The 115,343-nt window shown below is 35.7% G+C and carries 94 protein-coding genes and 4 pseudogenes (2 of these 98 only partly in view); 74 read left to right on the top strand and 24 right to left on the bottom strand.

The window, feature by feature from the left end; translation table 11 throughout:
• The 9 genes and pseudogenes from BN1066_RS14455 to BN1066_RS14495 form a co-directional block, all read left to right on the top strand.
• Positions 1–222: the 3' portion of a fumarylacetoacetate hydrolase family protein gene (locus BN1066_RS14455; RefSeq protein WP_077320162.1), read on the top strand. The gene continues 567 nt to the left of window position 1, outside the view; 222 of the gene's 789 nt are visible here — the last part of the coding sequence; the start codon falls outside the window, past its left edge; its stop codon occupies positions 220–222.
• On the top strand, positions 219–977 hold the full coding sequence (locus tag BN1066_RS14460) for a fumarylacetoacetate hydrolase family protein (RefSeq protein ID WP_077320163.1): 759 nt from the start codon (positions 219–221) through the stop codon (positions 975–977). The genes BN1066_RS14455 and BN1066_RS14460 overlap by 4 nt, the downstream gene beginning before the upstream one ends.
• A 24-nt stretch (positions 978–1,001) precedes the next feature.
• Positions 1,002–1,385, top strand: coding sequence for a 5-carboxymethyl-2-hydroxymuconate Delta-isomerase (locus tag BN1066_RS14465; RefSeq protein ID WP_077320164.1), 384 nt, complete (start codon positions 1,002–1,004; stop codon positions 1,383–1,385).
• 211 nt (positions 1,386–1,596) lie between these two features.
• Positions 1,597–2,274, top strand: a complete 678-nt coding sequence (locus tag BN1066_RS14470) for a GntR family transcriptional regulator (RefSeq protein WP_077320165.1) — start codon at positions 1,597–1,599, stop codon at positions 2,272–2,274.
• A gap of 502 nt (positions 2,275–2,776) precedes the next feature.
• Positions 2,777–3,820 (top strand): TRAP transporter substrate-binding protein, encoded by a 1,044-nt coding sequence (locus tag BN1066_RS14475; protein WP_077320166.1) that lies wholly within the window; start codon positions 2,777–2,779, stop codon positions 3,818–3,820.
• A gap of 5 nt (positions 3,821–3,825) precedes the next feature.
• A complete protein-coding gene (locus tag BN1066_RS14480; protein WP_077320167.1) occupies positions 3,826–4,314 on the top strand; it encodes a TRAP transporter small permease in 489 nt (162 codons plus the stop codon).
• Positions 4,304–5,608, top strand: a complete 1,305-nt coding sequence (locus BN1066_RS14485; RefSeq protein WP_077320168.1) for a TRAP transporter large permease — start codon at positions 4,304–4,306, stop codon at positions 5,606–5,608. Before BN1066_RS14480 ends, BN1066_RS14485 begins: the two co-directional genes overlap by 11 nt.
• Positions 5,609–6,732: 1,124 nt before the next feature.
• Positions 6,733–6,843: pseudogene (locus BN1066_RS14490) on the top strand (7-cyano-7-deazaguanine synthase); the annotation flags it as partial.
• A 305-nt stretch (positions 6,844–7,148) separates the two neighbouring features.
• Positions 7,149–8,315, top strand: coding sequence for a hydroxymethylglutaryl-CoA synthase (locus BN1066_RS14495; protein WP_077320169.1), 1,167 nt, complete (start codon positions 7,149–7,151; stop codon positions 8,313–8,315).
• Positions 8,316–8,937: 622 nt separating this feature from the next.
• Here BN1066_RS14495 and BN1066_RS14500 read toward each other — a convergent pair.
• Complete coding sequence (locus tag BN1066_RS14500) at positions 8,938–9,390, bottom strand: SRPBCC family protein (protein WP_077320170.1); 453 nt, start codon at positions 9,388–9,390, stop codon at positions 8,938–8,940.
• A gap of 470 nt (positions 9,391–9,860) precedes the next feature.
• Here BN1066_RS14500 and BN1066_RS14505 point away from each other — a divergent pair, with 470 nt between their 5' ends.
• From BN1066_RS14505 to BN1066_RS20335, 3 genes are all read left to right on the top strand, one after another.
• Complete coding sequence (locus BN1066_RS14505; protein ID WP_077320171.1) at positions 9,861–10,739, top strand: ABC transporter ATP-binding protein; 879 nt, start codon at positions 9,861–9,863, stop codon at positions 10,737–10,739.
• Positions 10,736–11,440 carry a hypothetical protein gene (locus BN1066_RS14510; RefSeq protein ID WP_077320172.1) on the top strand — a complete coding sequence of 235 codons (705 nt, stop codon included), beginning with the start codon at positions 10,736–10,738 and terminating at the stop codon, positions 11,438–11,440. Before BN1066_RS14505 ends, BN1066_RS14510 begins: the two co-directional genes overlap by 4 nt.
• 290 nt (positions 11,441–11,730) lie before the next feature.
• Entirely contained in the window at positions 11,731–11,907 is a 177-nt protein-coding gene (locus tag BN1066_RS20335; RefSeq protein ID WP_179104408.1) for a hypothetical protein, read from the top strand.
• A gap of 1,031 nt (positions 11,908–12,938) precedes the next feature.
• On the opposite strand, the gene BN1066_RS14515 is transcribed toward BN1066_RS20335, so the two are convergent.
• Complete coding sequence (locus tag BN1066_RS14515; protein WP_077320173.1) at positions 12,939–13,367, bottom strand: Hsp20/alpha crystallin family protein; 429 nt, start codon at positions 13,365–13,367, stop codon at positions 12,939–12,941.
• 275 nt (positions 13,368–13,642) lie between these two features.
• On the opposite strand from BN1066_RS14515, the gene BN1066_RS14520 reads away from it, so the two are divergent.
• The 6 genes from BN1066_RS14520 to BN1066_RS14545 all read left to right on the top strand — a co-directional run bounded on the left by BN1066_RS14520 (position 13,643) and on the right by BN1066_RS14545 (position 19,975).
• On the top strand, positions 13,643–14,812 hold the full coding sequence (locus tag BN1066_RS14520) for a hypothetical protein (RefSeq protein WP_077320174.1): 1,170 nt from the start codon (positions 13,643–13,645) through the stop codon (positions 14,810–14,812).
• 51 nt (positions 14,813–14,863) lie between these two features.
• A complete protein-coding gene (locus BN1066_RS14525; RefSeq protein ID WP_077320175.1) occupies positions 14,864–16,108 on the top strand; it encodes a metal-dependent hydrolase family protein in 1,245 nt (414 codons plus the stop codon).
• Positions 16,109–16,615: 507 nt separating this feature from the next.
• Positions 16,616–17,173, top strand: coding sequence for a diaminobutyrate acetyltransferase (gene ectA / locus BN1066_RS14530; protein ID WP_245799801.1), 558 nt, complete (start codon positions 16,616–16,618; stop codon positions 17,171–17,173).
• A gap of 12 nt (positions 17,174–17,185) precedes the next feature.
• Positions 17,186–18,466 carry a diaminobutyrate--2-oxoglutarate transaminase gene (gene ectB / locus BN1066_RS14535; RefSeq protein ID WP_077320176.1) on the top strand — a complete coding sequence of 427 codons (1,281 nt, stop codon included), beginning with the start codon at positions 17,186–17,188 and terminating at the stop codon, positions 18,464–18,466.
• Between the two features lie 26 nt (positions 18,467–18,492).
• Positions 18,493–18,879, top strand: coding sequence for an ectoine synthase (locus BN1066_RS14540; RefSeq protein ID WP_077320177.1), 387 nt, complete (start codon positions 18,493–18,495; stop codon positions 18,877–18,879).
• 121 nt (positions 18,880–19,000) lie between these two features.
• Positions 19,001–19,975 (top strand): HD domain-containing protein, encoded by a 975-nt coding sequence (locus tag BN1066_RS14545; protein WP_077320178.1) that lies wholly within the window; start codon positions 19,001–19,003, stop codon positions 19,973–19,975.
• Positions 19,976–21,079: 1,104 nt separating this feature from the next.
• Here the strand turns inward: BN1066_RS14545 and BN1066_RS14550 are convergent.
• From BN1066_RS14550 to BN1066_RS14560, 3 genes are all read right to left on the bottom strand, one after another.
• Complete coding sequence (locus tag BN1066_RS14550) at positions 21,080–21,430, bottom strand: DMT family transporter (RefSeq protein WP_077320179.1); 351 nt, start codon at positions 21,428–21,430, stop codon at positions 21,080–21,082.
• 20 nt (positions 21,431–21,450) lie between these two features.
• The gene (locus BN1066_RS14555; protein ID WP_077320180.1) at positions 21,451–21,774 is read right to left on the bottom strand and encodes a DMT family transporter; all 324 of its coding nucleotides are present in this window, start codon (positions 21,772–21,774) and stop codon (positions 21,451–21,453) included.
• Positions 21,775–21,906: 132 nt separating this feature from the next.
• Entirely contained in the window at positions 21,907–22,446 is a 540-nt protein-coding gene (locus BN1066_RS14560) for a TetR/AcrR family transcriptional regulator (RefSeq protein WP_077320181.1), read from the bottom strand.
• A gap of 584 nt (positions 22,447–23,030) precedes the next feature.
• Between BN1066_RS14560 and BN1066_RS14565 the strand changes: the two genes are divergently transcribed.
• The 7 genes and pseudogenes from BN1066_RS14565 to splB all read left to right on the top strand — a co-directional run bounded on the left by BN1066_RS14565 (position 23,031) and on the right by splB (position 30,288).
• Positions 23,031–23,846, top strand: a complete 816-nt coding sequence (locus BN1066_RS14565; protein WP_245799802.1) for a metallophosphoesterase — start codon at positions 23,031–23,033, stop codon at positions 23,844–23,846.
• A gap of 333 nt (positions 23,847–24,179) precedes the next feature.
• Positions 24,180–24,995: pseudogene (locus BN1066_RS14570) on the top strand (lipid II flippase Amj family protein).
• A 152-nt stretch (positions 24,996–25,147) separates the two neighbouring features.
• Entirely contained in the window at positions 25,148–26,335 is a 1,188-nt protein-coding gene (locus BN1066_RS14575; protein ID WP_218668080.1) for a phosphoenolpyruvate hydrolase family protein, read from the top strand.
• A 491-nt stretch (positions 26,336–26,826) separates the two neighbouring features.
• Positions 26,827–28,053 carry a Tm-1-like ATP-binding domain-containing protein gene (locus BN1066_RS14580; RefSeq protein ID WP_077320183.1) on the top strand — a complete coding sequence of 409 codons (1,227 nt, stop codon included), beginning with the start codon at positions 26,827–26,829 and terminating at the stop codon, positions 28,051–28,053.
• A 1-nt stretch (position 28,054) separates the two neighbouring features.
• Positions 28,055–28,876, top strand: a complete 822-nt coding sequence (locus BN1066_RS14585; protein ID WP_077320184.1) for a phosphoenolpyruvate hydrolase family protein — start codon at positions 28,055–28,057, stop codon at positions 28,874–28,876.
• A 133-nt stretch (positions 28,877–29,009) separates the two neighbouring features.
• The gene (locus BN1066_RS14590; RefSeq protein WP_077320185.1) at positions 29,010–29,267 is read left to right on the top strand and encodes a transcriptional regulator SplA domain-containing protein; all 258 of its coding nucleotides are present in this window, start codon (positions 29,010–29,012) and stop codon (positions 29,265–29,267) included.
• Positions 29,260–30,288 carry a spore photoproduct lyase gene (splB, locus tag BN1066_RS14595; RefSeq protein ID WP_077320186.1) on the top strand — a complete coding sequence of 343 codons (1,029 nt, stop codon included), beginning with the start codon at positions 29,260–29,262 and terminating at the stop codon, positions 30,286–30,288. Before BN1066_RS14590 ends, splB begins: the two co-directional genes overlap by 8 nt.
• A 54-nt stretch (positions 30,289–30,342) precedes the next feature.
• Here splB and BN1066_RS14600 read toward each other — a convergent pair whose 3' ends face one another.
• Entirely contained in the window at positions 30,343–30,723 is a 381-nt protein-coding gene (locus tag BN1066_RS14600) for a TIGR02328 family protein (protein ID WP_077320187.1), read from the bottom strand.
• Between the two features lie 506 nt (positions 30,724–31,229).
• Between BN1066_RS14600 and BN1066_RS14605 the strand changes: the two genes are divergently transcribed.
• Complete coding sequence (locus BN1066_RS14605) at positions 31,230–32,042, top strand: ZIP family metal transporter (RefSeq protein WP_077320188.1); 813 nt, start codon at positions 31,230–31,232, stop codon at positions 32,040–32,042.
• Between the two features lie 194 nt (positions 32,043–32,236).
• Here BN1066_RS14605 and pabB read toward each other — a convergent pair whose 3' ends face one another.
• The 3 genes and pseudogenes from pabB to BN1066_RS14620 all read right to left on the bottom strand — a co-directional run.
• Positions 32,237–33,973: an aminodeoxychorismate synthase component I gene (gene pabB / locus BN1066_RS14610; RefSeq protein ID WP_245799803.1), complete on the bottom strand. Its 1,737-nt coding sequence runs from the start codon at positions 33,971–33,973 to the stop codon at positions 32,237–32,239.
• Positions 33,942–34,550 (bottom strand): anthranilate synthase component II, encoded by a 609-nt coding sequence (locus BN1066_RS14615; protein WP_077320190.1) that lies wholly within the window; start codon positions 34,548–34,550, stop codon positions 33,942–33,944. The genes pabB and BN1066_RS14615 overlap by 32 nt, the downstream gene beginning before the upstream one ends.
• Before the next feature lie 93 nt (positions 34,551–34,643).
• Positions 34,644–35,723, bottom strand: a pseudogene (locus tag BN1066_RS14620) (C45 family autoproteolytic acyltransferase/hydrolase); the annotation flags it as partial.
• A gap of 1,056 nt (positions 35,724–36,779) precedes the next feature.
• Between BN1066_RS14620 and BN1066_RS14625 the strand changes: the two are divergent.
• From BN1066_RS14625 to BN1066_RS14635, 3 genes are all read left to right on the top strand, one after another.
• Positions 36,780–38,030, top strand: a complete 1,251-nt coding sequence (locus tag BN1066_RS14625) for a YeeE/YedE family protein (protein WP_143695842.1) — start codon at positions 36,780–36,782, stop codon at positions 38,028–38,030.
• Positions 38,031–39,223: 1,193 nt separating this feature from the next.
• Positions 39,224–39,805, top strand: coding sequence for a DeoR family transcriptional regulator (locus BN1066_RS14630; RefSeq protein ID WP_077320192.1), 582 nt, complete (start codon positions 39,224–39,226; stop codon positions 39,803–39,805).
• 18 nt (positions 39,806–39,823) lie between these two features.
• A complete protein-coding gene (locus tag BN1066_RS14635) occupies positions 39,824–40,561 on the top strand; it encodes a FixH family protein (RefSeq protein ID WP_077320193.1) in 738 nt (245 codons plus the stop codon).
• Between the two features lie 701 nt (positions 40,562–41,262).
• Here BN1066_RS14635 and BN1066_RS14640 read toward each other — a convergent pair.
• The 3 genes from BN1066_RS14640 to spoIIP all read right to left on the bottom strand — a co-directional run bounded on the left by BN1066_RS14640 (position 41,263) and on the right by spoIIP (position 46,055).
• A complete protein-coding gene (locus BN1066_RS14640; RefSeq protein ID WP_077320194.1) occupies positions 41,263–42,804 on the bottom strand; it encodes a flotillin lipid rafts scaffold protein FloT in 1,542 nt (513 codons plus the stop codon).
• A gap of 352 nt (positions 42,805–43,156) precedes the next feature.
• Complete coding sequence (locus BN1066_RS14645; RefSeq protein WP_077320195.1) at positions 43,157–43,690, bottom strand: NfeD family membrane protein; 534 nt, start codon at positions 43,688–43,690, stop codon at positions 43,157–43,159.
• 1,207 nt (positions 43,691–44,897) lie between these two features.
• Positions 44,898–46,055: a stage II sporulation protein P gene (gene spoIIP, locus BN1066_RS14650; protein ID WP_077320196.1), complete on the bottom strand. Its 1,158-nt coding sequence runs from the start codon at positions 46,053–46,055 to the stop codon at positions 44,898–44,900.
• A gap of 721 nt (positions 46,056–46,776) precedes the next feature.
• On the opposite strand from spoIIP, the gene BN1066_RS14655 reads away from it, so the two are divergent.
• Positions 46,777–49,512, top strand: coding sequence for a UPF0182 family membrane protein (locus BN1066_RS14655; RefSeq protein WP_245799804.1), 2,736 nt, complete (start codon positions 46,777–46,779; stop codon positions 49,510–49,512).
• A gap of 56 nt (positions 49,513–49,568) precedes the next feature.
• Here the strand turns inward: BN1066_RS14655 and BN1066_RS14660 are convergent, their stop codons facing one another.
• Complete coding sequence (locus tag BN1066_RS14660; RefSeq protein WP_077320197.1) at positions 49,569–49,700, bottom strand: YjcZ family sporulation protein; 132 nt, start codon at positions 49,698–49,700, stop codon at positions 49,569–49,571.
• Positions 49,701–50,019: 319 nt separating this feature from the next.
• On the opposite strand from BN1066_RS14660, the gene BN1066_RS14665 reads away from it, so the two are divergent.
• The 23 genes from BN1066_RS14665 to BN1066_RS14770 all read left to right on the top strand — a co-directional run bounded on the left by BN1066_RS14665 (position 50,020) and on the right by BN1066_RS14770 (position 74,290).
• Entirely contained in the window at positions 50,020–50,277 is a 258-nt protein-coding gene (locus BN1066_RS14665; RefSeq protein WP_077320198.1) for a hypothetical protein, read from the top strand.
• Between the two features lie 1,078 nt (positions 50,278–51,355).
• A complete protein-coding gene (locus BN1066_RS14670) occupies positions 51,356–51,652 on the top strand; it encodes a WXG100 family type VII secretion target (protein ID WP_077320199.1) in 297 nt (98 codons plus the stop codon).
• A 781-nt stretch (positions 51,653–52,433) separates the two neighbouring features.
• Positions 52,434–55,985 (top strand): type VII secretion protein EsaA, encoded by a 3,552-nt coding sequence (esaA, locus tag BN1066_RS14675; RefSeq protein WP_077320200.1) that lies wholly within the window; start codon positions 52,434–52,436, stop codon positions 55,983–55,985.
• Positions 55,960–56,457, top strand: coding sequence for a type VII secretion protein EssA (gene essA / locus BN1066_RS14680; RefSeq protein WP_077320201.1), 498 nt, complete (start codon positions 55,960–55,962; stop codon positions 56,455–56,457). The genes esaA and essA overlap by 26 nt, the downstream gene beginning before the upstream one ends.
• Positions 56,458–56,469: 12 nt before the next feature.
• Positions 56,470–56,727, top strand: a complete 258-nt coding sequence (locus BN1066_RS14685; protein ID WP_077320202.1) for an EsaB/YukD family protein — start codon at positions 56,470–56,472, stop codon at positions 56,725–56,727.
• Between the two features lie 839 nt (positions 56,728–57,566).
• Complete coding sequence (gene essB, locus BN1066_RS14690; RefSeq protein ID WP_077320203.1) at positions 57,567–58,907, top strand: type VII secretion protein EssB; 1,341 nt, start codon at positions 57,567–57,569, stop codon at positions 58,905–58,907.
• 44 nt (positions 58,908–58,951) lie between these two features.
• Positions 58,952–63,400, top strand: a complete 4,449-nt coding sequence (gene essC / locus BN1066_RS14695; RefSeq protein ID WP_077320204.1) for a type VII secretion protein EssC — start codon at positions 58,952–58,954, stop codon at positions 63,398–63,400.
• Positions 63,401–63,413: 13 nt separating this feature from the next.
• The gene (locus BN1066_RS14700; protein ID WP_077320205.1) at positions 63,414–63,830 is read left to right on the top strand and encodes a YwqH-like family protein; all 417 of its coding nucleotides are present in this window, start codon (positions 63,414–63,416) and stop codon (positions 63,828–63,830) included.
• Positions 63,831–63,833: 3 nt separating this feature from the next.
• Positions 63,834–64,124 (top strand): TIGR04197 family type VII secretion effector, encoded by a 291-nt coding sequence (locus BN1066_RS14705; protein ID WP_077320206.1) that lies wholly within the window; start codon positions 63,834–63,836, stop codon positions 64,122–64,124.
• A 21-nt stretch (positions 64,125–64,145) separates the two neighbouring features.
• On the top strand, positions 64,146–65,615 hold the full coding sequence (locus BN1066_RS14710; RefSeq protein WP_077320207.1) for a T7SS effector LXG polymorphic toxin: 1,470 nt from the start codon (positions 64,146–64,148) through the stop codon (positions 65,613–65,615).
• Between the two features lie 25 nt (positions 65,616–65,640).
• Positions 65,641–66,411: a hypothetical protein gene (locus BN1066_RS14715; protein WP_245799805.1), complete on the top strand. Its 771-nt coding sequence runs from the start codon at positions 65,641–65,643 to the stop codon at positions 66,409–66,411.
• 1 nt (position 66,412) lies between these two features.
• Positions 66,413–66,883, top strand: coding sequence for a hypothetical protein (locus BN1066_RS14720; protein WP_077320209.1), 471 nt, complete (start codon positions 66,413–66,415; stop codon positions 66,881–66,883).
• Complete coding sequence (locus BN1066_RS14725; protein WP_077320210.1) at positions 66,870–67,313, top strand: DUF5085 family protein; 444 nt, start codon at positions 66,870–66,872, stop codon at positions 67,311–67,313. Before BN1066_RS14720 ends, BN1066_RS14725 begins: the two co-directional genes overlap by 14 nt.
• A gap of 119 nt (positions 67,314–67,432) precedes the next feature.
• Positions 67,433–67,789 (top strand): hypothetical protein, encoded by a 357-nt coding sequence (locus BN1066_RS14730; protein ID WP_077321500.1) that lies wholly within the window; start codon positions 67,433–67,435, stop codon positions 67,787–67,789.
• Positions 67,790–68,066: 277 nt separating this feature from the next.
• On the top strand, positions 68,067–68,942 hold the full coding sequence (locus BN1066_RS14735) for a hypothetical protein (protein ID WP_143695844.1): 876 nt from the start codon (positions 68,067–68,069) through the stop codon (positions 68,940–68,942).
• Between the two features lie 16 nt (positions 68,943–68,958).
• Entirely contained in the window at positions 68,959–69,498 is a 540-nt protein-coding gene (locus BN1066_RS14740) for a hypothetical protein (RefSeq protein ID WP_077320212.1), read from the top strand.
• 162 nt (positions 69,499–69,660) lie between these two features.
• Positions 69,661–69,948 carry a hypothetical protein gene (locus BN1066_RS14745; protein WP_077320213.1) on the top strand — a complete coding sequence of 96 codons (288 nt, stop codon included), beginning with the start codon at positions 69,661–69,663 and terminating at the stop codon, positions 69,946–69,948.
• Positions 69,917–70,135, top strand: coding sequence for a hypothetical protein (locus BN1066_RS14750; protein WP_077320214.1), 219 nt, complete (start codon positions 69,917–69,919; stop codon positions 70,133–70,135). The genes BN1066_RS14745 and BN1066_RS14750 overlap by 32 nt, the downstream gene beginning before the upstream one ends.
• Before the next feature lie 13 nt (positions 70,136–70,148).
• Positions 70,149–70,547 carry a hypothetical protein gene (locus BN1066_RS14755; protein WP_077320215.1) on the top strand — a complete coding sequence of 133 codons (399 nt, stop codon included), beginning with the start codon at positions 70,149–70,151 and terminating at the stop codon, positions 70,545–70,547.
• Between the two features lie 181 nt (positions 70,548–70,728).
• On the top strand, positions 70,729–70,881 hold the full coding sequence (locus BN1066_RS20340) for a hypothetical protein (RefSeq protein WP_179104409.1): 153 nt from the start codon (positions 70,729–70,731) through the stop codon (positions 70,879–70,881).
• A 306-nt stretch (positions 70,882–71,187) separates the two neighbouring features.
• The gene (locus BN1066_RS14760) at positions 71,188–71,496 is read left to right on the top strand and encodes a hypothetical protein (RefSeq protein ID WP_077320216.1); all 309 of its coding nucleotides are present in this window, start codon (positions 71,188–71,190) and stop codon (positions 71,494–71,496) included.
• Positions 71,497–72,051: 555 nt separating this feature from the next.
• Entirely contained in the window at positions 72,052–72,603 is a 552-nt protein-coding gene (locus BN1066_RS14765; RefSeq protein WP_245799806.1) for a hypothetical protein, read from the top strand.
• A 640-nt stretch (positions 72,604–73,243) separates the two neighbouring features.
• A complete protein-coding gene (locus tag BN1066_RS14770; protein WP_077320217.1) occupies positions 73,244–74,290 on the top strand; it encodes a 2,3-butanediol dehydrogenase in 1,047 nt (348 codons plus the stop codon).
• A gap of 318 nt (positions 74,291–74,608) precedes the next feature.
• Here the strand turns inward: BN1066_RS14770 and BN1066_RS14775 are convergent, their stop codons facing one another.
• The 4 genes from BN1066_RS14775 to BN1066_RS14790 form a co-directional block, all read right to left on the bottom strand.
• Positions 74,609–75,940 carry an APC family permease gene (locus BN1066_RS14775; protein ID WP_077320218.1) on the bottom strand — a complete coding sequence of 444 codons (1,332 nt, stop codon included), beginning with the start codon at positions 75,938–75,940 and terminating at the stop codon, positions 74,609–74,611.
• A gap of 13 nt (positions 75,941–75,953) precedes the next feature.
• A complete protein-coding gene (locus BN1066_RS14780; protein WP_077320219.1) occupies positions 75,954–77,648 on the bottom strand; it encodes an FAD-dependent oxidoreductase in 1,695 nt (564 codons plus the stop codon).
• A 235-nt stretch (positions 77,649–77,883) separates the two neighbouring features.
• Entirely contained in the window at positions 77,884–79,188 is a 1,305-nt protein-coding gene (locus tag BN1066_RS14785; RefSeq protein ID WP_218668081.1) for a YeeE/YedE family protein, read from the bottom strand.
• Between the two features lie 388 nt (positions 79,189–79,576).
• Complete coding sequence (locus tag BN1066_RS14790) at positions 79,577–80,800, bottom strand: dicarboxylate/amino acid:cation symporter (RefSeq protein WP_077320220.1); 1,224 nt, start codon at positions 80,798–80,800, stop codon at positions 79,577–79,579.
• A gap of 221 nt (positions 80,801–81,021) precedes the next feature.
• Here BN1066_RS14790 and BN1066_RS14795 point away from each other — a divergent pair, with 221 nt between their 5' ends.
• A complete protein-coding gene (locus BN1066_RS14795; protein WP_077320221.1) occupies positions 81,022–82,155 on the top strand; it encodes an MFS transporter in 1,134 nt (377 codons plus the stop codon).
• Between the two features lie 227 nt (positions 82,156–82,382).
• Here BN1066_RS14795 and BN1066_RS14800 read toward each other — a convergent pair whose 3' ends face one another.
• Entirely contained in the window at positions 82,383–83,156 is a 774-nt protein-coding gene (locus tag BN1066_RS14800; RefSeq protein WP_077320222.1) for a DUF2268 domain-containing putative Zn-dependent protease, read from the bottom strand.
• A gap of 168 nt (positions 83,157–83,324) precedes the next feature.
• On the opposite strand from BN1066_RS14800, the gene BN1066_RS14805 reads away from it, so the two are divergent.
• From BN1066_RS14805 to BN1066_RS21315, 5 genes and pseudogenes are all read left to right on the top strand, one after another.
• Complete coding sequence (locus BN1066_RS14805; RefSeq protein WP_077320223.1) at positions 83,325–84,029, top strand: class I SAM-dependent methyltransferase; 705 nt, start codon at positions 83,325–83,327, stop codon at positions 84,027–84,029.
• A gap of 1,122 nt (positions 84,030–85,151) precedes the next feature.
• Positions 85,152–86,333: an exonuclease SbcCD subunit D gene (locus tag BN1066_RS14810; protein WP_077320224.1), complete on the top strand. Its 1,182-nt coding sequence runs from the start codon at positions 85,152–85,154 to the stop codon at positions 86,331–86,333.
• A gap of 43 nt (positions 86,334–86,376) precedes the next feature.
• A complete protein-coding gene (locus BN1066_RS14815; RefSeq protein WP_077320225.1) occupies positions 86,377–89,469 on the top strand; it encodes an AAA family ATPase in 3,093 nt (1,030 codons plus the stop codon).
• A gap of 805 nt (positions 89,470–90,274) precedes the next feature.
• A pseudogene (locus BN1066_RS21310) lies at positions 90,275–90,462 on the top strand (DUF961 family protein).
• Between the two features lie 150 nt (positions 90,463–90,612).
• Positions 90,613–90,792 carry a DUF961 family protein gene (locus BN1066_RS21315; RefSeq protein WP_425445282.1) on the top strand — a complete coding sequence of 60 codons (180 nt, stop codon included), beginning with the start codon at positions 90,613–90,615 and terminating at the stop codon, positions 90,790–90,792.
• Positions 90,793–90,957: 165 nt separating this feature from the next.
• On the opposite strand, the gene BN1066_RS14830 is transcribed toward BN1066_RS21315, so the two are convergent.
• A complete protein-coding gene (locus BN1066_RS14830) occupies positions 90,958–91,773 on the bottom strand; it encodes a MerR family transcriptional regulator (RefSeq protein WP_179104410.1) in 816 nt (271 codons plus the stop codon).
• Positions 91,774–91,940: 167 nt separating this feature from the next.
• On the opposite strand from BN1066_RS14830, the gene BN1066_RS14835 reads away from it, so the two are divergent.
• Both BN1066_RS14835 and BN1066_RS14840 read left to right on the top strand, forming a co-directional pair.
• Positions 91,941–92,882: an ABC transporter ATP-binding protein gene (locus BN1066_RS14835; protein ID WP_077320227.1), complete on the top strand. Its 942-nt coding sequence runs from the start codon at positions 91,941–91,943 to the stop codon at positions 92,880–92,882.
• 2 nt (positions 92,883–92,884) lie between these two features.
• Positions 92,885–93,637: an ABC transporter permease gene (locus BN1066_RS14840; RefSeq protein WP_077320228.1), complete on the top strand. Its 753-nt coding sequence runs from the start codon at positions 92,885–92,887 to the stop codon at positions 93,635–93,637.
• A gap of 569 nt (positions 93,638–94,206) precedes the next feature.
• Here BN1066_RS14840 and dpsA read toward each other — a convergent pair.
• Positions 94,207–95,097 (bottom strand): dipicolinate synthase subunit DpsA, encoded by an 891-nt coding sequence (dpsA, locus tag BN1066_RS14845; protein WP_077320229.1) that lies wholly within the window; start codon positions 95,095–95,097, stop codon positions 94,207–94,209.
• Between the two features lie 420 nt (positions 95,098–95,517).
• On the opposite strand from dpsA, the gene BN1066_RS14850 reads away from it, so the two are divergent.
• A complete protein-coding gene (locus BN1066_RS14850; RefSeq protein WP_077320230.1) occupies positions 95,518–96,450 on the top strand; it encodes an aldo/keto reductase in 933 nt (310 codons plus the stop codon).
• Between the two features lie 297 nt (positions 96,451–96,747).
• Here BN1066_RS14850 and BN1066_RS14855 read toward each other — a convergent pair whose 3' ends face one another.
• Positions 96,748–97,998, bottom strand: a complete 1,251-nt coding sequence (locus BN1066_RS14855; protein WP_179104411.1) for a DNA polymerase IV — start codon at positions 97,996–97,998, stop codon at positions 96,748–96,750.
• Between the two features lie 712 nt (positions 97,999–98,710).
• Here BN1066_RS14855 and BN1066_RS19965 point away from each other — a divergent pair.
• From BN1066_RS19965 to BN1066_RS14865, 3 genes are all read left to right on the top strand, one after another.
• Entirely contained in the window at positions 98,711–98,866 is a 156-nt protein-coding gene (locus BN1066_RS19965) for a D-alanyl-D-alanine carboxypeptidase (protein WP_143695846.1), read from the top strand.
• A 382-nt stretch (positions 98,867–99,248) separates the two neighbouring features.
• On the top strand, positions 99,249–100,658 hold the full coding sequence (locus BN1066_RS14860) for a sodium/glutamate symporter (protein WP_077320232.1): 1,410 nt from the start codon (positions 99,249–99,251) through the stop codon (positions 100,656–100,658).
• A gap of 174 nt (positions 100,659–100,832) precedes the next feature.
• A complete protein-coding gene (locus BN1066_RS14865) occupies positions 100,833–102,035 on the top strand; it encodes a cation:proton antiporter (protein WP_077320233.1) in 1,203 nt (400 codons plus the stop codon).
• A 331-nt stretch (positions 102,036–102,366) separates the two neighbouring features.
• On the opposite strand, the gene uraA is transcribed toward BN1066_RS14865, so the two are convergent.
• Together uraA and BN1066_RS14875 are read right to left on the bottom strand one after the other, a co-directional pair.
• A complete protein-coding gene (gene uraA / locus BN1066_RS14870) occupies positions 102,367–103,653 on the bottom strand; it encodes a uracil permease (RefSeq protein ID WP_077320234.1) in 1,287 nt (428 codons plus the stop codon).
• 642 nt (positions 103,654–104,295) lie between these two features.
• Positions 104,296–104,793 (bottom strand): AMP-binding enzyme, encoded by a 498-nt coding sequence (locus tag BN1066_RS14875; RefSeq protein ID WP_077320235.1) that lies wholly within the window; start codon positions 104,791–104,793, stop codon positions 104,296–104,298.
• A 386-nt stretch (positions 104,794–105,179) separates the two neighbouring features.
• Here BN1066_RS14875 and BN1066_RS14880 point away from each other — a divergent pair, with 386 nt between their 5' ends.
• Both BN1066_RS14880 and BN1066_RS14890 read left to right on the top strand, forming a co-directional pair.
• Entirely contained in the window at positions 105,180–106,394 is a 1,215-nt protein-coding gene (locus BN1066_RS14880) for an NAD(P)/FAD-dependent oxidoreductase (RefSeq protein ID WP_077320236.1), read from the top strand.
• Positions 106,395–107,216: 822 nt separating this feature from the next.
• Positions 107,217–108,086 (top strand): VanW family protein, encoded by an 870-nt coding sequence (locus BN1066_RS14890; protein WP_077320238.1) that lies wholly within the window; start codon positions 107,217–107,219, stop codon positions 108,084–108,086.
• Positions 108,087–108,306: 220 nt separating this feature from the next.
• Here the strand turns inward: BN1066_RS14890 and BN1066_RS14895 are convergent, their stop codons facing one another.
• Complete coding sequence (locus BN1066_RS14895; RefSeq protein WP_077320239.1) at positions 108,307–108,843, bottom strand: YceI family protein; 537 nt, start codon at positions 108,841–108,843, stop codon at positions 108,307–108,309.
• A 680-nt stretch (positions 108,844–109,523) separates the two neighbouring features.
• On the opposite strand from BN1066_RS14895, the gene BN1066_RS21320 reads away from it, so the two are divergent.
• From BN1066_RS21320 to BN1066_RS14930, 7 genes are all read left to right on the top strand, one after another.
• Positions 109,524–109,688: an energy-coupled thiamine transporter ThiT gene (locus BN1066_RS21320; protein ID WP_425445298.1), complete on the top strand. Its 165-nt coding sequence runs from the start codon at positions 109,524–109,526 to the stop codon at positions 109,686–109,688.
• Positions 109,685–109,849: an energy-coupled thiamine transporter ThiT gene (locus tag BN1066_RS21325; protein WP_179104412.1), complete on the top strand. Its 165-nt coding sequence runs from the start codon at positions 109,685–109,687 to the stop codon at positions 109,847–109,849. The genes BN1066_RS21320 and BN1066_RS21325 overlap by 4 nt, the downstream gene beginning before the upstream one ends.
• Before the next feature lie 197 nt (positions 109,850–110,046).
• Complete coding sequence (locus BN1066_RS14910; RefSeq protein ID WP_077320242.1) at positions 110,047–111,468, top strand: hypothetical protein; 1,422 nt, start codon at positions 110,047–110,049, stop codon at positions 111,466–111,468.
• A 235-nt stretch (positions 111,469–111,703) separates the two neighbouring features.
• A complete protein-coding gene (locus BN1066_RS14915; protein ID WP_077320243.1) occupies positions 111,704–113,431 on the top strand; it encodes a carbon starvation CstA family protein in 1,728 nt (575 codons plus the stop codon).
• 163 nt (positions 113,432–113,594) lie between these two features.
• Entirely contained in the window at positions 113,595–113,852 is a 258-nt protein-coding gene (locus tag BN1066_RS14920) for a cory-CC-star protein (protein ID WP_077320244.1), read from the top strand.
• 22 nt (positions 113,853–113,874) lie between these two features.
• Positions 113,875–114,813, top strand: a complete 939-nt coding sequence (locus BN1066_RS14925; RefSeq protein WP_077320245.1) for an ArsA family ATPase — start codon at positions 113,875–113,877, stop codon at positions 114,811–114,813.
• 267 nt (positions 114,814–115,080) lie between these two features.
• On the top strand, positions 115,081–115,343 hold the 5' portion of the coding sequence (locus BN1066_RS14930) for a zinc-binding dehydrogenase (RefSeq protein ID WP_077320246.1). Its footprint extends 724 nt past the window's final position; the window shows 263 of its 987 coding nt (coding positions 1–263); the start codon lies at positions 115,081–115,083; its stop codon lies off the right edge, out of view.

A 115,343-nucleotide genomic window follows, 5' to 3' on the forward strand; every position in this document is an offset into this window, starting at 1 on the left:
CAGGAAAATAATACGTGTAATCTGCTTCGTCCAATAGAAAAATTGCTTGCAAACGTTACAGAATTTATGACTTTGGCAAAAGGAGATGTTTTACTAGTTGGTATTCCCGAAGATCCACCACTAGCTAAAGTAAATGATCTGGTGCAAATAGAAATTGAACATATAGGAAAGCTAGAAAATAAGCTAACATCTAAAGTAGGTTGGGAAGGAGGAATAACATGAAGTATGCACGAGTTGCTTATCAAGGGCTTTTGCATGAAGCGATTGTAACAGCTACTGGAGTCAAGCTTCAGGATGGGAGGGTAGTTGGAGAAGAAGAGGTTGTTTGGCTACCACCAGTCGTGCCAAATACCATCTTCACATTAGGGTTAAATTACGCAGATCACGCCAAGGAATTATCTTTTTCAGCTGTTCAAAAAGAGCCGCTTATCTTTTTTAAAGGTCCGAATACATTGATTGGACATAATGGGAAAACGATGCGCCCTGATGACGCTACTTTTATGCATTATGAGTGTGAGTTAGCTGTCGTGATTGGCAAACAGGCCAAGCAAGTGAAAAGAGAAGATGCCTATCAGTATGTTAAAGGATATACAATCGCAAATGACTATGCGATTCGTGATTACTTAGAAAACTATTATCGGCCGAATCTTCGTGTAAAGAATCGGGACAGCTGCACGCCAATCGGTCCATGGCTTATTGATAAAGAAGATATGAAAGATCCTATGAATTTAACATTGCGTACATACGTCAATGGAAAGGTAACACAAGAAGGAACAACGGCTGATATGCTTTTAAGTATTCCGGAATTAATTGAATATTTAAGTGAGTTTATGACATTATATCCGAATGATATTATTTTAACAGGAACACCAAAAGGATCAGTAAACACGCTTGTTGGTGATGAAGTGGTTACAGAAATAGAAGGAATAGGGCAATTAGTTAATACAATTGTCGGTGAGGAGTCATTTCAAAAGTAACAAATCTAAAAGGGAGGAGCACTGATGCCTCATTTAATTATTGAATATACCGATAATATTAAAGAAGCGGCAAATATTCCTGAGTTGCTAAAAACAGTAAATGCCACATTACTTATTCATCAAGATATCATTCCAATTGGTGGACTTAGGTCCAGAGCAATTGAATTAAATAATTATCTCGTAGCAGATGGAACAGCAGATGACGCTTTTGTTCATGTAACCTTAAAATTAGGGAAGGGTAGGTCAGTGGAAGCAAAAAAACAATTATGTGATGAGGTATTTTTTGCTCTGAAGCGCCATTTTTCTTCGATCTATAAGAGACGTTATTTTGCGTTATCACTAGAACTTTATGAATTCACCTCACCTACGTATAAACTAAATAATATTCATGAGCGTTATAAAAACTAATAAAATAAGAGAGTCCAGTCAATCGAATCAAGCAATTAAGAGAAATATCTGCCATGTTAGATTATACGAAAAACGTTTCAATCTCAAGAAATCTTCTGAGCATATGACCTTACGTTGTAATAAGCAATGTTATTTGACTAGAATACAAGTGAAGAAGCTTATACAATCGGTTTTGACAATCATATATTATATAGTATATGATATATCCACTATGGAAAATCAATCGATTACAAAAAAACAAAGAGCTTATGATTATATGAAGTCGCGTATTATTGAAGGCTATTATGCACCTGGACAACGTATTGTAATTAACCAATTGGTGAAAGAGTTATTTACTAGTGCAATTCCAATTCGTGAAGCAGTTCGCCAACTTGAGGCAGAAGGCTTAATTGAATATCAAAATAATATAGGACCAATAGTTACTCCAATTAATAAAGATGAGTATTTTAATACAATGTCTGTTTTAGCAGTCATGGAAGGATATGGGACAGCTTTAAGCAGTCAACACGGCATTACCAAAGAAAAGCTGGCAGAACTATCGGAAAAAAATAACCAAATGAAGGAGGCTATCGATGAATTCAACTTCCAAAATTTTGGAAGATTAAATCGTGCCTTTCACGAGTTGATTTATGCACATTGTAAGAATACATTTTTAGTTGATGAAATTCGTCGGTTATGGATAAAGCTTGACTCGATTCGCAGAGCAGGTTCTGCTTTTCATCCAAAGCGTGCCTTAGCTTCCATTGAGGAACATGAGCAATTAATTGAGTTATTGAGGAAAAGAGCTGACTTTGAAATAATTGAAAAAGTTGCTCGAATGCATAAATTAAATACTAGAGATGCATTTAAAGACCAGAGCAATTTTGTACAAGATCGGGTATTTTTTTAGGATTTCGTATGCTAAAAGGAGCCATAAGCTCGATTAGCGGTAAAGCTTGCGATTAAGTAACAGATGTGCTCAAATGAGTCCATTGACCGGAGCGAGCAGTAAAAATATTTATAGGAAGCACAAGTATTGAAAGCTCCTAAATGATGTTAATTTTCATAAATCATTTAGGGGTTTTCTCAAACCTTGTAAATCGCACGAAAGTATAAAGTTATCATGAACATCTAAAAAAATGAAATTAATACGGATGTACTATCTCCAATTTATCGAATTATTCTAATAATTTATTGAAATTGTAAATGAAATCGTACATAATATTATATATTATGTAAACGTTTTCTTTGTGGGTGCTTCGTGTTTTAATTATCCCCCATGTAACTTGTAGTAAGTTCTGCTCTTCCATGCTAGAGATGAAACCTGAGAGGATAAGTGGAGGATAAAGGAAAAATCTCTACTGATTGAAGATTCACTTTATAAAGATAAATTTATTAATGGAGGGAGAAGGATGTCACGTCGATTAAGTTATTTTATAGCTATATGTTTCATGTTGTTACTTACGTCATGCTCACAAGGAATAGCTTCAACTGGATCAGAACATCATTTCATCATTTCGCACTTTTTGCCAGGTAATCATCCGATTCAGACAGAAGTGTTTCAAGAAATAGGTAGTGAAATAGAAGAAAAATCAAATGGAGTTATTACATATGATATATATCCTGCCAATGCATTGGGAGAAGCAGGTTCTCAGTATGATATGACTGTTACAGGGGAGGTGGATATTGCATTAAGTGTACACGGATATTCCCCTGGTAGATTCCCCTTAGTATCGATTTTAGAACTGCCATTTTTGGCTGAGACAGCGGCTCATGGTTCAGAAATCCTGGAACATTTATATCAAGAATTTCCGAGTATTCAAGCAGAACACAGTGATACGATACCACTTTATTTATTTACTGCTGACCCAGCACAACTAATCACAAAGGAGCATCCCATTCAATCACCAGAGGATTTAAAGGGTTTACGTATTCGTTCTCCCTCACCATTAGCAAACGACATTTTAGAGGTATTGGGAGCTGTGCCAGTGTCGATGCCAATGGGAGATGTTTATGAGTCAATGGAACGTGGTGTCATTGATGGAGCAATGGTTCCTTTAGAGGCGCTTTATAATTATAACTTATATGAGGTAGCTACTTATATTACAGTAGGAAATTTTTCAACTACACCATTTTTTGCGGTTATGAATAAGAATACATATGAACATTTGTCGAATGAAGAAAAAGAAATTATCAATGGGGCTACGGATCTGGAAACGTCCATAAAGAGTGGGAGTGTTTTTGATGTTGATGGAGAAAAAGGGAGAAAATTAGCAGAAGATAATGGTACGGAGATAATTGAGATAAATGAACAAATGGGAGTTGAATGGGAGCGGGCATTAGATTCCATCTCTCAAACTTGGATCAATGATATGGAGAAAAAAGGGTTTCCCGGACAGAAAATTTACAACCGGGCATTGGAGTTAAGAGATGACTTAAAGGAGAGAAAGAAGTGATGTAAATGGAGAGACTAATTAATAAATTAAATAAGCTCTCACATGTTATAGCACAAGCTATCTTGTTAGCCATGGCTGGTCTTATTACTTTAGATGTTTTAGGAAGATGGATATTTAAACAACCCATTACAGGGACGGTTGATTTCACAGAGATTGGACTAGCATTGGTCATCTTTTTGAGTTTCGCTTATACACATATAAAGGAAGAACATATTACGATAGATTTTGTAGTAGAGCAATTTTCAAAACGTGTACAATTATTATTTTCCTTTTCAATTAATTTGATCATAGCGATGTTAATGGTCATTATTACTTGGAGTACCGCTACATATGCATTGCGTCTTTATAGAACAAATACAGTAACAGGGGATTTAAATATTCCTTTATATCCAATTGTATTCTTAGCTTCAATTGGATTAGGGTTATTTGCTTTGACTGCATGTTTACATGTTTTTTACTACTGGAAAAAGGTGGTTCGTAACGATGAGTCCTGAAATGGTAGGTACAATAGGCATTCTTGCCTTAATCATTTTGTTTTTAATGAAAATTCCAGTAGGTGTTTCTCTTATATTAGTAGGTCTAGCCGGAACATCCTTGATTCGGGGTTGGGATGTCGCATTTTTTCAACTAGGGAGGACCCCTTTTGATACAGCTAGCTCATACTCTCTAAGTGTCATTCCGTTATTTATTTTAATGGGTATGATTTTATCTTATACTGGTATGGGAAAGGATTTATATCGTGCCGTAGATAGTTGGATTGGCCATTTGAGAGGCGGATTAGCGATGGCAACCATTGGTACTGCAGCTATTTTTTCAGCTATTTCTGGCTCTTTGAATGCTACTACGGCAACGGTGTCCAAAATAACGCTACCTGAAATGGAAAAATATAATTATAAACCAAGCTTGTCTACTGCTTGTGTAGCAGCGGGTGGAACATTGGGGATTTTAATTCCTCCAAGCGTAATCCTAATTTTATATGGCATTCAAACGAGAGAGCCAATTGGAGAATTATTAATCGCAGGGATTATTCCGGGGATCATTCAAGTTGTTATTTTTATGATTATTGTTGCTATTCTTGTACGTAAAGATCCTTCTTTAGCCCCTGCAAAAGTGGAGCAGTCAACTGTAATGGAGAAGTTCCATACATTAAAAAGTGTTTGGCCGTTTTTAGCTTTGTTTATCATCAGTATAGGAGGAATTTATTTAGGTATCTTCACTCCGACCGAAGCTGCTGGTGTAGGGGCAATTGGAGCGATGTTTTTTTCATTCATTTCCAAAAGGCTAAACTGGAATCGATTAAAGCTATCATTTAACGAATCGGTAAAATTAACTGCTTATATTTTTTTAATTCTCATTGGAGCTACTATATTTAGTCAGTTCATAACAATTAGTAGGCTTCCGGTAGCGTTGACACAAATGGTAGGAAACTTGGAACTAAATTCGTCTGTTGTTCTGATTGTTATTTTATTTGCATTGTTTTTATTAGGCTGCTTTATAGAAGGTTTATCGCTAATTGTACTTACTATTCCAATTATTTATCCGATTATAATAGAGTTGGGATTTAATGGGGTATGGTTTGGAATTATTATGGTCATGGCAATTAATATTGGTTCATTGACACCTCCTTTAGGAATAAGTATTTTTGTTATTAAGGGGGTTGCCAACCATATACCGATACAAACTATTTTTAAAGGAGCAGTTCCAATGATTGTCGGAATGATAATCTGTATATTCTTGTTAATTATTTTCCCACAATTAGTAACGATTTTACCTAATCTTATGCAATAAATATCTATCTTTTTTATGAAAATGAGAAAGAAGGGAAAAATACCGATGATTATATAGGTACGTGTTCCATAAGGTAATAAATAGACGTCTATTTAAACTCTCTAATAGTTGCGGCATTTGCATGAATGTCTAGGAATTTAAGCGTCATGAAGGAAAAAGGAGATATTCATTATTAAAATTCAGAAGGTTTAACAATATAGAACGATTTGAGCAATCAGCTGTGGAAATGTTACACAGCTGATATTTTCTTAATATTAACAAAAATCAATATTACTATAACCAAAATGTAATGGATGCTAATGTATACGCAGATGTTCTGACCTAAAAATTAGTTTACCGCTATAACCGCATTTCATTTAGGTTTAATAGAAAAATAGTCAATTTTATCCCGCTCCAAAGATGCCGTTAGACTAGTTATAGATAAAAAAGAAAGTCTCGGTGCAGATAACGGCACTTGAACACCCGATTGGTTCAGGTCATATCCTGCGACTAACATTCGTTGGAAAAAGCGTTCCACGGAATGAAGCTTCACTTTCTCTTATCAGAAGCTCTCTGCCCTTTGTATGCCGCTGACCGAGCGCTTCTAGCGTTTATTCCACTATAGGAAAGTATAAAATTTTAGGGTTTATCGTATAAGAAAAACTAGACCTCGCTAAAGGCTTGGCAACAAGCCAAGTTTTTCTAATGATTCAAAATAGGTAAAGTTTAGTTAGCTATTATTGTAATGTGGTAGAGGAAGTGTGTTATCCTTAACAGAGAGAATCAAAAATTAAATCTATTGAAAAAGTATTAAATTATACTAGAATAGGCCTACTAATAACAGATCCCTCTCTAACAGATAATCCAATCATTTATGTAAACAAAAGCTTTACTGAATAAAAATAGGTACACATTGAAGAATGTTAAAATGGCTTTAAATGATATAGACAGAATTATAAAGAACAGAATTACAAAGAACAGAATTACAAAGAAAAAAGATCACTTATAAAATCATGTAAAACAATAGAAGATTTAAGCATTATTCCTGATTTAGAAATTAAAGGTCGTAAGGTGTTTAGTGAGTTAGAACGTGGCTTTGAACTTGAAACGAAAAAAGAGTGCCAGAAGTGGTTAAAAGTTCTTGAAGAACATTGACTTGTTATAATGGAATTAAAGGAAGCGGATGTGGAGAATGTCCTCCCTGTAAATTAAGGAGACAAGGTCTTATAAAGTATGAAGAACAAAAACGTAAGTAGCTGTAGAAGAAAGGTATGCAAACCATGTACAACTGCTCGACCGCTTGCTTCTTCTCTTATATAGAAATGAAATTGTGGTAAGCATCGTCTAGGCATTAAATTAATTCTACAAAATCCCCCTCACTTCACCTATTAAAAGCTTGATAAAGAAAGATAGAATTTATCTTTTGGAAGCGCCATAATTGTGTTTGGCTTCGGATTGTATTATTATTTATATGTTGATCGATGTAAGAATTTAATTGTGAATTCAGTCACTTAAATATGAAGCAAAAACTAAACTATTAGTGTAAGCAAAGGAGTATATTATGAAAATAGGAATTGATAAAATTGGTTTTTATGTTCCACATTTATATGTAGATATGAATAAACTGGCAAAAGCAAGAAATGTAGATCCAGAAAAATATACGATAGGTATTGGTCAAGAAAAAATGGCAATTGCACCAATTACACAGGACTCTGTGACATTGGCTGCTAATGCAGCATTAAATATTCTGGATGATGCCGATAAGAAGAATATTGATTTTGTTATATTTGGAACGGAGACAGGTGTGGATAACTCCAAAGCTGCCGGAATATATATTCACCACCTATTAGAACTTAAGCCGAATGTAAGAACAATTGAAGTGAAGCAGGCTTGTTATGGAGCAACAGCAGGTATTCAAATGGCAAAAGGTCATATTGCATTAAATCCAGACAGCAAAGTACTAGTTCTAGCCTCTGATATCGCTAGATATGGTTTAAGAACTGGCGGTGAAGCAACACAAGGGGCAGGCGCAGTTGCGCTAGTAATTAGTAGAGATCCCCGTATCATGAAGCTTGAGGATAAAAGTGCCTTCATGACCGGCGAGGTGATGGACTTTTGGCGGCCTGTATATTCCGAATATGCCTTAGTTAATGGCAAGCTGTCGAATGAAAAATATCTTTCTTTCTTTGAAGAAATTTGGCAGACATTTAAAACTTCTACAGGCTTATCAATAAAAGATTTTGCCGCTATTTGTTACCATCTTCCATATACAAAGATGGGATTAAAGGCCCTGCGAACGATTTATGATGAGGGAACAGAAGCGGATAAAGAGCGTTTGTTAAAAAACTTGGAATACAGTAAAATGTATAATAAAAATGTAGGTAATATTTATACTGGCTCCTTATATTTAAGCTTTATATCTTTACTTGAGCATCAGAAGGATTTAGAAGAAGGAGCAAGAATTGGTTTATTCAGCTATGGTTCTGGAGCTGTAGGAGAGTTCTTCACCGGTATATTACAGCCAAACTATCAAGCTCATTTAAATCAAAAACAACATGAAGAAATGTTAGCTTCAAGAATAGAAGTAACTGTAGCGGAATATGAAAAAATCTTTGAGATGATTTTACCTAAAGATGGATCAACAGTACAGTTAGATACAGAGGCGGATCCAGCAAAAATAAAATTAGCTGGGGTAAGTGAGCATATTCGCCAATATATTAATAGCTAATAGGCATAAGTGATGAGTAAAAAACGGATTTCTCTAAACTAGAGAAATCCGTTTTTTACTGTTAAGGAAACGAAATTTTTATGGTGGATATTTTTTGAAAAGCAGCATCGTCTAGCTTGAACGCTCAAGCTGTAACCAAACTCTGATTTTCTTCCTGCGATAGCCAACATGAGTTCGAATCGAAAGGAAGGTCGACTAAAAAGCGAACTTTCCACTCAGGCGTCGGCATTTCCCTGTTTTAGAGGCACGTTTTCTTTATCCTGAGTATAAGGAGCGTACTTTTCTCATTTCTATAATTTACTTATCTTTTTGTGAACGTAATGAGAAAAACGGCTTCTAAATCCTCGATTCGTTTCGGGTCGACAGAACAGGAAAGCTACTTGAATAGACATCGCACGCAGAAAAGTGTTTTTCTTTTCAAGGACAGAAAAGCTAAGTCAGCGATACTTCGCAATTTTTTCAAGGAAAAAAGCACTCCTTGAATGAAGTTTCACTGTACGTTTCAGAATTTTGCCGTTATACGTTACTAAACAAGCGCACTTCTAGTTTTTGTTCTACATATACGATAAGAAATGATAAACTTAAAGAGACAAATAAAAAATGAGGGAATGCACCAATCAAGTTACGAAGTGGAGTAAATTTCTGTTAATTTATCTGCAACGGCTTCTGTCAACTCCTTAGTCATTTTAGGGACAAACGATTTTAAAACGGGATTTATAACAGATCCGAGCATGCCACTAGCCTTTATATTTAAATGACCAGTCATGTTGGTTTTTCTATCGCTAATCGTTTTTGCATAGAAGGATCCGCCTCCAGTAAATTTTTCACTTAAACCAATGAGATCAAAGGTTACTTTGTTAGGCTCTTGCCATTCGGTAATAATAACTTTTAACTGAACTTTTTTGTGAACGATTCCAAGGTCTCCCTTAAATGTCCAGGTTGATTCTCTTTCATTTAAAATTTCATGGTCAATATATCCGGGGATTAATGGAGCCCATCGATTCATATCGCTAACGAACTCCCACACGTCACTAATAGGAACATTCATCTCGATTTCATGCTTTCCACTAGGCATAACGTTCTCACCTTCCTTGAATTAATAATATATGGATGAAGAACACCAGGTATACCTGGCGTTACTAATTGTAATCTCAATACATTTTTTATAAAAATGAACTTGTCATTTAAAAGAATTTGAAAGAGGGGATTTACTATATGTTTTACCATACAGAAAGATAAATAAACGTCTTTGATGAAAAGCTGCGAATGTTTAAAAAAAGACGTACATAATTGTATGCAAATGAAATTTTAATAACGACGAATAAACACAGGTCGTACTGAATGATAGAGCAGTAATAGGTTAAAAAATAGAGAATTTTACGTTTATACCTGTTGCAGGTATAATGATACGTAATGACTAAGAGAAAGGCAAGTGCAATGATAGGAAGAATAATTTCCTCTCCAAATGTATCGTTATTTTAGTTTGTAACAGCAGTAGCCATAGATTTTCGACTTAATGAAATCAGCCTGAAGAGGAGAGATTTAATGGTAAAATTAATTGAAGGAAATCATATTAGAAAAATGATCCATAATAAAGATATTTTGAAAGACTTGTCCTTTTCCTTTGTAAAAGGAGAGGGAGTTGCCATTCTAGGGCCAAACGGTTCTGGTAAGAGTACGTTATTAAAACTATTAGCAGGACTGACCAAACCTACTAGTGGAACAATACATACACACGACTCTTGTAAAGTTGGCTATGCACCGGAACAATTTCCAGATGGAATAAGGTTTAGAGCTTTTGATTATCTCTATCACTTAGGAAAAATACAGGGCTTATCAAGTAAAAAAACAACGAAACGAGTAAACGATCTTCTTCAACAATTCGGAATGCAAGATGAAACGCAAGCTATAAAATATTTTTCAAAAGGGATGAAGCAGAAAGTTAGTATGATGCAGGCTTTATTAATGGGACCTTCCGTGTTAATTCTGGATGAGCCGCTGTCAGGACTAGATTTTATTATTCAACATGAACTGGAGTCGATTTTATATGACTTAAAGGAAAAAGGATTAACAATTATTTTTTCTTGTCATGATGAAGTACTATTACAACGCATTGCCAATCGAATCATCGTGTTACATCAAGGTGTATTTTCTCAAGATTACTATCCGTCATACGAAAGGCAACACCAATATGTCACTATCCGGGCTTCTGTCCCTCGAGATCGCTCGCTAATCACGCGCTTGAGTAGTCGAAGTGAAGTACGAATTATTAAAGTGGATGAAAGAACGTTTGTATTAGCAGTATATGGGGAGAAAAGTGATGATGTATTGGTAGAACTCATTCAATCCGGTTCGTCGATTTACTTCGTTCAGCAGACTTTACAAGCAAATTTTGCAAAATCCAAGGAGTGGAAGCTAACATGAAAGCTTTGATTACTTATCAACTTCGGGATTATTTAAAATCGTATAATTATGTTGCGCCTTTTAGTGTTTTTATCATCATGTTAATTGTCAATTATGCATTTTATCCGAACCCGGTTTTGGCTAGTTATGGAGTGACTGCTATTTATTTGTACATCCTAACTGCATGGGTAACGGTTACTTTTTTCCATACCGAGGATTCTATACAGGAAGGAATAACTATTATCCATACAGGCAGCGAAAATAAATTCTTTGTTAGTAAGTATCTAAGTTTATTGTTTATCACGATTGTATTTGCAGTTATTTCTGTCGTATATCCAGTTGTATTCGGCATGTTTTCTGAGCAGGTAACAATAGAATCATTAACAATTGGTTTTTTAACACATCTGTTACTAGGAGTATTAGCCATATCTATCGGTGCTTTATTTACTAGAAATATTGTTGAGACAAGGAGCAATCAATGGTTAGGAATTATATTAGTTCTTGTCGTGTCTATTTCATCGCTTGGAATTCAACAATTGCTCCCGCCATCCTGGGAATATTTATTACTTTTGATTCCTCCGATATCTGAAGTTATTGTACAAATGAACGATTCTTTAAACGTAAATGATATTCTTATCATGTACGGCTGGAGTATAGGTTATTCGAGCTGCTTAATCATCATGTTTTTCATCATTTACCAACGAAAAAAAAGGTATAAATAAGTTTCTTTTGAAAGGGTTAGTTGCCAACGGTTGGAAATAGAAGTGTAACTTTTAGGGGTCGCCACCCTTTTCTATATTTGTATCCTCTTTTTTAAAATATGTTAAGGTGGAAGCAGATGTTGACTTATCGTATTTCGATTGGTCAATCGTTATATTTCGTGCATTATTTAAGGTTTTTCCAAATCAGGGTTTACCAAATTTGTTTATCTTAGTGGTAACGTTAATTATGTTTGTTATTCCGGCTAGGATCCGTTGGCATCCTGCCTCCCATGCTATTAGTTGGGGATATATTGCTGTTACTTGTTATCGCCGACACTAAAAATTTAAACTCGCTTATTCCATGGGTGTTGATCGGAATTATTGTAAGTTATTATACGCTAGAACGTGTTGATGGTAAACGATTAAAACCAATTATTGGGGTCATTGTACTCGCTATGATTGGATTAAATTTTACTGACACTATTTAGGGAAAAAATTTAACCAGTTATTGCCAAAGTCTGCCATATTTACGATGTTCTCGGGGATCTTAGCGGTTTTGTTTACAATGGTTGATAATGCTGCGCACTGCGGGAGCGATAATGATGATTTATTTACTAGTAAAAAATGTGCCCAAAATGAATTTGTTGGAACAGATGCACGTTTCTTTTTTTACTTATGCTTTAATCAAAGTACCGTTCTATTTAAGTCTTGGGTAGATCAATAAACCGTAAACCGTCAATTAAGTTTTAATCTTTAATGGCTCCGGTTATTCTTTTTGTACAATTATAAATGTTGGAATTTTGCCAATCAACCCATAATGGATGTTAGCTGATTTGTTTTGATATTAGCTACATGGACGGAATAAATTAGTATTCAATTAATTGGTAGAAAAATTTGTTTGTTTTGTTAGGAGATCTTGACAATGTATTATATGTTAGGAAGCGTAGAAATTGATTCACTTTATAAAATGTATCATATATAATCGTGATCTTATATATCAAAAAATCTGCACGAGTTAAGTTAGGTGATGGGTGTGGGGTATCGTTTCATTTAAAGTATCTGCTCCAAAAGAACCGAGAAGTTCGGTTACGGTTTTGAGTAGAGTGATTGCAGTTACATAACAGAGGATTTAGAAGTAAAGAAAGAGGTTCGATGGATCATTTTTGTTGGTCTTTTGAGCATCCTCTTTACACATAATAGATGATCATAATAACAAGTGAAATGAAAACTTTTCCAATAAATTTCAAATCAATTCCCTCCAATCATGTTATTAAGTTACTTTCAGTTTGAGTATATCAAATGGTTGTAAAACCGGCATGAAGCTATTGTTAATTACACGTAAATAAAATTCTACAACTATTTGTTGCTTGAATTGGTAGGTTTTGATTATCGTATCTTGTATTTTCTTCATTATTAAATATCGGCATAAAAATAGGGCCATTAAACTCCTACTAACATTTAGGAGGAGTTTAATGGCCCGTATTGTTTTAAAAAAATATAAGTAACTTTCCAATATTTTTTATTCATCTGCATTATCTTCAATATCAATAAATTTTCTGCTTGAATTACTCTTTGGAATCGTTACTTTTAAAATACCGTTTCTTAGATCAGCCTTTGTTTCTTTTTCAGATATAGCAAATGGAAGGTTAACGACACGTTCTGCTTTTCGGTTATAATAGCTATCATCATGATCCTGTGAGGAATGGTCCTCAGCAGTAATCCGCAATTGGTTACCAACTATTTCCAATTTAATTTGCTCACGCTTATAACCAGGTAGCTCGGCTTCCACAATTACGTCTGAAGCTGTTTCATAGGTTCGGACTGCCAATGGTCGTTTAATTAAAGCATTAAAATTTTTAGCGGATTCATTAAAAAAAGCATCCATTTGCTCCATAAGTCCTTGAAAAGGTCCACGGTCTCCCCGTTTCCGTCTATTGTTACTTTCCACAATCAACACCTCTTTTTATCATTTTTTATTACTAATATATGCTTTTTCTTGTTTATAGTAGTGGGCGCAAAGATTTCATAAAAAAATTTTAACGAAAATTGATTTAACAAAAGAAAGCGATATCTTTATTTGTGTTATCTGTTTTTTAGTTTTATATAATAGACGGAAAAGTATATAAAATAATAAAAAAGGGAATTACCGAAAAAAACTGTATAGACAAACAATAAACCGGGCGGTATAGTAATTAGTATTATTTTTTAAAGGAGGGAATTCTCTTGCTATCCAATCCACTTATTTCTACAGTACTCATTTTTTCACTTATTGCTTTTGGTGAATGGCTCTCCATTATTTCTAGAGCGAGAATACCAATGTTACTTACTGCAATGACGGGTTTTCTTGTACCGGTATGGACAGGCGCTTTTCCAGATGATATTTTAGGAAGATCACAATTTGCGGCATTAGGAGCAATCTTAATAGGTTCTGCAATTGTTCATATGGGGACGTTGATTCCTTTTTCTTTATTGCGCTCTCAACTAAAAGCAGTTCTTATTGCTTTAGGTGGTATCATCGTATCTGGTGTAATTATTCTGATTATTATTTCTATTGTTTTTGATTATGCAACAGCAGTTGCGGGGATAGGGCCGCTAAGTGGGGGAGTTATTGCTCTAATCATTACATCGGAGGAGCTCGCTGCTATTGGACGATCCAGTCTCGTGGTTATTCCAGCATTAATTGTTGCATTTCAGGGAGTTTTAGGCATGCCAATTGCGTTGAATTTTATGCGTAAATATGCCTTGAAAATGCAAAAGCAATTAGATGCAGGTACATTTATTCCGATGAGTTCAAGTATGAAACAAGGGGAAGAAGCTGCATCTAACCAACTAATTAGCCCCCTTAAAACAAATATTACTTTGAAATTATTTTACGTATTTTTAGGTGCTGGGCTAGGTGTTTTTTTAGGAGAAATAACGCCTATTCATTATAGTTTATGGTGTTTAGCTATTGGGGTAATTGGCTTAAAGTTAGGCATGTTTGAAAGCAGGTCACTGGAAAAAGCAAATTCATTCTCAATTACAATGGTGGCAATTATATTTGTAGTTATTGGTACAATGGCTGATGTGACACCAGAAGAAGTGCTACAGAATTTGCCTCGTATTCTAACAATCTTACTGATAGGAACAATTGGAATTATGTTAGGCGGTTATATAGTGTCAAAGATAGTGAAATGGGATCCATTAAAAGGTATGCCTGTTGCGTTAACGGCACTTTTTGGATTTCCAGGAGACTACATTTTATGTGAAGAAGTAAGCAGAAGTGTAGCTAGGAATAAGGAAGAAGAAAAATTAATTTTTAACGAACTGCTTGCACCAATGGTAATTGGTGGTTTTACCACAGTTACTGTTGCATCCGTTATTATTGCTGGTTTGTTAGTACAAACATTGTAACTCAGAGAAAAAAGGGTTTTTCTCTTTAATAATATAGGGGAGGAAATGATGATGACAAGGCTACTCATTAAAAATGGTCTATGTATTGATGGAAAAAGTAGTGAACCCAAAACGAATTGGATCGTAGTTATCGATGCGGAAAAAATAGTTTATTTTGGGGAAGAAGCAAGCTATTTATTATCTGGTGATGAGACAGTTATGGATGCCAATGGAGGAACGATCCTTCCAGGATTTATCGATACACATGTACATATGATGTTGGAATTCTCACCGATTGCCGAGCGACTAGCTACTCCATTTTCATTTATGTATTATCAAGCAGCACAGTATTTAAAAACAACTTTACAAGCTGGGGTAACTTCTGTTAGAGATGCTTTAGGAGCAGATCTCGGGATAAAGAAAGCAATTGAAGATGGACTTATTCCTGGTCCTAGAATGCAATTAAGTATTAATGCTTTAACGATTACAGGAGGACACGGAGATGGGTATACGGTGTCTGGAAATATTATTGATTTATTGCCATCCGATTATCCTGGGATGCCAAATGGAAAATGTGATGGGATAGAAGAAGTTCGGAAAAAAACAAGAGAAATGTTGCGTGCGGGTGCGGAAGTAATTAAAGTTCATGCTACTGGTGGGGTACTAAGTGCTACTGATCACCCGGAATTTACTCAATTTTCACTGGAAGAATTAAAAGTGATTGTAGAGGAAGCGCGTTTTCGTAAAGGTGTAAGGGTAATGGCACATGCACAAGGTACAGAAGGGATTAAGAATGCTGTGAAAGCAGGCGTACAATCCATTGAACATGGAATTTTTATTGATGAAGAAGCGATTGAATTAATGCTTGAGCATGAAACGTTTTTAGTTCCGACCTTATTAGCTCCGGTAGCCGTTTTAGAAACAGCTGAGGAAGCAGGAATGCCAGTTACAGCTGTTGAAAAGTCGAAAGAAGTAATTGAACAACATCATGCAAGTATTGCAAAATCTTATCAAGCTGGTGTTAAAATAGCGATGGGAACAGATGCAGGTGTGATGAAGCATGGAACGAATTTACGAGAGCTTGGATTAATGAAAGATATTGGTATGACACCGATGGAAACAATTATTGCTTCTACGAAAACAGCAGCAGAGTGCTTGGGCTGGCAATATAAACTGGGAACGTTAGAGACTGGAAAGCTGGCAGATATTATAATTGTAAAAGGAAATCCACTAGATGATATATATTCACTGGCGGACAATGAAACTATTCAAGTAGTCATCAAAAATGGAAAAGTTGAAAAAAATACACTCGAATAAAATTACGGAATAAATGTGATGCTAATTCAAATGAAAACCTTCCTTTAAGTTTAGATTATCTTGATTTTAAAGGGAGGTTTTCTGTAGTTGTTAACGATTACATGGTGGATAACTAGTTCGTCTAGAAGAAAACATTTCTTAAATGAAGCTCACTGTATTGCTTCAGAAGTTCTACCATTTGTACACGACTAACCAAGGCTTTTTCGCTTTTGTTCTGTAGTTGAAATTTGTTTCATTAGAATGAGTATACCAATTAGAGAAAATGGATTACTTGTAAAGTAATTAAGAGGGAAAACTCAAAAAAAATGTAGAATTTTGTAGAATCAAACATCGAATTTAAACAACTGCCCTATTATTTAGAATTTTTGCTAGCTATTGTTAAAGGATTGGTCTTTATATAACCATAACCATAGCTGAGCACGTTTAATGGGGTGATATCAAGCTTAAAACGTTTTGAGATTTGTACCGATTATTTATAAGCTTATATAGAAGCTTATTTTACATTAGTTGGGAGGTGAAAGCATCCAAACAACAATTTGGACGACGTCAACTGAAAATAAAGAGAAACAAGAACTAACTTTTCGCATGCCTACAAAAGATGACGGGGCTGCAGTTTGGGAGCTAATCAAGCAAATTGGTAAGCTCGATCTTAATTCTTCTTATAGCTATATCCTTTGGTGTGATATGTTTTCAAAAACATCCATCATTGTCGAGAGTGAAGAAGAAATAGTTGGCTTTATATCTGGGTTTGTCCATCCAGATAAACGGGATACGTTATTTATTTGGCAAGTTGCTGTAAAAGCTTCACAACGAGGAAAAGGATTAGGGACAAAGATGTTGATGAATTTGTTAAATCGTGAGCATCTAGAGGAAGTTAATTATCTTGAAGCTACGGTAACGCCTTCCAATTTACCTTCGCAATATTTGTTTTTAGGCTTGGCGAAAAAGCTAAATACAGAATGCGTTGTTGGAAACTATTATTCTTCTATTGATTTTCCAAGAACAGGACATGAGGATGAACAGTTGTATAAAATTGGCCCTATTCAAAAGGGAAATAACAAATAAAAGGATGATTTTGTGACTACAACAGTAGTAAAAAATAATCGCATGCAAACTTTTGAAGAGTTAGAATCAGCTGTTAGAAGTTACAGTAGAGGTTGGCCAACTGTATTTGAAAAGGCTAAAGGCTATAAGCTGTGGGATATAGAAGGGAAAGAGTATATTGACTTTTTTGCGGGGGCTGGCGCTTTAAACTATGGACATAATCATGACATTATGCAGGAAAGATTAATTGATTATCTACAGAATGATGGAATTGTTCATAGTTTAGATATGGGAACAACACCTCGCAAGGATTTTTTAGAAGTATTCCATAATATTATTCTCAAGCCCCGAAATTTTGACTATAAAATTATGTTTCCTGGACCAACAGGAACAAATACGGTAGAAAGTGCTTTAAAAATTGCCAGAAAAGTTACCGGACGAGATACCGTAATTAGTTTTACCAATGCGTTTCATGGTATGACTATTGGTTCATTATCGGTTACCGGTAATTCATTTAAGCGGCAAGGTGCAGGAATTCCACTTCATCATAGTGTTTCTATGCCGTTTGATAATTATATTGATAATCAGGATTCCATTGCTTATTTAGAAAGGTTTTTAGAGGATAGTGGCAGTGGTGTTTCTTTACCGGCAGCAATTATTTTGGAGACAGTTCAAGGTGAAGGCGGTATTAATGCAGCAAGTATGGAATGGCTGCAAAAGATTGAAGCAATTTGTAAACAATGGGATATTTTGTTGATTGTCGATGATGTCCAGGCGGGCTGTGGAAGAACTGGAACATTTTTCAGTTTTGAACCAGCAGGGATTTATCCGGATATTGTTTGTTTATCAAAATCGATTGGTGGAATTGGTCTACCGATGGCGATTACATTAATAAAACCGGAATTTGATCAATGGGGACCAGGTGAACATAACGGGACATTCCGGGGAAATAATTTAGCTTTCATTGCAGCAACGGAAGCATTACGTCATTATTGGAAAGATGAGCGCTTTACAGAAGATATTTCACGGAGAAGTGAGCAGGTGAAAAATCGTAGTGAGTTAATTATTGAAAAATTCCCATCACTAAATGGAGAAGCCCGTGGCAGAGGATTAATGCAAGGGATTGCTCTACCTCAGAACGGACTGGCTAATCAGATCTGTCAAGCAGCATTTCAGCGTGGGTTAATTGTTGAAACTTCTGGTCCAGATGATGAAGTAGTGAAATTTCTGCCTCCTTTGATCATCGATAAACAAGGAATTGATGAAGGGTTTGATATTTTAGAAGCAAGTATAAAGCAAATAGTGAAGAAATGAATTAATCAAACAAAGGGGAAATCATAATGATTGTCAAATCACTTGAAGATATTATTGGAACGAACAATGAAACGACCAGTGAGAACTGGACAAGTAGACGCTTTATCATGAAAAAGGATAATGTCGGCTTTAGTTTAAATGATACCATTATTAAAGCAGGCACTACTAATTTCTTTTGGTATAAAAATCATATTGAAGCAGTTTATTGTATTGAAGGAGAAGGGGAGATAGAAAAGCTTGAAACAGGTGAGGTATATCAGATAAAGCCTGGCACCATGTATCTGCTAAATGAAAATGATAAACATGAGCTTCGTGCTAGAACACAAATGCGTATGGTTTGTGTCTTTAATCCACCATTAGTTGGAACCGAAAGCCATACAAAAGAAGGTTATTATCCACTGTTAACAGAATAATAGGATAATTGAAAGGAGCCATCTAATTCTTGGCTCCTTTTAAGTTCAATAGATATATTATAATATGTTATTGAATAGCTGAAGAGTATCATATGGATAGCGTACGAAAGAAGGGGAAAAAATGGTAATTAATGATCCGTTATATGGAACTTATCAAGTGGATGGTGTACTTGCTGCATTAATTAATAGTCGGCCTGTACAGCGGTTAAAAGGCATACATCAAGGTGGTGCAAGCTATTTGGTCAATCGAGCATGGAATGTAACTCGTTTTGATCATTCTATTGGAGTTATGCTTCTTATTAAACGATTAGGGGGATCGCTGGAAGAGCAAATAGCCGGTTTACTGCATGATATTTCGCATACAGCTTTTTCTCATATCATTGATTTTGTGATGGATAATGAAAAAGAAGATTATCATGAACGTATTTTTCATGAAGTTGTTATAAACTCGGAATTGCCGCTAATATTAAAGATGTATGGCTATAATTATGAAGAAATCATAATGGATGATTCAAAATGGACGCTATTAGAGCAGTCTGCCCCAGAATTATGTGCAGATCGGGTTGATTATACACTTCGAGACATGTATACATATCGTAATATTTCACTTGCTGATGTAGAAGCATTTTTACAAAATCTAATTGTGATAGACGGTAAAATGTATCTTAATAAGTTAGAAATCGCTGAATGGTTTGTAGAATTATATTATAAGGAAGTTATTGGTTTCTTTATGGATCCTTTAAATATATATGGAAGTGATCGATTAACTGTTATTTTACAGCAAGCATTGGAAAAAGGAATCATCTCTTTATCCGATTTTTTCTTAGAGGATGAAGAAGTAATTGAGATATTACGTTCAACTCATGAACAGGAAATTACACAATCAATCGCACAGTTACAACAACCCGTTTCTGTTATTGAGGATGAAAAGAATTATCATATTCATCGTAAAACGAAGCTCCGTTTGATTGATCCATCAATTTTAAGTAAGGGTCAGCTTATTCGTTCATCAAAGTTGTCCAATCGAATTAAAGACATGAATCAGCAAGCGTATGAAAAAGCAAAGAAAGGATCATATGTGCAGATTTTAGGATAAGTAAACTGGATAGCTCAGATGTTGGATCTATTTAATAACACATAGCAACCCCCCGATTTTTTTCCATAATATAGGAAAAACACTGAATTTATAAATCCATTAATAATAAAGAAGTTATAGACATAACATTTAGAAAAGCTATTTAAGCTAAGTAAAAAAACGACCTTTTTCAAGCGGCGCTAGCTGAAAAATGAAACACTACTTAACAGGTGATTTGCAATTAGGAAAACGGTCAGGCCAGGATATGAGCATATGAAGAAAAGGTCAAATACGGTTTTAATTGTTATGATGGTTTTGCAGCTATAGGAGCAATACCGTTGGTTCCAGAAAAAAGGTATAGCACCAGGAATATTAATTCTCTATTATCCGATCGTGCTGTCTTCATTAGTGCCCATGTTTAATTATTTATTCGGATTGTATTTGTACTAGGAAGGCATACCAGCTTCTGGTAAAGAAGAAAGGAAGTATAAACAGTTTCAAATTTAAACTAAGAAAATAATTGAGATGAACAGTAGATAAACTTTAGCAGAAATCAAGGGAAAGGAAAAAAAGATGTAAAAATATACATTGTAGGAAAATTTACAGCTATTTTGTATGGAGGAAGACAGGGAAACTATTTACATAAGCAGAATCAATTAAAATACTACAAAATAATTGGTTCTATGATGTTCTAGGATTTTGCCACTAATGATAGCGAATTACAAAAATTAAACAGATTACAAGTTTTAAACATATGCTCTTGTTACCCGCCCAACAGCGATTGTTAGGACTTATTAAACTTAAAAATGGCTGATTGTAACATTTCCTGTCCACTAATATTCATTCCATAACCTTTAAGGTTTTCTAATCTATGTAACATTTCCTACTGTCCCTTCATATTTGGCTTTCTTTCCTCTTATTTCAATTCTTACAAAATAGCTCACACGTATTCGCTTGGATAAAATATAGCGTTTTATCTACCAGGACAATTCGATTTTGTCCATAACCCTAAATATAATTAACTGCAAAGATAGCCCCCATTACGATAGTTATAATTCCGATTTTGTAGTAATACGAACAAGAAAGTGAAAGGTTTTAAAAACCCATAAAAACAGCAAGCGAATATTAGCCACTGGATCGGTGAGGAGTGGTTTCTTTGGTAGGTGCCATATTTAGTAATATAACTCCTCCAATGATCGCTATTAAGCCAATGGCTGTTAATGAGCCAAAAGGTTCATTCCATATGAATATACCAATCAAGGCAGTTAAAGCTGTTCCAAGACCTGACCAAATAGCATAGGCGAGGCTTAAAGCAATTGTCTTCAAGCTTAAAGATAAATAATAAAATGTTAGGCTAAATCCAAGGATAAAGCATAGAGTTGGAATAAGATTTGTAAAGCCATTTGATAATTTTAGCATGGTTGTACCAAACACTTCAAAGACAATCGCAATAATTAAAAAAAGATATCCTTTCATTCGTTATCCCCCGCTTGTCATTAATTTCCAGTAGCTAACCTCAACGTAACAACACCACCTATAATAAGAAATAAGCCAACTATTTTCCGCATATAGACATGTTCTTTAAACAATAGGATACCTAACACTGCTGTAAGCGCAGTTCCTGCTCCCGACCAGATAGCATAAGCTGTACTTAACGGTATTTTAGTCAATGTTAACGATAAAAAGTAAAAAGCCGTTCCCATACCCAAAACAACACCTAAGGATGGAAGAAGGCGTTTAAAACCATTAGACAGCTTCAGCATCGTACTGCCGAAAACTTCACTAATAATTGCAAAAAATAATAGGGCAAAAGGATTCATCGTATCCCTCCTCGTTTATTTTCTATCGTTTTTTAATGTATGATCTTCTTACAAACTTTCCTGTTGATTTATTAAATTACTTGTACGTAGTGACGTTTATTTGTTCATTGTTACTTGGCTATTCAAACATGTCTATTTCGTCATGTCAATTAAACGAGTGATCACTTTTTCCCGCAAATCTTTCTGTAAAGGTGCCATATTTAAAAGCTGTGAATAATATAGTCCATCGATCGCAAGACGAATGATACTCGCATCAACAGGATCTAGCTTATCCTGTTCTATTTTAGATTGCATGTGCTGATACCCTTCAGACATCTCTTTTGTCATGTTGGGATCTAGCATAGAGGTAGCCATAATTCCTATATTAAGCTTTGCATTATTTTCAAGATCCCAATTGGATACTTGAATAAGAGAACGTGTCCATTTCCCTTTATCCACCGGATCATTAGCTGCATATTCATAAAACAAGTTTGTATATTGTTCAAAAACATAATCTGCTAAGCCTTTTAACAATGCATCTTTATTGGGAAAGTGATATAAAAGACCGCCCTTGCTAATGCCGGCATAATTTGCTACAGCTTCTAGGGTTAAAGCATTAAAATCATGTTCTAATATAAATTCCGTACCAGATTTTAAAATATGCTGGCGTTTCTTTTCAGCTTTGGATGCCAATATTACCCCTCCAAATAACGAAAACTTGACTAGAGCTCGGATGTAGATGTTTTCCCAGTTGTACCTGTACTTAAACCCACCCAAACATTTTGTGACTTTGATTTACTTCTAAGCAAAAACCTTATCGATCTATGATTACAGATAGTGGATGATTCCAACTTAAAAGACCGTCTGGACGGTTTATATTATTTTACTAATTTCAAGTAACATTGTCAATCCATGTATTTTGCTATAGGGAAGTATAAAACTTTAGGCTTTATAGTATAAGAAAAACGTTGGCTTTCGCCATAAAGACTTGGCAACTAGCCAAGTTTTTTCTTTTTCTAATTAATTGGAAGTAAGAATAGGAGAAAAAATGTAAAGAACAAAAGCTTGAAACTCGCAAACGTCTGTTAACGAAGCTAAATTCAAGGAAGTTATCCACCATGTAGAAATAGATCCACTTTTCTATCCAATAAAAAACGCGGTGATTATTGAAGAGACGATAACCTTTATCACTACACTATATGGATAGAGGCACTTCCATATATTACAAGTTAACATTGAATAGATAGGCTTTATAATAGAGTATGGAGGTGAACGGTTTGTATATTGGTTTAATTGTACTAATTCTATTATGCTATTTTTTATATAAGGGCTATCAAAATACACATTCGTTCGTTTTAAATGAGATAAAGGTCGAAACAGATAGTGAAACCAGTAAAAACACATCGCTTAATATATTGCATATTTCGGATATGCATATTGAAAATATCTCGGTAACACCCGAACGTTTAATTGAGAGCATTGATTCAAAGCGAATTGACTTAATTGCGTTAACTGGTGATTTTTTGGACCGTAAGCGAAGCATTCCCAAATTAATTCCTTACCTAAAGGTATTACGTAAGCTTCAACCAGTTTATGGTGCGTATGCCGTATTTGGTAATCATGATTATATTTTGAATCGTAAAAGCTTTGCGCGGTTAAAAAAGGTGCTAAATGAACACGGCTTTAAAACATTACAAAATGAAAATAAGCAAATACAAGTACAGGGTAAATGTGTCAATATTATTGGAATTGATAATTTTAGTACGAATCATAGTGATTTATTAAAAGCATTTGATGGTGTAGAAGAAGGAAGTAATTTAGTGTTGACACATGACCCTAATGTTGTGTTAAAAATGAATGAATACCATTTTGATTATTTACTTTCAGGCCACTTTCATGGCGGACAAATTCATTGGCCAAAGCCTTATCATCTTCGGAAAATGGGGAAGTTAGTCAAGATGAATATGGTAAAAGGCTTACATCTCTTAAATGGCAGACCATTTTATATTAGTGAGGGTCTTGGGCAAACGGGTGTTAATATCCGTGTTGGTAGTCGACCGGAAGTCACGATTCATCACTTGCCAGTCAAATAAAATGATGGTGCTATCTATCATAGTAACCCGGGATGTTTTACACATGAATATATGGATAGTAGCTTTTTTATAATCCGTACTCTGAAGATTTAAATGAAGGAGTAAGGGATATTAGGAGTAACATTGCTGTTCTATGGATTTTAAGGAAAATTATATAGGATGATCTTAAAAATACTGATTTAGAGCAGTGTGTTTTAAATAAGATAATAGAACAGTCAAAACAAGCTAACTGAAAATGGGGCTATTTGAACTTCCTCTATAAGTCAAGGTGGAACTATATAGAATCGTCTTTTTTATGCTATGATAGATAAAAAACTTAAGGAAGTAACGATCATGGACTTTTTAACTGGGAAGTTATTACTCATTTTTTTATTTATCTTTATTATTCATAGTATTGAAACGCTAGCTTATGCGGTTCGCTTATCGGGAGCAAGGGTGAAGATGATTGCTTCAGCTCTTGCTCTTTTTAATGTTATGGTTATTGTCTCACGTTTAGCAAATATGATGCAACAACCTTTTACAGGTAGCTTGATCGATACAGCACCTGCTGAAAATACACTTCAATTTGTAGAATATCAGTATCGAATACTAATTGGTGCGTCTACTGCAGGAACAGTAGCTGGTATTATGATGTTTCCAACGTTTATCGCTTTATTTTCCAGAGCAATTATCCATTTATCAAATGAAAATGGCTCGATACCAGCTTTAATTCGAAAAGGTCTATCCGTTGATTTTTTTCTGCGAGGGTAGAAGCATGTTCGTTTCCCTAGAAGATCGGATGTAACTGGAATCAAGTTTAGGGATATACCTATGAAGTTATTTTTTATTAATATGGTTATTACTGCTATTTATACAATTGGTGTATTAGCAGCCTTATATGCTTCTTTAATTGTACCGGAACGAGCTGCTACAGCAGTAATGGCTTCTGGACTAATAAATGGTGTTGCAACCATTTTGCTCGTTATTTTTGTAGACCCTAAAGTATCTGTGCTTGCGGATGATGTCGTAAACAATCGTGGAAGCTATCAAACTTTAAAAATAGTTTCATTAATGATGGTAAGCTCACGGCTTTTTGGCACATTATTGGCTCAAGTTTTATTTATTCCTGGGGCAAAATATGTTGCATGGTTTACGAAATTTATAATTTAACGGCTATAACAGAAAGATATTTGGTTAGTGTCAAGCCGTTTTCAGAACATGCGTTTCCAACTAAGGAAGATAGTACTAATGGAATATATATAATCGGAAAAATAGCAATTTTGGTACGAAATATTCAAAACTAAGCGTTATGGAGAGTAAAAATGATGAATAATAAGTTCCAGTTACTGCAAACGTTAAATCAACAAATTAAAGCAAATAAACATATTATTGGAGTTGCTGCCGGATCGGGTCTTACAGCTAAATATGCCGAACAAGGTGGCGCTGATTTTATATTGGCGTTAAGCTCTGGAAGATTTCGTCAGATGGGAGTAAGCTCGTTAGCTGGTTTTACTGCATGTACGAATAGTAATCAAATGGTAATGGAATTTGCTTTTAAGGAAGTATTGCCAACTTTAAAAAAGATCCCAACGATTTTTGGCTTATTTGCTACAGACCCTACAATTGATATGAAAGCCTATATTAGACAAATTAAAGCCAGTGGTTTTGCCGGAATAAACAACTACCCGACAGTGGGATTGATTGATGGCCAATTCCGCGAAGGCTTAGAGAGTCAAGGTATTTCTTTTGCCAAAGAAGTAGAGGCGATTCAATTTGCGAATGAGCTGGATCTGGTTACTGTAGCTTTTGTCTTTAATGAAACACAAGCAATAAATATGCTCAAAGCCGGTGCAGATATAATTTGTGTGCATCTTGGTTTAACTGTAGGTGGGATTTTAGGTGCCAAGCAAATTCAATCATTACAATCTGCTAAGAAGTTAGCTGTGGATATCTTTCATGCATGTGATAAGGTAAACCCGAATGTGATCAAAATGGTTTATGGAGGACCTGTTAATCGGCCGATCGATGTGCAATTCATGTATGATGGAACAGAAATAGATGGGTATATCGGCGGCTCTGTATTTGAACGTATCCCGGCAGAGCAGATTATTTTTAATATAACCAAATCATTTAAAGAAACGTATGATGTTAAATACGAGACATATATACAAAAAATAATGGCTGGTTTTTCTAACAAGGAAGACTATGTGGAGTTTATAAAAGATTATATAAGTACACACTATATGGACGAGATTACGTTAAATGATTTAGCAAGTATATTAAATCTTTCCAGACCTTATTTAAGCTCTTTATTTAAGACAGAGGTAGGAATTCCATTTACACAATATTTGATTGATTTTAGATTAAATCGAGCTATAGAAATTATGCGGGAAAAAAGACTCCCTCTTTCCACAGTTGCCGAAATGGTTGGTTATCCTGATTATGCTCAGTTTAGTAAGATATTTAAAAAAAGAATAGGTGTTTCTCCAACCATGTTCACGTTCAGATGAAAAATATAAACATAGGGATTGATAAAGCTTCAAGTTTTATCATAAACACAACTAGCAGATTGTTTGTACCAAAAGCTAATGCTAACTAATTTTTTAATATGATTTCATAGTAAGTTTTTACTATTACAATTTATTACTTTTTTGTTAAAACAGGTATAAATCTTACGTAATGACAAAATATACAAACATAAGCACATTACTATTTACGATAGGAAACGGTATCATTTGATATAGAAAGAAAAACACAAATGCCTTATAGGTCATAAGTCGGGTGTTTGAGCCTTTCAACAATTGGTATCGTTTTCTCATTTATTCCTGTAAACGCATGTAACAGGAATAGTTGTGAGCTAAGAAAAATAAGTGAGTGTAACGATCCCTACATGCCCGCTTCGTTCAAATGCCTTTAGGTTATACCCTTGTGGTACAAACATTCCGGGTGGTAAGGCTTTCCTGGAATGAAGGTTCAGTTCATATGAAAGGGGAGAAGTATATTGAGTAAAACGATTGCTTTAGCAGGTACGTTCGATACGAAAGGAAAGGAATTTTTGTTTGTAAAAGAACTGATTGAGTCGTTAGGCTTTAGAACATTGACGATTCACACAGGAGTATTTAAACCGGCTTTTGATCCGGATATTTCCAATGAAGTTATTTTTCAAGCTGCTGGAGAAAATATAAAAGAAATTGTGGAAGCTGAAGATCGGGGAAAAGCGACGCTTGTTTTATCAAAAGGAATGGAAATTGTCTTACCACAGTTATATGAACAAGGGAAGCTTGATGGAATTCTTTCGTTTGGTGGCTCCGGTGGGACTTCAATAGTTACACCTGGAATGAGAGCATTACCAATTGGTGTTCCAAAAATAATGGTATCAACAGTTGCTTCAGGTAATGTAGCTCCTTATGTTGGAACGAGCGATATTATAATGTACCCATCGATTGTTGATGTAGCTGGATTAAATAGAATTTCCACCAAAATATTTACCAATGCTGTTTTCGCTATTGTTGGAATGTTGAGCTTTGAAAACAAACAGCGCTTTGATAACAAGCCTTTATTAGCTGCCACGATGTTTGGATTGACAACTCCATGTATCAACTACGCGAAAGCATATGTCGAAAAGCAAGGTTATGAAATGCTTGTATTTCATGCTACGGGAGTTGGTGGACGTACAATGGAAAGCTTAATTGAAGCAGGCTTTATTGAAGGTGTACTGGATATAACAACAACAGAATGGGCAGATGAAATAGTGGGGGGGGTACTTGGTGCTGGACCTCATCGCTTAGAAGCTGCAGTAAAACATAATGTCCCACAGGTTGTTTCAGTAGGAGCCATGGATATGGTGAACTTTGGACCTTATGAAACTGTGCCAGAACGATTTACCGGTCGAAAGTTTTATAAGCATAATCCAACTGTAACGTTAATGCGAACCAATATGGAAGAAAATAAACAAATAGGAGAAGTTCTTGCAGAGAAACTTAATATGGCCTCAGGAGATACAGCTTTAATCTTACCATTAAAAGGGCTATCTGGTCTTGATGTACATGGACAGCCGTTTTACGGACCGGAAGAGGATCAAATGCTATTCGATACGTTAAAAAAGAATATTGATCGAGATAAAGTTCAGGTGATTGAATTAGAAAAGGCGATCAATGATCGTGCGTTTGCAGAAGCAGCAGCAGAGAAGCTTATCCAATTAATAGAAGAGAAAAAAGGAGAAAATTAATATGTTAAGATCAGAAATTTTACAACGTTTTAAAGAACAAATTAAAGAAGGGAATATCTTATTAGGTGTAGGAGCAGGAACTGGTATTACCGCAAAAAGCAGTGAAGCCGGCGGAGCAGACATGTTAATTGTTTATAATTCGGGTCGCTATCGTATGGCAGGTCGTGGTTCATTAGCTGGGCTTCTCTCCTATGGAGATGCTAATCAAATTGTAGTTGAAATGGGAAGTGAAGTATTGCCAGTTGTCAAGGACACTCCAGTATTAGCTGGTGTAAACGGAACCGATCCATTTCGGGTTATGGATGTATTTTTAAAGGAGTTAAAATCTCAAGGATTTTGCGGGGTACAAAATTTCCCGACGGTTGGATTAATTGATGGCGTGTTTAGACAAAATTTAGAAGAAACTGGAATGGGCTATGATTTAGAAGTTGATATGATTAAAAAAGCCCATGAACTAGATATGTTAACTACTCCATATGTTTTTAATGAAGAACAAGCAAAGAAAATGGCGGAAGCAGGTGCAGATATACTGGTAGCACATATGGGGTTAACTACTAAAGGATCAATTGGTGCTAAAACAGCACTGACTCTTGATGACTCTGTAGAACGTATTCAGAAAATAGTTAACGCTGGTCGAGAGGTCAATCCAGATATTTTAGCTATTTGTCATGGTGGACCAATCGCTGAACCACAAGACGCTGCATATGTTATCGAAAAAGTAGATGGGATTGTCGGCTTTTTTGGTGCGTCAAGTATTGAACGATTTGCAGCGGAAAAAGGAATAAAAGAGCAATCCGAAGCCTTTAAACAAATCCGTTTATAAAAAAATTGGAACGACAACTCTGCTGGCATGTTGACTTTTTCTCAAGGTTATGGAAGTTAATTTTTTTTTCGTAAACATAAATTATATACAATGGTGCATAATGAGGGTAAACGATAGGAAGTTAGGTGATCATATGGAAATACAAGAAAACTTTCAACCTGGTGAAGTTGTTTATGTCATTATCCGCAATCCTCATGCACAAGATGTAGCACAAGTTCAACAGGCTGCTGTTGTAGAGAATCCTGAACAGCCGAAAGAATTAGCATTGTTTATTTATGAAACGTTCTACCCATTAACAGATGAAGTAGCAGTCTATAAATCAGCCGATGAAGCTGAGGTAGCATATGAAGCTGCTTTCGGTACATCTGATCAGGAAGGGTATCATGGTTAAGCCGTTTATACCGCAATTAGTATACGTAGAACCAAGAGCATTAGACTATCCGTTAGGGAAAAAGCTGATATCCAAGTTTGAAAAGATGGGAATTGAAATTAGACAAACGACTTCACATAATCAAATTCGAAATTTACCAGGGGACAATCACTTTCAAAAATATCGAGTTGCCAAATCGACATTGGTTCTAGGGTTGCGAAAAACGTTAAAATTTGATACATCAAAGCCATCCGCAGAATATGCCATCCCTTTTGCAACTGGTTGTATGGGACATTGTCACTATTGCTATTTACAAACAACGATGGGAAGTAAGCCATATATCCGCACATATGTTAATGTTGATGAAATATTTGATGCTGCAGAACAATATATGCAAGAACGAGCGCCAGAGATTACTCGGTTTGAAGCATCATGTACTTCAGATATTGTCGGTCTTGATCATTTGACCCACACATTGAAGCGAGCAATTGAGTACTTTGGCAGAACAGAATATGGCCAATTAAGATTTGTAACTAAATTCAGCCATGTTGATCATTTGTTGGAAGCAGAGCATAGGGGGCGAACTCGATTCCGCTTTAGTATCAATGATGATTATATTATTAAATATTTTGAACCTGGTACATCCAGATTACACGAGCGAATTGAAGCAGCTGTTAAGGTCGCTGAAGCTGGTTATCCTCTAGGGTTTATTGTAGCACCGATTTATTTACATGACGGCTGGAAAAATGGCTACAAGGAGATGTTTGAAAAACTGGAAGCAGCATTACCAGAAAAAGCGAAAAAGAATCTTACCTTTGAAATGATTCAACATCGCTTTACGAAACCTGCTAAACGAGTAATACAACAAAATTATCCCATGACAAAACTGGAATTAGATGAATCGAAGCGAAAATGGAAGTGGGGACGGTATGGTATTGGCAAATACGTATATCAAGATGAAGAACAAGCAGAGATTAAAGCTACTTTAGGAGGATATATTAATACCTACTTTCCTGATGGAAAAATTGAGTATTTCACGTAACTAAAAGGTTGCCTGATTAGGCAGCCTTTTCGTTTGCTACGATGTCATAGGTATTTAAATGTCAATGCCCTTTGCTTTTAAGTTGTCTAAACAATCTTGTAAATACAACTCATCATGCTCTGGATAAATAGGGAAATCTGGAATAAAACGTTGTTCCCCTTTATACAAGCTTTTTTCCGTATGAGATGGACAAGCTTTTCCACGATAAAACGGGTCTTTCCAAAGCGGGTCAACTTGATAACCTCTCTGCCGCATTTCTTTCATAATAAATTGATGGTACAAAAATAGACGATATGGAGAATAGGTAAAAACATAATTTACAGTAGCATGCTTTTTCCCCCAACCGTTTCCTCTTAATGCACAACACTCTCGATGTTGACCTAATAATTGCTGTCTTGGTAGGTTGGAGATAAGTTGTTGATGCCAAAGTCTCACACGTTTACCTCCTTTTTTATAAGGTCCGTAAGATTCCTGCTTGAAGAGTTAGGAAATACGAAGATGCCTAGCATCTCAATGCCTCATTCACTTCGACAAACAAGGAAAGTTTCTACAGCGACACATCTTACGTAAAAAAAGCAGTATTCTTTTTCAAGGACAAGAAAGCCTTCTTGATTAAGCATGATGTTTTTACAAGGATAAGGGGCGCTACGACTACAATAATCGGGCTTGAAATCTTAGATCTGTTCTCTATAGAAAAAAGCCCCGTTGACTAAAGTCCCGCTTTATTAGTTGTAATATCAGTACGGTTTATCCTGATATGTTCGAGTGATTCTAAGGTGATCATATCTCTAGGGTACGTTCTGTCTTTAAATATTATACTACTATAAAGTTCATTGATTTAGGCATGTGAAACTTACTATGTTAAAATAATTATGTATAGATTAGAAATGAATTGAAATTTTTTATGAAAATACAGCAATACGAAGAAGGTGTATCATAATATGGATTATTTCTATTCCTTACATCCAGTTATTCAAGCGATGATTGCAACATTATTTACATGGGGGATGACCGCCCTTGGCGCAGCTTTAGTATTTACGACGAAAAATTTTAACCAGCGTTTTTTGGACAGTATGTTAGGGTTTGCGGGAGGTGTCATGATTGCGGCAAGCTTCTGGTCATTACTCTCTCCTGCCTTAGATATGGCTGAAGCAAGTGGTAAGATTGCCTGGATTCCAGCGGCCATTGGTTTTATGGCAGGAGGTATATTCCTTTGGGGGATTGACAAATTACTTCCGCATCTCCATCCAACATCACCAATCCAAGAAGCAGAAGGAATTCATCCTGATCGGAAAAAGCGAAGCACATTACTCGTTTTAGCAATCACCCTTCATAATATTCCAGAAGGATTAGCAGTAGGAGTAGCGTTTGGCGCTATTGCGGCAGGTCTGCCTACAGCTACAACTGCTGGCGCAATTGCTTTAGCGATTGGAATTGGGATTCAAAACTTTCCAGAAGGATTAGCAGTTTCCATGCCATTACGTAGGGAAGGAATGTCTCGGAAGAAAAGCTTTATGTACGGTCAATTTTCAGGCATGGTAGAGCCAATTGCAGGGATTATTGGAGCACTTGCGGTTACGTTTATTCAACCATTATTACCGTATGCGCTCAGCTTTGCTGCAGGTGCTATGATCTTTGTGGTTGCTGAGGAGGTCATTCCTGGTTCTCAAGAAGCTGGTAATCGAGACTTGGCTTCTATGAGCTTAATGGTTGGTTTCACTGTGATGATGATACTCGATGTTGCACTTGGTTAAATATGTTAGTAACGATTTTCTTCTATCGTTGAGAAGAAAATCGTTTTTAAAATTTATTTCATCAGAAGATCTCAGTTTGCACATCGCTACGTGAGCTTTCTTGCTTTTGTTTTTGCGTTGCAGGTTCAGGTGAACAGCATCTAGCGGATTTTCGGACTCGGCACCCAAGTTGATTACAGCCATTGTATCAACTGTTAACTGTTTATGATAACTGGAACCCATTTTTTTACACTATTAATCAACCAGATATTTGTACATTCATCCAATTCATTTAATGTAATCACTTTTTCAGTAATTCGTCCTTTATCTATTAAATACTGTCGAAAAGTGCCTGCTAATAATCCACATTCTACTGGTGGGGTATAAAATTTTCCATTGCGTTCGACCACTACATTACCAATCGTAAATTCTGTGAGCTCTTCATCGGCATTCCATAACAATACATCATCTGCCAGAGGGTGCTCATTTAGAAATGCCTTGTACATACCTCGATTCGTTGTTTTATAGTAGTAAAATGGATTGGCTTTATCAATCGGATGCTTTGCTATTGCAACTTGTATCGGTTGTGTTTTTGACTGTATATTTTGAATTTCGATTGAAATTTCTTCTGCATTAGTTACTAAGAGTCGCAGTTTATATATTCCTAAGGGATAGCGATTAGCTATTTGTTGCAGTTGTTGTTGAATGGAAATTAAATCTATTGGGTAAGCAAAATAGTCTCCTGATTTTGCTAAGCGCTGTAAATGATAGTCAAGTAAATAATAGCTGCCATTTTCTAGCTTTATCGTCTCCAACAGGTCAAACTTCTCCGGCTGTTGTTGCAAAAAACGAGCTTTCGTTAAAATTTCATCATACTCTCCATTACTTGTAGAGTCCCAAGTAATGCCTCCACCAACTCCATAATATGCTTTGCCGCTAGAATTCTCAATAAATACCGTACGGATTGGTACGTTGAAAATCGCCTCTTTTTCCGGAGTAATATATCCGATAGCACCACAATATATTTGTCGCGGAGTGTCTTCTAAATCATGGATAATTTTCATGGTACTTACTTTAGGGGCACCAGTAATTGAGCCACAAGGGAATAATGCTTTAAAAATTGCCGGAATATCTGCTTTTACCTCAGCAGTAACAGTTGAAGTCATCTGAAAAACCGTTGGATAGCGTTCAATCGTAAATAGATGAGGAACCTCCACTGTTCCAGGTTTAGCAATAGTTCCCAAGTCATTTCGCAGCAAGTCCACAATCATTACATTTTCCGCCCGGTTTTTTTCCGAATGATATAACCAATGCGCAAGCTCGTCATCTTCTCTAGCTGAAGATCCTCTTTTTACAGTACCTTTCATCGGTTTCGTTGTAATCTGTCCGTCCTTTAAATGAAAGAATAGTTCAGGGGAAGCTGATAAAATGGAGTAACTCCCAATATGTAAGTAGGCGGAATAGTTGGCAGCTTGGGACTCTGCTAACTGTTGATAATATCCATAACAATCACCACGAAAGCGGCTATGTAACCGAATGGTGTAGTTCACCTGATATGTTTCTCCATTTTCAATATGTTGTTTAATTTGCTTGATATATTTCTGATATTCTGTAGCCGATACATTAGCTTTCCATTCATCTATATGAAAATTTCCTGCTTGTACCGTATTAACTGTAATCGTTTCTTTAAAAATACCAAACCATAACAGTGGGAATGTTCCGCCTGAATGGACTTTAAAAGCAGAATCAAAGGCTGGAGCAGCTTCATAGGAAACAAACCCTGCAGCATAATAACCAGCGTCAACATACGCTTCAACTGTTTCTAAGCAAGAGACGACCTCTTCTAGCTTAGTAGCTTGAATAACAGTATATGGATTGGTAAATTCTAATGTTTGCTTTTCTCCAACTTGATTAGCAAAATCAAAATGAAGATAAGGAATGTCTTGTTGCATATGTAAAACCATCCTTTTTCCCAAAAAAATTTCTTAACAGGTCTATTCCTTGTTCGGATAAAACGGCTTCCGGGTGAGCTTGAATACCTTCAAGGGGATAGTGCTTATGCCGAATAGCCATCACTTCACCATCCTCTGTCATGGCACTAATTTCCAAGCAGTTGGGAAGTGAGTCTGCAGCAACAATTAATGAATGGTATCTTGTAACGCTAAGCGGATTTGGCAAGTTGTAAAATATACCTTTATTATCATGATGTATATACGATACTTTACCGTGCATTGGCTGTTTAGCTTTTTTAATCACTGCACCAAATGCTTGAGCAATTATTTGATGGCCTAAGCAAATTCCGATAATAGGGTAGTTTTTATATAACGTAGTGACAATCTCTAGAGAAATCCCGGCTGAATCAGGAGTACTTGGTCCGGGAGATAGCAAAATAGCTGATGGTTGTAATTGATTAATTTGTTCAAGCGTAATTGCATCATTACGAACAACATGTGTTGTAAAATTAAGTTGGTTAAGATATTGAACGAGATTATAAGTAAAAGAATCATAGTTATCAATGACTAATATCATAATTATCCCTTCTTTTTAAACATGAGATAAACTATATTATCTACAGAAATGAAAAATTCTTAACATGCTTTTGTTTTTACGATAATCTTTCATCTACGTTATATATTTCATATTAACAAATCCCTGATTGGCATTTAATTCACCTTTGATTTGTTTAACACGTGTATTTGTACCTTTTAACCACTGGGAAAAATTAAAAATGAATGGTTTTCGATTTCCTCCCAAAGCGAGCCACGTACTTTGTATTTTGGGTAAATAAAGTGCGGTATGCAAAGTGCCAGCCCAGGCCCCGTATTTCTCTGAAAAAACTCCTTTATCTGTATCATTTAACATGCGAAAAGCTTGATATGAATCAGACACATGTCTAGATTGTTGTTCCATTAAGGTATATCGATGGATAGAATCGTCCATGCGATAACGGTTTTCCTTTGTTAAATAAGTAAAATGGTTGGTACAAATATGAGCGTCATGTACAGCAATCTTTCGCGGAGAAGCCTCGACGACTTTTTTTTCACCATGCTTATCTAATAGAACATAGCTAAAGGAATGTCGATGGGGAATTGCTTTTAATAAGGCAATTGCCTCCTTTACAATGGAACAGGATTCTAAAATAATTCGACCAATCATATTACAAAGAAAACGGTCAGCGGATTTTTTTCACTATAGAAAAGTATAAAATTTTAGGGTTTATAGTATAAGAAAAACTACAGTTTTCGCCATAAGGACTTGGCGACAAGCCAAGTTTCTCTAACGATTGATAAAATTATATCCCATTACTAAACCTTTTTCATTCATTCCATCCGTCCGACCCGTTATTTGCATCGTCGGCCCAATGGTAGCATAACCGTTGTCCGTCGGCTGATAGATCGCATAGCGACCTTCATAGGAAGCTGGGTCATTATCATAGTTTCGCACTAAATAATTTGTGGTTACATAAATGGAGCAACCTGAATGACCATATTCTACATAATAACCACCAAATTCCTGAATCGCTTCATTCAGAGTCATGTTTAAGGCATCTGCCAATCCTTTAAACTCATCCCAAATTCCAGGTGCAAACTGGTGTAATAGATTCTTAATAGTTTGATGATCAATAATGAAGTGACGTTCTTTTAACGAAGTCCATTGTTTTTTCCGATTAGCCATGATTGGTGAATGCTTTAATAGATTTCCTTGATATACACCTTAATCATAGTGATTCCCACGATACTGAATAATATCATTGTATACATGTTTCATGATAAAACTCCTTTTATGAGCGTAAAATAGAGGACATTTTAAAAAAGAAGTACAGCAGACTATATAAAGTTTAGGCTATTTAAACTAAAAAGCATATTAAAATGCATTATACTGCCTATCTAGGGGAAAACAGCTTTTTCAAGGAAATTGGAAAGCAATAGATAAGGAGGATTGAGCTGCTTTCATATACTAGGAGTAATGCCTTTTAAAAAATGTTAGCTGTCATTTGGTAAGTGACAGCTATTGAGCGAAGTATTGCAGTTTATTTTGTTTGCGTATCTTCTAGGAAAATATCTCTGTTTCACATGTGGCTCTCTTTTTTAAAACATAACTTCATCTAGTATAAGCGCTCTCTAACAAACTTCGATCTTCTTCCTGCGATAAATTAACATCGGTTCGAATCTAAAGGAAGGCCGACTAAAAAGTGGGCTTGTTGCCTAGGCATCTGCAACCTCTGTTTTAAAGGCATGTTTTCTTTATCCCGATTGTAAAGAGCCGTATTTCTCGCCTTTGAAAAATCTGCTTATGATTTTGCGAACTCTATGAAAGAAATGGCTCCTAATTTTCCGATTCGTTTAGGCAACAGGACAAGTAAGACTACGACAGCGATACACCGCGATTTTTCAAGGACAAGAAAAGCTTCTTGAATAAACATCGCACGCAGAAAAAGTGCTTTCCTTTTCAAGGAGAAAACACGACTTGAATGAAGTATCTCTTATCTTCTAAAAAAGTTCTCCGTTTGTACGCCGTTAGCCGAGCGTATGGCTTTTGATTATTTGAGCAGTTCTATATCTCTGAAACTCTACATCGGAACGCTGTTTGTTATGTTTATTTCGATTGTTTTATTTTTCTAACATAATCGATCTAGCCGCCATTTTCCGCAATTTCAAATATATCGTGTGTGTATTTATAATTTATTGACACCAAATTAACAAGAGTGTATTATAATGAAATAAATCTGACTATTTTTATAAGAAAGGGGTGTTTTTGGTGGCTAAAACTAATTTAATTAGAGAAGAAACAAATGCGGTTTCTAAAGAAACGGTAGATTTAAATAAACCACAGCAGACATTAGTGTTAGGTGGGTTAACGGTAACGGCAATTTTATTCGTGTATTTATTGACAACACAATCTATCATTCAACCATTGTTGCTTATTATTGGCACATTACTAGGATTTACACTGTTTCATGCTCGATTTGGTTTTACCTCTGCCTTTAGACGATTTATGTCGGTAGGAAATGGGCAAGCGCTGCGTTCTCATATGCTTATGTTGGCTGTTGCCGTTACTTTATTTGCCCCCATTCTAGCATATGGTTATTCTTTCTTTGGAACAGAAGTTAGCGGTTATGTTTCTCCTGTAGGTGTTAGTCTTATCGTAGGAGCTTTTATCTTTGGTATTGGTATGCAGCTTGGGGGAGGGTGCGCTTCGGGAACCTTGTATGCGGTTGGTGGGGGGCGCTCGGTTATGTTTATAACGCTTTTCTTCTTTATTATTGGTTCAACCATTGGAGCGAAACATCTTCCATTTTGGACAAATGAACTTCCAAGTTTAGGGAAGATTTCTCTAGCAACTTCGACCGGATTAGGGTATGGTGGTGCATGGGTATTATCCCTTGCTATTTTTGGGCTTATTGCGTGGCTTACCATCATCGTTGAACGAAAAAAGAAAGCTCCTAAAATGGCTTCGTTACCTTCTGCACAAGGGTGGAGACGAATTTTTCGAGGTTCATGGCCATTATTTGCAGCAGCAATTGTATTAGCAGTTTTAAATGCACTTACGTTAATGACGCGTGGTACACCATGGGGAATCACTTCTGCATTTGCATTGTGGGGGTCTAAATTAGCACAACTATTCGGAGTCGATGTAACTAGCTGGGGATACTGGCAAGGAGAAAATGCTGAAATTTTACAAGCTTCGATATTTGCTGATTCTACCACTGTATTAAATTTTGGAGTTATCCTTGGTGCATTTATCGCTTCAGCACTAGGCGGACTATTTAAGTTTACGAGATTAAATGCTAAAAATGCAGCTGCATCAGTTATTGGCGGGCTGCTAATGGGATATGGGGCAAGGCTCGCCTTTGGTTGTAATATTGGTGCTTATTTTGGAGGAATTGCTTCATTTAGCTTACATGGATATATTTGGGGAATGTTGGCTTTAGCAGGCACATTTATTGCACTCTACCTTCGACCGATGTTTGGTTTGTCGGTTCCAAAATCAAAGGATTCATTTTGCTGATGAAACGTCGCCGAACAGAAGTAGATCTGGTTCGGCGATTTTTAGTTATCTAGGGTATTCGTTTTTATCTAATGTATATCTATTTATCTTTTTGAAAGTAGCTTCGTCTAGCTATCACTCAAGCTGCAACAAACTTCGCTATTCTTCTAAGATAAGTCAACATCGGCTTCTTATGATGTTGTAAGAAAGGAAATCGTGAAACCTGCTATCGGTTCAAACTATATTTTATATCCTCTATCTATCAGGATGTTCATGAACAGCTATTCGGGAATAACCATATTATTGCTTGACCCTTTCCAGAGCACTTTATTTTATGCGGAAAAGGGTTTTTCGCTTCAAAAAAGAAAGATGGCGGTGGAGGAAATCAATCCTGTCAAAATGTTATTAAAGTATGATTGATCTTTCGTTAAAGCAATACGCCGGAATTATTTACAACTGGATTTATAGATGATCAACGCTTTGCTCATTGATGTTAAATAACATAAAGCAATCAAAAGCAGTATTGAAAGTAGTGTGGTTGAATGATAGGAGGTCACTCTGAAACATCCTGCGTTTCTAAGAGAAATTTACGGTAATGTTCTTTAAAGTTTCTGGAGTTAAGTCATATTTTTTCAATTATCTGAATGTATCTTTCCTGAAATAGTTTATTTTTTATCCCACATCTAACTGGCAGTAAGACTCCCACCTCGAGGAGTAAGAGGGATCGAAGAAGTCTAGGTGGGAGATAACTACCAGTAAATGTCCGATTGGTTCAACTAACCATGAGTGGGGGATGAGAGAAAACCCCCGCTCATGGAAGTTTCACTTTATATTATTTACATCTGCTTCTTTTTCAATCCCGATTATATAGGGTTGTTTAACTTCCTTAACGATTTGTGCTGCTACTGGCTGTTCCATCTCTTTTGTTGAAACTACGCCATCCTCGAACTTCGACTCGACAGAATGTGCTAGTCTAGTGTTGGTGTTGCAACAGGACGCCCCGTGCTTCTCCACTTTTTGAACACGTGTTAGTAATGTTATTGTGAGGAAGCTAAATGAAAATTATTCATAAATGTTTGATGATCCGTTAGATAACTACAATTTTTCAGAATAATTCACGAAGTTTTCATATGAATTTCGTTGATGTATTCGATTGCAAATGATATATTATGTTTTAAGGTGTTAAAAGATGTTACATGGTGGGGGGAGAAATCATGTTACCACTTGAAAGAAAGAAGCGAATAAAAAAGCTTATACTTGAAAGAAAGAATTTGCGTATATCCGATTTAAGTAAAGAGTTTGGTGTCTCGGAAATGACAATTCATCGCGATGTTAAAGCATTAGAGGAGGAAGGGGTTTTAACCAAGACTTTTGGTGGCATTTCATTAGTGGAAACGGATGCAAATGAACAGCAAAAGAACCATTGTACTTATTGTAGTCGAGCAATTAATGAAAAATTAGCCTATCGTTTAATTTTAATAAATAATAACATTGAAGTTACATGCTGTGCTCATTGTGGTTTACTTCGTCAACAGCAATTAGGAAATCAAGTCATACAAGCAATTTGTTCCGATTTTTTAAGACAAACAACAATAAGTGCTCCATTAGCGTGGTATGTGACAGATACTACTTTACATATGGGATGTTGTCATCCACAAATATTGACCTTTGAGTGGTGCGAACATGCAGAAAAATTTGTCAAAGGCTTTGGGGGAAAGATATATTCTTACGAAGATATTACAGAAGTTTTGCTGAAGAAAATGAGTGGAACGTTTCAATGTAAAAATCATGAATAAAAGGGGAATGGTTGTATCATGAAAAAATTATCATTACTAGTATCTATTTTGATTATTATGTTTTTGGCAGCTTGCGGCAATTCAGAAGGTAATGCTAAAAAAGGGGAAGATACAAAAGCAGGTGAAGAGGAATTAAAAGAACTAAAGGTGGATTTCGTAGTTCCAGAAACTGCAGAACCGGGGGAGACCGTTGAGTTAAAAGCAACTGTTACATATGGCGATGAGAAAGTAACCGATGCAAATGAAGTTGTTTTTGAAGTTTGGAAAAAAGATAAAAAAGATGACAGTACGAAAATAGATGGAAAGAATAATCAAGATGGTACCTATACAGCGGAAATGATGTTTGAAGAAGCTGGGATGTACGAAATGTATGCTCATACGACGGCTAGGGATCTTCACACCATGCCTAAAAAGGCAATAATGGTAGGTGAAGGGGAAGCTGTTGAAGGTCATGATAATACAGAAGGTTTTGCTCTCCATTTTATGGAACCAGAAAATGTTGTAGTAGGCAAAGAAACAGAATTGATGGTTCACTTGCAAATGGATGAGAAACCATTGCAAAAAGCTTCTGTTCAATATGAAGTAAACAAAGAAGGACAAGAAGATAAAGAAACGATCAAGGCGACGGAAGGTACAGCAGGAGAATATACAGGAACATACGTATTTTCTGAGTCTGGAACTTATCAATTAAAGATACAAGTTAAAGCGGATGATGGTATAAAAGAGCAAAAGGAATATGAAATCGTAGTAAAATAGTAACTTTGTAAAAACAGGATTGCTTCCAAATAGGCAATCCTGTTTAACGTTAGGGATAATTTAATAGATTGGTAAAGCTTTGTTGGAGGTAGTGAGGATGTTTGCGACGAAGCATAAGCAATATTAAGAGGCTCTGATGACTAACATGAAGATGGAATAAACTTTCTAGTAATTATGATTAGCCTCATTAACTGCCGGAGTTTTTTGATTTAAGATATAATAATTCAAACATAAACATAAATTTTATTTTCTATCGTTGACAAATTCAACGAGGTATATCATAAGAGAACGTGATAATATAGAGAACCTTGGTTTCATAATTTTATACAGAGATGGCTTTAGAAATGGAATAATTTCGATAACAATGATAAATTCCTATACTTATATAGTACTTCACTATATTGGCAAAGAAAAAAGAAAGGTTTTTAAAACTATTTGCCATCTGTTTTCAAGTTAAAGTTTATCGTGTAGAACTGTGTATAATGGTTTGATTTAATTATCCAGTTGTTCTCTGTAAATTAAACATTTGAATATCATTGCTTCTTTTAAATAGTATAGTATTTTGTACAGCTTATGGGAAAAGGAGGAAAAAATATTAACGCCATTGTTCACATGTAAAGGCATATTATACAAAATACAAACACGAAGAGGAGCATTATAAAATGCCCCTCAGTTGTGCTTTAAATAAATATGTTGTTTTATTATTTATCTGTCCTAGCAAGTTGAGTTTCTTTTTCTTCCTTATTAAATAGTGGTTGACTCAGGTCATAATCATCTGTCAAATGTGTTTTACCACTGATATTTTCTAACAGCTCTTTTATATCAATACCAGAGGATGCTTTAAGTGACTCTTGCAAACCTGCCATTAAATTAGTTGCATATCCTGAAACTTTATTCGCACCGCCGCCACTGTCACTTCCGCCTGTATCAACGACAGTAATCTTATCAATATTTGCCAGTGGATTTGCGATCTCCCTCGCATATTCTGGTAACATTTTTATAACCATATCTAAAATTGCGGCTTGACCGTATTGTTCAAAGGCTTCAGCAATCTTGCGTTTTGCTTCAGCTTCAGCTAATCCAGTTAGTCGGATAATATCCGCTTCTGATTCACCTTGAGCTCTTTGTGCTTCTGCTTTTGCAAGACCGTCTACGCGAACCCGTTCTGCTTCGGCTTTAGCTTCAGCTTCAATTCGATATTGATTAGCCTCCGCTTCTGCCATTTGCTTCATTTTATCTGCTACAGCTGCTTGCTCCACAGCATAACGATCTGCATCTGCCTTCTTTTTAACTTCTGAATCATACTGTCTTTCTCGTCTTAAAATTTCTTTTTCCTCTAATTCAATTTGCTTTTGCCGCTCAATAATTTTAATTTGCATTTCTTGTTCGGTAACATCTTGCTTTGCTCGTGCAGTTTCCAAATCATAGGCTTGGTCAGCACGCGCTTTGGCAATATCCTGTTCACGACGATACTCGGCAGTTTTTAATTGGTTTACTTTTTCTGCCTCTGCAATTTCAGTAGCTCGTTCTAGTTCTGCTTTCTTTGCTTCCTTAGCAGCCTCCGCTTGTTTAATTCTTGTTTCCTTATCTGCATCTGCGGTTGCAATATCGGCATCTCTTTTTACTTGAGCAATTCTAGGTTTACCTAAAGAGTCTAAGTAGCCATTTTTATCTTTAACATCTTTAATGGTAAATGAAACGATAACTAATCCCATTTTAGCCAAATCTTGAGAGGCAACCCGTTGTACCTCTTGAGAAAATTTATCTCGATTTTTGTATATTTCTTCAACCGTCATAGAGCCTAAAATGGAACGCAGATGACCTTCCAGGACTTCTTTTGCTTCAACTTCTAGGTCTTCCTTTGATTTTCCTAAAAACTGTTCTGCTGCAGTAGCGATTTCGCTAATCGAGCTGCCAATTTTTATGATGGCGGTTCCATCTGCCATTACCGGTACACCTTGTTCGGTATATACTTCAGGAGTAGTTACTTCTAATTTACTTGATAATAAGCTGATAGGTTCTGCTTGTTGAAATACTGGTAAAACAAATGTGCCTCCACCACGAATAATTTTAATTTTATTTCCTGATTCATCGACATGTACATTTTTTCCGCCTAGATAGCTTCCTGTAACAATTAACGCCTCGTCAGGTCCAGCAGTTCGGTATTTAGAAACAAAAACACCAATTAAAGCTAGTAATAAAAATACAACAATTCCAATAATAATCCAAAATCCTTCAAACATATGATTCCTCCTATACTTGCATTATTTATGAACAAGCAATCCCTGAAAAGAGAATGCTGTTGTTAACTGAATCATCTTGCACCTAAGATGTGATATTATTTTTACTTCAATAGTTATAGAGATGCGAAGACAGAGGTGGGAATAACGGCACCTCAATACTCTAGCTGTTCGAGTAGACAGGACAAGGAAAACGACGTCAGCGATATACCGCGGTTTTTCAAGGACAAGGAAAACGATAGACGAAATCGATACATCGTAGAAAGTGTTTTTTTCAAGGAGTGATGCATCGTGGTTTTTGAAGGACGTTATGCTTTTGTCCTTTGTTTCACCAAGCCTTGAATCAAATTTCACTTCATTGATCTAAATCGTTATTATATGGTTCAATGTAAAGAACCCCTTCTCTAGCTTCTAAAACCAAGACTTCTGTACCTTCAGCAATGGGCTGTTTATTAAAGGTTGTTGCTGGTTTCGAGATTCTTCCACTTTTACTCTCAATAACAACTTCTCCATATCCATCAGCAGGGACTGCAATAATGATTTTTCCGATCCGACCCGCTAATGAAGACTCGGTATACCCTAAGGATTGTTCAGCTGATGCTAAGGGTACAAGGACAAATACATGTAACAATATATCCAGAATAAGCGAAATTAGTGCTGAAATAATTATAATTAGTAAACTGGACAGAGTAGTCATTGTTTCCAATAAATAACCTGAAACAGAGAAAAAAGTAATAAAAGCTAAAATAAGAATAGGGTTGGCAATTGGAAATATTTCACCAATACCTTCAAACATATCTCCGAAGAAAATGTAAAGAAGAATTAGCGCGCTAGAAACGGTTAACATATATAAGTAGATGGTTTCAATGGGAATTCCAAATATACTCATATGTATCACCCCCTCCATTAATTATTCTTCTGGAAGCATAGCACTACAGTAAAACAGGGAATTAATTTAAAACTAATTTTTATATCTTGCTGAATGATGAAGTTGTTTAATAATCATACGAGTAAACCGTTATAAAAGTTTCAAAAAAAAGATTATTCTTGATTTTTTTACTAATGAAAAAGAACAAGGTTTCATCATAAGGGGGGAGATGGAGAACATTTAGCTGAAAAATTCTCCATCTTTTTGTTTGTCGAAAAAGTCCGGTAAAAATGGCAAAAGCGAATCTCATCTGATTTAAATTAGATAAAATTTAGAGTGATGAAGTTATGATGACAATACGAGTACCGCAGGACGGCTTGTTTTTTTCTTGGAATGTCTTTATATCTTAAATTATGTGAGAAAAGCGACTCTAAAATGTTCATTCTTCGGGTTGACCGGAAAGAGAAGCTCCGACAACAGGAATACACCGCATAAAGAAAAAGTGGATTTCTTTTTCAAGAACAAGTAAGACTTCTTGGCTAGGTATAAATGCAATGTTAACCTTCAAGGAGAAAAAATCACTCCCTACATGAATTTTTACTTTATATCTAACCTATACGTGGACTAACAGGTCTTCAGCGCAAAAGCTTCGGCTTCTTGATTGGCTTGATTCTTGGGCTCTGTATTCTACCCTTATCCTCAAAAAAGTTATCTGCAAGGTAGAAACGGATATAATTTCCTGACAAAGAAAAGACCTGATATTGTTTTATCTATCAGATCGTTACTATCACAGCTATTTTTTCTAGCATAGAGCAGCTTGAAAAAGTGCTGCCGGCTAATTTTCTTTGTACTATAGGAAAGCATAAAATTTAAAGGTTTATCCCGCATGTAAGGTGCCGTAAGACTCCTGCTTCAAGAGCCTTTAGTTGATACAAAAGAGTCAAAGTGGGAGAAAACGGCACCTAAATGCCCGATTGGTTCAAGGAGCCTTTAGGTCATACCCTTGTGGTACTAACGTTCAGTAGGAGAGGGAAGAAAACTCCTACTGAATGAAGTTTCACTTTATCCCGCATGTAAGGTGCCATAAGACTCCCACTTCAAGACCTGAATTGATACAAAAGGGTCTAAGTGGGAAACGGCACCTAAATGCCCGATTGGTTCAAGGGCCTTTAGGTCATACCCTTGTGGTACTAACATTCCGTGTAAAAGGCATTCCACGGAATGAGTTTCACTTTATCGTATAAGAAAAACTACAGCTTTTGCTAAAGACTTGGCGACAAGCCAAGTCTTTAGCATTCGAGTGATATTCGCTAATTACTTCAGCTAGCGCCCTTGATGTATTTTGCAGCTCTTCTTTATTATTATCGACACCACCAATTTCAATTAGAATTGATTTCTTAGATAAATCCTGATTGTATACTCCGTTTCCCTCTGATTTATCCTTTAAAAAGATGCCTCGACTAATTCCCGGATATTTTGCTTCTAAAGCTTGATTTAATTGCTCAACAAATGCTAGATTTTGTTTATAGTTTTTATGTTCGATACCGACTATAAAATATAATTTTGCATACGGCTTGTTATCGATAGTCGCGGTGGTAATATCTTTTCGTTGGGCATCGCGATGAATATCAATAAAGTATTGAATGTTTTTATTATTTGATATAGCCTGTTGAACAGTTTTTCGGGAGAAGTCATAGGAATCATAATAGTCGCCGCCCATAGCATGTAAACCTGCAGTAACATTGGTTGTATCATGGAACGTAGGTATACCCTGTTTTTCCAATTGTTGGCTCAGTAAAGATCCTACCATTACAATGTTTTTACTATTATTTGTACTAGATGCATTAGAAGGTTTTTTTTGCTTATCCCCTAACAGTGGTAAAAATGCTTCCCAACTGTGACTATGGTAGATAAAAATAGTCGCCTCTTCCTGCTTGGTAGTTTGTTCTTTCGTTTTTTCTTCTTTCGTTTCTTCAGCATCCTCTTTTAACAGTTCTTCAAAATCAGGAGGAGGGGACTCGACTGGCATATGATCGCTATGAGAGCTGGTTGCAGCTAATTGAATTGGAGAGATAGGGTTTTTTCCAGGAAGCTCTAAGTTTAACAAACTAGAGAAATTCCTTGGAGTTACACCTGCAGCTCCTTCAAGCAGTAACTTGGACCATTGTGGAACCTCCACTTCATTTGTTGCTAAGGCTGTTTCCAACTGCGGAACCTCAGTGCTCATCATCATAAATAGAGCATCGGTAAATATAGCTGATTTTGTTATTTTATTAATAATAGGGATCTCGAAAAAATTAGCATGAATTCGAGGCATAGTTAAAAAAGTGATGATAAAAAAGAGGATGCTCATACTAATAAACATAGTTAGTAGTATTCGTTTCATAGTTAGTCAACCTTTCCTAGTCTTTCTACATTCTATGCAACATGTTATTTTTAATAGAACGAATAATTATAAAGTTAGTTAATTTACGGTTAAAAAATGTAATACAATGATTAATCCAGTCAAGTTATTTGAAATCTGCGGTTAAATGTATGTAAAGAAGGCGATTGAACCATCAAGGTTGAGTAGCAGGATACCGAAATCCGAGGATAGGCGAGAAGATGTGTTAAAGCATATAAGTTATTTCATCATCTGTTTTTACACGACGGATATCTTTTTAATGTAGCTTCGTATAGGTATATGTTTAAGCACCTAGCCTTCCGACGATACGCCAGCACTCTCGCGTGTTGTAATTCATTCTCCAATTTGTACGCTGTTTACCGAGCATCCTTCCTTTTTTGCTATAAAACTTTAGGCTTTATAATAAAAAAACTACAGCTTTTCTAAAGAAACGGATATATTTCCAGTAGAGATTATATTGCAACTATCAGTAGTAAGTGGCAAAATCGACATGCGATTAGAGCGCTTGGTTTTTTTATGTTTTTGATATAATATGTTGCTGTTATAGAAACCTCTCTTTTATCCTTGGAAAGAAACAAATGGTTGTCTCGTAAAATGTTACTTAATATTTGATAAATCAGATTAAAAACTCAATTTCGTAATAACTACTATTCTGGAGTAAGTTTGTTACAATAGAAGAAAATGTTACACAGGAGGTAACATCTTGGAGGTTAATCATAAAAAAGTATGGTCGTATAAATGGCGACGAATTGGTAATAGATTCGCTATTACACTCGGGTGTATTATTATCTTATTGATGATCGGCTTGCTGAGCTTCCGATGGGGCATTAATTATATTTGGTTGGATTCATTGCAGTTTGGCAGTATTTTTATCACGATTATAAAAAGTAAAATATTACTTGGTTTAATTGGTTTTTTTCTCTTTTTTATAAGTGCTTATTTCACGCTGGCATGGATTAGAAAAACATATCTTGCTTATTTTCATGATGAACGTTTACCAGCTTTGATAAATAATCATAAAAAGAGCAGATTGCTATTATTTGGAATTTCCTTTTTAGTCGGTACGGTCGGTAGTATGATTGTTCAGGGCATAGGTTGGGAGCCGCTGTTAAAGGCAATCCACCATTCGTCTTTTGGGATTTCCGATCCGTTTTTTAAGATGGATCTATCATTCTATATGTTCATTTTACCGATGCTTGAGATTGGTATTTCCGTATTGCTAGGTTTAAGTCTTTTCTATCTTGTAATTGAAATAAGCTTTTATTCGTTTTTCCAGCTTTATCAAAAGAGTCGACTTGCCCAGCTTCATATGGGCATTACTTTAGCAATCATTGGTCTGCTTTTAGCAGTTTTACATACTATTCAGCCATTCCATACCTTATTAACAAATAAAGTAAACATGTTTCAGGAAAGCGTCGTTCATGGCTTAAGTTACACCGATAGATTCGTAAATATTCCCGCTGCTTATATCTTAGCTGGCGTGGCATTATTGGGGTCTATTTGGATGATTATCGAGCTTTATCGGAAAAGATATTATCGCATGATCTTTCCAATTGTTATGTACGTGATCTTTGTCATTACTGCCCAATTTGTTTCTGTAGGTGTGCAGCAATTTATCGTTTCGCCAAATGAATTTTCCAAGGAAGCCCCGTATTTAAAACATAACTTGAATTATACAAGAGCGGCGTATCAATTGGATGAGGTAAAAGAGAAGGAGCATCTTGCAAGCGAAACCCTTAATCAAGAGATGTTGACAAGAAATAAGCTGACGCTAGATAATGTAAGAATTAATGATTCGAGGCCGTTACTGGAGATTTATAATCAATTACAAACATTTAGGACATATTATCAGTTCCAGAATATAGATATTGATCGTTATATGATTGATGGAGCATACCAGCAAGTATTTATCGGTGCAAGGGAATTAAACACGGTTAAGCTTCCATCCCAAGCAAAAACGTGGGTAAATGAAAAGCTTCGTTATACACATGGTTATGGGATTGCAATGAGTCAGGTAAATAAAATAACGAAGCAAGGGCAACCGAAATATTTAGTGAAAAACATTCCACCAGAAGGAGCGCTTGATATAAACAAGCCGCAAATATATTTTGGGGAAGAAAATTATAATAATGTAATTGTAAATAGTAAAGTAGATGAATTTGACTATCCTTCAGGTGAGGAAAATATGTCTACTCGTTTTGAGGCGGATAGCGGAATACCGCTTACAGGATTAAAGCGGCTGTTATTTGCACTTAACGAAGGGTCTTTTCGTATGCTTATTTCTGACCAAATTAACAAGGATAGTCAATTATTAGATACTCGGAATATTATGGAGCGAGTAAGACGAATTGCACCCTTTTTTCAATATGATGATGATCCATATATTTTTGTACGGGAAGATGGAAGCCTTGCATGGCTGATTGATGCCTATGTTACAACAGATGGTTACCCATTTGCAGAGCCATATGCTGGCAAAAATAACTATATACGGAATTCGGTAAAAGTAGTAGTCGATGCTTATACAGGAAAGGTTAACTTTTATATTGCTGAAGCAGACGATCCTTTACTGAAAACATATGCCAATATTTTTCCAGAATTGTTTACAAAAGATATACCTGCTGATATTCGCTCTCATTTTCGCTACCCGGAAAAACTATTTACGATTCAGGCTAAAATGTATGGAACATATCATATGGAAAACCTTGAAGTATTTTATAACCGAGAAGATTATTGGGAGTTCCCTACAGAGAAATATTATAATGAAGATATTGAAATGGAACCTTACTATGTAACGATGAAGCTACCGGAATACGATAACGAAGAATTTATGCTAATTATGCCGTATACACCCAAAAAAAGGCAAAATATGATTGCTTGGATGGGGGTTCGTAATGACGGAGATAATTACGGGGAAAAGGTTGTATACCGATTTCCAAAACAAAAGAATATTTATGGTCCACAGCAAATCGAAAATCGGATTAATCAAGATAGTAGAATATCCCAACAGTTGAACTTGTGGTCGCAAGGTGGATCAGAAGTAATTCGCGGTAATCTGTTAGCTATTCCAATTGAAGATACGATGTTATATGTGGAGCCAATTTATATTGAATCTGCCAACGAAACGTCTTTGCCTGAGGTAAAACAAATCGTCATGGCATATGGAGATCACATTGTAATGGAAGCTACCTTTGAAGAAGCATTAGATCAAATACTTCAATACATTGATCCAAAACGGGGAGCAGAAAAGGAAAACCATGAAAAAGATCCTAAAAAGCAAGAAGTAGAAGAAGGAAAGCTACCAAAAAGTGATTCAGAAAAGCTTCTACAAGAAATTGCGGGCATGTTTGAGGCATATCAAAAAGAGCTTTCTGCTGGAAATTGGGAAAAAGCTGCAAAAATAATGACAGAGATAGAAGCAAAATTAAAAAAAGTGCAATAGATGATTTTTCAAGCAGGTCGTAGTAAAACGACCTGCTTTGTTATCAGTTAGAACATTTAGCACCAACAAGCTCCAACAATAATGAGTAAAATGAATAGAACTACGATTAAGGCAAAGCCTCCAATACCATGACCGCATCTTGAACCATACCCATATCCAGGGCAACCACAAAAGCCATAACCACCCATATAATTTCCTCCTCATTTTAATAAAAGGTTAATACACATAAAAAGCACGTACAACGTTTAGCAGAATAAACAATACTACAACTAAAGTAAATCCAATGCTACAAGTAATAACTACCAACGGCGGCTTCAGTTGTTATTAACACCTCTAGTTCATTTACATTAACAATGTATGCCTATTACTAGTAAAAGATATAGGTAATAACCCAGTTTATTATTTTTTGGGCAAATGATTTTCCGCTGATTACCTGATTCATTTGTCTCTTACAGGATGGACATAATTACATATGATGTTGTAGCTGACGATAATGGGGGTGAACATATGTCAGGATCACATTATTATTCCTTATGTAGGAGACACATGGGAAAAGCAGTCGAAATTCGAACACATGGTGGTAGAGTCCATCGGGGAATTATTGAAAGAGTAAGCCCAAATAGAGTATATTTACGACCTTTAGGAAGAACAAGAGGTCTAGGTGGCTTTGGACTTGGCTACTATGGATACGGATTTGGCTTTGGATTTGGTGTTGCTTTAGGAGCGATCGCAACATTGGCTGTATTGCCATTTTTCTTTTGGTAACATTTATATTTTTAACACAGAAGTATGTTCTTATTATATGATTTTTATAACGGGCAGCAAGCTACTTACTGACATTCAAGAAAAAGAAGTTCGAAGTGGTGAAATTTTGAATAGTAGAGTGTATACGTGTGCTAAGTGAGAATAAAAGCCAGAAGAGCTCGTTTAGCGACGTACAAACTGGAGAGCTTCTGACGAGATAAAGGAAACATCTCCTTGCACAGGATATGTCGACCTTGAGCGTCCATCCCGCCTTTAGTTGGGATTCCCTTTATATTCAAGCCGCTGTTGACTTATCGTAGGAAGGAGATCGAAGTTTGCTAGGCGCTAAGCGCTTTAGCTAGACTCAAAAGCGGAAAGCGCTTGTTTAGCGACGTACAAACTGGAGAGCTTCTGACGAGATAAAGGAAACATGCCCTTGCACAGGATATGTCGACCTTGAGCGTCTATCTCGCCTTTAGTTGGGGTTTCCTTTATATTCAAGCCGCTGTTGACTTATCGTAGGAAGGAGATCGAAGTTTGCTAGGCGCTAAGCGCTTTAGCTAGACGGCGATGCTAATTTTCAAAAAATTTCCTATAAAATGTATATCATTTCCTGGACAATATAAACCGTGGCCGACAAGCCTTGGTGCAGAAGACTGCTTCGTTTACACTTATACGTTAAATATTAACATTTTTTACTATGACGTTAAACTTCTATACACTTTGAATATCTTTAAAATTACGTTTTCCAGTAGTTTATTGCCCGTTATTTATGGACGGTTTTATTCCTCAAATCGGAGGTGCTGTAGGGTTTTAAATACGGATGTTTAATTTTTAATATTCAGAATAATATTAACTATATTTTTTGCTTATCTAAGAAATAAGTCCTGATCAAAAGGATAGGTTATATTTCCCATTTTTATCATGTGAAAAAAGTACATTATGGAAAAAGTAGGTCTTTGTTATCAATTATCTAAAAAGTACATAAAGTCAATTGACATAGAAAAAATGCTTCATTAGTCTTGAAGAAGGAGAGGTACTAAAATTTTACTTTTCGCCTCAACAGAAATCATTTATTAAAAAGGGAGATGATGGTGTAATGGCAGGACAAATTCGTATGACGCCTGATCAGCTGCAGGCAAAAGCAAAAAGGTATGGACATAGTGCTCAACAAATTGAGCAAATATTAAGAGATTTATCTAACTTACAAGAGGAGTTGCGCGGAGAATGGGAAGGTCGTGCATTTGAACGTTTTGATGACCAATTCCGGCAACTCAAACCTAAGGTACAGGATTTTGCTCAGTTAATGCAAGAAATTGAAATGCAATTAACGAAGACTGCTGAAGCTGTTGCACAACAAGACGAAGCACTATCTCAAAATTTTGGTCTAAGATAATACCTGGCGAAATAATGTGTTAAAACAACATTTCGTGTCCTCATGGTTCAGAGCTGCACGGCTTAAGTTGTGCAGCTCATGTGTTCTTAGCAATATTTTAAAATCAAACTAATGTTCAAAATACAAAGAAGCTTTTGGAAAGCTATTTTTTTCAACTTCTTTTATTTCCATTAAAGTAATACGAGTTATAACTTCATAGTAACTGTTCATAAAGGTTATCATCAAGACCGAGGTTGGCTAAGATTGCAGAGACCTTGAAAATTCTCGATATTGTTTTCGGAGTTTCCTTAACCTTTTAAAAAATCGTGGGTTATCGAGGTAAACGTTTTTCTCTAGTTCTGTCCAATATAGCTGATCCTGTCGAGTCAAGGTTCGAGATGACGTAGTTTCGTGTAGTGCGCTTGTACAGAATGTACTGACTTCTACGTTAATCAAAGGACATGGGCGCTTTTTAGTAGAAGATCCTTTAGTAAATGCATGAGCATGGGGGTGGCTTCCTCGAAAAACTACTCTACGAAGAAAAAGCGTCTTCCCTTTCCAAGGAACGGAAAAACCAAGTCAATAAAGAAAACTTGGCTAGCAGCAAGCGAAGCGCAGATGTAGCCTAGTTGCACGTATACATAGAACTTAAAAATTTTCAACTACATTGAATGAACTGCAACGCCAAAATTTTATATGTTCTAACGTGCGTTAAAATTCGACACATATTTTAACCTGATTTTTTGAATATCCGCTAATAGTTTTAAAACAAATTATTAATGCAATTCTAGGAGCTGTTTTTATGAAAAAGTTAGATAAACGGTGGTTCCTGTTTTTGTTGTTAATCATTGTACTTGCCTCGAGTTTATCTTATCTCGCCTTAAATCAACAAGAGCAAACAGAAAGCACGAAAGAAGCAAAAGATATGAAAAAAATGTCAATTGCTCTTGTTAATGAAGACAAGGGGGCAACGTTACATGGCGACGATTTAGCTTTTGGTGATGCATTTGTTCAAAGCGTAAACAATGATAATGAGCATGATTGGTTTGTTGTAAGTCGTGGGGTAGCGGAGAGCGGCTTAAAACGTAGTACATATGACATGATGATCGTTATTCCCAATGACTTTACAGAGAAGGCTCTTGCTATTGATGAGCCATCACCGGAACCAGTTGTGCTAAATTATAAAATCAACGCTTCTGACAATGAGCATGTAACAGCAGAAGCTGAAAAAACGGCAAGCAACGTGTTAAATAATTTTAATCGCCGAATCATTGATGTTTACTTTGCCAGTATCGTTGGTAACCTGCAAGGTGCCCAAGACAACATTGGTGAAATTATTAAAAAGCAAGCGATTTATACACATAAACTTAATAATGAAGTGTCTGATCCATTAGGAAATTATACCAATCAGTTTAGCACCATTAAGGATAGTACTAATTTATCAAAAGAAAGTTTTGGTAATTTTCAAGAATTAATGAATATGTTCCAAAAGCAATTAATGGATGATGCTAAACTCGATGAAAACTATTTATCTACATTGGGCGATGTTTCAAAATTAAAAGAACAAAACGGAGTACAATTACTCGAATTCTATCAAACATTAAATGAATTTGATGGATCGTTAAAGCAGCAGGATGTAGAACAGCAATTGGAAAGATTACAGCTTGCTAACACCCGAATTAATGACCAGCTAAAAAATAGCGGTATGGTAGAAATTGAGCCGCCAGTAAAGTCAGTAGTGTACAGGAAAAGCAGTGGAGCAAATATTGCAACAGGAGCAGATACGCTAAAGAAATATTTGGACGACTCATTAGCTCAAGTACAGAAAACGTATAGCGATATTGAAAGAAGAATAAGTCCAGATTATTCGGGTGGTTTTACCGGCGTAATTTCAGATCGATTAGACGGTCTTCTTGCCAATGTGTTACGTAAAGATGATAAATTGGTAAATATGCTTTTACAAAAACCGGCAGCAAATGCAAAAAATTATATTCATAAGCAAATAAGACGGTTGCCTTCACTGAATATGGATGACTTTGAAGAAGTAGGTCTGCCAAAGCATACAGTTAAAGAGATTAGGAATGTTATTGCGGTAACAAAAAAATATATGGGGGAAGAGGGACTTGGTGCAAATGAAAATCTTAAACCGGGTGGCGACCCAACGAAGTTATTATCATATCAGATCAATCAACTAAAGGAAAAATTGCATACTTCAGGGATGACCATGTCTGACTCCGTAAAGTTGCCGAAAAATAAAAAATCAGCGCAAACATTTAAATTAAAAATACCAAAGCACATTCTTGAAAAATATAAGGTAGAAAACTTAAAATTGACGATTCCTGGTATTGGTGATGTGGATTATACAAAACAATACCAGGACGGTGAAATTATTCTTCCAGCAAATGAAGAAGGTATATTTACCGTTCAGGTTACACTTCGTTTGCTTGATAAGAAGTCAAAAGTAGACATTTTCAAGCCAATTCCTTGGGGTTGGAAATTGCATCAAAAAGATATTGAAAATGTAGATGTTCCGGAAACGGCACAAATTGAAACAGCGGAAACACCTCTTGTTGCAAATGTAAAGGTTGAAGCAACTAAAGAACAAAAGCAAGATAAAACGAAAACTCAAGCTGGAGATAAGAAAACAACAGAGCAAAAGCCAACACCAGAAAAAGAACCAACACAACCAGGTGATGGGGGAGAAAGCAGAACTGAAACTGGTGAAAGCAAAGACGGAGAAAATCCTGGTGGTGATGGCAACCCTGATGAAACAGGAACAGATGAGCCAAATGAAGAGAAGCCAACGGACGAAGAAGATAGTGTGCCGCTTGAAGAACTTAAGCCGGCAATCAAAAGAATTAAGATTATTAATAACCGCATTAACCATGAAATTATGACACCAATGGAAGGAATGGATAAAGCAACAAATAAATTAATTAGAGCTGTAACGAATACGGTAACACCTTACCAAAAATTATTTTCGTCTTATGAAAGTTATTTTGGCTTAAATATGAGTAGCTCCAATTTACCGGAACAAATAAAAGGTAATTTATTAAAAGATTTAGCTACTGAAGATTCGTTGTATTATCTCTTTAATAAAAAAGATATTCCTGGCTTAATAAAAGACTATATCGTTTTACAAATTAGTGATGAAGTAGCCAAACAAATTCGCACACCTTGGGCAAGCCTGCAAAAACAAATAGAAACGTATCAACAACAAGTTCAGTTTGCTAGGGAAAATGCAGATCAATTGGTTAATCGAGTTGAAAAAACTGCTGGTGAAGCCGCAGCACTTAATGAAACTCTTGCTGCAACACTAGAAGATGTAGACAATTGGCGGAAGAACAGTTTGAATTTAGTAAAGGCACAAGAACAAATTCAGGCAAGTGCAGAAGAAGAACAAACTGCTCTTGTTTCATTGGATAGTGAATTCCAACCATTATTAACAGCTAGTCAATCATTAGCTGAACAAGCACAGGGAAATGTGACGGAATCAGACATCGTATATGACACATTTGACAGCATTGATAAACAGGCTGAAGCAATCCAGAAAAGTGGAAAAGATATTGTTAGCCAAGTAGAAGAATTATCGGTTGATATGACGAAGAAATTATTGGAAGATCAGGAGTTTGCGAAGAACTTTACTAGTGTATTGGCAAATAGCCGGACTGGAGATCGACCAAATGAAGATCTGTATGACTTTTTATCCAATCCAGTCCAAACAAGCAGTGAAGGAACAATAACTTCTTCCGATGATACATTTACACCTTATTTCTTAGTCTTAATCTGCTTTATCGTTGTCTTATTTACTGCTTATGTTATCTCAACGATCAATCAGAAAAAAGCAGAAGAGGATCCATTCTCTAGCGAAAAATCACTCATTAATAAAAATACACCGATCACGTTGATAACTGCAGGAATTGGTGTGTTAGAGGGAATTGTAATTGGAGTTGTGTCAAGCTATACGATGAAGATAACCGATGACGGTATGTTAATGCTTACAGGTTTGATCGTCTTATTGATTACCGGAATGTTACTCATTGCTACTTATCTATTAAGACAGTTAAAAATGTTCGGTATGTTTCTTCTGCTGATGGTGCTTAGTATGTACCTGTTCTTTACCAATGCGTTCGGTGCAGGAATTAAAGGAATGGACTATTTAAAAGACTTCTCCCCACTTCAATATTTAGAAACACTATTATGGAATGTGGTACTCGGGGAAGCCAATTATCAAGCGTCTATTCTACTGATTATCGGATTAATTATTTTAGGTGCTTTAGCGAATCTACTAGTAGTACATCGCTTAGAAAGAAAGGGAGATACAAACGATGAAAGTGAAACCGAAGCCAGTTAGAGTCATCTTTATTATCTCCATAAGTCTGCTGGTGTTTTCCTTCTTTGGAACATCAGCAGCAACTGCTTCAAATAAAGGAAATTTGGAAATGAAAATCGATCGCATTATGAAAGATGAATCAGAAAGAACTTCTAATCAGGAAACAGAACTGGACAAAGTATTTCCAACTTTATTTACTGAAGAAACGACGAAGGAAATTAATAGACAAGCTGCCGAAAAAAAGCAATCGATGGAAGAATTAGAGAATATGCTGTTCAAGATGGATGCCGAGCCAAATAAAACATTACAAGTGACAAAGGACTCATTGTTTACCAATGATTATGTTGCAACTAGCAAACAAGCAGCGGATGTAAATGAGCCGGAAGAAGGGCCGGCTTCAGAATCCGGGAATACATGGTTAATTGCGTTAGCAGGGGTAGCTCTTCTTTTAAGTACAGGATTGTACTTCATGATGCAAAAAATGCTGAATTAGGAGAATTGGTTGATGGCAAAAGAGACACATATCAATGTAACGATGGATTTTAGTAAAGCAGTAGATGGGGGCGGAAAATATGATCTTCGTATCCCCATTCAATTATCGGTAAAACAATTACTCTACTATGTGATGGATACATTAAATCTTTCCGAGAAAAAAAGTGAACGTTTTGCAATTAAAGTGATAACGAAAAATCTATTAATTGCTGATGATGATTTTATAGCAGACTACCCTGTTACAGATGGAGATATCTTACTCGTTTTATAACCAAGTACCGATATTTATCCCGCATGTAAGGTGCCGTAAGCCTCCCTCTTCAAGAGTTGTAGGGGAACGAAGAATTCTCTAAGGGAATATCAACGGTATCTAAATTCCTATTCGACTTACAGGAATAGATAGACTACTTGAATAGGCATCGCGGGTTTTCAAGGACTAGGAAAGCTACGATAGCAATACATCGCGTTTTCTCAAGGATAAGGAAAACTTCGTTAGTGATACATTGCGATCTTTTCCCACAAAGTATGCTTCGACACTAGACCCATCACCACGCGAAATAAAACCTTTGTTCTACTTGTATCAGTAGAGGATGGAAGAAAACTTCTACGGAATGAAGTTTCACTTTATCTATAGTTATCGCTTCGAATTAGGGCAATTCGCCCTTCTATACATATATTACTATTAGTGTATTCAAAAAGGGGGTAAATAGGGCCAAGAAGTTGGAGATGGCGAAGTTTCGAGTAGCGCTTGTACAGGACGTACTGACTTCTATGTTCCCCACAGGACGTGGTTGCTTTTAGTAGAAGGTCTTTTGGTAAATTCATGAGTAATAGGACGACTTCCTCGAAAACCCATTCCAGCGCAAAAGCAGTTTGCTTTCCAAGGAGCGGAGAAACGAGCCAATAAAGAAAACTTGGCTAGCAGCAAGCGAAGCGCAGACGATAGCCTAGTTGCACGTATACTTAGAACTTAAAAATTTTTAACTACGTTGAAGAACTAATTTTATTCGTTCCAACGCGGAAGAAATTCGATTGTCATACTTTTTGAACAACCTTTAATATTGGAAAACAAAAAGATGGCTGTGAAAGCAGGTAAAGGAGTCATAAGATATGAAGGAAAAAACGATACAATTTGAAAAGCTGACACTGCAATTTGAAATCGAAAAAGAGAACTGGCGAATGAGTTTACCTAAATCTCAAACCGCAGTCAAAAATATTCGGCAAATGGATTTAATGCTTCATCCATCTGATTTTTTTGCTCCGCTAGCTATTACAGAGGAGGAGGATTCCTATCATTTTTCGTTTACGTTAGAACCGAGAATGAAGAAATGGAACCAATTGGTAGCTTTACATAGAAATGAAAAACTACGATTACTATGTAATATGACAAAGCTACAGCGTTATTTACATACAAGGATAACGTTCTTTCTTCATCCCGATAACCTTGTATTTGATGACAATTTCATGCCGTGTGTTATTTACAGAGGAATTCGAAAACTGGTACCACCTTATGAAATGACAGAAGAAACGTTTTTTAAACAATTTCAGTGTTTTATCATTGCATTATTTTCCAAAAAATATAATTTTGATCAGCTTTATCACGGCTCATTACAAAATGCTAAGGATACAGATTTTCAACGCCAAGTTAGTGAGATGGAAGATTTAGCGCAACTCATTGATTATCTACACAAAAGCTATGAAGAAGAGCAACGCAAAACAGAAAGAACAATGGAAATCGTTCCAAAGAAACGCTTTCGCCTTTTTAAACAGCTTGCTATCATTATGATTATCGTTTCCGTACTCTTAGCTGTCCCTGTTATTTATTATGGATTGATCAAAACACCATATCAGAATAATCTTTTGAAGGCACATGGAGAATATCTGGCATCAGCTTATGGAGAGGTTATTTCTACGTTGGAGGAAGAGGATCCAGAAGCGTTGCCAAACCAGACGAAATATATTTTGGCGGATTCTTATATTAATGTCGAAAATTTGTCGGATAATGAAAAAGAAGTGATTTTAAAAAATGTCAGCTTAAAAAGTGATCCGGATTATTTACTTTATTGGATTTACAATGGCAGAGGAGAATTTGAAACTTCCATTGATAAGGCTAAATATCTTGATGATCCTCAATTGATTATATATGGACTAATTAAAAAAATAGAGCAAGTTAAAAATAATCCTGATTTGACCGGGTCAGAGCGAGAAGAAGAAGTTAAGAAATTACAGGATGAATTAGATCAATATCGAGAAGATTACAACCTGCAAGATGAAGAAGCAGATAGTTTACCAATTACAGAAGAAGAAGTAGATACAAATGTAGAAGCAAAAGATGAAACTCCTGATTCAGATACGGCAAATGAAGAAAGCACAAATAATACGAAAGAAAAAGATAAAGAGAAGGATGCGGAAAAAGATAGAATTCAGGATGATAAAAAGGAAGAAAAATAGTAAAATTGCGAACTAATTGCAACGGTTTAGAGAGGGAGAAAAAGATGGCACAGAAATCACTTATGGTCACTTATAATAATCAATTGCATAAATGCCATTTAGCAGAAGAGGCTAGTGATATAACCATTGGAAGCGAGTGGTCTCATAGCATTACATTTCCTGATTTGAATCAATTACTTACTATAAATTGGGATGGAGCAAATGGATTTATCGATGGGAAAAGACTTGATAAACATACGACCATTGATATAAATGACAAACCAATGGACTTTTATTTTATTCATCAGGATATGTTGTTTGTTTTTGATATTGCAGGAAGAGATACGATTACGTTAGGAAGCAACGAATATGACGATATTATGTTGGAACATACATCGGCAGATTTTGTTGTGAACAGGCAAAAAGATGGGATTACCTTTATGTTAGAGGATCAACTGGGAAATGTGTTTCATAATTTTCAGCGTGTTCATGGCCATGCTGTGCTTACTCCGGGAGATCAGTTGTTTGTAGATGGAACAGTAGTTTTTATTGGTGAAAATGAACTACAGGTAATGACGGCAAATCAAAAGTTAGAGAGTAGATTAGTAGAGCTGGTGGAAGTGAGTACTCCTTACAGTGGTGAATACCCTGATTATCATCGTTCACCACGGATTATTTACCGGGAGCCTGAGGAGGGGCGCACAATTGCAAAGCCAGCTAATAAACCTTCTAAACCTAGTGAGCAATTGGCGCGCACGATTGTTCCACCACTTGTCATGGTTGCTGCACTTGTGGTGATTTCACTTATTCAGCCTAGAGGGATTTACATAATAGTAATGTTGTCCATGACGATTGTGACCATTATATTTTCCATTACTTCTTATATAAAAAACGTCAAAAAATATAAAGAAGACATGAAGCATCGGAATGAGACGTATAAAGCATACTTGCAAAGAAAAACAAAAGAACTGCATCAGATAAGTGAGGAGCAGCGACATGCCCTGTTTTACCACTATCCGGATGTAGAGACAATCCGTGATATGGCTGTAGAAGTAGAGGCAAGAATTTATGAAAAAACAATGTATCAACATGATTTTCTTCATTTTCGTGCTGGATTAGGTACCGTTAAATCCAGCTTTGAAATTGATTTTAATGATGAAGAATTCTCTCAGGAGAAAGATGAACTTATTGATCAAGCAAGAGAACTTTTATCTCAATATCAAGAGATTGAAAATGTTCCGGTCGTTACTTCTTTAACAAAAGGACCTGTCGGATATATCGGCCACCGTCCGCTTGTATTGGAACAATTGCAGCTATTAGTTACCCAAATCGCATTATTTCACAGCTATCATGATATGCAATTTATTACGATTTTTCCGGAAGAAGAAAAACAAGAATGGGATTGGATGCGATGGCTGCCACATGCTAGTTTACGAGATGTCAATGTGCGCGGTTTTGTTTATCATGAACGTTCACGTGACCAGGTCCTTTATTCCTTGTATCAAATACTAAAAGAACGCCGGCAAACGATAGAAGAAAAAAGTAATAAAAATGAGAAACTTTATTTTTCACCACATTTTGTCATTTTGATAACGGATGAGAAGATGATCATTGATCATATCATAATGGAGTTTTTCAATGAAGATCCAAGTGAATTAGGTGTATCTTTAGTGTTTGTTCAAGACGTCATGCAGGCCCTCCCAGAGCATGTAAAAACAGTTATTGATATCCGAGATGCAAAACACGGGAATATTTTACTGGAAGAAGGCGAATTAGTTAATAAAAAGTTTCATCTCGATCATTATCCAGATGGCTTTCATAAAGAAGATATTACTCGTGCTTTAGCACCTATCAACCATTTACAGAACTTAAAAAACTCGATACCGGAAAAAGTAACCTTTTTGGAAATGTATGGGGTAGAAAAAGTAAACGAGTTAGCTATTGAACAACGCTGGAGGGCAAATGAAACATATAAGAGCCTTGCTGTTCCGCTCGGATTACGCGGAAAAGATGATATCGTGCAGTTAAACTTACACGAAAAAGCCCACGGACCACATGGGCTCGTTGCGGGTACGACAGGTTCCGGTAAATCAGAAATTATTCAATCTTATATTCTCTCACTCGGGGTCAACTTTCACCCACATGAAGTCGCTTTTCTACTTATTGACTATAAGGGCGGAGGAATGGCGAATTTATTTAAGCATATGCCGCATTTACTCGGTACTATTACTAACTTAGATAAGGTACAATCCATGCGTGCTCTTGCTTCCATTAAAGCAGAATTACAAAAAAGACAGCGACTGTTCAGTGAGCATAATGTTAATCATATTAATCAATATCAAAAGTTGCATAAGCAAGGAAAAGCTAGCGAGCCAATGCCACATTTATTTTTGATTGCAGATGAATTTGCTGAGTTGAAGTCAGAGCAGCCGGATTTTATGAAAGAACTCGTTTCAACAGCAAGAATCGGTCGTTCACTTGGTATCCATCTTATTCTTGCAACGCAAAAGCCAAGTGGTGTTGTGGATGATCAAATCTGGTCGAACTCCAAATTCAAATTAGCATTAAAGGTGCAAAATGCAAGTGATTCCAATGAAATTTTAAAAACACCCGATGCTGCTGAGATTACGTTACCGGGGCGTGCCTACTTGCAGGTAGGAAACAATGAAATTTACGAGTTATTTCAAAGTGCATGGAGTGGTGCAGATTACGTGCCTGATAAAGATGATCATGAATTTGTGGATACAACGATTTACGCGATTAATGATCTTGGTCAATATGATATTCTCACAGAGGATTTAAGCGGTTTAGCACATAAAAAAGATGTTGAGAAAAAGCCAACGGAACTGGAAGCGGTTATCGATTATATTGCTGATTACACAGAAAAATGTCAGATTGAGCCACTGGCAAGACCGTGGTTGCCACCATTACCTGAGCGTATTCCGCCAAAAGAAATACAAGATTTAGATTATAAAACAGCATGGAAAGAAGAAGCAAAGAAACCGCTAGTAGTTACGTTAGGACTTTTGGATCAACCTGAACTGCAATCCCAAACACGATTAACATTAGATTTAACGAGAAGCGGACATCTAGCAATTTTTGCAAGTCCTGGATATGGGAAATCAACATTTCTACAAACGGTAGTCATGAATCTAGTTCAACAACATCATCCAGAACACTTACATGTATATTTATTGGATTTTGGTACAAACGGTTTATTGCCGTTAAAGGCGATTCCTCATGTTGCTGATACGATTCTGGTAGATGAAGAAGAAAAAATTGGCAAGTTTATGCGCCTCTTATCAAGTAATATGAAGGAGCGCAAACAAAAGCTAAGTAATTATGGTGTCGCCAGTATGGATATGTATGAAAGGGCTAGTGAAGAGACCGTACCGAGTATTTTAATCGTCATTGACAACTATGATTCAGTTCGTGAGGCTGAATTTTCCGATGAATTTGAGAAGCTGATTACCCAAATTGCCAGAGAAGGTGCAAGCGTTGGGATCCACTTAGCAATTAGTGCCGGCCGACAAAGTGCAATGCGCATGCCATTGCTGTCCAATATTAAAACGCAAATTGCCCTGTACTTAATTGAACAGACAGAAGCACGTGCTATTGTCGGCAGAACAGACATTGAAATTGAAGAAATTGCCGGTAGAGGACTTATCAAATTGGAAGAACCCACCTTATTCCAAACGATGCTTCCTGCAGAAGGTAAAGAAACACTAGAAATTATTAACTCGATTCAAACGACTGCAAAAGAGATGGAGTCATATTGGGATGGAGATTTGCCGGATGAAATTCCGATGGTGCCAGAGGGAGTAGTTGACTTTGAGAAATTCAAGAATAATCGAATGACAAAAGGATTAATTAGGCAGCAGTTACTGCCTTTAGGCTTGGAATTTGAAGAAGTGCAGCCAGTCGCCTTTGACCCCATTCAACAGGGGCATCTAATTGTCGTAAGTGATCGACAAGATGGATTGGATAGAATGAAACAATCATTAGCAAAAAATGTTTCGCTTTTATCAGGCGATTACCAAACCATGTTGATAGATACAGCAGATCAACAACTATCTGAAATTGGAAAAACACTAAATGCATATATTTCTGAGCAAGAAGGAATTGTTGCGGTTAAAAATGATGTCATTGCCGAAATAAATATGCGTATCCAACAACAAAATCCTGCGAGGAAATGGCTGATTCTACTTTCCAATGTAAAAGATTTTTGTGATCGCAGTGAACTAGATGTGGATGAAATGACAATCATGTTGGAGCAAGGAAAAAAAGCAGGCATCCACTTTATACTAATAGGGGATTACAATTATATTGGACTGAGCTTTGAACAAGTACCGAAATATATACGAACTCAATCCACTGTTGGATTATTGAGTATGCGACTTGGGGATCAGGATATATTTAAGCAGCCGTTTATTAGGCAAGAAAAATACCCAAATCCATTTGAATGCTATCTAACCATGGATCATCAACATGTAAAATTGAAAATACCGGAATAAAGGGGAGTGGGGGATGAGTACATCATTAAGTCTTCTACGTCAGCAACGATCAACGGTTTTAAAGGGGATAAGTAATTCCAAAGAACAAATTATTATACTAGCAGATAAGATTAGTAGATTGCGGGCAGCTTCTACTAATCTACAAAAAAGCATTTCAGAGCTTGAATCAAATAAGCGACAAGTAGATAGTTTATCAATTGAAAACAATCGGTGGTCTGGAACGAATGAAACTAAATTTCTAAATAAGTATGATGCATACAGAGATAGTGTAAAATCGTTTTTGGGTGACACGATTAATGCAAAAGAAGACATTGAAGATACAATAAGGAGATTAGAGGATAGTAAAGCAGCATACATTAATGGTTTAAATAATCTTCAGTCAACCCTAAGTTCTATTGAGTACAAAATCAGTCATGTAAAGGTGGAATAATTCATGAGTAAAGAAGTTAGCATAAATATGGATGTTTTTAGGTCAAATATTGAAAAAATAAGAGAAACTGCTACCAGCCTAAAAACAGGTATTAAAACAAATCGTACTTTTAAAAAAACAAATATAAAGCCTTTTATTAATGACTTAGAGAATATCATTAAAGGCGTTGAATTATTAGAAAGATATAAACAGTTATTAATAGAAGATATCTATACTTTAAAACATGTCGGTGAACAGATGCGGGAGAATGATGAACGCCAATCACAAAAATTACAATATAGTGATCTAAAATAATTACAGTTAAGGAGGTTTATAATGAGTTACAGGGTTGATATAACAGAAGTCATAACACTTTCTGATGAATTAGAAAGTACAGTTTCAAATATTAAATCATCCTTAGATAGATTGCAAGCTAATGTTAAAAAGTTTAATGCAATGGATTCTTTTTCAGGAAAAACTGCAAATGCTGCTAAAGCCTATTTTAAAGACTGTCATCTTACATTAATAGACAAATTTCAAGAAATTTTTCTAGACATACAAGTGAATTTAAATGATCATATTGACGCTTTTTTTGGTAATGTCGATTCAAGTGATTCTGCTAAAATAGAATCCAATTATTTAATAGAAATAGATAGAGAAAATGATGTAATATATAAAAAAATCAATAATAACCATATTTCAATTCAAAGAACGATTCAAAGAGTAAGTGATATTTGTCCTATAAACATTCCGAGTTTTTATAGTGTGACTAATGCGTATAGGGAAACAGTACAGAGTATTAACGAACTTGAAAAAAATCTCAACTCATTTACTAATGAAGGGAAAATTAGAGTTTCAGGTACAAAAGACTTTCTACACCATATTGAAAAAGTATTAAATGCTGCTGGTACTGAAAAAGGAGAGGCAAGATTTAACGATTATAAAAGTGGTACAGCAAAAAAAGAAGTACTTGCGTTAAAGCAAGTGGTATCAGTTATAGGGAAAACAAAAACATTAGCTACTGGATTAACGTCGAGTCATGCTATAGCAAAGGCAGCGCAAAATCAAGGGTTAAGTGTGACTGAATATACAAAAAATGGAAAACTTCAATATCGTATCAACGCTACAGAAAATGCATTAAGAGCGCTTGGTGTAACTCCTGATACGCACGCAAGAAAGGCTTTTAATCAAAAGAAAAAGAGCGGTATTCCAAAATCTCATTGGAGCGAGCAAACAAAATTAAAGTATCAGAGAAATACTCCAATTAACTATTATGATAAGAAAACGGGGAAGCAAGTCTGGTCTCGAACAGGTACTGAAGTCATTTATAAACATCCAGCAATGGAAGCATGGAATGATAAGGCCACGAAGTGGGAAAAAACCAAAACGGTAGGAAAGGCAGCGGGAAAAGGAGCAGCAAATGCCTTAAGAGACACCGTGGATGCAAAAGATATTGTAAAAAGTGGGCCAAAGGGTTTGACAAAATCGCTAGGTCCTATAGGTGGTGGGTTAAGTTATTATAGTAATTATCATGATGCACGTGCAGATGGTTTGAGTGGAAAGAAAGCCCATAGCAGAGCAGCAGTTGATACCACTGTGGATGTAGCAGTAGGTGGAGCTGTACAAGCTGGACTTACTGCTGCAGGAACAGCATTTATACCAATACCAGGTGTTGGCACGGCAATAGGTGTTGTAGCTGGAGTAGGAGCAAATTGGCTTTTAAACAAAAAGTTTGGAAAAAGTGAGAAATCAGTTATGGACTATACTAAGAGTGCATTTAGAAAAGTGAAAAATTGGTTTAACTAATTTACTATTTGGAGGGAAAAGAATATTGAAAAAATTTAAAGAAGAAGACTTTGCAGTATTAAGAGGTCCTTTAGAGTCAGGAAGACAAAGTCCATCCAATTTTTCAGCTATGTTTATTTTGTCTGTTTTTTTACAGGCGCTAATGTTTTTTTTAACATATGTTGTAGCTGCAGATGACTCAATATTTCCTTTTAAAGAGAATTTGTTTTACTTTCATTTATTTATTACTGGATTATTAATTGTATTATCCATTATCTATGCAATTCCAAAAGTATATATAAAGGGACAGAAAATGCAATACTTAATATCGATTTTAATCTCTCAAAATCTATTTGGTGCATTCTTCTACCTTAGCGGATTGTTTGTTATAGGTACCAAGAGTTCAATAACGATAGCCCCACTTATTAATTTTACGTTGATTACGTTATTGTTTGGCTTCCTAGTATTCATAGTAACTTCTATTCGTTTTTATGTCTTGCTTAAAAAAGGACATTATCGAAAGGGATCATCTAAGGATAAACTAAGGTCTAAGTATGAAACAGGTATAAAATCTTATTTACCAATAATTATAGTAGGAAGTATAGGAACGCTTTTTATTTTACAATATTTAATCAGTCTATTTGGACTATATGATCTTGAAGATACAATAATGGCAACAGTTTGCATACTACTGTTTCCTACTATGATGTTTGTTCTCCCTGAGCAATTAGTTATTTTATATTGTAAATACCGCTTTGATAGCTTTAACTTTAATAAACGTGGAGAATTAAATCCAATGGGAAGAAAGGGTGCTTAAATTGAAACTGGAAATTAGACCGCTAACATTTGACAATGTGTTAACATATTCAATAAATGACTTACGAACAAACTGGCAAGAAGGTATTTTTATAATGGAAGATATAACACTGGCGGAAGGCGTTTATAAAAATGGCCCCATCTTTTTTTCAGTAGAACCCCAAAATGGAGAGAAAAAATTTGGTCGCTTTACGTACTATCTCCCTATTAATGAACGAGTCCATTTAAAGAATACAACTGAATTTCAATTTCAGGAGCGGTTTCATATTGATGAGGCACTTGCTTTACGTCAGGCAGATCAGGAAGTAGACTTTCATGCAGCTCATAGAAAAATTAAGAATTATGCAATGGGGGAAAATATTGCAATAGAAGATACGTTTTATTGTGTACTATTGGAAGTTTATGGAGATATTATCATTGATTTGTATGTTCCTATTAAAAAGAGTGGGGAGACAAAAAATGATTACTCCTAATTATCATATAGCTTATCGCAATGTCGCATCAAAATATTATCGGTTTGTTCCAGAAGAAATGGATCTAGCACTAAAAGACTTTCAATCAATTTTGGAAAAGAACGGTTACCAACTGAATGGTAGCATACTATTTACTATTTTGAGTGATCCAACAAGTGAGGTTATGGATGCCGAAATTTTTTTGCCAATAATAGAAAATATAATTACTATTGACGATCAAGAACAAATATATTTTCACAGCTATTTGTCCATTAAACCGATGATAATGACCCGTGTACTGAATAATTTTGAATCGCAATCTCAAACGAAGTATTGGGAGTTAATGAATTATATTAGAATGAATGGAATGAAACAGAAAACTCCTGTATTTGTTGAATATAAGACTAGCTATATGGGAAGGCATTATGTGGAAATGAGCGTAGGAGTGTAGCTGCCATTTTTAAAAGTGTTAACAGAGGAACGGAGAAAAATTTTTATGTTTAGTGTGGCGGTACTTCTACTTTAAGAAAGGAGCTCTGATTATGACAAGCTCTATTTTTGCTCAGTTTGATGGGGATATATAGAGTCAGTAGTATTAAAGACAATATTGTAAGACTAGTTAGCGATAATGAGCAAGAAATTAAAAAAGGTTTTGTAGAAAAAGTATATCCAGATATTTATTTAAACAAAGATTCCTTGCCAAGATTATTTATAAAAGAGGTTGATAAAACTTCTTTAATTGAGTTATACAAAATCACCTGGAAGATTTTTTATAAAAATGGAATTTTTGAACTAATCAAAGAAAATAAACAAGATGTAATTATAGGAACACCAAATGCTAAATTAGCAAGAACATATAAAATGGATAGAGTAGATAAATATTATTATGAAAAGCAAATCCCAAAAAATGAAGTAAAAATTTATTAAAGAACGAAAAGATTTACTACTTCAAAAGTAGAAATTAAAAAGAGTACACAACAATCTAGGTAGATATTACTTGGGTTGTTGTTTTTGATTAAACTTCAATTCCTGATGTTACCGGGATTGACAAAACTTTAGAAGAAAATGTTCAACAGTTTTTGGATTCTAATGCACAATGTTTGAATGAGGGTGTTGTCTTAAGTCTATAGGAGTAGCAGGAATCAAAAAATTCAGTAGTAGCGCCCGTTTTGCTCATCAGGAAGCAAATATGAGAAAATTTGGAGTGAAAACAGGAGTTCAAGTAACTGCAAAACAGGAATGGAAGCACGTAAAGGATACGGTTCTCTCTGCAAGCCAATATAGCAAACTGAGAATAAAAAATGCCGGTGCAGTAGTTAAGGATAAATTGGCAGTGGATGCTATTGAAGTGAGAAAAGCAGCTGATACAACCATTGCTAAAGTCCATCAAATTCCTTCCACTCGTCAGGTATTGGCAATTGATGAGGTAGGGAAAGTCCATATGCCCGCAGGAAATACTAGCTCCTTTGAGAATGCGATTCGGAATACATTGAGTAAAGCTGAAGGAGTAAATGTTGGGAAGGGTAAAGTTGTTGGAGAGAAGAAATTCCTTGGAGATTTAATGGATTCGGTTGAAGCCGTCAGATATGACGAATACTGGAGAAAATTAGGTGTTGGATCAAATAAAACGTGGGAAGAATTTTCTCGATATAATCCAAATAGTTCGATTGATGATTATTTGAAGTTAGTTAAAGAACAGTCGCCTTGGCCAAGTGGATATGTTCCTAAGAAAAGAACACTTGAATCTGGAGAACGTTTTGAGATGGCTTTAGCTCAAGGACAAGATCCAATTTACCCGGGGCGTTTTGGTACAAATTCTGACACAATTCAAGATGTTAACTATGTTAGAGAAAAATTGGCTGTAAAAAATGAATGGAAACCTAATATTGATAAAGTTGTGGAGTATAAGGTAAAAGATGGAACAAATATTTCGGTTTTAGAAGGACCTGTAGGGCCCCAAATAGATTTGGGGACAAATAATTATTTGTCTGGTGGTGCGAATCAATTTAATATTTTATTGGATAGAAATATTGATTTAATGCAATATTTAGAGGTAATTTCTGTAAGACCTATAAAATAAAAAAGAGAGGATAAAGATGATTAATAATCTAGTTTTTAATAATAAATATGTGAGTTGGAGTTTTAAAAACAAAGAAGTAAAAATTGAAATAGAAGACATAATTATAGCAACAGAAAATAATATAAATAATTATGTAGTAATATCCTCAGGAAAGAACTTCATTACAGAAAAGGTTTTTTACCACCACTTTGATGGTTCGTTACTAATGTTTTATAATTTAAAGACAGGGCTAATCCAATGGGAACATAATAAAAACGATATAGAAATAACAGTAGACTCTTTGATTCAAGTAGGGTACTATCCTTATAAGAAATTAATACTAATTATGTACAAGACTAAAGATAGAGAGGTTATAGCATTAGATTTAAAAGGAGACTATTTGTATGAGGTTAGTCCTCCGAATGGATATAAAATGATGTATTTTCAAGAATTTACAGATCATATCTCAATCGTTTGTGATGGGGATGATAAACATCAAGATAAATTTGGGAGAAATAGAGTAAACTTTAAGCTTGATATACTAAACGGAAATTTAACAAAAGGAAATTTAGCATAAGTAATTTTTAATTCACTGTTTAGCTAGAAACGAAGATGTTTTATTTAGAGAATTTCAAGGGAACTAAAACAAACAAAGAAAATAGTGCTTGAAGGAATTTAACAACTAAAATGGAGGCAAGCGAATGAATTACTAGCCAAAAAATTAAATATTCGAGATTCCATGCTTAAAATTACAGCAGATACAAAGATACAGAAGACTATCACAGCAGGAGATATAGAGAAATACTTATCAGGAGATTATACGGAGGTTGGAGGCTATATAGCCAAAGCAGATGATGAGGGGCATATTAAAAATTATGACGATGTAGTAGAATCTTCACGTTTGGATTACGTTTCATGGGATGGAAGTAGACCTTTTCCAGAAGACGGAAACACTTATGGAAAAATAGAATTTAAAACAAATAATGTGGATAATATTGAAATACCATATGGAGATATTTGGAGGTAAAAATACAGATGGCCCACCATGTACACAAAACGGATTTACTGGTTCAAGGAATGGCGAAGTGATTCCAGAGTGGAGATTTGCAGACAGGCAAAAACCTGAGCAAGGAGCTAAACTTTTTGAAGTTGTTGATGGTAGGGAAAAACTTGTAGGGGTCTTTGATGGAAAGAAATGGATTTCGGTGAAATGAAGGAGGGATTGATTTGCCAAAGAAGGGATATTTTGGTGTCTACAATAATATAGAGTATGAAGTTACAAGAGATGTTGATAACAATTTTTTAATAATGACAGACGACCCTGCAAAAGTAACAAATGATTTTGTTGATAAATTCAATAGTGGAGTTTATACAAAAAAAATAAAAAAAGAAAACCTCAGTGAACTCTATTATATTAAACCTCAGGCAATCTATAAAAATAAAAAATTTAATGTCATGTCAAATGAAAAAGATGGAAAAGTTTACTTAGGAACAGGAGATGCAAAACTTGCAAGAGAGTTTAATTTTGATCGAACAGACAAATATTATTATGAAAAATGGGTTCCAAAAGAAGACGTTGAAATAATTGAAGAAAGAAAAGATATACCGATAGAAAAAAATAGATGATTTTAATAAAGCAGTAGTTTAAGTAGGAAATATATATACTTAAATTACTGCTTTATTTAGAGAATTTTAAGGGAACCCAGGGATAAAAAAGGACTTTAAATGAGATGCTTTTTATTTAATAGTCGAAGGCTTCAGCTTTAAACAAAATTAAACAACTAGAATGGGGATAAGCGGATAAATTATGGCTATTCGAGATTCTGTTCCAAAAATTACAGCAGATACAAAAGATACAGAAGAACATCCCAGCAGGAGATATTCGGGTGGAACTGGGTTTATTAGAAATTCGATTACGGAAGAAGTCTCGAACCCTATTGCATCTGCAATAATTAGATGACGCAAAAGAACACTACTTTTTTTATGAGTCGTGGACTAGTCGCTGCAGGGGTCGATGGAGAGGTTAAAACATTTTCTGCACCTCCATCAACATTAATTCAAACAATACGAACAGGTGCGAGGTATGGAGTCCCATGTAGCATCTGTAATAGATTTTGGTTCTATGGTTTATAAAGGAGAAGATGTTACATATGCTGTCGTTAAAGCGGGTGGACACTTAGGAGTGGATTAGCTGGTGCAAAAATTGGAGAAGCTGTGTAAGGTTTTTTCGGAGGTTTAGGTTCAGTATTTGGTTAGGAGGGCAAGCGTGAATAATAGGATGGTTCCAATTTATGGAAATAAGGATAAAGGAAGAATAGGTTATACTATATTACTTGATATTCAAACCCTGAGGGTATATAAAGCTTATCATAAAGAAGTAAACCGAACAGTTTATTGGACGTGTTTTTTAACTGCATTAATATTAATGAGAAATCTTCAAAATGTCAGCCTATCCACAGACAATCCTGCTTATATGGTGATTATAGTTTCAACTGGCATAGTCTTGAGTGTTATTATAGGTAGATATATTCATAAAAATTCAGCTTACAGTTTAAAAGAAATATATATCAAATGAGACGCTAAAAGACTATTTCAATAAAGGAAAAAAAGGTTTGTTTTTGAGTCGATACTTGCATCAATTGTTTTATTAGGTGCTATTCTATGTTTTGTTTTACTTTTGTTATACAATTTAATAAATTTATTATTACTTTCTTTTGTTTTATTTTTGGCTACTAGTATTGTGACGTCTAACTTTTCAAAAGCACGATTTAAATTATATAAAACAGGAATATAGTTAAAAACTATAAGAAGTACAATATATCGCATAACATCAAAATATCAGTACAGTTAAATAGTTGGAGTTATAGGTTATTTTGATTATTCAGCATGTATTTATTGGAGGGTTAATTATGTTGAAGAAATTATCTGAAAGAGACTTTGCGGTATTAAGAGGACCTTTAGAATCAGGCAGGCAGAGTCTAAGCTCTCTTGCTTTTGCTTTAATGATAGCAATTTTTTTTAGCCTTTAATGATTTTTTTAGTTTATATTGTAGCAGCGGATGACTCAATTTATCCCTATAAAAATACCATCTTTTATATTCATGGTTTTATCTCAAGTATTATTTTTATCATGTCTATTATATATTCTATACCATTTTTTTATAAAAAAGCTCAAAAAATACAGTATTTAACTGCTATATTCGCATCACAAAATATAGGCGGAGTTTGCTTTTATATTGCGGGAGTATTCTTAATTGGGCAGGAACAATCAATTGATGTTCGTTCCCTAATGATATTCACCTATGTAAGTATGACGTTAGGTTTATTGATATTTATTTTCACATCTATTCGTTTTTATATTTTACTAAGGAAAGGTGAATATAGAGCGGGTTCAAAAAAAGGTGAGATAAGATATAAAGCAGAGCAAGGAATAAAATCGTACTTATCTCTAATTATTATAGGAAGTATAGGGTTATTATTTATTGTTCAATTTTTAATTAGGAATCTTAGCTTTTTAGATATAGAATCTATTTTTATGATAACTTTATGTATTTTGCTTTTTTATGCAATGATGTTTATTCTCCCTGAGCAATTAGTTATTTTATATTGTAAATATCGTTTTGATAGCTTTAACTTTAATAAACGTGGAGAATTAAATCCAATGGGAAGAAAGGGTGCTTGAATTGAAACTGGAAATTAGACCGCTAACATTTGACAATGTGTTAATTTATTCAATAAAATATTTAAGAACAAATTGGCAGGAAGGTATTTTCATAAAGTGATAAAAAGTACCGTGATAACTATGGATGTATCTTATATAAAAAGACAGAACATAAAGTCACAATATAGAGGTCGAAGTTTAGATGTGTTATCGATTGCAGATGGCATAATTTTGTGTCTATATATAAATGCTGACGAAAACAGAGTACAGTGTTAGGTAACAGGACTGATAGAATTTAATTTTTTTGTAAATTTGTGCTCATCTGCTAGACTTATTTTTTCTTCTGTTGTTCAGTGTTCAAAAAATTAACTATTCTTAAATTATCTTACTTAGCAGTAATACGTGTGTTACTTTATATAAATATTAAATTTAATTACTACCACATTATATATCCTCCTAAATCCATCCATTTATTGGCGAGTTTGAATGTTCCTCGTGCATATCTTTCTATACTATTTACAATATGAAATTTTATAAGTATTTAGAACTAGTTAAAATGTCATGAAAAATTGCTAAATGTATCCGATTACACAAAGTGGTTTATGTTATATTCATGTTTAGAACATTCAAGCAAAAATAAAAAATTACAGGAGTGAGGGTAATGAAAGCAGCAGTATGGTATGCAAAAAAAGATATTCGCGTTGAAGATGTAGCAGAACCAGTAGTGGAATCAGGGGAAGTAAAGATTAAAGTAGCTTGGGCGGGTATTTGTGGAAGTGACCTTCATGAATATGTTGCTGGTCCGATTACGATTCCAACAAAGGAGCCGCATCCATTAACCAATAAAACAGCCCCAGTCATTATGGGACATGAATTTTCAGGAGAAATAGTAGGAGTCGGTGAAAAAGTGCAAACTTTAAAAGTCGGTGATCGTGTTGTCGTTGAACCGGTTATTTCTTGTGGGGAGTGTCATTCGTGTCGCCGAGGTTTTTATAATAACTGTGAACGTATCGGGTGCTATGGGATGTCTGGTGTTGGCGGTGGATTTTCTGAGTATGCAGTTATATCAGAAACAATGGTACATAAGATTCCAAAGAAATTAAGTTATGAACTGGCAGCTCTAGTTGAACCTATGGCAGTATCTTTGCATGCAGTTAGGCAAAGCAGATTAAAAGCAGGAGATTCAGTAGCAATATTTGGAGCAGGACCAATAGGTTTATTAACTATTCAAGCATGTTTACTTGCAGGAGCAGAAAGAGTATTTGTTGTTGAATTGTCTGAAGAGCGGAGAAAAGTGGCAGAAAAGCTAGGAGCTATAACAATTAATCCAGCAGAAGTTAATACCGTTGCTGAAATTTTAAACCAAACCAATGGAGGAGTAGATGTAAGTTTTGAAGCTACTGGGGTTTCTGTTGTACTGCAGCAAGCCATCGATAGTACAAAAATGGCTGGTGAGGTAGTAATTGTCAGCCTTTGGGAATCAAATCCTGAACTAAGTGCCAATACGGTTGTATTTAAAGAGATGAACATTGTTGGGTCGATTGGTTATAGAAATATTTTTCCTACCGTCATTCAACTTATTGCTGAGGGACGATTGAAAGTAGCTGACCTGATTACGAAAAAAATAGATTTAGATGATATCGTCGGTGAAGGCTTTGAAACATTACTGAACGATAAGTCACAAGTAAAGATATTAATTAAACCATAATTATCTAACCACGCGCCGACCATAGATAGTTGGCGTGTGGTGTTATATAAGTGCATATTCTAAAAGTTAACATCACAAAACCTTTAAAAACTACTGTTTCTTTATTCTTAAAAAACGGAGATGTATTGGACTGGAGCATACTCTGTCCGGTCGAGTATATTAAAATTTCGGGACTTTCTCACGTCATACTTTACAAAAGAAACATCCAAATATGCAGAGTGAAATTTTTTCATTACGTTGAGCAATTTCAACGGTGAAAAATCCACTCATCTTTTAAGAGCAAACAAATCCGTTGTTCATGTTATGTTACCTGTTTTTTTAAATTTTCTCTGCCAGCTTGTTAGCGTAACGTTGATAATAGAACACACCTACTATTCCCCATATTGCCATGAAAAGTAAAGATGGCGTACTTAATTGACCAGGAGAATGGGGAGTAATCAAAAGAATGATAAAGCTGAAACTAATGATCATTCCTATACAAGTTAAAAGTTGATCGAATCGAGTGCTTGCTTTTTTATAGCTAATCAAGCAAACATAAACATAAGCAACAGCTGCAAGAAATGAAGCCATGTCAACAATATAAATAATGACTTCTCGTCCGAACCATGGGGCAATTAAACTAATAGCTGTAATAAATAATACACTGTTGATCGGAACACCATTCTCTGTTTGCTTCATATATTTTCTATGACAAAGCTTATAAGAGGATAATGAAGATAACAGGTGACTGCTACTAATCATAAAACCATTAATTCCCCCTGATACAGCAGTCATTAGAGCAATAATTAATAGTAAAAACCCAAAATTGCCAACATGAGATATTACAGCTTCACCTAATGCCCAATCGAGGTGTTTCGCCTCGGAAGGGGAAAATGCTAGAGAAGTAATAAAGTTTAACAGGCTGTATATCATTACTCCCGAAAAAATTCCAAGAATCGCTATCCGAGTTGTTTTTTCCGGTTTGAAGTTTAATTGTGTTGCTACCTGAGGGATAATGTCAAACCCAACAAACAGAAACGGAATAATAGCTACTACTTTTATTACTTCACTAAACTGGAAACTATAATGATTAACATAATGTTCTTTTAAAGTCATTGTACCCGTTTCAGATAGCATGGCGATAAAGACAATGAATATATTAAGCACTAAAAATAAAACCATGATGTTTTGCACATTAGAACTTTTACGCAGCCCGCGAATATTAATGATAGTAAAGAATATAATGATCAAACTAGCCATAACTACATCAGATAAATAGACTGGATTTCCAGCAAGATCATAAAGGTGAATCCAGTCGATGGCAGAACCAAATAAAATTTTAACAACCAATACAAAAGCTGTTGCATTAAGGGGAACAATGCTCAAATAACAAAGGATTAGAGCCCACCCTACAATAAAGCCATGTAACCTGCCTAGATTTTTATATGTGTAAGAGAAACCACCGCCATCTTCTGCATGTTGCTGCATCATAATATGATAGCCCTTCTGAATAAAAATAATGGCGATTCCACCAATACATAATCCGATTGTCGTATTGATAACACCTGATTCCGGAAGAAATTTAATCCCGGGAAGCGTGAAAGCTCCCCAACCTATAATAGATCCCAGTACTAAACTTAAAATATCAAAACGATTGAGTTTATTTTTCATTACACATCACAGATTACTTAAAATTATAAGCTGTAACGATTTTGTATCTTCCAGTTACTTGATCATTGTAATATTCATATAAACAAATGCCTAAATAAGATCCAGAGATATTGTATATATTAGTATAGCCCAAATGTTGCAATGCCGTGACAGCATTATAACTTCTTTGACCAGAACGACAATGTACATAGACGGGTTGGTCTTTCGGTATTTCATCTAAGCGTTTTCTAAACTCACTTAGCGGAATATTGACAGCAGTTTTTACATGACCTTTTTCATATTCATGTTTTTCTCTTACGTCCATAATAAATGCATTATTTTCTACTAATTCTCGTACTTTTGTTACAGATACCTGTTTGAAAGCTCCATGTAATCGATTTAAGGCAACCAATGCTGCAAAGTTAACAACGTCCTTAGCGGTACCGAACATTGGTGAGTAACAGAGTTCTAATTCTTTTAAATCCTCTAGTGTCCCGCCCATTGTAATCATCGTTGCGATAACATCAATCCGTTTATCTACGTTTCCCTTTCCAATTGCTTGAGCACCTAATATTTTTCCAGTTGGATATTCATAAATTAATTTAAAATGGATAGGACTACTTTCCGGCATTAATCCTACTTTATCATTCGGTATAATATAGACAAAATCATATGGAATACCTGCGCGCTGAGCCTGTTTTTCATTTAGACCAGTGGCTGCAGCGTTTTGATCAAATACTTGAATACAAGAAGAACCAATGACTCCGTTATGACGATGTGGTATATGATAAATATGATCTGCTGCTGCTCTTGCTTGTCGTTGGGCAGGGCCGGCAAGAGCTAATCGAGTAGGTTCATGTGTCAGTTTATGGTAAACTTCAATAGCGTCCCCTACAGCGTAAATATCTTTATCGTTAGTCTTATAATTATGATCCACTTTAATACCGCCAGTTACACCAATCTCCAGCTCGGCATTTACTGCTAATGTTGTTTCTGGCTTCACACCAATAGCCATGATAACCGCATCTGCCTCTAGTATTTTACCAGATTGTAGTTCAACAGAATTTTCTTTAATTTTTGCTAGCCCGTCATTTACGATGACATTTACGCCTTTATCAAGCATTTCTTTATGAAGAATTTGCGCCATATCATAGTCAAAAGGAGCCATAATTTGGTTGCTAAATTCAATTAATGACACTTCTAAACCAGCTAAACGAAGGTTTTCAGCAACTTCAATGCCAATAAAACCCCCGCCAATTACAGCAACTTGTTTGACGTGATCCTGCTTTACATAAGCATTGAAATTAGCAATATCTACGACGTTACGAACGGTAAATACATGAGAGTAATCTACACCAGGCAAATCAGGAACAATTGGATTGGCTCCAGGGGATAATACTAGTTTGTCGTATGTTTCTTCATAGATTTCACCTGTAGTTAAATCTTTCACACTGATTGTTTTATTTCTGCGGTTAATAGCAATAACCTCACTGTTTACGCGGGTCTCAATATTATATTGGTTTTTGAATTGCTTTGGGTTCATTAGTATAAGATCATCACTATTTTCAACAATACCACTTAAATGAAACGGTAAGGAACAGTTTGAAAAAGAAACATGAGGTCCTCTTTCAAACATAATGATTTCTGCATGTTCATCCAATCTTCTTGCTCTTGCAGCAGCAGAAGCTCCGCCTGCCACTCCACCAACAACAACAATTTTTTTACTCATTTTCCTGTCTCCTTTAGTTAAGAAACTTTTTTCCTGCTTGTTCAGTTCGTTTTTGGAATTAACATATTGTGCTATTAATCACATAGTTGATACTAGTATCATAGCAAATAATTGTGAGTTTGTACACATACCTGTATCGGTATATGCACAAACGGTTAAGTGTACTATTTTTTACTTGCAAGCAAGATTTTTTGTTCAATGATTCATAAATTAATTATTAAAAATACTTAAGTATTTAAAATACACGTTTAGCAACCATGTTTCCAATAATTCCGCCAAGTGCTAAGAATAAGAAGAAGATCCAGCCGGAAAGGGAAAAATTGGCAATAGGAGTAAACAATGCTCCTACATTACAGCCGTTAGATAGGCGAGTACCTAATCCCATTGATAGTCCACCTAATGCAAATAAAGCTATTTCTCTTTTTCGAATATGTGCACCTTGTAAAAACATCGTTTTCATTTTACCAGCTGTTAATAAATAGATAACTGTTCCTACTAGGATTCCAAAATTTTGCACTGAAACTGGATGTTCAAAAAATGGCATAACAAACGGTTCTGTAGACATCTTTGTAAAGGAAGCAATGGCCTCTGGTGAAACACCTAAGAACATTAATAATTTCCCAAACCAAATCCCAAATGGTGTAGAAGCTCCCCAGCCGGCTTTGGTAACTCCCATTAATAATACAAATAATATACTAATCACAATAGCTCCTTGCTTCAAGGTCCAAGGTTTGATAAAAATACGGCGATATGTTTCATAACTGAATAGTTTATAGTCTTTACTTTCAAACGTATCAGGTAAATCTTGTATTCTTTCGGTTAGATATCCATGATAACTATGATGCTCTTTTCGTTTTCTTTCATAGCGATAAGCAAAGTAAACGGTTATACCACAAAATAAAGCCGTGAGCAAGACAGCTCCTAAATATCCTCCAAGCCCGTCCCATTTAAATAAGTCTGGTAGAAAAACTCCACCTTGTAATTGATTGCCTGTAGAAGATGTAACCCAAGAGTTAGTCACCCAAGTAGCTGTATGTTGAATTGGAAAGCCAATGAATATACCAAAACCAAAGAATAATAGTGTAATAAACGCTCTCGGGAAACCTGTTGCTAGATCTGTTAGTACACCTGAAGCACAGCATGAAGAAAATGCCATGCCAAATCCAAATAATAGCCCACCTGCTATAACACCAAAATTAATTGGATTAATCCATAGATCATAGTTAGCTGGGTCAGATAAAAATAAAAAAGTAGTTGTTGCTAGAGCGGTCATAAAGAACATGAACATCATCGCTCGTAACAATTTTGTTGAACCGGTAGTATACGCACGATTAATACTGCCGGCAAAACCGGTATATGCACGTGTCAAAGTGTAACCTAAACCTGTTCCAATCAATAATCGAAAGAAAAGTAGATCCGTCTTTAGCAAGATATTACCAAGTACAAGAACTGATATAATTCCTATAATTCCCAAAACGTACTCAACCTTATGCAGTTGTCCTGCATGAATAACTTGCTGTTTTTTTATTTCTGCTTCCATCTTTAAACTCCTTCCAATGCTTGTTTATCATGTGAAAAATTTCACATGAATAGTATATAGAGGTGACTCCAAAATATCAACCAAATAAACTTAGTCTCCAATAATTATTCATGGAAGGGTAGTTTTGAATGTAGAAATTATAAAACAGTAAAGTTAATGTTAACCAAATCAACAAAAAAGCATGTACCAAAAAAAGCACATGCAAAAGTAATTTCTTCAAATATTATTTTTTATCCCGCATCTAAGGTGCCGTAAGACTCCCACTTCAAGAGCCTTGAGTTGATACAAAAGGGTCTAAGTGGGAGAAAACGGCACCTAAATGCCCGATTCGTTCAAGCTAACATTCAGTAGGAGATGGAAGAAAACTCCTACTGAATGAAGTTTCACTTTATGCGGCACGTTTACGCTCTGATTTGTCGACGACAGCTGCGCCAACAATATCACCCATCACGTTGGAAGCAGTACCAGCCATTCCAATCAGCGCATCCACCCCGGCAATTAACGCAACAATTTCTAAAGGCAGACCAAACATACTTAAGACAGCAGATAATGTCACAAGTCCTGCAGCAGGTACGCCTGCAGTGCCAATCGATAACAAAGTACCGATGACTACGATACTTAGAAAATCGAGCGGGGAAAGACTTAAATTGGTAATATTTGCTGCAAAAACCAATGATACTCCCATGCGCAGTGCTCCTCCGTCTGAGTTGAAAACAGCACCTAGTGGCAGGGCGAAGTTAGCTGTAGTTTCGGAAATCCCGGCTTTTTTTGCTGAACGAATTGCGATTGGTAGCGCAGCGATACTGCTAGATGTAAAAAAGGCAGTCGTATAAGCTTCTTTTGTTTGTTTAAAAAACGCGAGCACAGGTGTATTCGAAAATTTTAAAAAGGCTGTATAGACGACTAACCACAATAATGCAATACCAGCATAAAAGACAAGTGTGAACGTTAATAAGGATTGAAAGGTTGCCAATCCTTGGCTTCCAAATGCTGTGGCACTAATCGCAAAAATGCCGATTGGTGCATATAAAAGCACACCTTGCAATATCTTGTAGAACATCTCATTTAATGCTGTAAAAAAAGTATTGAGTAAATTCCCATATTCGATCATTTTTTTATCGGAAGCATGTCTCATGGTTGAAATAGCAATCCCAATAATGACTGCAATAAATAAAATCGCCATTAGATTACCAGAAGTGAAGGCGGAAAAAATATTTTCCGGAACAATCTGTAAAATAATATCGGAAAAGCTAGGTGTTTCCGGTTTTTCTACTGTGGTGTCTGGTAAAGAAAGGTTTTCTCCTGGATTAATCCATAAGGCTAGTCCGAGTCCGATAAGTACTGCACAAGCAGTAGTAGCTATATAGTATAGAATAAGCTTTCCGCCCATGCGACCTAGCTGAGTCATATTCATTTTGTTTACTGCTAATACGACTGTAAGAAAAATAACCGGAATGGCAATTAGGCTAAGTAAATGTATAAGTAATGTTCCTAACGGTTCGAGTATAGTTGTTTGTTGCCGGAAAAGAATTCCTGCAAATATACCAAGCAAAAATGCTGTTGTCATTTTTATTATAAAGGATGTTTGTTTGTAACGTCTCCATAAACGCATAACATTTATCGCCTTCTTTTATATTGATATTTCTTATAGTACCAAAAAAAAGGCTTTCCTTCAGTTTCTATGTACTAATTAAGTTTTACTTTATACCGTACAACAAATGGGAAGCTGTTAACATTTTGAAAAAACTGTGACGAATAAGCAGTTTCATTACTTTTTTTATCGTTTTGAAATGGAATTCAGTTATAATAGGTTGGAAAGTGAGGAGGAAGTCCATGACTAAGCTATTATACTTTATTATTATTGTTGCTTTTATTGATACTTTTATCCAACTACCTATCATTACTCCGTATGCAGTTGGTTTAGGTGCTTCTCATGTGTTAACAGGAGCAATTGTGGCTGTTTATTCACTCACCAATATGGTTGGAAATATTCTTGGCGGGCATTGGATTGATAAATATGGTAGAAAGCGAATGTTATTTACCGGTATGGTTTCTGTTACCATTATTTTATTGCTCTATCCGCTGGCTCAATCCGGATATCAATTGTTGGCGATTCGATTTTTACATGGACTGGCAGGTGGCTTTTTAATTCCAGCGGCATTTGCGTATGTCGGAGATAAGACAAAAGAAGGAGCACAAGGGAAGACAATGGCGTTTACTGGAGCTGCCATCGGACTAGCTGCCATTATCGGTCCGGCTATAGGCGGAGCTATGGCTGCACGTTCCAAAATAGAATATGTATTTCTATTTGTTGCCATCTTATTTGTTATTACATCGTTTTTAGTACTTCGATATATTGAAGAGTCTTTTGTCTCGCGTGATAGGGGGAAGGTTCATATGAAACATTTTATCCCGCTATTAAAAAATCCAATGTTGTTACAAGCCTCCTTGGCTGCATTTGCAATTATGATAAGTAACGGAACATTGGCATTTGCTCTACCGTTAAAGGTCGAAGCCATTGGTTTGGATACTAGTGTGACCGGAGCATTATTGAGTATGTTTGGTATTGTTGCCATCATTATTTTTTTGACTCCGATAAACAGAATCTATGATCATATGAAACCATTAACATTAGTGGAAATTGGAATTTTTCTGGTAGGTTGTTCTTTGCTGTTCTTAAGCTATATCACAACCTTTTGGACGGGGATACTGGCAATGATTATTTATGGAACCGGTTTTGCTTTTATTTTTCCATCCATGAACCGAATGGTAGCAGAAGGTTCTACCCAAATGGATCGGGGAAAAGCGTATGGAATTTTTTATGCTGCTTTCTCATTAGGTGTCGTAGCAGGATCATCCATTTCTGGTGCTATTAGTGAACTGTTTGGGATTCCTTTTGTATTTATCGCTGTTATTATGTTCATTGCTTGTACTAGTTTGTTTATTGGTCGAATGCGCCAAAAATAAAACTCATATTAAACGAAGACAAGGGAGAGAAAATTTTCTCCCTAAATTTCTTCTACTGGCAATAGTTCCACATCATAGAATAAATTTTGTAAAAGTAGAATTGGTTTGAATCCGAAGCATGCTACTGAGATAGCATTATAAAGATTCAATAGGATAGGCATAAAGCAAGCTTTGGCAACAATATAGCGTATGAAGTAAAAAACGCTTTTCTTTAATGAAGCTCCCCATTATTGTACATCGGCAATTTCTTCACTTTTTATTAGAAAAAGATCCTTTACCGACGTGCTATGCGTATTTGCATAATTTCGGACAAGATATTCTCCAACGCAATAGCCAAGCATTTTTGGATGAAACTGTGAACCGTAAAGTAATTGAATGTATTTTTTACTTCCTGCTTTCAATCGAGCATTGGGCAATATGAGTTTGTTCCAAAAACGTTTTAGCGTTTCATCTGTATATTTTCCGATATAGGTAGCTGTATAGTCTTTACCTAACCGTTTTCGGACAGCATATTCTGCCATTCCCTCTAAAATAATCGTATCTAATAATGTATATTTCTCTTCCGGTTTTTGGTATTTATTTAAACGGCAGACATGATTATATTCATGGGTAAGAAGTGCATGTATTTCGCTTTCGGTATTCCCTTCATGGACAAAGAGAAAGATTTTATCTTTAAATGTTAATCCCGATTTTCCATTATATTCTTTCATCAGTCTATGATTCGTATCAGAAGGGAATATAAAAATTGGCACGTCAGACCCATTCCATTCCTTTTTTAATTTCGCGTATTCGATATCAATTATTTTCCAAATTTGTGCATCTTGCATTTGTTTAATCCGCTTTTTCGATAATGGTTTTCGATACATTCCATACTTAGTAAGATGAGAATAAATCTCTTTCGCCTCTGCATTTGGAAAATAGGATTCAACTCGCTTGGTTATTTTTATCGGATGATTGTAATCCTTTAACAACCATTCATCTGTTCGAACTACTCCGCTCATTTGATCACTCCTTAAACAAGTTGAAGTTTTAGATAGCATATGCAAATGAATGGAAAAGATTTCATTTGTAGCCAATTCGATGGTTTTAACATAGAGTATTGGAGAAAAATCATTTTGATTAACAGAAGCTTCATATAGATAAGTTAAAAATGGGAGTCAGGTGAAAAAATGAATTATCTGGACAGTTTAGCTAATCTTGGAGTGGGTGGAGCACATCCGGGAGGTTTGCAATTAACGAAGGCCATGTTAAAAAAAGAACGAATTGGTCCAGAAACATTTGTGCTGGATATTGGTTGTGGAACGGGGCAGACGGCTGCTTTTATAGCAGAAAACTACTCATGTTCGGTCACAGCAGTGGATAATCATCCATTAATGATAGAAAAAGCTGTACAAAGATTTAAAGATCGCAACTTACCAATTACAGCTATATGTTTAGATATAGAGAAATTAAAACTTGATCAGCAGTTTGATATGATCGTTGCAGAGTCTGTATTGGCGTTTACCGATATCTCATCATCTCTATCTTCCGCTATCCAGGTTTTACGGTCAAATGGGCGGTTGTTGGCAGTAGAAATTGTAGTGGATTCAAGTATGTCCAAATCGGATCAAGCGTTGATTATGTCATTTTATGGATTCCATAAACTATTAACAGAAACGGAATGGAAGGACAAATTTTTTCAGGCAGGTTTTAAGCAAATTGAAGTTGATCAGCCAATCATAGATCCTTTATCAATCAGCTTAGATGATGCGCAAGATTTTCATTTCTCTGAGTCACAAGTGGATGAGGCACTAGATTTACTACATGAACATCAAGAGCTAACTCAAGCTTACAAGGATGTACTTCATTATCGAATATTTCGTTGTTCGCGGTAAGAGAGGAAAGCAAATAAAAAAGGAAAGGAGCAGTTTAACATTTATCGATTAGCAATGCCTATGAGTCATTCTGTGTTTCGTTTTGTAAAGTAAGGTCTCGTTATTGTTGGTAGATTATCTAAAGTTAAAGAGCTAACAGCAAGTAATAGAAAGTGCTCAAGGTGAGGGTTACGAATCTCCCTTGCCAGTTTTCTGATAAAGAGAAGCCTTCATGCGAAAATTTGAGTTATATGTGCAGGAGACGGGAAACTTTTAGACGAATATCGATTTAGAATGAAGTGTTGTTAGATTCAATCCCGATTATTTGCTGCTAAGATTTAGACAAAAAACAGAAGAGAACGTACCAGCTTGCTGTTCATTAACACTGTATTAAAGTGGAGTTAAAAATAGCGTTTAATTGCAAAGTAAATACTTCCTCCATATATAGGAACCGGAATAGCAAATGGTGGTGTGTCCATGCAAAGCGGCACTTAAATAGCTGATTTGTTCAGAAAAAGAAGTCTTTGACAGCAATAGCATTCACGAAAATAAAGCGGAATTCTTTTTTATACTATAGGAAAGTATAAAACTTTAGGCTTTATCGTATAAGAAAAGCGATAACTTTCGCCATAAAGACTTGGCGACAAGCCAAGTTTTTCTAATAATCCTTTGATTACTTATTTTGGTTTAATACTATTACACGAAGTAATAAAAAGTTGCAATTAGAACAGCTGGTTAGACGATAGAAATTGCTTTATACTATAAATATAGTAAAAAATCAATGTTAGATATATGTTTAGTTGGCAAGATGGTTTGTTAGCTAAGTATAATCTTCTTTTTTTTATACTATAGGAAAGCATAAAACTTTAGGCTTTATCCCGCATGTAAGGTGCCGTAAGTTTCCCACTTCAAGTCCTGAATTGATGCAAAAGAGTCTAAGTGGCAAAAAACGGCACCTAAATGCCCGATTGGTTCAAGGGCCTTTAGGTCATACCCTTGTGGTACTAACATTCAGTAGGAGAGGGAAGCAAACTCCTACTGAATGAAGTTTCACTTTAAGAAAAACTACAGCTTTCGCTAAAGATTTGGCGACAAGCCAAGTTTTTCTAATATAACATGCATTTTGGGGAGGTAGTTTCTTAGATGAAATTTTTTCATACTGCCGATTGGCACCTTGGAAAGCTTGTTCAAGGTGTTTACATGACAGAGGATCAGAGACATATTATGCAAGAGTTTGTACAAGCTGTTGAGGATGAACAACCAGATGCTGTGATTATTTCAGGAGATCTTTATGATCGAGCGGTTCCGCCAACAGAAGCAGTGCATTTACTAGATGAAATCTTGGATAAGATCGTACTGCAATTGAATATACCTGTACTAGCTATAGCAGGTAATCATGATAGTCCCAGCCGGCTGGACTTTGGCAGCAAAATCATGCGTGAAAACGGCTTGTATATTGTTGGACAGCTGTCTAAACATAATAAACCTGTTGTTTTAAAAGATAAGCATGGTGAAGTTCATTTTCATCTCATCCCTTATTGTGATCCAAGTGTTGTTCGTAACGTTTTTGGTGATGATCAAATCCGTAATCATAATGATGCAATGGGGAAAATTATTGAACAGATAGAAGCTGCAATGGAACCAGATGCAAGGCATGTTTTTGTTGGACATGCGTTTGTTACGCCTTATGGGGAAGAGGAAGCTAATACAAGTGAATCGGAACGTCCACTCGCGATTGGTGGTTCTGAATATGTGGATGCAAGACTGTTTAAAAACTTTCATTACACGGCATTAGGTCATCTCCATCAAGCTCATTATGTAAATGAACCAACCATTCGCTATGCCGGTTCACCATTAAAGTATTCTATTTCGGAAGAGTATCATCGAAAAGGATTTTTAATGGTAGAAATGGATGGAGAAGGGAATATTGAACTTGAAAAAAAATGGTTGACACCAAAAAGAGATATACGAACAGTAGAAGGTTCATTAAAAGAAATCCTGCAACAGTCGATTAACGAAGATTATGTGTTTGTAAAATTAACGGATGAAACGCCTGTGCTTTCGCCAATGGAAAAAATACGTTCAGTTTATCCTAATGCGATGCATGTAGAACGAAAAATTAACTTTGCAAAATCAGGTGATTCTAATCAGGTTAAATCGGTTGAACGGACAAAAATGACGGATACTGAACTATTTCAAGCCTTTTACAAAGAAGTAAAAGGGTATGAACCAGATGAAGAAACGATAAAGATGTTCCAGGGTGTATTGAATGATCTTTTAACAGATCAAAACGAAACAAAAGATATAACTCATGTAACCAATTAAATAACGCTGTGAAGTTGATGGGGGTTGGAAAGGGTGAGTGAAGTTGAGGCCAGTAAAATTAACCATGATTGCGTTTGGGCCGTATAAGGATAAAGAGGTCATTCATTTTAATGAGTTGGGTGATCATCGTTTGTTCGTTATCGCTGGTAATACTGGAGCGGGAAAAACAACCATTTTTGATGCGATTTGTTTTGCGTTATATGGTGCTGCCAGTGGCCAAGATCGAGAAAATAACGCCATGCTGCGAAGTGACTTTGCAGATGATCATGTACATACAGCTGTGGAGCTGGTGTTTCATTTAAAAGGAAAAACATATCGGATTTTGCGGCAAATGGGTCATGTGAAAAAAGGAAATAAGACCAAAACTGGAGAACGATATGAGTTTTTTGAAATAATCGATGATGAAGAAGTTCCTTGTGTGGATAGACAAATCGTATCAGAGATTGACAGAAAAATAGAACAGCTAATTGGATTAACTCAGGATCAATTTAAGCAAATCGTTATGTTACCACAAGGGGAATTTCGCAAATTATTAACATCACAAACCGAAAACAAAGAGGAAATTTTACGCAGACTATTTAAAACGGAAACTTATAAAGCAATTGCTGATCGGTTTAAACAAAAAAAACTGGAGACAGAAGAAGCTTTTAGGCAAGCAGAACAAGAACGTCAACAATACATTGCTCATATTTATGCAACACTTCCAAGCAGAAAAGAATCTTCCCTATTTCAAACGTTGGAGCAAGAAAATTATAATATGAATCAGATATTACAAGGTCTTGATGAAGAATGTTTGCACTATCAGAAGCAAATAGCGGAAGATAAACAGATGTGTGAACGTGCTTATCTGGATCATGATAAAAAGCAAAAGGAGTTTTATCAAGCAAAAGCGATAAATGAACGTTTTATCGAACTCAAGCAAAAAGAGGCACGCTTAAAAGAGCTTGACCAACAGAAATCAGCTTATAAGCAGAAAAAGGAACAGTTAAACAAAGCAGAACGAGCTCAGCAAATCATTCCTTTTGAACAGCAGCAGAAAGAATGGCTGCAAGAAGAAGAATTTAAAACACAGGCTTTAGAAGTAGCAGAGCGAAATAAACAATTCATCAATGAACAGGTTGAGCAGGCAGATGCATTGTACAAAACGGAAGAAAAACGCGCGTCAGAAAGAGAAGCACTTCATAAGCAACTAGATAAATTAAATGATTTTTTACCAACAGTTAAACAAATAGATAAAATGAAACAGCACCTAAGTGAATTAGAAAAGCAAAAAAAAGCTGCTTCTGAGGCATTGAACACGATCGATGATAAGCGTGGTAAACAAAGTAAAGAGATAGAACAGTTTGATAAACAAATAAATCACCTTGAAAGTTCTGTAGATAAGCTTCCTGATATACAAGAACAATTAAATATGATGCGCGAACAATACAAACTTGTACATGAATTTCGCAGGTTAACTGAAAAACAAATCCTACTTAAAAATGAAGTGAATCAAAGAGAAAAAGTAGCCATGCAAATGAAAATAACCTACAATAAGCTGGAACAAACATGGATGAATAATCAAGCTGCTTTACTGGCAACACATTTACATGATGGTGAGGCATGTCCTGTGTGTGGGAGTTTAAACCATCCACATAAAGCAAATCAGCAAAAGGAGATTGTTTCTAAAGAACAATTGGAAAAAGCGAAGCAGCAATATGATAGATTAGATAAAGAGTTTCGAGAAGTGGCGGCTAAATTAAGTGCCATTCAGGAACAGATGAAAGAAAAAGTAATAGATGTGGAGAAACATGGAATAGAACGGATTGAAGTAAAGCAAAAAGAAGAACAGTTGGCTTTTTCAGGAAAACAATTAAGCAACAAGGTTGAACAGCTGAAGCATAGACGGAATAAATTAACCGAATTGAAACGCCAAACGGAAATGCTGAGACTTTCCTACAAAGAATTGGAAGAAAACCAGAAACAGCAAGAACGACGTTATCATCAATTAGAGAGGGAGCTAGCTGAAGCGCAAGCACGCTATCAGGAAAGAATAAGATCCATTCCTGAAAACATGCGAATGTTGATAGATCTAAACCAACAAATAACGCGAACAGAAAGAAAATTACAGCAACTGGAGAAGGCATGGGAAGAAGCACAAAAGAAGCAACAGCAATCGAAAGAGGCACAAACCAAGGCTCTTTCAGAGGTTAATCATGCACATAAGCAATTACAAGAAACGATTCATAGACGTGAAAAAGCAGTTCTTCAATTTAAGCATGCATTGGAAAAACAACATTTTTCCTCTGAAGCAAGCTATCAAAGAGCTAAAATGAAAGAATCCCACCGTTTAGCATTAAAAGAAGAACTGGAGCAATTTAGACAAACACAAGCGACTTTAGAGAAGCAAGTAGAGGAATTAAAAGCAATGCTAAAGGATAAACAACAATTGGATTTATCCAGCATCCAAAATGATTTAAACCAATTGAAGGATAAATATGAAACAGCTATGGAGAAATGGAATGCATCCAAGCAATATTATCAAGAGGCATTAGCCTTAAAGCAAAATATTCAAACAGCAAACGAAAGATCCGATAAACGAGAACAACAGCTACAGATCATAACCGATTTGTACGATATGATTCGGGGACAAAATAATCGCAAAGTATCATTTGAACGCTATTTGCAAATTGAATATTTAGAGCAAATTATTGCTGCTGGAAATGAACGGTTGAAGGAATTATCAAATGGACAATATACCTTTATCCGCAGTGACCGCCAAGAATCCCATGGGAGACAGAGTGGGCTTGCTCTGGATGTCTATGATGCATATACAGGTCAGACGAGAGATGTAAAGACATTATCAGGCGGCGAAAAGTTTAATGCTTCACTTAGTTTAGCACTTGGAATGTCTGATGTAATCCAAAGTTTTCAAGGGGCCATATCGATTGATACCATGTTTATCGATGAGGGCTTTGGAACGCTGGATGAGGAAGCATTAAATAAAGCCATCGATACATTAGTTGATCTTCAGCAAACAGGCAGGATGATTGGGGTTATTTCTCATGTGCAAGAATTAAAGACGATTTTTCCTGCTGTGCTTGAGGTATCTAAGTCTAAAGAAGGCTCTAGCAGAACTAAGTTTTTAATTAAATAATGCTGTGAATGATTGGATTTAGATGCAGCAAAGTGTATAGGAGCAAGGCATTTGCTGAATAATAGCTAAGATCGAGTCGGGAAAAGCTGTTAACATCGTGTGTAAGAAAACTTATGTTAGAGTCTAAAATGTTTAAACTTGCTGTCTGTAATGTCCGTGCGTTCTTTTAAAGGGAGGATAAAAAATTATCTATTTAAAACCGGGAACTTTTCCGGTTTTTTTGCTCTCTAAAAAACAGTATCCGTTTCTACATGGTGAATAACTTTTTTAAAAGTAGTTTCGTCTCCTTAAGCGTTTGTGCTGCTAGCTAATTTCGATCTCCCTCCTGTTTTAGAGGCATGTTTTCTTTATCTAAGTTGTAAGGAACTGTATTTTTTATTCCAAAAACAGAGTAAAAATTATTTTATCCGCATAAACACTAGATTTATCAATGCTTTTTAAGGATTTAACAAGTCATTTTACTACTAATTTACCACTTATGAACGAGTCTTGATACAACTAAATGTCCTAGAAAAGTAAGAATAATAAAAGATACTTCTATTGTGAAATTGAATATGTAATAGGTAGACACTTCAAATTGAGGTGTCTATTTTTATACCTAAATTGAAAGGACGTGATAACACGAAACAACACACAGGAGCGTTGCCCATCGTATAACATCAATTGGATAGATAAGATTCAATTTTAAGAAAGGATAGGTAAAAATATGGAACTTAAATTTGTAATCCCAAACATGGAAAAGATATTTGGTAACTTGGAATTCACTGGAAAAGACAAGACGGAGTAGAGAAGAATCAATGGGCGAATGACTGTATTATCTCGCAACTTCAATCTCTACTCCAATGTTCAAAGAGCAGATGATATTGTTGCGGTTTCCCTACCGAAGCTGGAGAAAAGCACTTTGACTTTGAAAAACGTGTAAAACTGATTAACCCACATATTACTGCAAAGGGTTATAAAATCGGCATTCGTGGCTTCACAAATTACATTTAAATGCTGATGACATGGTAAAAGAATAAAGAAAGAGAGGAATTTATTTTTAAGATTAGCAAATGGAATTGTTATTGATAAAGACGCAACGTTTTGAAATGTTGAAGTTTTCAGCTCTGCCATCGTGAAGTAAGAATTCAAAATAAAGATGGTATGGTATCAGATGAAATCAAAGAGCGTACCTATGACTTAAAGCCCAAAGGACAAGGACGAATGATTCAAGTGAGCATTCCTGCCAGTGTTCCCCTAAAAGAGTTTGACTACAACGCACCTGTAGCTGGCAAAATAGTTGCCCTAATACAAAGTAAACGGAAAGGAGACAATCAAGCATGAAAAAGTATCTTTCCCGTGGCAAACGGATTCATGCGACGGATAAAGACTTAGTATTCCATTTTACCATTGCTACCTTGCTGTATTTCTGCTGATTGTCTTGCTGTTTCATAGCAAAGCAATCTTGCAGACTTACATCATATTGTGATATGCTGTAAGCCTTTTTTACTATCTACTCCTAATTGGAAAGCACACTTCTGTCAACAATTTTTCTGGTTCATTCTGTGTTTTAGGCGAAATATGGTATATATTCATAATATTTCCGCATAGATCATAATTATTTTCCAAAATCCAATGTGATAACTCATCATTGACAGCCTCCAGTTGAGAATAACCACCCTCACAAGTTAAAGCAGCGACTAAAATAGCAGGAATCTTTTTAAATCGTGTATGTACGGTATCTGGATAAGTACCAACTACCGATTGCTGTACTTCTACATCAACCTTATTGTCTGAATCTGTTTCATAAATTACTGCAATATCATAACTTGGGCTTGCAAACTGAACATTTAATTCCTTTGTTTCTTCCCTTAATCTATTCCATAATTCTCCCTCTTGTGAATACCATGATAGCTTACTACGACAGCTAATTACATTTCTTTTTGGTATTTCTTTTACAGCAATATCAAAACTTTTGGGATTGTTACTGTTTTTCAAATCCTGAATCGTATTTTTTAACAAAGTGATTTGCCTTTGTAAAGCTTGTAAATCTTCATTTTTTTGTGAAAGTTGCAATTCTAAATATGCTTCAAGACTATTGGTGTCACCATACTCATTTAAAATTTGTTTAATCATTGTAAGACTAAACCCCATTCGTTTTAACGCTTGAATTCGATTGGCAATGGGTAGTTGTGTTTCGTCATAGTAACGATAGTTTGTAAAGTTGTCAATTTGGGCTGGCTTTAATAAGTCGATTTCATCATAATAGCGTAACATATGGATACTAATTTTTGATAATAAAGCAAAATCTCCTATCTTCAACATCTGTATCAACTCCTTTCTTGTACCTAATATCATAAACTATTACATTGTGATAACGTCAAGCGTTTTTTTCTTTTTTATTGTGGTAGCGATTTTTTTGTTTACTGCTATTGACTCTTACATTATACGAGAGTGTACGATAGAGACAATTCAAAGAATGGAGGTATAGAATGGACGCTATTTCAATTAAAAAGCTAACAAAAACATATGCTGATAAGAAAAGTGCATTAAATGAATTTGACTTATCGGTGAAACAAGGAGAAATTTTTTCTTTATTAGGTTCAAATGGAGCAGGTAAAACAACATTAATCAATATCCTTACCACTTTTTTGAAGCCTACAACAGGAAATGTTCAAATACTAGGTAAAGATTTAGAAAATGAAACACAATTTATACGTTCCAATATAGCCTGTGTAGCACAACATGTTTCGACTGATGATAATCTTACCTTGAAGGAAAATATGCGATTTCAAGGTCGTTTATATGGGCTAGATAAGGAGAGAATGAAAAAACGTATGAATCAGTTAGTGGATATTTTCAACTTGTCTGACTATATAGATAAAAAAACGGAAGCTTTATCTGGTGGAATAAAACGTAGACTGGATATTGCCATGAGTATGATGTCATACCCAAAAATTTTGTTTTTAGATGAACCAACAGTTGGAATGGATATTCAATCGAGGCAAAGCATGTGGGAAATGTTGAAAAAAATAAAAAAAGGATTAGGAGTTACTATTTTTCTCACTACCCATTATTTAGAAGAAGCAGATATGTTAAGCGACACAATATGTTTTATCAAAGATGGGAAAAAAGTACTTCAAGATTCGCCAGCAAATCTTAAACGTTTTACAAGCAAAAATATAATCAGAATCATTACCACTGATATTCAAGACTCTAAAAAACTTGAAGAGCTGCTACTTCAAAAAGATTATGTCAAATATGTTACTGTTAATGATCGTTCCCTCGACATACAAGTGAATGATAGTCAACTCAATTTTTTAGATTTAAATTATTATGTACTTCGTTCAAAGATAAGTTTCGAGGGAATAGAAATTATCGAACCGACTCTTGATGATATTTTTCTTGAGATTATTGATGAAAGGAAAAATTAGTTATGGAAGTGCTTAATATCTTTTGGAAAAATGTAAAATGGCGTTTTCAAAATCCAGCCACGATTGTTATGAACATCATCCAGCCAATTGTTTGGTTATTACTTTTTAGTTCTATGTTTACCCCAGCAGAAAGTATTGGAAATGTAAATTACACTACATTTTTATTGCCTGGGTTGCTGGTTATGACTGTTTTAACAAGTGCTGGGGTAAGTTGTGGTATTGCCAATTATTATTTAAAAGGTGGTGGAAGTTTCTATAGAATTTATATTTCACCTGTCAAACGAAGTTCTATTGTATTAGGACAAGTTTTAGATGTAGAAGTACTATCATTTATTGGAATTGGAATTTTACTTCTCATTTCTATTCCATTTTCTGTAAGTATTGCTTCTGGGTTTTTAGGGTTTATTCTGATTCTACTTCTACTATTCTTATGTGTATTCTTTGTTGGGAGTTTATCTTATGCTCTAAGCTTTGTATTGCCTGATGAAAATGCTTTTATTGGTTTTGTGAATACTATTACACTCCCTTTGTTTTTCCTAAGTACTGCGATAATGCCTGTAGAGCAGTTGCCTGAATTCTTTCAGTTTGCGATAAAGTTCAATCCATTTTCATACGTGATTGATTGTTTAAGAACTTTGATAATTCAAAGTAATATTCAATGGTTTAATATACTATCAATTCTAATTATGCTAACTACTCTAAGTCTTGTATCCTTTACTTTGGCTGTATCTAAACTGAAAAAAGTACAGAAATAAAAGTAAAGTCATGTTTTACTTTTATTGATGAGTTTTAGATTCAAGATTCCATTCGCAACACTTTCCGTGATAAGGTCATTATATGCTCATGCTTCAATTGATGGTGTAAAAGCTAAAATGATACGTTAGTAGCATATAATTTACTACTCTTTTACCACTATGGAAAGCCAAAACATAAGAAAATATGTAAAGAAACGTGAAGTATCTACCGATAGTAACAATGCTCGAAAAGCCCATAGAATAGGGCTAAACGAGCATTTAAGAGATTTAAAAAGATAATCAGAAATTTATACTTTGTTTTATTCCAAAATATCTGCTTTTGCGGTTACGAACATGATCTAGAAAAATGGCTCTTAAATCCCCAATTCGTTCGGGCAAGGACAAGAGAGTCTGCTTGAATAGGCATCGCGATTTTTCAAGGACAGAGAAGCTAGGGAAGCGATACACCGCGATTTTTCAAGGACATCTGCGGATATAGCCTCTGATCTACGTTTTAAGGAGAAAATTGCCCCTTGGAATTTGTACGTTCCAAACAAGTGCTTTTCGCTTTTGTTCCAGGAAAGAAGACTCTATACGGATGAAGCTGAAACGTTCATTGACTCTAACAATACGCTTGCAATAATCTTTCCGGCTGTCTTAGGTGCTGTTTTCCCTGGTAATCCGAGTGCATGAATCGCTTGAATTCCCTCTTTTTTAGCAAAGGAAAAATCTACACCTCCAGGTTTAGAGGCAAGATCAATAATGACGGTAGAGGATGACATGTTAGAGATAAGTTCCTCATCGATCACCGGATATGGAATAGTGTTTACACAAATTGTCATTTCACTTATTATTGTATTTAAGTTCTGGAGTTTAACTGCTGTTAATCCCATCTCCGTAATACGTGCAATATCAGCTTGATTTCTCGCAACTACCGTTACATTGGCACCAACTGCGTCAAATAGCCGTGCTACCGTTTTCCCTACTCTGCCAAATCCCAAGATACATACATTTGCGTTATGAATCGTTTCATCCGTTGCTTTCATTGCGAGCTTCAAGGTTCCTTCTGCTGTAGGAATCGAATTATAAATAGCCACATCGTCACGTTCAAATATTTTTACTAATGTTCTCTTAGTGGCTGTACAAATATGCTGTAAATAATGATTAGCAGTACCTGTATAAATCGTGCAATGTTCTGGTGTACAGGAGATAATTTGTTCGGTAAGAAACAGAGCTTTATCCGAATAAGTTACTTCAACTTTTCCTTTTTCGTCTGTACCGCCAACTGGAAGAATGATCGCATCCAATAGCGAAAGATTCATATTTTCTAATTCTGTATGTTTAATATTGCTTTTCTCAAAAGATAAGTGGTCAAATCCAATTAAATAAAGATGCATGTCAGTAGTATCAGCCAGTAAATTTATTACATGTATGTACCTTGCATCTCCTCCCATAATCAGTACATGTTTTTTATTAGACATACTTACATCCCCTTTTTACAAAATAATAAAGTACCTCTACCTATTCATTCTATAATAATATTGCTGGAAGTATGAATGATTTTAACATAACGTGAATCTTCAATCAGCTAGAGGGGGACTTTTATACCTCACTGATTGTTAGTACCATAAAGGTATGACATAAAGACCTCTGAACAGAATCGGACATTTGACTTACAGTTGAATCGTCCACTTGTCCTCTTAGGTTTCATCTCGTAGCAGGGAAGGGCAGGTCTTGCTACCAGTTACATGTGGGATGAAAGTGATAAACAGTTGGCGTACTTACAATATATTTGCTTTCTTTTTTATAAACTGTTGGAATTATTTTGATTAAAGGGTTTATCAAACTTACAGTTCATGGTAAATTATAAGTACAATGATATTTGAAAGGAGATTTATTAAATGGGGAATTATGTTAAATTAGGGAAATCTGATATTTCTGTCTATCCAATTGGACTAGGTACGAATGCTGTTGGCGGTCATAATATTTACCCAGATATGCTAGATGAAGAACAGGGAAAGAATGTGGTTCGTACTGCATTAGAGCATGGAATTAATATGCTGGATACGGCGTTTATTTATGGTCCTAAACGTTCAGAAGAATTAATTGGTGAAGTTATTAAAGAGTATAAACGTGAAGATATTGTTCTTGCGACAAAAGGAGCACATAAATTTGTTGGTGATGAAGTTGTAATAGATAACTCACCAGCTTTTTTAAAACAGTCAGTAGAGGAAAGTCTTCGTCGTTTACAAACGGATTATATCGACCTATACTATATTCATTTTCCAGATGAAGATACGCCGAAGGATGAGGCAGTTGGGGCATTAAAAGAATTAAAAGATGAAGGAAAAATTCGTTCCATTGGAGTATCGAACTTTACATTAGAACAGCTGAAAGAAGCAAATAAAGATGGGTATGTTGATGTGCTGCAGGCTGAATATAATTTGCTAAAGCGCGATGCTGAAACTAGCTTCTTCCCTTATACAGAGAAGGAAAACATTGCCTTTATTCCCTATTTTCCTTTAGAATCAGGTCTGCTTGCGGGAAAATACAATAAAAATCAGACTTTTACTGATTTACGTGCAGATAATCCTAACTTCCAAGGTGAAAAGTTTCAGGAAAATCTCGCCAAAGTTGAAAAGTTAAAGCTATTTGCAGAGAAATATCATGCAGAAATTGCTCATGTTGTACTTGCTTGGTATTTTACTCATCCTTCTGTCGATGTCATTATCCCTGGAGCTAAACGACCAGAGCAGGTGGTTAGCAATATGCGTGCTGCAGAGATTCAACTCTCTGAAGAAGATGTACAGCTTATTAGCGATATTTTTTCTTAAGAATTCGATTTCGTTTCGTGGGGTATAAATCCTCACGAAACGTTTTACCATTGTATAGCATATTATATTCGTTTTTGCATGGGCATCGTCGTCTAGCTTAAGCGTTCAGCGACTAGTAAATTTCGATCTTCTTCCTGGTGATCAGTCAACATCGACTCGAATATAAAGGAAGACCGACTAAAAGCGGGCTTACCGCTCAGGCGTCGGCATACCCCCTGTTTTAGAGGCATGTTATCTTTAGAAGATCTCCAGTTTGTATGTTGTTAAACGAGTTCTTCTGACTTTTGTTCTATTTACCTATGCATAGTGTCCGCCAATTTTATGGCTTCTTTCGATGGTAATACCAGCATCGGTATAGCTGATAGCGCGAAGAAGAGAGGTAGAACCGTATTTAGAACGGATCGCGTCCATGGCATAACCAATATCATTTTTCTTAGCACGATCTTCAAATAGGCTAAGCTGAGTGTCTTGTTTTACATATAAATTTGTTAATGTTACATAAACTCTCCGGATGCTACTTACTCCATCATAAAATCGTAAAAACAAATCTAGACAAACGTGATACATATCCATGGTAATATTAGTAGGAAGGGAAATTGACTGAGAACGTGAAAATCCGCCTCCTGTTGCTTTTGAATAACCAATTCCTAATTGAATGGTTTTTCCTGCCATGTTAGCGGTTCTTGCTCTACGGCAAACTTCTTCACACAAATCAAGTATGCAAACTTTTGCTTCCGCTTTCGAATAATCACGTAGTAACGAGATACCGTGTCCAAATCCTTTTTGTTCTGTTTTTATAAAATTTCCTAGTACGGGACTTAAATCGATTCCCCAAGAATGCCAATACAATTGCTCGCCCATGATGCCAAAGCGTTTTTTTAAATAACGTAAATCAAAACGGGCTAACTGTTCTATTGTTACAATCCCCATTCTGTTCAAGTTCTTTTTCATTCTGCTGCCAATCCCCCACATTGCTTCTATAGGAAAAGGCCAGATTTTTTGTTGTACTTCTTCATAGGTGCATTCAGCGATACCTTGCTGCTTTGCATGGAGATCCATAACAACTTTAGCGAGAAATTTATTATCACCAATACCGATGGAACATGTAATTCCAAAGCATTCATAAATATCATTTTTAATTCGTCTAGCTACCTCTCGTCGATTGCCAAACAATTTTTGCAATCCATTGACCGTAACCCATACCTCATCAACGGAATAAGGGTGAATAGCTTCTTTAGGAACATATTGGTAAATTAATTTAGTTATTTCAGCTGATACCTTTAAATAATCTGCCATATGTGCTTGAACGATATAGAGATTTGGATCATCCGGCAGCTCAAAAAAACGGCTCACATTACTAATGCCGTATTTTTTCTTTAGTGCTGGGGAAGCGGCGAGTACAATGCTTCCCGATCTATTCGGATCTCCTACAACTGCTAGTAAATCCTTCATTGGATCTAATCCTAATTTCATTGCCTCTACACTGGCGTAGAAGGAACGCATATCGATACATAAGATATCGTTACGTGGATAGGGACTATAATCCATCATGAATCCTCCAATCAAAGAACGTATGTTCCTATTATATGCCGCTAGCAATGGGAATACTAGTGGAAATTTCTTCCTCAATAACCATTGTTAATGGGGAACAAATATTAGAAAGACTTGGCTTGTCGCCAAGTCTTTAGCGAAATCTGTAGTTTTTCTTATACGATAAAGTGAAACTTCATTCCGTGAAATGCTTTTTACACGGAATGTTAGTTGAACCAATCGGGCATTTAGGTGCCGTTTTCTCCCACTTAGACTCTTTTGTATCAATTTAGGACTTGAAGTGGGAAACTTACGGCCCTTACATGCGGGATAAATCCTAAAATTTTATACTTTCCTATAGTATAAAAAACAGTTTAAAAGAAATTTTCCATTTACAGAGGAGGAGAATGTGATCAAGCTATCAAGAAAGATAGCTAAAAATGGTGAAATGAAGGAAGAATGGATCGCCGTTTGGAGCTGACCGGATAAGCTTTAGCCGTGTTTCAACAGGCATTGAAGGAGTATGGTATTACATAGTTAAGAATAAACCGGTATGGACAAGTGCGTGATACTATAAAACTATTGTATAAAAATGCTTCGAGCGATTAGCTAAAATAATGATTCTGTTTATGAAGCCTATTAATAATACAATTGCTGAAGTACTTATAAAAGAAATGGTGAAAACGGTATATAGGGAAGGGAACTGGAAAAAGGGATTCATGTACTGGACATGAATCCTGATACAATGGTTATACGTGACGGTTCGGCGATATCCCATGTAAATTTAATACCAGCTTCAGAAATAACAAAGCTATTGTATACGATTCAACAAGCAGAATGGTTTTCTGCTTATAAATACTCGCTTCCACTTGTAGGAGCTGTTTAGCCGGATGGTTGGTGGTACGTTACAAAATCGTATGCAGCATGTAGCTGTACATCCAAAACAGGAACAATTGAGGGAGTAAGCGCATTATCAGGATACTTAAAAAAATGGTGAAAAATTAATTTTTTCCATTTGGATTAACAATTTACTGGATGAAGAAGGAAAAGATATAGAAGAAAAAAATTATAGATTTAGTAAATCATGTTGATGAACGGTAGAAAAAGGGTAGCTGCAGTATGACATATCGTTTGTAGATTCTCTTGGGAAGGGAGCGCGTCCCAAGAAGATGGGTTGAATTGAAGGCTTAGAACAAAACGCGTACGTTTTAACGGCAGCTATCAAGGGAAAAGCAATAGCAATAAAAAACAAAAAGGGGTTTTAGATAATGACAGCAAACCAAGTTGGATTTGCATTTTTATATTTAGCAGCATTTTTGCTAATTGGAAAGTGGATTCGAGTCCGAGTGACTTGGTTACAGAACTTATTTCTACCATCCTCGATTATAGGGGGATTTTTGGCATTAATTCTTGGACCACAAGTGTTAGGAAAGATTTTAAGTAATTTCGTTTCTAAAGATTCCTTCTGGGTTAATGGAATATTTCCAGAGCAAGTGACAGTGGTATGGAGTGAATTACCAGGGCTATTAATCAATGTCGTGTTTGCCGCTTTATTTTTAGGTGCAACGATCCCCGGGTTAAGGAAAATATGGGATTACGGTGGTCCACAATTGGCTTTCGGCTGGACAATTGGGTGGGGACAGTATGTTATTGGGATTTTACTTTCGTTACTCGTGTTAAGTCCAGTATTTGGTATGCCTCCTTTAGTCGGTGCATTAATTGAAGTTGCTTTTGAAGGTGGACATGGAACAGCCGCTGGTTTAGCAGGGACTTTTAAAGAAATAGGATTTGCTGACGGATATGATTTATCTGTCGGTTTAGCTACAGTAGGGATTTTAACAGGAGTAATTGTCGGGATTATATTAATTAATTGGGCAGTCAGAAGAGAAAAAACAAGTGTGATTAAAGATGTAAAAGGTTTCTCTGATTTAAGAAAGCAAGGAATCATGGAATTCGAAAATAGAGATCCAGCAGCCAAAATGACAGTTCGCCCCGAATCGATTGAGCCGCTCTCATTACATTTTGCAATCGTCGGCCTCGCTGTACTGGTTGGTTATCTGCTTTTACAGTTTTTGATTTGGTTAGAATCTGTGACTGTTGGTAATTTTATAGATATTCGTTTTATGACATATATTCCTTTATTTCCATTGGCAATGATTGGCGGGATTTTTGTTCAGGTTTTCTTTAATAAAATAGATAATGCAAGAATTATTGATCGCAATATGATTAATCGAATTCAAGGATTTGCTTTAGATATTTTAATATTAACCGCTATCGGTACCGTATCGATTGATGTCATAGGTGATTATATGATCCCATTTATCTTGTTAGCTACTGCAGGCCTTCTGTGGAACGTAGTTGGCTTTTTAGTGTTAGCACCGAGGATCATTCCTTCCTATTGGTTTGAACGAGGTATTGGTGACTTTGGGCAATCAACAGGCATTACTGCTACAGGTTTATTATTAATGCGAATTGTCGATCCTAAAGGTGATACACCAGCTTTTGAGGGATTTGGTTATAAACAGCTAGTTTATGAACCCTTTCTTGGTGGAGGACTAGTAACGGCATTATCGGTGCCGCTAATTTATCAATTTGGAGCAATTCCGTTTTTAATTTTTGCCATGATTATGTGCTTAATCGGAGTCCTCGTAGGATTGCTGCATTTTGGGAAAAAATAATTATCTCATGGGTGTTCAAAAAAGGAGTAAAACGAATCGGTAAAGTTTGTAGGCAGGCAGTGAGCTTTCGAGCAGTAGCAGGCGTGCATTTAAACAAAGGGCTGCCAGAAACGAGTGAATATGAAACAGGTGTGTTTGCTTAACTTTTGAACAGCTTGAAGGGGTGAAGGCTTTTTGAATGAATATCATCTTCTTCTATTATTAGCAATAGGGTACCTTGTTTTTGCCATTGATAAAAAACAAACGTATTTTCCAGTTCCAGTAGTACTTGTAATAATTGGTATTCTTCTGTCGGTAATCCCGTTTTTTTATGATGTCATGATTACAAAAGAAATGTTGTTTACATTTTTTCTTCCGGCTTTGTTATTTATTTCAGCTTATCAATTTTCAAGCAAAGCATGGCAGAGAAGCAAGTATATCATTATAACTTTAGGTACGATTGGGTTATTTTTAACGGTAGGGCTGCTCGGGATATTCATCTACACAGTAGCAAACTGGTTTGTACCGCTATCTCTTTTAGCTGCCTTACTGATAGCAGCTGTATTAGCACCTACCGATCCGGTGTCAGTGGTTGCTATTTTAAAACAAGCTTCTCGAGATGAGGAAATATCTGAGATAGTCGAGGGCGAATCCATGCTTAATGATGGAACGAGCATTGTTGTGTTAGGTGTATTATTACAGATGTATACACAGAATACAGGGTTTAACTTTATTGAATTTGTGAACGAGTTTTTACTTGTTTCATTTGGTGGGGCGGCAATTGGTATTTTATTCGGTTGGATTATGAGTAAGGCAATTTACTATACGGATCATTGGCAATACCAAGTAATGCTTAGCATTATTGTAGCCTATGGGAGCTTTTATTTAGGAGAGCTCATTGGGGTTTCAGGTGTACTATCAACGATTACTGCTGGCATGATGCTGTCGTATGAATTTGGGAAAACCATAGAAGAAAAGGAATTTCGCAGACAATTAGATGGTTTTTGGGGGATTGTAGAACCTACTATCTTATCAATCATTTTTTTGCTGATTGGTATTCAAGCAGCAACATACCTCACTTTTTCAGAATGGTTATTTGCGATTGCCATTTTTATCGGAACACTGTTGGTTAGATTTATTGTTATTATCATAATTACACAACTTCAGCCGACATGGAAAAAAACAATTTCTGTAAAAGATTGCGGCATTATAACATGGGCAGGAATTAAAGGAACGATGTCAATTGCTCTAGTGCTTGGATTAAAGGCAACTTTAGGAAATGATGAGATGTTGTTATTCGCTCTTATTTTTGTAACTATTTTACTATCACTTGTCGTTCAAAGCGCAGGTGTTTATCCGATGATGAAAAAATTGCAGCAAAAAGAAAAAAGAGTATAATCCATATAAAAAACTCCACTGTTACTCAAAAGTGGAGTTTTTTACTTGTTTGGAGATTACTTTTTTGAAACTAACTTCATCTAGCTTATGTGCTCAAGCTGTAATAAACTTCAAACATCTTACTACGATTTGTCTAATAGAAGATAAAAAGGAAGTCTACGTGGGAGATAACGACATCTAAATCTCCATTTGCTAACAAATATTTAGGGTGAAAACAGTTTCACTTTATCTTCCCGATTTGAGTGCTTCTAGCTTTTGTTCCACTATAGGAAAGTATAAAATTTTAGGGTTTATCGTATAAAAAAAGATATCTTTCTAACAATGTAAGAGGTTAATCTTCGTTAGACAGTTTTAAGACATCTAAAATCTTAAAGAATAAGCTAAGCATGATAGCAATTACTGTCGCTAACCCCATTCCTGATAATTGAGCAGTACCGATTTGCACGGTTGTACCACTGACACCAATTACAAGTACCACAGTTGATAAAATTAAATTTTGTGAACGGCTATAATCTACATTAGCTTCAACTAGCATTCGTAAGCCACTTGCTGCAATAATTCCAAATAAAAGTAAGGAAATACCGCCCATAACAGCTGTTGGAATGGAAGAAATTAAGGCAGCGAGTTTTCCGACAAAAGAAAGAATAATTGCTACAATAGCTGCCATCCCGATAACCCATGTAGAATAAACGCGTGTAATAGCTAATACACCAATGTTTTCTCCATATGTTGTATTAGGTGTAGAGCCGAAAAAACTGGAAATAATCGTAGAGATTCCATTTCCTGCTAACGATCTGTCAAGACCAGGCTTTTTTGTCAAATCTTTTTTTATAATATTTCCTGTAACGAATAAATGTCCTATATGTTCTGGAATGAGGACAATAGCAGCCGGTAAAATTGTTAAGATAGCGCCCCAGTCAAATTTCATTTGGTAAAAATCAGGAAGTGAAAACCAACTTGCTTCCTTAACAGCAGTAAGATCGACAAGACCGAAAAGATAGGCGATAATATAACCAGAAATAATACCGAGTAAAATGGGTATAATTTTTAAGAAACCACGTAACGTTACCCAGCAAACAATAGTTATAACTAATGTTAATAAAGAAACAAGTGCTGTGTCCGGATCTATTGTCCATGACTTATCGGTACCAGCAGGAGCAATCCAACCGGCCATTTCTGCTGCAGTAGGAACTAATTCGAGCCCAATTACAGATACAATAGCACCCATGGCGGCAGGTGGGAAAATAACATCGATCCAATGAGTTCTAACAAATTTAATAATAAATGCAACTAGAGATAGAACAACACCTACAGCAAAGAAACCTCCCAATGCATAACTATATCCATCACCACCTGTGTAATCTGCTAAAACAGCAGATACAGGAGCAATAAAGGCGAAACTTGACCCCAAATAAGCGGGAATTTTCCCTTTTGTAATAAATAGATAAATGATTGTTCCAATTCCGTTCATTAATAATATCGTTGCTGGATTAACACCAAATAAAATAGGTACAAGAACGGTAGATCCAAACATAGCGAATAAATGTTGAATACTAAGTGGTAGACTCGTTAAAAAAGGTAATCGCTCGTCTACTTGAATTTCTGTATGTTGTGCCATCTTGAGTTCCTCCTTGAAATTTCCCAACAGTTACCACTTAAAAACAGAAAAGCACCCTGCCTTGTAAGGGGCAGGGTGCTTGAATAAAAGATCAGCAAAACACAATTTATCTCTTATTCACAGATTTCCATCTGTTTCACCTTAGCAGCCTCACAGGACTGAATTAAAGGTAACCGTCTAAATATATCCATATTATTATGCCAGTTAATAAACTCTTTGTCAATCATTGTTTGATGATAACAAAGATAAAAATTTAACACAGTATGCTATTTCATACTTTAGAAATATCCAAACTATTAAAAAAACCAGATAAACTTTTGTGTCTTTGGACGGTGAACTTAATTCCATCTGTCGCTAGGGTTAGGATGTTCAATAAATCTGTCACAAATGACACCATTCAAAACTCCAAATCGATGCCAATTCGAATTTCTATGCGCGGGATGTGCTTAGTGTCAGACTGTAAACGGATAAGTAAGATTTCTTAAAAAGCGCTTTTCTTTTTCAAGGACAGGTAAAACTCTCACAGCGATAATCGTTGCTTTCTCATAGTTAAGGAAGCATCGACAGCAACCCATCTGAGTTTTCAGAAGCTCCAGCCTTAAAACCCCCTCCGTTTTTTTGACTCCTTTTTAAGAAGCACACCTAAAGCCATTTTTGCAGTTCTCTTTTTAAAATCTTTCCACTTGTTGTCTTAGGTAACTCTTCGACAAATGAAATTGCTTGCGGACATGATGAATTCTTAGATTTTTCTTTGCAAAATGAGAGGATTTCCTTCTCAGATACCTGTTGTTTATTTTTTAGAACAACAAAGGCATGGGCAATTTCACCAATTTCCTTATGTGGTACGGGAATGATTGCCACTTCTTCTATTTTGGGATGCTGTAATAATAACTTTTCTAAATAGGCAATTGAAATGCCTCCATCCGGGATATCTTTACGAGCTTCTTTCACATGAATGCGGCCATCTTCATCAACTGTTCCTTTATCTCCAGTAAAAATCCATCCGTCTTCCAGCACTGGATGAAGCTGAGCATGCTGTAGTGTTCCATTTCCTTTGACGATAATATCTCCAACTTCTTTCCCATTATGAGCAACATCTTCTCCCTTATGATTAACAACACGTACTTTTGTTTGATTCATAAAAACCCCACCTTATTTCCTTTATTCTTCATATTCGGTATTATAAAAATTATATCATAATTTTTTGAAAGCGTTTTATTTAATGGTTTAAATCTCTTGACGAGTTCTTCTTGCAAGTTATGAGTTTAAAAAACAATAAGTGCAACTAGGTTTTCCTAGATGTACAAACCTAAGAATTAAATTCGGCTTCAAATGAAATAGGTAAATAGTTATTAAATAGGAAAATTGTCTCTAGTTATTAGATTAAATATAAAAATTTTGTTATGATTAATATGTTGAAAAATAGGTAGAAGCGATTCTATATTGTATATTTGAATCATCATATATTATAGAGAGAACGCTTTTCCTGTGAATATATAAGTAAATATATGGAAGGTGGAAGTTTTATGAGTTTTAACAAACCCAAGATAGTGATCTTAGGTGCTGGTTATGCTGGTCTAACGACAACTAGACGACTTTTGCAAAAACTATCTCCAGAACAAGCAGAAATTATTTTAGTTAACAAACACAATTATCATTATGAATCTACATGGTTACATGAGGTTGCTGCTGGAACAATTAATCCAAATCAAGCACGAGTGATGATTAGCGATGTTATTAACCCAACTAAAGTTCGCCTTGTATTTGATGCAGTAAAAAGAATAGATAAAGATGAACAACGTGTCATTTTAGAAAACAGTGAACTCGAATATGATTATCTTGTTGTTGCACTTGGTTTTGAATCAAATGATTTTGGAATTAAAGGAATGGCTGAACATGCTTTTGCAATTGAAGATATTGAGACAAGTCGCTTAATCAGTGAACACATAGAATACCAATTTGCTAAATATCAAAGTGGAGAAGAAGTAGACGAACATAGCTTAAATATTCTTGTTGGTGGAGCTGGATTTACAGGAATTGAATTTGTAGGAGAGCTCGCTGAACGTATACCGCAGTTATGTAAAAAATACGATATCGACCGCAGTAAAGTAAGAATTATCAATGTAGAGGCTGCTCCATCTATTCTGCCAATGTTTGATAAGGAATTAGTTGCTTATGCTAAAAAGTCCTTAGAAGATCGCGGGGTAGAAATTAAAATTGGTGCCCCTATTTCCGAATGTACACCAGAAGGCTTTATCGTTGGAGAAGATAAAGAACTAATAAAAGCTGGAACTATTGTTTGGACAGGTGGAGTAAAGGGAAGCTCTGTACTGGGTGAGTCGGGCTTTGAATTAGTAAAAGGAAAAGTAAATGTAAATAGTGATTTACGTATGCCTGAAGAAGAAAATATATTTGTAATGGGTGATTGTTCTTGGGTTTGGAATAAAGAAGAAGATCGTCCATATCCTCCAACTGCTCAATTAGCCATGCAGGAAGCTGATGTTGTTGCAAAAAACTTGGTTGCTTTACTTAACAATGAGCCATTAACTGATTTTGTATTTGAAAGTAAAGGTACAGTCGCATCACTTGGTCTTTCTGATGGTATTGGAAGCATTTTTAATGATTATAAGCTTAAAGGAAAAGCTGCTGCTGCAATGAAAAAAGTAGTAGATAATCGCTCACTATTCCTTATCGGTGGACCGAAATTAGTACTTAAAAAAGGAAAATTTCGCCCTTTCTAAGAATAGATCGTTAAATTTTATAAGGAGGCTTTACAAATATGAAAAATAAGACGCTATGTAGTATTTTATTAGTAATTGCTTCGTTAATAGGGTATAGGCTGTTAAATGATTATCTAGAAGATCAACGTGATTTTAGATAATCATTCAGGAGAAACCATCTGATGACTTGTCATAAGATGGTTTTTTCATGTGCGCCAGGCATGTTGACTATCTAGGTGGTGAAAGTCCGTTGTGATGGTACACATTAACCAACCCTAGAGAAACGCAAGGTACTTATTGTGAGGCAAGGCTGAACAGTTTATAGTGTTTCTATACCATAAATGAAGTTGCCCTTTGTCGCGCGTGTAAGGTGTCGTAAGCCTACCACTTCAAGATTATAGAGAATACATAGAAGTTTAAATTGGAGAAAACGGCACCTAACTGCTCGATTCGTTTAAAGGCCTTTTAGGTCATACCCTTGCGGTACTACATTCGTGTAAAAAGAGTTCCACGGAATGAGTTTCACTTTATCCCGTCCGAAATTCTCCTGTTTATACGTTGCTCCCCCAAGCGCTTCTAGCTTTTGTTTCATGGTAAAGACCTGAATTTTAGAACATCTATTTAAGTATCTATTTGCTAACTTCCTTAGACGCTGTTTTTTAAAACTAGGAGTTAAGTAAGTACTTGCTATTGAGTAAACTTTAGGTACATTAAAAAAGTAAAAGCGGAAAAGTAATTCTTCGCCAATCATTATTCCGTATAAATGGTGAGGGAGCAAGTTTTTTTTATTCTATGAATGACCTCATAATGAATTAGCAATACTACGTACAGGAGGTCATTTACATGAAGAGAGTAATCATCATTGCTTCTTTGTTATTTTGCTTGACAATACCGGAGTTTGTGAATGCTGAAAGCGAGCGTCCATCCGATGTTTTTATAAAAAAAGTTGAAGTGAATCAATACAGTTTAAATGAAATTGATCAATTGTTTATTGATCAGCGAAGGTTACAAACATTAATACAACAATTGAAACAAAAAGTATATCAGCCCCCTGTTAATGCAAGGATTAACAAGAGAGGAAAAATTATTCCTGAACAATTAGGAACTACTGTTGATACAGATGAGTTTCATATCTTGTTTCATAAAACGTTTTATGATGCTACAGCTAAAGGATTTAACGTGCCCACGATGCCGGTCTATCCGCGTGTTGATAAAACATTACTAGAAGAAATTAGTAAAAAACAATTAGGGAGCTATGTAACTCACTATAAAGAAACAAATCAAGAAAGAACACGTAATATTGAACTTTCCGCCAAAGCCATTGATAATCATGTTGTATTCCCTGGAGAATTATTTTCATTTAATAAAGTAGTCGGCGAAAGAACGATAGATAAAGGGTATAAACGAGCACCAGTTATTGTTAAAGGGGAGTTATCGGAAGATGTCGGAGGCGGGATATGCCAAGTATCTTCTACCTTATTTAATGCTGTTAATTTGCAAGGGATTGAAATTGTGGAAAGGTACACACATAGTAAGCAAGTGCCGTATGTTCCTCCGGGAAAAGATGCAACAGTAAGCTGGTGGGGGCCTGATTTCAGTTTTAAGAATAGATATAATCAACCCCTTTTAATTCGAGCGGATGCAAATAATGGAAAAATGAGAGTACGAATTTTTTCTTCAGATATAGCTGAGAATTTTGTCGGTCAAGAATAAAGTAATTTGTAAACGAATCCTTGATGTATGATGCAAGGTCTTGTGAGATTGGATATGTTCTCCCCTTTAGGTAGATAGAATAAAAAATAACATCTTTTGACCTGAAGGGGAGTTTTTCTTGTGTCTATTAAACGGCTTTTCAAAGAGGAAAAATATAAAATCCTAAAGGCTTGTGAACAAGATGGGCGGTGATTTACCTAGCTGTCTCTTATAGAAAGTTCTAACCCTGTTTATGGGCTTCGATTGCAAAGCTAAGCTTTACTTCATCACCAACAAGTACGCCACCAGTCTCCAGCGTTTGATTCCATGTTAGTCCAAAATCTTTACGGCTAATCGATGTTTCTCCATTAAAACCGGCAACCATGCTTCCACTCATTGGGTCCTTACTTTGGCCCCCAAGTTCAACAGCCACGGTAATAGGCTTTGTCGTACCACGAAGAGTAAGATCACCCACTACCTCATAATTGGTTTCCGACTTTTTATTAATTTCCTTCGATATAAACGTTGCTTTTGGAAATTTTTCCGTATCAAAAAAATCTGCAGAGCGTAAATGATCATCCCGGTCTTTATTGCGTGTATCAATACTATTTACATCAACAGTAAGTTCAATTTTTGCATTGGTTAAAGCATCCAAATCTGCTTCAATTGTTCCATCAAAATCATTAAATGTACCTTTTGCTCGAGAAATCATCATATGCTTCACTGAAAAGCTGATTTCACTATGAACAGTATCCACTTTCCAAATAGATTTCGTCACTATAAACACCTCTCTAATAACTTTTTCTTTGTTTATTACTTTATGTAACCAAGTATAAAATAGGAACTTTATGTTGTCAAGTAATTATTGATCACTATCTCTACTCATTTTTTTTCGTTAAGGATCCAAAATCATCATGCAAAGAAGTCGTATGAGAAAAAAGGATCTTAGTGAGAGAGAAAACTAATTTTCAGAGAATTATTCCATTAAGTAGTTGATATGAAATAGAATGTCACTATTATATTTCGATTACCCGCAGCAAAGTAATTTAAAACAAAAGTTTATTCGCCGTCCAAAAGTGAAGGGAAATGGAAAGTAGTAGAGGGAAAGGGATTATTTAGAAAAGGGAAGGGGCTATAAATGGATAAAGAGGCATTAATTTGTACTGTAATACACTTGTTGCCTTAGCTAATCAGGTGGTTAGTAGCAGGTAAGTAGTTTTTAATCGATCACCCTTGTCAATAGAGAGGCTCGAACACTCCATTGCAATAGCTATTATATTACCTACTTCGATTATTGCATGGCTTAAGAACAATGATGTAACTACAAAAGGGAACAACAACACAAGTATTACAAGCTAACGTACTAATTAGTTCGCTGAAAGATAAGAAGAATTATTAGCTTTTTGATAGTCTAGTTTTAGACATGGGTTATGCTTATTTTTTATTCCCAGCTCAGGGATTGATTACGCACTTGCTTTTACCGTAGTAGGATTTACAGGTGTTTTTGCTGAGAAAATGAAACAGGCAGTCCGGCAAAACAAAGCCAAACAGTATTTGACTTATATTGTTTTAGGCGTGTTGTTAGGCTGCAGATTACGTTTTATAGCCCATTATATTGCTTGAGTTGCCTTTTTGAATCAGCGATAAAAGGACAGTCAGTCTGGTTCTATTCACTAATTTATAATGATTTTTACATGATTCCAGCATTTCTACTGAGTGCTGCTGTCATCATATTGTTATTTCATAATCAGCCTCGGGCATTACTGCAAAAGTCGGGATCCTAAACTGGAGGCTAAGCACAGCCGCATTTTTAAAATTTTCCTCTGTCATAGCTGAAATGTAAAGGGTTCAACAAAATAACAATCCTTTTAAAACAGCTATGAGAATACTAAACTTGCTAAGAAAGCCTCATCTTAAAATGAACTAAACCCTCAAAAAATGCATAGGTTATAGCACACTTATTGGAGAGGAAGGTTTAGTGATGGAGCTTTCTTTATCTCATTTTTTATATAGTTTATTTACATTAATCATAATCGGAACCATGATCATGCGAAAAGGTGTTGTCCTTCCAACTTTATTAGGTACTTTTTTTATTGCCTGGTTATACAAAGGCAGTATCGTAGATGGGTTTACAGCGATTTTTAAAGCGAATTTAGTTGCGGCACAAGAACTGTTTAGTATCTTTCTAATTATTACGTTTATGTTAGCCTTATTAAATTCGCTTAGAGATCTAGGGGCAGATAAGCACATGATTCAGCCTATTCAAAAATGGATGGTTAATGGGCATATATCTTATTTTGTTTTAGTTACAGTAACCTATGTTATTTCTTTGTTTTTTTGGCCGACACCTGCCGTTCCGTTAGTTTGTACTTTGTTAGTACCAGCAGCTATACGAGCAGGATTACCGGCTGCTACAGCTGCAGTAGCAATCGCAATTGCAGGTCAAGGTATGGCCCTTTCCTCTGATTATATTGTTCAAGTAGCTCCAAACTTATCTGCTGCTTCTGCAGGTGTTGAGACAGCCGCAGTAGCAGAACAAGCGTTAATTTTATCCTTAATCACAGGCGGAATTGCTATTAGTTTAGCTTATATATTGTATCGGAAAACCATTCGCACAAAAGAAGACCCTTTAAATAATCAAGAACTTAAAAATATGCAAAACATTAGAGAAAGAACTCAAGAGCAACAAGGGCCAAGACTAAAAACATGGAGTAAGATCTTTGCTGTTATTGTTCCACTAACGTTAGTGACGGTAGTCATTTATATGATTTATGAAAAACTTAATTCCGGAAGAATGAGTGGATTAGAAGGAGGAGATGGTGCTGCTTTTATAGGTGGAGTTGCGGTTATTCTTCTGCTATTATCGACCATTGTCCTTCGAAAGCAACAATCACTGGATTATGTCACCAAACATATTACGGATGGGTTTGTTTTTGCTTTTAAAGCGATGGGACAAGTAATTCCGATTGCAGGATTTTTCTTTTTAGGCAGTTCGGATTTCTCAGCAAATATTTTGAGTTTGAAAAATAAAGCACCAGCGTTTTTATTTGATTTAGTGCAGTCGACTCAAGCATATTTACCGCAAAATGAATGGTTAGCAGCATTAAGCATTTTAATAATCGGAATGGTTACTGGATTAGACGGTTCAGGGTTTTCAGGTCTGCCATTAACGGGTGCACTAGCAGCCTCTCTTTCGTCAAGTGGAATGGATACAGCAACTCTTGCTGCAATTGGACAAATGGGAACGATATGGACGGGAGGAGGAGCTCTGGTTGCCTGGTCTTCACTTATTGCAATTGCAGGATTTTGTGGAGTACCCGTAATGGAGCTTGTTCGGAAAAACTTTATCCCCGTGATTTGCGGCTTGTTTGTAGCAACGCTGGCTGCTGTAATAATTCTTTAAGAATAGATAGTTAATTTATTAACCTGAATCTCAATAAAACATGGGATTCAGGTTTTTACATATCCTGCTAGTTACGGATTATATCTTAAAACATGTATATAAAATGAAAAAGAATAATATAGTATACAGAGGAAATTAATTTATTTTACTATTCAAAACTATTTTATATTTTAAATAAATTAAGCTAAAATCTTAAAAGCGCTTTTCAAAGTGGTTACTAAAAAGGAGGAGAGGGATGTCTAGTATACTGGTTGCTGTTATTGGAATAGTTGTTTTTGCTTTAGGTTATCGCTATTATTCTAAATTTGTAGCGAAAAAGATTTTTAAACTAGATCCAAATTATGTTACCCCTGCACATCGTTATAAAGATGGGGTAGATTTTGTTCCAACAAATAAATTTGTTTTATGGGGTCATCATTTTACATCTGTTGCTGGAGCTGCACCAATTCTTGGACCAGCTATTGCTGTTTATTGGGGATGGTTGCCGGCATTTTTATGGATCGTTTTAGGGACCGTGTTTGCCGCTGGTGTTCATGACTTCGGTACATTAGTTTTATCAGTGCGTAATAAGGGACAATCCGTAGGAACATTGGCTCATCGTTTAATTGGTCAACGTGCAAAGGTTTTGTTTTTATTCATTATTCTTATCCTTGTATTAATGGTAAATGCGGTATTTGCTTGGGTTATTTCAAACTTATTTATTTCCTACCCGGCAAGTGTCTTACCGATGTTTATTCAAATTCCTTTAGCCGTTTGGATTGGATATGCGGTATACAAACGAAATGCCAAGATGCTTCTTCCATCCGTAGTAGCTTTAGTTATTATGTATGGAGTTGCCATTTTATCAAGTAAGATTGAAATATTGCAAATAGACTTTGTGCAGTATTTAGGGGGCGAAGGGGGGACTGGAATATTTGGGTTAAGTACCGTATCTTCAGCATTTTTTATTTGGATTATTATTTTAATGATCTATGTGTACATCGCTTCCACGTTGCCGGTTTGGAAATTACTGCAGCCGCGGGATTTTATTAATTCACATCAGCTTGTTGTTGGCTTAGGAATTTTATATTTAGGATTACTGTTTACCAACCCTGAAATGACTGCGCCAGCAACAAATGCTAATGCAGATACACCATGGCTGCCATTATTATTTATTACGATTGCTTGTGGAGCTATATCTGGATTTCACGGTCTTGTATCTTCTGGAACTTCTTCTAAACAATTAAATAAAGAAACGGATGCTCGATTTGTTGGATATTTGGGGGCAGTTGGCGAAGGGATATTGGCACTAGTTTCTATCATTGCAGTTGCAACGTTTTTTACCAGCACTCGAGACTTTTCCAATGTATATCAGAGCTTTGCTGAAGCTAATGCGAATGGCCTAGGAGTATTTGTAGAAGGCGCAGCTGTATTAGCAGGAGGACTTGGCATTCCGAGTGATGTTGCAGTTACCATTGTATCCATTATTGTAGTTAGCTTTGCGGCTACAACGCTTGATACGTCCATACGACTAATGCGCTACATAATTTCTGAATTGGGTAGTGAATATAAGCTCCCAGCGTTAACTAAAGTTCATATCGCAACATCCATTGCTGTTATCTCTAGTGCCGCACTTGTTTTACTCCCAGAAGGCCCAAAAGGATTTGGCTCTGGTGGCTATCAATTATGGCCATTGTTTGGTACTGCCAATCAACTTTTAGCAGCAATTAGTTTAATGTTAATCGCAGTTTGGTTAAAGCGGTTAGGAAGAAATTATGCACTCGTACTGATCCCAATGATATTTTTGATGGTAATGACGCTTTATGCTATGTTCCAGCAGGTTGCTTTTGAATGGTCATGGATGGGAAGTGCACCTAACACATTATTATTTATTTTAGGAGCGATTATATTTATATTTGCCATCTGGATTATTATTACCGCTTTTTCCGTTTTACGGGAAGATCATGAACGTCCATTAGAATAGCAACGGCTTTTAAAAATAAAAGGAGATTAAATGATCCTCTTTATATCTTTAAGGGTGTCAAAGATCTGATTAAATAGTTGGTATGTTTTTAGTGGATTTCTTTGTTACCTACAGCTAACAGTTATTTAGCTTTTGAATCCACATTTAAAGGGGACAGATAAAGATGCTTGAACAAATTAAAAAGCTTGTTCACTACTATGAGGAAGTTATTAGTTTACCGCACCGTCAAGAGATTGCACGGGAGTTAAGGCATGAAGATGATATATTTTTATTACTACTTTATTCAGAGATGATTGGAATTCCTAATCCAGTCTATTATTACACATTAGAACTATATCCCTATTTATTAGAAAAGTTCCATGATTGGCATCTGCGAATGGGGATGGAAAAATCGCCTTTATCCGGTATTCGCTGCTGTTAATTATCAAGTAGGGGGGAGAGAATTGGAAGACTTCCTAAAAAAAATTATCTTTATAGGTGGCAAGGGGGGAGTGGGGAAGTCGACATCTGCTGCTGCGCTTGCTTGGAACAGAGCAAAAGAAGAAACACAAACACTGCTTATATCCACCGACCCTGCCCATAATCTAGGTGATATATTTAATCAGAAAATTGGAGGACGAATAAAAAAGATCAGTAAACATTTACAAGTCATAGAAATTGATCCAGATCATGAAACCAAAGTCTATATTAACGAGGTAAAAGAAAATATCAAGCATTTAGTCCAGCCACAAATGATGGATGAGGTAAATCGTCAACTCGACACAGTACGGGCATCCCCTGGTGCAGATGAAGCAGCACTATTTAACAAGCTAGTGTCCATCATTTTGGAAGAGAAACATCATTTTGATCAAATCATTATCGATACTGCACCGACTGGTCATACTATTCGACTACTTACATTACCTGAGTTAATGGGTGTTTGGATAGAAGGTCTATTACAACGTCGAAAAAAGACGAGTGAAAACTATACTCAACTGTTAAATGATGGAGAACCGATTGAAGATCCTATTTATGAAGTATTACTTAAACGAAAGGAACAATTTGCTAAAGCTCGTAAGTTGTTATTAGATGATCAAACATCAGGATTTATTTTTGTAGTTAATCCAGAGAGCCTGTCTATTATAGAAACAGAAAAGGCAATTCATTTTCTTGTAAAGCATGGCCTGCATGTGAAAACATTAATAATAAATAAAGTCTTACCAGAGGAGGTAGAAGGAGACTTTTTACATCAGCGAAAACAAATAGAACGTTCGTATATGAAAAGAATAGAAACCACTTTTACGGATCAAGCAAAAGTGTATGTTCCTTTATTTGCTAATGATATTATTGATATAATACAATTAGAAAAATTCAGTTCCTTCTATTCCACTGGTGATGTTTGAAAAATTGTACGTCCTTTTGCGTACAAGTCCCAAAAATAAAGACATATAGAAACTTATGGTAGCAAAGGTATCAGCAAGAGAGGCTTATGTTTAGAAATAGGAAGTGTAAGAAAAAATCAACGAAGAATTCGATTTGATTGTCGGAGGCATCCTCTTTAGAGTATGAGGACTATCCTTGGTCTATGCCTAGAAGCTTGGTGCGTATAATTTTTCTCTACATGAGCAAAAAATTTCTCAAAAAATAATTAGAAAGAGGAAGGGATTTCTATGAAAGCATTTGTCCATGAACGTGATGAATTAATAGTGAAGGAAATGGAAGAGCCAATTCCTAAAGCAAATGAAGTATTAGTTAAACTCAAAGCTGCGGGACTTAACCGTCGAGATTTATATATTCCTCAGCGACGAAAGGGAGTTGAATCACCACTTATTTTAGGCTCAGACGGAGCAGGAGTAATAGAAAAAGTTGGTGAAGAGGTTCAAAGAGTGCAGGTAGGGGATGAAGTTATCATAAATCCGTCGCTAGGGTGGTT

The organism is Virgibacillus proomii (assembly GCF_900162615.1).
Lineage (GTDB): Bacteria > Bacillota > Bacilli > Bacillales > Amphibacillaceae > Virgibacillus > Virgibacillus proomii.

Bases quoted from the DNA above. Each gene is read 5' to 3' on its own strand.
- BN1066_RS14460 (WP_077320163.1), top strand. From the start codon at position 219: ATGAAGTATGCACGAGTTGCTTATCAAGGGCTTTTGCATGAAGCGATT.
- BN1066_RS14465 (WP_077320164.1), top strand. From the start codon at position 1,002: ATGCCTCATTTAATTATTGAATATACCGATAATATTAAAGAAGCGGCA.
- BN1066_RS14470 (WP_077320165.1), top strand. From the start codon at position 1,597: ATGGAAAATCAATCGATTACAAAAAAACAAAGAGCTTATGATTATATG.
- BN1066_RS14475 (WP_077320166.1), top strand. From the start codon at position 2,777: ATGTCACGTCGATTAAGTTATTTTATAGCTATATGTTTCATGTTGTTA.
- BN1066_RS14480 (WP_077320167.1), top strand. From the start codon at position 3,826: ATGGAGAGACTAATTAATAAATTAAATAAGCTCTCACATGTTATAGCA.
- BN1066_RS14485 (WP_077320168.1), top strand. From the start codon at position 4,304: ATGAGTCCTGAAATGGTAGGTACAATAGGCATTCTTGCCTTAATCATT.
- BN1066_RS14495 (WP_077320169.1), top strand. From the start codon at position 7,149: ATGAAAATAGGAATTGATAAAATTGGTTTTTATGTTCCACATTTATAT.
- BN1066_RS14500 (WP_077320170.1), bottom strand. From the start codon at position 9,390: ATGCCTAGTGGAAAGCATGAAATCGAGATGAATGTTCCTATTAGTGAC.
- BN1066_RS14505 (WP_077320171.1), top strand. From the start codon at position 9,861: ATGGTAAAATTAATTGAAGGAAATCATATTAGAAAAATGATCCATAAT.
- BN1066_RS14510 (WP_077320172.1), top strand. From the start codon at position 10,736: ATGAAAGCTTTGATTACTTATCAACTTCGGGATTATTTAAAATCGTAT.
- BN1066_RS14525 (WP_077320175.1), top strand. From the start codon at position 14,864: ATGACAAGGCTACTCATTAAAAATGGTCTATGTATTGATGGAAAAAGT.
- BN1066_RS14540 (WP_077320177.1), top strand. From the start codon at position 18,493: ATGATTGTCAAATCACTTGAAGATATTATTGGAACGAACAATGAAACG.
- BN1066_RS14545 (WP_077320178.1), top strand. From the start codon at position 19,001: ATGGTAATTAATGATCCGTTATATGGAACTTATCAAGTGGATGGTGTA.
- BN1066_RS14550 (WP_077320179.1), bottom strand. From the start codon at position 21,430: ATGAAAGGATATCTTTTTTTAATTATTGCGATTGTCTTTGAAGTGTTT.
- BN1066_RS14555 (WP_077320180.1), bottom strand. From the start codon at position 21,774: ATGAATCCTTTTGCCCTATTATTTTTTGCAATTATTAGTGAAGTTTTC.
- BN1066_RS14575 (WP_218668080.1), top strand. From the start codon at position 25,148: ATGATGAATAATAAGTTCCAGTTACTGCAAACGTTAAATCAACAAATT.
- BN1066_RS14585 (WP_077320184.1), top strand. From the start codon at position 28,055: ATGTTAAGATCAGAAATTTTACAACGTTTTAAAGAACAAATTAAAGAA.
- BN1066_RS14590 (WP_077320185.1), top strand. From the start codon at position 29,010: ATGGAAATACAAGAAAACTTTCAACCTGGTGAAGTTGTTTATGTCATT.
- splB (WP_077320186.1), top strand. From the start codon at position 29,260: ATGGTTAAGCCGTTTATACCGCAATTAGTATACGTAGAACCAAGAGCA.
- BN1066_RS14605 (WP_077320188.1), top strand. From the start codon at position 31,230: ATGGATTATTTCTATTCCTTACATCCAGTTATTCAAGCGATGATTGCA.
- pabB (WP_245799803.1), bottom strand. From the start codon at position 33,973: ATGCAACAAGACATTCCTTATCTTCATTTTGATTTTGCTAATCAAGTT.
- BN1066_RS14615 (WP_077320190.1), bottom strand. From the start codon at position 34,550: ATGATATTAGTCATTGATAACTATGATTCTTTTACTTATAATCTCGTT.
- BN1066_RS14630 (WP_077320192.1), top strand. From the start codon at position 39,224: ATGTTACCACTTGAAAGAAAGAAGCGAATAAAAAAGCTTATACTTGAA.
- BN1066_RS14635 (WP_077320193.1), top strand. From the start codon at position 39,824: ATGAAAAAATTATCATTACTAGTATCTATTTTGATTATTATGTTTTTG.
- BN1066_RS14640 (WP_077320194.1), bottom strand. From the start codon at position 42,804: ATGTTTGAAGGATTTTGGATTATTATTGGAATTGTTGTATTTTTATTA.
- BN1066_RS14645 (WP_077320195.1), bottom strand. From the start codon at position 43,690: ATGAGTATATTTGGAATTCCCATTGAAACCATCTACTTATATATGTTA.
- spoIIP (WP_077320196.1), bottom strand. From the start codon at position 46,055: ATGAAACGAATACTACTAACTATGTTTATTAGTATGAGCATCCTCTTT.
- BN1066_RS14660 (WP_077320197.1), bottom strand. From the start codon at position 49,700: ATGGGTGGTTATGGCTTTTGTGGTTGCCCTGGATATGGGTATGGTTCA.
- BN1066_RS14665 (WP_077320198.1), top strand. From the start codon at position 50,020: ATGTCAGGATCACATTATTATTCCTTATGTAGGAGACACATGGGAAAA.
- BN1066_RS14670 (WP_077320199.1), top strand. From the start codon at position 51,356: ATGGCAGGACAAATTCGTATGACGCCTGATCAGCTGCAGGCAAAAGCA.
- esaA (WP_077320200.1), top strand. From the start codon at position 52,434: ATGAAAAAGTTAGATAAACGGTGGTTCCTGTTTTTGTTGTTAATCATT.
- essA (WP_077320201.1), top strand. From the start codon at position 55,960: ATGAAAGTGAAACCGAAGCCAGTTAGAGTCATCTTTATTATCTCCATA.
- BN1066_RS14685 (WP_077320202.1), top strand. From the start codon at position 56,470: ATGGCAAAAGAGACACATATCAATGTAACGATGGATTTTAGTAAAGCA.
- essB (WP_077320203.1), top strand. From the start codon at position 57,567: ATGAAGGAAAAAACGATACAATTTGAAAAGCTGACACTGCAATTTGAA.
- essC (WP_077320204.1), top strand. From the start codon at position 58,952: ATGGCACAGAAATCACTTATGGTCACTTATAATAATCAATTGCATAAA.
- BN1066_RS14700 (WP_077320205.1), top strand. From the start codon at position 63,414: ATGAGTACATCATTAAGTCTTCTACGTCAGCAACGATCAACGGTTTTA.
- BN1066_RS14705 (WP_077320206.1), top strand. From the start codon at position 63,834: ATGAGTAAAGAAGTTAGCATAAATATGGATGTTTTTAGGTCAAATATT.
- BN1066_RS14710 (WP_077320207.1), top strand. From the start codon at position 64,146: ATGAGTTACAGGGTTGATATAACAGAAGTCATAACACTTTCTGATGAA.
- BN1066_RS14725 (WP_077320210.1), top strand. From the start codon at position 66,870: ATGATTACTCCTAATTATCATATAGCTTATCGCAATGTCGCATCAAAA.
- BN1066_RS14730 (WP_077321500.1), top strand. From the start codon at position 67,433: ATGGGGATATATAGAGTCAGTAGTATTAAAGACAATATTGTAAGACTA.
- BN1066_RS14740 (WP_077320212.1), top strand. From the start codon at position 68,959: ATGATTAATAATCTAGTTTTTAATAATAAATATGTGAGTTGGAGTTTT.
- BN1066_RS14745 (WP_077320213.1), top strand. From the start codon at position 69,661: ATGCTTAAAATTACAGCAGATACAAAGATACAGAAGACTATCACAGCA.
- BN1066_RS20340 (WP_179104409.1), top strand. From the start codon at position 70,729: ATGGCTATTCGAGATTCTGTTCCAAAAATTACAGCAGATACAAAAGAT.
- BN1066_RS14765 (WP_245799806.1), top strand. From the start codon at position 72,052: ATGTCTATTATATATTCTATACCATTTTTTTATAAAAAAGCTCAAAAA.
- BN1066_RS14770 (WP_077320217.1), top strand. From the start codon at position 73,244: ATGAAAGCAGCAGTATGGTATGCAAAAAAAGATATTCGCGTTGAAGAT.
- BN1066_RS14775 (WP_077320218.1), bottom strand. From the start codon at position 75,940: ATGAAAAATAAACTCAATCGTTTTGATATTTTAAGTTTAGTACTGGGA.
- BN1066_RS14780 (WP_077320219.1), bottom strand. From the start codon at position 77,648: ATGAGTAAAAAAATTGTTGTTGTTGGTGGAGTGGCAGGCGGAGCTTCT.
- BN1066_RS14785 (WP_218668081.1), bottom strand. From the start codon at position 79,188: ATGGAAGCAGAAATAAAAAAACAGCAAGTTATTCATGCAGGACAACTG.
- BN1066_RS14790 (WP_077320220.1), bottom strand. From the start codon at position 80,800: ATGCGTTTATGGAGACGTTACAAACAAACATCCTTTATAATAAAAATG.
- BN1066_RS14795 (WP_077320221.1), top strand. From the start codon at position 81,022: ATGACTAAGCTATTATACTTTATTATTATTGTTGCTTTTATTGATACT.
- BN1066_RS14800 (WP_077320222.1), bottom strand. From the start codon at position 83,156: ATGAGCGGAGTAGTTCGAACAGATGAATGGTTGTTAAAGGATTACAAT.
- BN1066_RS14805 (WP_077320223.1), top strand. From the start codon at position 83,325: ATGAATTATCTGGACAGTTTAGCTAATCTTGGAGTGGGTGGAGCACAT.
- BN1066_RS14810 (WP_077320224.1), top strand. From the start codon at position 85,152: ATGAAATTTTTTCATACTGCCGATTGGCACCTTGGAAAGCTTGTTCAA.
- BN1066_RS21315 (WP_425445282.1), top strand. From the start codon at position 90,613: ATGGTATCAGATGAAATCAAAGAGCGTACCTATGACTTAAAGCCCAAA.
- BN1066_RS14830 (WP_179104410.1), bottom strand. From the start codon at position 91,773: ATGTTGAAGATAGGAGATTTTGCTTTATTATCAAAAATTAGTATCCAT.
- BN1066_RS14835 (WP_077320227.1), top strand. From the start codon at position 91,941: ATGGACGCTATTTCAATTAAAAAGCTAACAAAAACATATGCTGATAAG.
- BN1066_RS14840 (WP_077320228.1), top strand. From the start codon at position 92,885: ATGGAAGTGCTTAATATCTTTTGGAAAAATGTAAAATGGCGTTTTCAA.
- dpsA (WP_077320229.1), bottom strand. From the start codon at position 95,097: ATGTCTAATAAAAAACATGTACTGATTATGGGAGGAGATGCAAGGTAC.
- BN1066_RS14850 (WP_077320230.1), top strand. From the start codon at position 95,518: ATGGGGAATTATGTTAAATTAGGGAAATCTGATATTTCTGTCTATCCA.
- BN1066_RS14855 (WP_179104411.1), bottom strand. From the start codon at position 97,998: ATGGATTATAGTCCCTATCCACGTAACGATATCTTATGTATCGATATG.
- BN1066_RS19965 (WP_143695846.1), top strand. From the start codon at position 98,711: ATGAATCCTGATACAATGGTTATACGTGACGGTTCGGCGATATCCCAT.
- BN1066_RS14860 (WP_077320232.1), top strand. From the start codon at position 99,249: ATGACAGCAAACCAAGTTGGATTTGCATTTTTATATTTAGCAGCATTT.
- uraA (WP_077320234.1), bottom strand. From the start codon at position 103,653: ATGGCACAACATACAGAAATTCAAGTAGACGAGCGATTACCTTTTTTA.
- BN1066_RS14875 (WP_077320235.1), bottom strand. From the start codon at position 104,793: ATGAATCAAACAAAAGTACGTGTTGTTAATCATAAGGGAGAAGATGTT.
- BN1066_RS14880 (WP_077320236.1), top strand. From the start codon at position 105,180: ATGAGTTTTAACAAACCCAAGATAGTGATCTTAGGTGCTGGTTATGCT.
- BN1066_RS14890 (WP_077320238.1), top strand. From the start codon at position 107,217: ATGAAGAGAGTAATCATCATTGCTTCTTTGTTATTTTGCTTGACAATA.
- BN1066_RS14910 (WP_077320242.1), top strand. From the start codon at position 110,047: ATGGAGCTTTCTTTATCTCATTTTTTATATAGTTTATTTACATTAATC.
- BN1066_RS14915 (WP_077320243.1), top strand. From the start codon at position 111,704: ATGTCTAGTATACTGGTTGCTGTTATTGGAATAGTTGTTTTTGCTTTA.
- BN1066_RS14920 (WP_077320244.1), top strand. From the start codon at position 113,595: ATGCTTGAACAAATTAAAAAGCTTGTTCACTACTATGAGGAAGTTATT.